Here is a 90,029-nt window from a genome sequence, read left to right on the forward strand (position 1 = left end):
GGTCATCGTGATGATGTCCTTTCGAGGGTGCTGTGAGAGGTGAACTCGAAAGATCTCACGGTGGCCGCGCTCTCGTCGGCAACGACGAGCAGGGCCACCGCGCTACACCACTATCGGGGGCTCACCTGAGCACGGGAAGCACCGTCGCGCCTCAACTACTGGTGACACCACATCTTGGATGGAACGCTGACCCCTATTCCTGAAATGAACGGCCCGGGCGTGGAGGTCCGCACCGTCCTTCCGTGGCACCGGAAAGCACCCGGGACCAGGCCCAAGCGGTGTCCACCCGCGCAGGAGCGGCTGGATAGAGCGCGACGGAATCTGCCGCGACCATACCGCCTCGCACCCGACCTACCACCGCCTTCCCCCTCCGGAACCACTTGACACCTGTACCCCCAGGGGGTAAATCTGTATTTATACAGATACCCCTCGGGGGTAACCTATCGGAAAGGACGAGACCATGACGACCACTCAGTTCCAGGTGACCGGGATGACCTGCGGGCACTGCGAGATGTCCGTGCGCGAGGAGGTCCAGGAGGTCGCGGGCGTGACCGGTGTTCAGGTCAGCCACCAGAGCGGCCAACTCACCGTCACCAGCGCCGAGCCGGTGGACGAGGCGGCGGTCATCGCCGCGGTCGAGGAGGCCGGCTACCAGGCAGCGCGGTCGGCGTGAACGCCGCCGCACGACTGGGGGCCTACGCGGCGGGACTGGCGGTGGTGTTCACCGGGGCCTTCGCTGCGGCCGGGGCCGTAGTGCCGGAGGCGACAGTGTCGGCTTGGACACAGCAGGCAGAAGGAACCCAGCTGACCCAGCACACCGACAGCGGCCAGAACCCGGTCGAGACCACCACTGGCAGCCATGCAGGGCTCACCCCCCAAGGGGTGAGCATGGAGCAGAACGGCTACCTCCTCCAGGAGGTCACCGCGCCAGGGACCACCGGGGACGCCGGGGAGCTGTCGTTGACGATCACCGGCCCCGACGGGGTCCCGGTGACTGAGTTCGAGACTTCCCACGAGAAGGACCTGCACCTGATCGTGGTGCGCACCGATGGCACCGGGTTCCGTCACGTGCACCCAGTGATGGACGCCACCGGGCGCTGGTCGCTGCCGTGGCAGTGGGAGACTGCCGGCACCTACCGAGTCTACGCCGATGTCGTGCCGGCCGGGGTCGGGGAGAACCTGACGTTGACCCGCACCGTGGACGTGGCTGGGGCCTTCAATCCGGCCGCACCGGAGGTGGCCGTCACCGACGAGGTCGACGGTTACCAAGTAACCCTGGAAGGTGACCTGTCGGCCGGGTCTCAGTCGCAGCTGAGTGTGAATGTGACCCGTGACGGGCAGCCGGTTACCGCCCTGGAACCCTACCTGGGTGCCTACGGGCACCTGGTCGCGTTGCGCGCCGGGGACCTGGCCTACCTGCACGTCCACCCCGAAGGTGCTGAGCCGGTCGCCGGTGAGGTCTCCGGGCCCGAAGTCGACTTCGCCACCACGGCCCCGACCCCGGGCCGGTACTACCTCTACTTCGACTTCCAGGTCGACGGGCAGGTTCACACCGCCCAGTTCGCCCTCGACATCACCGGGTCCACCGACACCACCAGTTCCTCCGCTGACACCGCAGCCGACGACCACGGCGAGCACTGACCCGCCTTCGACCTATCGCTGAGAGAGTCGCGGCCGGGCCGGTTGCGTCCATATCAAGAGAAAGAAGCACCGCATGTCTGCATCCTCGGCCCCGCCGCAGGCGCTGGGCACCGACGTCGAGCTCGAGATCGGTGGGATGACCTGCGCCTCGTGCGCCAACCGGATCGAGCGCAAGCTCAATAAGCTCGACGGGGTCACCGCCACCGTCAACTACGCCACCGAGAAGGCCCGCATCAGTGCCCCGGCAGGGTACGACCCGCAGGACCTGATCGCCGAGGTGGGGAAGACCGGTTACACCGCAGCGCTACCAGCACCTCCGCAGGTCGACCCGGGTGAGGCAACGAACGAGGGCGCGACAGTCGAGGACTCGGAGCTGCGCACGCTGCGGCAGCGCCTGGTCGGGGCGGCAGTTCTCTCGGTGCCGGTCATCGCGATGGCGATGATCCCCGCGCTGCAGTTCACCTACTGGCAGTGGCTGTCCCTGGCGATGACCGCCCCGGTGATCGTGTGGGCCGGGTGGCCCTTCCACCGGGCCGCGTGGCTGAACCTGCGCCATGGCGCGGCGACCATGGACACCCTGGTGTCGGTGGGTACCACTGCGGCGTTCTTGTGGTCGCTCTACGCCCTGTTCTTCGGCACTGCCGGTCAGCCCGGGATGGTGCACGCCTTCGAGCTGACCATCTCCCCCTCCGACGGGGCGGGGAACATCTATCTCGAGGTTGCCGCGGGCGTGATCACCTTCATCCTGCTCGGCCGCTACTTCGAGAAGCGCTCCAAGCGCCGGGCCGGGGCGGCCCTTCGCGCCCTGCTGGAGCTCGGGGCGAAGGAAGTCGCCGTCCTGCATGAGGGGCGCGAGCAGCGCATCCCCATCGAGGACCTGGCCGTGGGTGATGAGTTCCTCGTGCGGCCCGGGGAGAAGATCGCCACCGATGGCGTCATCGTCTCCGGCACGAGCGCTATCGACGCCTCCATGCTCACCGGTGAGTCGGTACCGGTCGAGGTCGCCGAGGGGGACGCGGTCACCGGTGCCACCGTCAACGCCGGCGGCCGGCTCGTCGTGGCCGCCACGAGGGTCGGTTCGGATACGCAGTTGGCGCAGATGGCCCAGCTGGTCGAGGACGCCCAGTCAGGAAAGGCTGAGATCCAGCGTCTGGCCGACCGGGTCTCAGCCGTCTTCGTGCCCATCGCCATCGCGATCGCCGTGGCCACCCTCGGTGCGTGGATCGGCGCCGGGTTCCCCCTCTCGGCAGGCTTCACTGCCGCGGTAGCGGTGCTGATCATCGCCTGCCCCTGCGCCCTGGGCCTGGCCACCCCCACCGCGCTGCTGGTCGGCACCGGACGCGGCGCGCAGATGGGCGTGCTCATCAAGGGACCCGAGGTGCTGGAGTCCACCCGGCGGATCGACACGATCGTGCTGGACAAGACCGGCACCGTCACCACCGGCAAGATGACCCTCGCCGATGCGATCCCCGCCCCCGGTGTGGACCGGGCCGAGCTGCTGCGTCTGGCCGGTGCCTTGGAGAACGCCTCCGAGCACCCCATCGCCCAGGCCATCGCCACCGGTGCCACCGCGGAGGTGGGAGACCTGCCCACACCGGAGTCCTTCGAGAACGTCGAAGGCCGCGGGGTCCAGGGCGTCGTCGATGGACACGCCGTGCTGGTCGGTCGTGAGGCCCTGCTGGCCGAGTGGGCCCAGTACCTCGACGACGATCTGCGCCAGGCCAAGCAGGCCGCTGAGGCCCAGGGCAAAACCGCTGTGGCGGTCGGCTGGGACGGACAGGCGCGCGGCGTCCTCGTGGTCGCCGATGAGGTCAAGCCCACCAGCGCCCAGGCCATTGCCCAGTTCAAGGAGCTGGGCCTGACCCCGGTGCTGCTCACCGGTGACAACCAGGCCGTGGCCGCCCAGGTCGCCGCAGAGGTCGGCATCGAGGAGGTCATCGCCGAGGTGCTTCCCAAGGACAAGGTCGACGTCGTCGCGAAGCTCCAGGAGCAGGGCAAGACCGTGGCGATGGTCGGTGACGGCGTCAACGACGCTCCCGCCCTGGCCCAGGCCGATCTTGGCCTGGCCATGGGCACCGGCACCGATGTCGCCATCGAGGCCGCCGACATCACGCTGGTGCGCGGGGATCTGCGGGCTGCCGCGGACGCGATCCGACTCTCCCGACGCACGCTGAGGACGATCAAGACGAACCTGTTCTGGGCCTTCGCCTACAACACAGCTGCTATCCCCCTGGCCGCCTTCGGACTGCTCAACCCCATGCTCGCCGGGGCCGCGATGGCCTTCTCGTCCGTCTTCGTGGTCAGCAACAGCCTCCGCCTGCGCTCCTTCACCAGCCAGGCGGTGGACCCCCAGCCGTCATCGGCGACCCCACGCCCGAGGGCGCGACAGCCGATCGACGCCTGAACCACCCCACCGATTGAAAGGAACACCCTCATGTGCCACCACGACCACCACGACGAGCACGGTCATCACCATGGACTCGCCGACGGCCGCCTGGCCGGTGCCTCCAACTATGAGGTCGCCGAGTGCCCGGTGATGCCCGGCAACCAGGTCGTCAAGGCCGATGCCGAGGCCGCAGGGCTCGTCCGCGACTACCAGGGCCAGCGATACTGGCTCTGCTGCGCCGGTTGCGGCCCGGCCTTCGACGCCAACCCCGCCAAGTACGTGGCGGCCTGATCCCACCCAGCACCCCGTGAGCCGGCGGCCCTGGGCCAACTCCACAGCTGGCCCAGGGCCGCCGGTCCACACGAAATCGACCGAAAGACGATGACACCACCATGGACGCCACCCCTGTCCCAGAGACCACCGCCACCCCCGACACCGAGTGCCACACCACGCACGGGTACATCAGCGACAAGGACCGGTATCTGGCCCGCCTCAAGCGGATCGAGGGCCAGGCTCGCGGCATCCACCGGATGGTCGACGAGGAACAGTACTGCATCGATATCCTCACCCAGATCTCGGCCCTGACCTCCGCGCTGCGCAACGTCGGCCTGGGACTGCTCGATGACCACCTGAAGCACTGCGTCGTGGACGCCGCCCAGCTTGACGGCGAAGACGCCGAAGCCAAGATCAAGGAAGCCTCCGACGCCATCGCCCGCCTCGTCCGCTCCTGACACAGCGCCGCCACGTCCGCAGGCGCCCAGAGGCACGGCAAGGACCGTTGACCCTGTCACCGGACCCACGGCGGCGTAGGCACCTCCAGAAATGCTGCCTTCAGATTCTGACGCTCACCCCGGCCCCAGACCTGGACCAGGGCGACCCGATCATGCAACCTGACCGACCGCAACAAGCCATGAACCATGAGCCAGTCATATGGCTTCCACGGCCAGATCCGTCGGCATCGACGGGTGCGACACGATGGTGCTGTCCCGGCACGCTGCGGACAGGGTGCCGAAGCCACGGTAGAGACCTCCATACACAGGTGGCATCACGGGGTGCGCCGTGAGAACGTGATGAAGACCCGGGGTGGCATGGGTATCCGAGAAACCGTCCCTGGCGGAAGGTGGCCGCTCGTGCACGGTTCCTACCCGTCGCGGAACCGAACCAGCTGGCGCCCATCTGGACAATGTACGACCGACGATGGAGGCCACCATGCAGATGGGACTCGTAGGACTGGGCAAGATGGGCGGCAACATGCGCGAGCGACTGCGCGAGGCCGGACACACGGTGATCGGCTTCGACACCGACTCCGATCTCTCCGACGCCGAGAGCCTCGCCGCCATGGTGGAGCGGATCGGCAGCACGCCCCGGGTGGTGTGGATCATGGTGCCGGACACGGTGGTCGACATCGTGATCGAGGAGCTGGCCGGTGTGCTGGGCGAAGGGGACGTGATCATCGACGGCGGCAACTCCCGGTGGGTGCACGACGCTCCCCGCGCCGAGAGACTGGCGGGCCGGGGCATCGAGTACCTGGACTGCGGGGTCTCCGGCGGCGTGTGGGGCATCACCCAGGGCTATGCCCTCATGGTCGGCGGGGACGAGGAGACGGTGGCCAAGGCGCAGCCGATCTTCGACTCGCTCAAACCCGCGGGCGAGTTCGGCTTCGTCCACGCCGGTGAGCACGGCGCCGGTCACTTCGCGAAGATGGTCCACAACGGCATCGAGTACGCGATCATGCAGGCCTACGCCGAGGGGTGGGAACTGCTCGAGGCCGCCGGTCACGTCGGCTCGGTGCGGGAGACCTTCAACTCCTGGCGCGAGGGATCGGTGATCAAGTCCTGGCTGCTGGACCTGGCGGTGAACGCGCTCAACGAGGACGAACACCTGGACCGGCTGCGGGGCTACGCCCAGGACTCCGGGGAGGGCCGGTGGACGGTCGAGGCCGCCCTGGACCTCGCGGTGCCGGTGCCCAACATCTCCAACGCCCTCTTCGCCCGTTTCACCTCCCGCCAGGACGAGTCCCCGGCGATGAAGATGATCGCGGCGATGCGCAACCAGTTCGGCGGCCACACGGTCCGGGACGTGGCCGCGGGACCCGAGCACGTCGAGGCCGCCCCCGGCGAGGAACCGGCCCACCCCGCCGAACAGTGAGCCCGGCCGTTCCCGACGGCTGGAGGAGGGCCACAGCCCAACACGTTGCACCCCGGTCCGCTACCGATGAGATGTCCGTCACCCAGGTCCCGAACCCAGGTCTGTGGCGACCCCACCAGATCTTCCACATCGTCGGTGGACAGAGCCCACCCGCTGACCGGAATTGCATATTTCGCTATCATCCGCACACTGCTCTTCACCTACTGAACACACTTGCACACCCGCACTGATCGACAGGAGAACTCCCATGACCACCGCTGCCGTGCTCCGCCGCCGCACCACCGCACCCGCCCTGGGCGCCGCCCTGCTGCTGGGCCTGACCGCCTGCGGAGGAGGCGGGGACCCCCTCGCCGGGGAGGACGGGTCCGGGACCGCGTCCTCGGAGACCGTGACCGTGGGCTCCGCGGACTTCCCGGAGAGCCAGATCGTGGCCGAGCTCTACGCCGGGGCGATCGAGTCCACCGGGGTGGACACCGAGACGTCCCTGGGCATCGGTGCCCGCGAGGCCTACGTGGGCGCGGTGCAGGACGGGTCCGTGGACGTGGTCCCGGACTACTCCGGCAACCTCCTGCTCTTCGCGGACCCCGAGGCCACGGCGAGCTCCGCCGAGGAGATCATGGACGCCCTGCCGGAGGCCCTCCCGGAGGGACTCACCGTGCTGGAGCCCTCCTCGGCGGAGAACAAGGACGCCATGGTGGTCACCCCGGAGACCGCCGAGCAGTACGGGCTGACGAGCATCGCGGACATGGCCGAGGTGTGCGGGGAGCTGGTCATCGCCGGGCCGCCCGAGTTCGCGGAGCGGGCCTACGGCCTGGACGGCCTCGAGGAGAACTACGGGTGCGTGCCGGCCTCCTTCGAGCCGATCAACGACGGCGGCGGGCCGCTCACCGTCCAGGCCCTCCTGAACGGTGACGTGGACGTCGCCGACATCTTCACGACCACCCCTGCGATCGCCGACAACGACCTCGTGGTGCTGGAGGACCCGGAGAACAACTTCATCGCCCAGCAGGTCCTGCCGCTGGCCGCGGCGGACCGGCTGCCCCAGGAGGCGGTGGACGCCCTCAACGAGCTGTCCGGGCAGCTGACCACGCAGGACCTCATCGACCTCAACCGCAAGGTCAGCGGCGGCGACCAGGTCAGCCCGGGCGCCGCCGCGCAGGAGTGGCTCGCCGCCAACGGATACTGAGCCCGGTCACCGGGCCATAAGCGGGATCGTTGACGGTTTTCCGTTCGGCTGCGCCTGATCCCATCAGTGGACTGGTCGAGGCCGCGCCAGGGTTACCGGGTCCGAAGTATCCGGGCTCGTCTATTAGCCCCCGGTTGTTCCGCTCGTTTTGTAGAGGCTGCACGCCAGGGACCCGGATTCAGGCGGTGAGATCGCGCACCCGATCCAGCAGATCATGGCCACCGATTACGACGCCCCGCGCACCCGGTCCGAGGACGAGCCGACCGACGAGTCCCTGGATGCGCTCCAGGCCCAGCGTAGCACCGCCACCCAGCCCGTGGTCATCGACACTGAGGACGTCGACACCGCTGAGGGCATCGACCTGCCCGGGGCGGACCTATCCCATGAAGAGCTCATCGTGGCCGTGATTCCAGAACAAGCCGATGAGTTCACTTGCGTCTCCTGTTTTCTGGTCCGCCACCGCTCCCAGCTCGACCATCAAACGGGTAACGCCAGCTACTGCACCGACTGCGAAGGCTGAGCTCCTCAAACCGGTGGCGGCAGCACAGCGACACGTCTCTACCCAGTGAAATGCGCGTCAACCAGGTGACGGTTTCCGGTGACGATCGGGCAATGCCCAGCTTGTGTTCCTACGGTGTGGGCGGGCGGGGGTGCCGTCCGCCACTGCGGCGCCCCCGTTCCCCGGACCCCTTGTTGCGTCCGGGGCAGGCTGCGTCGCTTAACCACTCCTACAGGGCCAGAAGGGGCGGGACTGACGCCGCGGCCTCCACGTTGCAGTGCACGACGTCGGATCTCGGTGAGGCGCGGATGCTCGCCTGCTCAGATCGGGATGTCACGGCCGTGACCGCGCGGGTGGGCCGAGCTGCCCCGACGGGCAGGGAACGGACAGCGCTACCGGGCAACGTCCTCGCCGACCCAGGCCCCCGTGTAGAACCGCGGGGACAGCGAGTCCAGCAGCTCGGCATAGGGACCCGGCTCCATGGCCTGCGCCGAACCTTCCGGGACCTTCGGGGCGAAGGCGGACACGCCCAGCCCCGCCTCACGGTCCTGCAGGGTCAGGCCGGCGGCCTCCAGGATCGTGGGATACATGTTCAGCTGGTCCACGCGGGGGCGCAGCCTGCTGTTCCCGTCTTCGCCCGGGATCCAGATCCTGTTGAAGATAATGCGGCTGTCGTTGTCGCTGTCGTTGTCGGCCAGCTGCTCGCGGAAGGACTCGGGAGCGAGGTGGTCGCCCATGATCACCACGGCGGTGTCGTCGAGGTAGCCCTTCTCCTTCATGTGCTCCACGAATCCGGCCACCTGGGCCATGGAGCAGGCGAACACGGAGGTGACCTCGCTCTGCGTGTCCACGGTGCAGTAGTCGTAGACGTGCACCGGCTCGTGCGTGTCCAGCGTCAGCACGGAGAGGTTGAACGGCCGACCGCTCCTCTCCGCCTCGGCGTGCAGCTGGTCGATCTTCTCCTTGGCGTGGGCCATGAGGCGTCCGTCGCTCAGACCCCAGTCGCGGCGGAAGTTCTCCTCCGATTCGCCGGCGGCGCGCCAGTCGGAGAGGTCCTTCACCTCGGAGTAGCCGTGGCTGCTCAGGAAGACGTCCTTCGCGGCGAAGGAGGCGTTGGCGCCGCCCAGGAAGACGTTGCTGTAGCCGTGCTCGTCCAGGACGTCGCCCAGGCAGGTGGCTCCTCCCAGATAGGAGCCGAGGTCGCCGCCGAGGTCGTTGAGGGAGCCGCTGCCCGCGGCGGAGCCCACGCCCTTCAGCGGAACGCCGCACTGCGTGGAGACGAGACCGGCCATGGTCCAGCCCCCACCCCTGTACTGCTGGAGACCGTCCACGCTCTGCCAGCCGTCCGAGGCCCGGGTGACCTCCTCCAGCGGAGCGAACGCGTCCTTCTCGAAGAGCTCGTCGTCCGCGAGGGCGGCCTCGCCGGACTCGAGGTAGATCAGCACCAGGTTGCGCTCGTTCTCGTCGCCGGTGACGGTCGGCTCCACGTAGTAGTCGCCGAGGTCGTACTCGGAGTTCGCCGCCCTGAGGTAGTCCCCCACGCCCACCGTGGTGGCGAAGGCCGTGGCGCCCCCGACGACCACCGCGCCCACCACAGCGGCGGAGACGGCGCGCATGATCCACTGCGGGCGACGAGGACGCACGTCGTCGCCACCGCGGCGCGCCCGGCGCCGGATGTGCTGGCGCAGGGCGATCCCGGCGGTGATGAGCAGGGGCACGACGCCGACCCCCAGGATGCCGATCCAGACGATGGGCCCGCCCCCGCCGTCAATCTCCACGGAGACGAGGTTCAGGAGCATCTGGCCCACGGAGATCTTGCCCCAGAAGAAACGGATGCCGGCGGCGGCGATGAGCAGCACGAGCCCCGCCCAGACCAGGACGTAGACCACGCCGCGTCCCACCACGACGCCCACCCGTCGGATCGCCTGAAGAATCCGGCCAGACATGGCACTCCTCGCATTCCAGATGCGCGCGTGCTCGCCGAACACCCTTGACATCCACCCGTTCTCGGATCCGTAGAAACCTCGTACCGGTACGCTACCCGTTCAACAGATGTTCACCCTCGCTGCACCTGATCTTAAGACCTGATCCGTCGTTGCCGGTCCTCCTACGGCTGGTTCACAATGCCTGCATGATGACGAGAACGCAGTCGTGGATGGTCGATAACCAGCTGTGGGAGCTGATCACCCCTTAATCCCGCACCAACCACCCCCTCGAGGACCCGGTGGGCGGCCGCAGATCAAGGCTCGGGCAACCCGGGAGGGGACCCTGTTCGTGCTCCACACCGGGCTCCGGTGGCGGGAGACCTGCCCGTATAACTCGGACGCGGGTCCTGAAGGCCTTCCTGGCCACCACCATGGACTACCCGTGGGAGGAAATTCACGACGAGGCCGACCGCCTCGAACACGCCGCCTCCGAGGCCATGATCGAACGCATCGACACCCAACTGGATCATCCCAGCGCCGACCCGCACGGTGACCCGATCCCCACCGCAAAAGGACAGATCCGGCGCCCAATAGGGGTCGCCCGGCTCACCGAGGTGGAAGCGGGACGGTACGAGGTCATCCGCCTCTCCGATGCCGATCCTCAACGTCTGATCCGGTTCCGCGACTGCGGCCTCACCCCAGGCAAACCGGTTCAGGTCATCGCCCACGGGCCCCGCGGGACCACTGGCCTGTTAGGAGACCAGCCCAGGTCTATCGTTCTAGCCCCGGCGGAAGCTCGGGCCATCTGGGTAGCACCACCACGCACCCGAGCCATGAGACGGACACTTCGAAACCCGTAAAGGTCCATCTCGTGACGGGTGTCAGACTCAGCCAGCAGAAAGCATCTCGACGATGCGCTCCGGATGGCGGGTGGAGGTCAGCCAGTAGGGAGTGGGGTCCACGGGGTCGGTGATCCGAATGCGCACCACCGGGCCCACGGAAACCCGGAAGTTCATGAACGCCCTGCCATCGAGCTCGGGCCCGCGCACCAAACGCACCTCGTCACCGCGGAACGCCTCCGCCTCCCCGACGAACCGGCGCTCGATGCGGGCCCGGCCGACCTGCAGGTAATCGCCGGTGATGACGATGGAAGTCGTGGAGGCCACGAGCGCCACAGCGGTGCCCACGGCGGCCACCGCTGTGGCAGCCACGGCGGCCCAGAGGTTGATCGGGGCCAGGGCGAGGAAAGTGGTGGTACCCGTGAGCAGCACGAGCAACCACATCCACCAAGCCGCGGAGAGCTTCTCCTTGTAAAGGATCTCGGCCCCGGAGCCTCCGGACGAGGAGGGGCGGTGGCCACGGGGGTTGTTGGGCGGATCGCCAGCCGGGGAAGCAGATTCGGACATGTTTTAACCCTCTCATGACCGTCACCATCGCTCGGTGCGAAAGAGCCCGTCCGTGATGCCCTGAGTTGCCGGTGGCAGGCCACGGCCGCGACCGCGGCGACGTCGGAAGACGATGTAGGGATAGGTTCCTGTTCTAGGAATTTCGGAGGGAAGATTAGGCCAATGCGCTGCCATCCTGCCCGTTTGTCGGAGCAGAACCCTTTTTGACCTCTGGCGGGGAACGCATCGCGGATCGCATGGACCCTGTGCAAACCCGACACAGGCGTTCGGCTCGACGAGATGATGGAGACACTCACGTCGGTGCCGTGGCCTTGCTGGTCTTTCGACTGCGGGCACTGCCCCGCTGACCCAGCCCGGAGAGGACGCGTGAGGTGTCTTCTCGGCTGCCGAGGACGAGAAAGGTGAGTAAGACGCCGTAAAGCGGGAGATGCCCCAGAAGCTCGGTCGCCCCGAAGATCGCGAGGGTCGCGGTGAACGGGACGGCCGCGACGAGGGCGACGACCTGGGGCAGCGCCCCGGAGATGATGAGCAACCCGAACATAAGCTCCGCGGACCCGGCAAACAGCGCAAAGCCGTCCGCATTCACCCCGAACGAGGCAAGGACGTTAAGAACCGGCACCTGGTCGAGCATCGCGTATGCCATGTGCGGGTTCGCAAGCTTCTCGACGACGGCCAAGGAGATCAGGGTAATTCCCGCCCCGACCTTGAGCCCTAGCGTCGCCCGGCGCAGCGTTAGGAGATCGATCTCCGCACGTCCCCCATCCTCCAGGCGCGGCGGCAGCACGAAGAGGAACAAGGCGATACCGACAAGCACAGCGAGGGTGACGAGCGCCTCCGGACCGTGAAGGACGACGACGACCGGCCCGGCGAGCATGATAGCGACGGCTGCCGCACGCACGAGAACACCGGCGATGAGAAGCCCTCCCACGACAGCCTGCGGCAGGATCAGGAGCGTGCCACCCACACCGTCTGGCACGTGGATGCCCGGGTCGAGGACCGCACGGTCAAAGGCGAGGATGAACAGACTGACCCCGAGGTGCACGGCGAGAAGCCGGGGCGTCCACGGCACGAGCGCCGCGAGCCGCCGGGTCGGCCTGATCATCGAAAGCTCGGGAACCGGCAGCTGCGCGGCCGCCGCCCGCCACAGGAGCGTCAACCCCAAGGCGATGGCCGCTCCGATCAGAACCCCGGGACGGAGCAACGCACCGACGTCGAGCGGATAAGCGCCCGGGTCACGGACGAACCACTCCTGGTGGGCTGCGGCCGGCCCAGCACTGCCCAGGACAACGAGTCCTGTCACGAAGGCAACCGCAGCAGGTCGGACGACGGCAAGCACAGTCACGAACGCTCCTGAGGAATGTCAAAGGTAAGCCCTTGAGACCGGCCGTTGACCTTACACCTAGTCTCATAGCTTCGTTGCCTGGCGCAGTCGGCGAGCACGGAGATCCTGGGTTCCACGAGGAGTGTTCCCTTTCTTTGGGGCGATCGGGGTTTCCGGGGTTGCAGTTCTTGGCCCTGCTCATGGCCGACGGTAGAGATCTTCTGCTGCGCCGGGCAAAACCCTTCCGGTAACCTGCCCATCCATCTGCCGCGGTTCAAAGGACACGGGCCCCAGCTGCAGGAGACTGCATCCCCATGAGCGTTTCGACTGCGGGTCTGGGGTCGGCAACCAAGGCTTGACTGGGGATACGCCGGGAGTGTGTGGGAAGAACGCCCAAAATATGTTACGCAAATATAACGGGAAGTAGCCTGATGGGTGGAATCTAAAGGAGGGCTATCCAGTGAACAGTGACGAGGCGTGGATCCAGGATCTGAGCGAGGTGACCCATGGTGACTGTATGGAGGTGTGGGAAGAGGGCAACCTGCTGTATGCGGGCGCCGTGGACCAGGTGGACTCCGCCCATGGTGTCGTGTGGATTCTGGAGGAGGGGATCGGGGAGCGGAAGATGATCCACGCCCAGCAGTACCACCTGCGATACTGCTCGACTAGTTGCTCCCGCTGAACTGCGCCTGGTTTCGATACGGGGCCTGCGGGCGTCGATGCTTGGGGAAATGCCTGTGACCGGGCGAGATGCTCCCCTGTTGGTGAACAACGGGTGAACACGCAGTGGATGGTTGTAGATTCAACATTGCTCTCTCCGGGGGGAGAAGGCCCAAGAGCCTGTTGGTTCTTGAACCGTCGGTGCGACTTCGGTCCGGGCCCCACATAACCCGTTTGACACCGACGGAGGGCGTCCCAGCATACGATCCGGGGGGATTGTTGCTGGGACCCCTGTCTGCCCTGGGCATCTTTCTCGCTGATATTCTGCCACTGGCGATCGCGTTGAATGCCGCTCAGGTCATCAAGTTATCCAGTGCCCCCCGCTATGTCCGGGGAAACAGGGCGGGCATGCCGCCATCACCTCCTGTGATGGTAGGGCGTTCTGCTTCGGTGTTTGCTCGCCGTCAATGTGGCGCCGGCCGATGATCAGGACGAGGCCAGGATGTTGGCGAGCCGTTCGAGGTCCTCGATCCACAACGTTCGGCCCCCTTCCGGGAAACATGGCCCAATACCGATGCCGATCCGAGGGCCCGTCGGTGCCGGTCAACGGGCAGCACATCGGCGGAAAGCTCAACGGGGCGCAGAAGCTATTCTGATGCTGGCACCTCGTGCGGTCATCGATACGAGCCGCTCGAGGGGGCCCTGACCGAAGATGCGTTGCCAGATCAGCGCGAACACGACAGCGGCGGTGAGATAGATCGTGAACCACAGTACGGGCCGGTCGTCATGAACCCCGAAGGACGGCAGCACCAACTGGGCCGAGTACAAGGTCAAGGTCATGACCCCGATCGATGAAAGCGGCAACAACCAGGCGCCGGCTCGCGGGGTGAGGAGCAGGAAGGACCCGAGGACGATTAGACCTGCTCCCAGGCTCGAGGCGATGGCCAGAGGAGTGTTGGCGTGCGGGGTGGTGACCCCCAACCACCACGAGGACACCACGAACGTGGTGTCCGGGCCGAAGACGAGGATGCGCTCCAACTCCTCCCGACTTCCGGACGGAACGTCCTGCCTCAATTGCTCGTAACCACCCAGCACGTGGAGCAGGATCCAGGAGATCAGCCGAGCCAGCAGGGCCAGCCCGACTCCGGCCACCAGCACACCGGTGCGGACCTGGCAGCGACGCAGATCCAGGCGCCCCAGCGCCAGCCCGGTCAGCAGATAAGTCAGATAGGCCAGAGCCGGGTAGGTGCCCGTTATCAGGAACTGGGCGATCGTCGCTGCGGGACTGAGGAAGAGGTCGGCAAAGGTGGGATTGGACGAGGTGTAGGCAGGCAACTGCGCCCGCAGGCCCAGGATCAGCACCGGAGACAACAACGCCAATCCCCCAGCACCAATCAGCAGCTTCCGGGGAGGAAGGTGCAGGAACGGAACGGACAGCAGGAAGAACACCCCGTAGTAGGGCAAAATGTTGACCGCCGAGGTGTCTGCGGGCATCAGGTACCTGAGGGACATCCCCACAACAAAGATCAACAGCGCGCGGACCGCGACGCCGACACGGGCCCCGGTCATTCGCTGGCCCCGGGGCGGGGTGCGCCCCCCAGAGAACAGGCCCAGCCCCACCCCAGCCAACAGAGCCAGCAAAGCCGCCGAATCCTCGGCGAACAAGATCCAAGACCACGTCGGGTCACCGGTGGACTGATCCGTACCGGGCAGGAAGTGGATGGCCGTCAACCCGACCAACGCCAGACCACGGGCGGCATCCACCGCAAGCACGCGCCTTGTCCCGCCCGGCGCCCTCGATCCGGCGGATCGGCGGGACACCGGCCAGGAAGGGTTGTCATTCATCGACCATGCCCTCGCTCTCCTCCCCATCGATTACCGCCGGCTTTACGACAAGCTAAGCAAAGGAGACGTACGACGTCGGCACGGACCCCATACGATTTTGCCCTAACTCTCATCGCGGGCGGCTCACAGCCGCAGCCGATCAGCTCTCCAACCTTGAGGTGATTCCAGCCTGGCGCTTCAGGTTCGTGGCCGCGCAGGTGGCGCAGACAGGGCGATCCGCTCACGTCGGCGGCGCCACCCGTAGCGGGTCATCCCCCTTGGCTTGTACACCGCCAGCACTGTAGCCACCAGCAACACCAGCAGTGCGGCCCCGGCATGGATCACCGGGGAGGGGTTACGAACGACCTCGAGGTCTACCCCCGGATCAGCAGCCGCCCGGGCCATGAGCGCGAAGGTCTGCATGTACGCCAACAGGATGAGGGTGGCGACGACCGTGATCCCCAGCTTGAAGATCACCCAGTAGTGACGGAACAGCCCCCAAGTGGTGCCCAACGACTGCACGATGCCCGTGACCAGGGAGGCCGCGGCCAGCGGCACCAGGGCGAACCAGGCGGCCTGCTCCATCAGTAGATACGCCCCCCGCACCGTGAGGGCGTTCGAGCTGAACAAGCCGATCAGGGCCAAGGCCAGGAAAACCAGCACCGCCCCGAACCAGCCCACCGAGGACAGCACGTGTGCGAGCAGGGCAACCTTGCGCAACCGCGGTCCCATCGTCATGGCGACGGGGCGTGGCCCTGGGCCAGCACTGGGGTGCTGGAGCCGGCGGCCAGGCCATGGCGGCCGGGGCCATGGCCGCCCGGTCCCCCCAGCACCAGGAGGATCACGGCCAGCACGGTCACCAGCAGCACGACGAGCCCGGAGACTTTCACCCAGCGCGGCATCCCCTCCCTAGGATGATGGTCGGGGGCCATGCCGGGATCACCCGAACTTGAAGCGCGGGACTGATGCGCCATCAGAGTCTCCTCGATCGCGGACGAATGTCAGACCCAATCGGGGCCAACACGATTTATCGATACAGTATGTCTCCCTCACATCATTCTGTCTCCATGGTGGCGGTACGTAGACTGAAGTGGTGCCGAAGCTGTGGAGCGAGACGATCCAGACGCATCGTCGGGCAGTTCGTGATGCCGCCTTGGATGCGGTGGCCTCACTGGTGGCCGAGCACGGGCTGACCTCGGTGACGATGTCGCGCGTAGCCGAGCAGAGCGGTATCGGACGGGCCACCCTGTACAAGTACTTCCCCGACGCGCAGGCCCTCCTCGCCGCCTGGCACGAGCGCCAGATCGCCGACCACCTCCAACGACTCACTGCGATCCGCAGCAGATCGGGGACTCCCGCGGAGCGGCTCGAGGCCGTCCTGGAGGCCTACGCCGTGATCACTCACGAACACCCCGGCACTGAACCGGCGACACTGCTCCACCAGGGCGACCAGGTCCACCGAGCACAGCGACATCTTCTGGAATTCCTCCAGGACCTGCTCACCGAAGGCGCCCACGCCGGGGAGATCCGCGACGACGTCCCGCCCGAGGAACTGGCCACCTACTGCCTACACGCTCTCACTGCCGGCGGCAGGTTGCCCTCCAAGGCGGCCGTGCACCGCCTCGTGACGGTCACGCTGGCCGGACTGCGCCCCCTGCACTGATGGGGCCCCGGGCGATCCCCTCGCTCCACGGCCTCTCGATTTGGTGGGGCTGTCAAGGGCCACTACATAATGGGCTCGCCGAGTCGACCGGCCGGTGATGTGAGGGAAGTGAAGGCGTGAGCGCACGGGCTCTCGGGTGGACCGGAGCCGCGATTGCCACCGCCTTTGCCGCCGCGTCCCACGTGGCCGCCGGCGGCCGGTTCCCTCCGGTGCTGTTGGTGTTGCTGTCTCTGGCGCTGTCCGGGCCGGTGTGTATGGCTCTGGCCGGCCGGGTGCTTTCCCGCTCTTTGTTGCTCGCTGGCGTGCTGGTCGGCCATGACGGTGAAGACCGTCGACCCCACCGGGGTACGGGAGATCCACGCCCCCGCCCAGGGTCAGCACCCGTAGACCAGCATCCCTGCCCCGCATCACCTCCGAGAGGACCGGCATGTTCGGGCTCACCTGCCCTGGGCGGTCCAGCGCCGGGATCCTCGAGGTGCCGTCCTCTTCGCTGGAGGATCAGTCCAGGGCTTCCGCGGTTCCTCACCGGCCAATGAGTCCGGTGAGCCGAGCGAGGACGGCCTCAGGTGCCCCGGTGGCGTCCACGACGACCCAGCCGCAGGCATCGGCGAACTCCAGATAGGCCGCCCGGGCCGCGCGCAGATACTCCAGCGGTTCGTGGTCCTGCCCGCGGGCGAGGATCCGTGCGTGGGCGGTCTCGGCCGGGACGTCGAGGACGACCACGACGGCCCCGCGCAGCACGGCGGCCGACCCCCACGGGAGGATCCGGCCTGGCGGCAGACCCCGGACCCGTCGCAGCACCAGCTGGCACACCAGGTGGCGGTCGATCACCACCAGCCCGTCCCGACGTGCGGCCCGCACCTGGCAGACCAGGACGTTGGCGGCGCGCACCACGGTCTCGAACCGGTCCGCCCACCGCACCGGCACCTCCGCCCCGACGCGCGCGGAGGTGCGGGCCAGCCAGCGGCGACCGGACCGGTTGCGCAGCACGATCGCCTTCCGCTTCGCCGCCCGCTCCGCCGCCACCAGCGACGAGGCCGCCGTCGTCTTCCCGGCCCCGTCGATGCCCAGCAGCACCACGGTCCGGGCCCGGCGCGCCGGCAGCCCCCGGGGCTGCCGCCCTCGAGGCGCCCCAGCGGCAGGGCGCCTGCGGCGCCCCATCATCGGGATGTTCCTGATGCTGTTGAACGGGACACTGCTCCGCCTTTCCGGCTGTTAGGGGCGTCGCGTACCTTGTGCCGATCGGGCCCATGGGAGCGCCAACACCGGTCGGGAAACCCACCAGGCGGCTGGGGGGTCTGGACCTGGTCATCAGTAAGGCCCAGGGCGGGGCTCTGGAGGTCACCATCCCCGGGCCTGAGCACGGAGCCGGCTTCTGCATCCGCCTCCCCCGACACCCACCCGAGAACTGACCGGAGCCAACAGCTCCGGGCCGCGCCCGCCACCGAGGAATCCACCTGCTGTGGCTGGCACGGCGCGTGAGAGTCTGCCTCGGCTGGTGCTCACATCCGGTGGAGCCAGTGGAGGCGGTGGAGCACGGTGCGGCGGGTCGTTTCCACGCTGGTGCTCAGCACCCGCTCCAGCGGTCCCTGGCCCAGTGCTCGTTGCCAGGCCACCGCGAGCAGTGCCGCGACCACCAAGTGGATGACGTACCACAGGTAGGGCTGGTCGTAGGGGGCCTGGAAGGACAGCGCCACCAGGTGTGCGGTGAACAGGGTCAGGGTCATCGCGCCCATTGCCGACAGCGGCAGCAACCATGCCCCGAACTGTTGGGAGACCAGCAGGAAGCTCCCCAGCACCAGCAGTCCCACGCCCAGGCTGGCGGCGATCTCCCACAGAGGGTTGGTGTGCGGGGTAGTGATCGCCAGCCACCAAGTCGTGTCGGTGGGCAAGGAATCCGGGCCCCGCACCAGCACCTCCGCCAGCTCGTCCTGGCCCATCCCACCGGTGGTCAGCGACCGGTCATACCCGCCGAAGGCGTAGGACACGAAGGCGGAGGTGGTCTGGGCGAAGAGCACCAGTCCCGCTCCCACCGTCAGCAGCCGACCCTGGATCCCCGTGTCGCGCAGGTGCATCCGCCCCAAGCCCAGCCCAACCAGCAGGCAGGTCAGGTACGGCAAAACCGAGTAGGTGCCGGTCAACAACAGCTGGGAGATCGTCCCCGCAGGCTCCTCCACCCCGTTAGCGAACGTGGGGTTGGAAAAGGTGTATGCGGGAAGGATTTCTGCCAGGCCCTGCATCAGTAGCGGACCCACGATCCAGGAAATCGCTGCGCAGACGAACAACGCCGTTGCGGACAGGTGCAGGAACGGGATCGCCAGCAGGAGGAACACCCCGTAGTAGATCAAGAGGTTGTCCGCCGGGGCGTCTGCGGGCATCAGCGCCCCGATCCCCAGACCCACCACGGCGATCAGCACCGCCCGCATAACCACCCCCATCCGATCGGCAGCCAGCCACCTGCCGGTGTGCGGGAACCGCCCCCCGGAACTGAGTGCCAGTCCGACCCCGGCCAGCAGGGCGAACAGTGCCACCGCATCCCCCGAGGAGAAGAGGTGCGACCAGGTCGATTCCTGGGTCGCATCGTCATACTCGGGCAAAATCTGCATCGAGATCAGCCCGATCAAAGCCAGCCCGCGGGCCGCGTCAATGCCGGCCAACCACCTTGAGGGCCTGCAGGCACCGCCCGTGGCACCCGTCAGGGCAGGTTCTTCCGTTCTGGACGTCCAACTCATGGGTCCCCCGACCTACCGGGCCCGCCCCGGCACCCCCAGGGTCCAGAGTCGAGCCGTATCTGAGGTCCCAATCTCCGGGACCATCCTGCGCTCAGGATCTCTGCTGCACCTGGCGCTCCAGTTGAGCAATCCTCAAGATTCCATAAAGTCCCGCGAGCCCCACCGTGCACGTAGGTCTCCCCCCATGTGTGCGGACGGGGACTGTCGCTCTAACGGTGTAAGAGGCGTTTCCATGGTTAGTGGTTCTCCGCTGCCGGCATCCGGTCGGCGAAGGTGATGGCGAAGGCGTTCAGCGCAGGCTTCCACCGTGTGATCCATCGTGTCTGCCCGGTGCCCTTCGGGTCCAGACTCCGCACGACCAGGTACAGGGTCTTCATCGCGGACTGCTCGTTGGGGAAGTGCCCCCGGGCCCGCACCGCCCGGCGGAACCGGGCATTGAGGGACTCGATCGCGTTGGTCGAGCAGATCACCCGGCGGATCTCCACGTCGTAGTCCAGGAACGGCACGAACTCGCTCCACGCCGCCCGCCACAGCCGGATGATCGCTGGATATCTTCTGCCCCACTTCTCTTCCACCTCCTCCAGTGCCGCCTCGGCGGCAGCCGCGGTCGGGGCGGTGTAGATGGGCTTGAGGTCCTTCGCGAGCTCTTCCCAGCACTGCCGAGCCGCGTAGCGGAAGGTGCCGCGGATCAGGTGGATGATGCAGGTCTGCACCGTGGCCAGCGGGAATACCGCGTTCACGGAGTCGGGCAAGCCCTTCAACCCGTCGCACACGACGAAGAAGATGTCCCTCACGCCGCGGGACTTCAGGTCAGTGAGCACCGCGTACCAGAACTTCGCGCTTTCCCCGTCACCGTCCCCGGCCCACATCCCCAGGATGTCCTTGTGCCCGCCCAGATCCACCCCGATCGCCGCGTACACGGGCCGGTTGCGGACCTGTCCGTCCCGGACTTTGACCATGATCGCGTCGATGAAGATCGCCGCGTAGACCTGCTCCAGGGGCCGGGCCCACCACGCCTGCATCTCCTCGATGACCCGGTCGGTGATCCTCGTGACGGTGTCCTTGCTGACCTCGGCGCCGTAGACCTCGCCCAGATGCGCGCTGATCTCCCCGGTGGTCAGCCCCTTGGCCGACAACGACAGCACGACCTGGTCCAGGTCCGACAGACGCCGCTGGCGCTTGCGCACGATCACCGGCTCGAAGGACGCCTCACGGTCTCGCGGCACCTCAATCTCCACCGGGCCGGCGTTGTCGGTGATGACCGTCTTGGCCCGTTTGCCGTTGCGCGAGTTGCCGCGGTTGCGCCCCTGCGGGTCGCCGGGCTCGTAGCCGAGGTGTTCGTTCATCTCCTCGTCCAGGGCGGCCTCGACGACCATCTTGGTCAGCTGCTTCAGCAACCCTCCGGGGCCGGTCAACGCCGCCCCGCTGGCGCGGGCGGCGCGGACCAGTTCCCGGACGGTGTCCTGGTCGGCCGCGCTCAGCTGCGCGTTGTCTTCCGGCTCGTCACCGGATGTCGGTGGGCTCACGTCCACCAGTGTCTCGATCTTCTCGCTCATGTCGACCCTCCAACCCCGAATGGGGTGATTGGGCCTCTTACACCGTTACTGCGATAGTCCCACTCGAGCATGGACGCGCTCAGACCGGAGGGTTTCACGGATGCGCCAGGGGCGCCCGCTGCTACAGGTGGTGGTCGTAGTTCTGGGTGCCGTAGTGGTAGCTCTCGGTAAGGCTCATCCACCCCGGGGGTAGGAGGACCCCGGTGCACCATATGTGCATCCCACGGTTCAGCGTCTGCGCAGGCTCGGTCTCGAGCCGAGCGGGCAGGGCGCCAGTGGTGCGGTCGCGTTACCGGATCAGACGGGGTCCGTGAGCCGGACGAGCCGTGCGGCGGTAGCTGAGGATAGTTGATGATGTGGAACGGTTCGGCGCTGGCTTCCAGGACCTGGGCGATGGTCCGGCTGATCGGGGCGGGGGCGGCTCATCAGGCGGACCAGCGACAACAGGCGCGGAAGGACCAAATAACCGAAGAACATGTGAAACAGCAGCTGCCCGTCGGCCCACCGGGTCCCGGCCGTAGGCCGGAGCAGACCCGCCGGGGGCGCTACTGCCATCGAAAGGTGGAAGTCGGCGCGCAACCGATCAAGTTCGTCTTGAGCTCCTTGCCGGGTGAGCGGTACCGTGTTCACCGGCTCCTCCTCGACGTGATGTCATCGCCGGGATCGTCCGTGGCTCGGCTTGGCTTCCAGGTGATGAAACGGAGCACCCGATCCCCGAGGGAGTATCTGAGGCTGATCGGGTCAAGGCCGGCTTGTCTCAGGGCTGGTTCGAAGGCTCCAGGTTCGATGAGCCGGTGCGGTGACCGGTCGGCCCAGTGCACCCAGGAAGCGGCGCGGGAGGCCAGCAGGTCGTATCCCACCAACACCCCGCCCGGCCGCAGGACCCGGGCTGCCTCACCCACCGCACGTTCCCACTGGATCACATGGTGGAGCATCAGGAAGCTCACCACGGTGTCGAAGGCCCCGTCCTCGAAGGGCAGCCGGGTGGCATCGGCCGGACGCGCCTGCGCCCGGGGGAATCGGGCCAGGCGCTGCTGGGCGGCCTGAACCATCACCGGATCGGCGTCGGTCGCGATGAGCCGCACCTGAGGATTGGCTCCGGCGATGGCTTCGGCCATGACCCCGCTGCCTCCGCCGATCTCCAGCACGTCCCCGGTGACGGGAAACCCTTGGGTCGCCCAGGGAACCATCCACCGGGCCACCACACTCCACGGCGCGCTGCGACAGAAGGAGGCTTCCAGGGCGGACATCCTCGGCATGGTCTCCACCTCCTGGTGCACCCGCATGGACTCGACAGAGCATCACAGCCCAGCGCGACACCAATGAACCGTCGTCCGGCCCGGCTCGACAAGGTCGGTGGACCCATGATCGCTGCTCATCCCAATCACCGCGATGACCTCCTGCAACCGGTCGCCGGTCACCAACAGCAGGGACCCTCCATCGGCGCAGAAGCCAGCCTGGTCATCGGTCTTCCTCGCCTCGAGACGTCCCCGCCCACCCAGACGTGCCCCCCGGGCTCCTGGACGGCGAGGGCGCCCATCAGGTGCCTGGGCTCGAAGGCCGCTGGCAGGGCTGTTCAGGCCCGGTAGGAGACCACGGTCATCATCCCGAGTTCGCCGTGGTAGATGTTGTGGCAGTGCACCAGCCACTGCCCGGGGTTGTCGGCCTGGAAGTCCACGGCCAGGGTTTCCATCGGCAGCACGTTGATCGTGTCCTTGCGGATCCCGGGCCCGGCCTGCCCGGCCAGGGCGAAGGTGTGCCCGTGAAGGTGCATGGGGTGGAACATCATCGACTCGTTGCGCATCACCAGCCGCACCCGCTCCTCGGGACGGATCTCCAGGGGGGTGTGCTCCCCGAACGGGACCCCGTTGAGGACCCACTGGCGGCCACCGTCGACCATCTGCAGGGCCAGCTCCAGTTCCCGGTCCGGTTCCCGGACCTCCAGGGCGGCGGCTTCGGTGGGGGCCAGATCGGTGTAGCGCAGCAACCGCCCCGTCAGCTCCCCCGGACGGGCACCGGGAGCCGGGGTGGCGCCGGAAGCGGTGCGCAGCACGGCCTGCGCCGGGGCCGCGTCCTTGCCTTCCGGGACCGCCACCACCGGGAAGGCCCCGTCACCGGTGGTGATCACCACGTCGTAGCGTTCACCCATCCCGATGATCAGAGTGTCGACCTCCACCGGGACCACGGGGAAACCATCGGTGTGCGTCACGCTCAGGCGGTGCCCCCCCCACGGCAAAGCGGTAGGCGGTGTCCCCACCGGCGTTGATGATCCGCAACCGGATGCGCCGTCTGGGAGCGGAGGTGATCACGAACGGGTCCTGCGGCAGGCGCCCGTTGATCAGATGCCCCGGATAGGACACGTCCCCGGTATCAGCCCCCAAGGGCTGGTCAGCCGAGGGCATCGATCCCTCCATGTCCATGCCACCCATGCCCATGTGCCCCATGTCTTCCATGCCGGACATGCCACCCATGTCCATGCCCTCGCGGGCCATCCGCTCCACGATGGCCTCGGGGCTCTCCCCCCAGCCGTCGGTCCAGTCGTCGAGGACCAGCACGACTTCCTGGTCGTAGTCCCCCGGCTCGGCCGGGTCCTCCACGATCAACGGGGCCTGCAGCCCTCGGTCCAGTTGCGCCCCGACGTGGGGGTGGAACCAGTAGGTGCCCGGGTCCGGCACCACGAAGCTGTAGTCGAAAGCCGTGCCGGGGGCCACCGGGTCCTGGGTCACCCCGGGCACCCCGTCCATGTCGTTGCGCAGCGCCAGCCCGTGCCAGTGCACGGTGGTGTCCTCCGGGAGGTCGTTGACCAGCCGCACCTGCAGCTGGTCCCCGGCGCTGAGGCGGATCTCGGGGCCGGGCACGGTGCCTTCGTAGGCCCAGGTCCGTACCGTGCGGCCCCCCAGATCCACCGTGGCCGGGGCCGCCCGCAGCTGCCGGCGCACCACCTTGCCCGTGGTGGCCCGCCCGGCCTCGGCCGCCGAGACCGCCGCGCCGCCGGGTCCCACCGGGGTCGGGTCGCCGAAGAACCGGGTGCCGGCCAGGGCGCCACCACCGACCACCACCAGGCCCGCAGTCCCGAACTTCAGGAAGCGACGCCGGTCAAGGCTCTTGCCCTCACGGGAGGGGGACGATGAGGGCACGACAGGACTCCGATCCGGTAGGAACAAGGACAGAAGACGGTCCGGGGCCCATGTCCTGCACGAAGACCACGAACGACTTCCCCTACCACGGTAATTGCACAGAAGAAAGAGGTGACGGGTTACCGATGAAGATTCGTTGAAGATTCCTGCCGTGCGGTCTTCACGGGGTGTTCTTGGGCTACATCTAGAGGCAGGGATGGGCCCTGGTGCCCAGCGGACAAGGTCGGGAAGGAGCACCGTGGAATCCACCGCCTTTGGGGCCCCGGCTCTGCCGGAGGACCGCATGGGTCACCATTCCTGCGATGAGGCCGCTGCGGGCGGGGCGGGACAGCAGGACACGGCGGGGAACAGTGGGCGCCGAGGCACGGCTGGCGTGCTGGTGTGGAGTGCTCCGGAGGAGCAGTCGAGGATGAGATGCCGGTCGGTACGCACTTCCGCACCCTGGTCCGTGCAGCGCTTCTGGAAACGATTCCCTGTGGCGGGGTCTCAGGTGGTGGAAGGCCCTCTCTTCGGTGCCCAGGAGCCCGCGGGCAGCACGTCTGCACGCCGGACTCCTCGGCCGGTATCCGGGGGTGTCTGCAGCGCCGTGGCGCTGAGCCCCAACGCTTCTCCGACCACCCCACCCCACCGTGCTTTGCACGGCGGAGTACTCTCCGCCGTATGGGCTCTGGGCCGGGGAACTCGCAATGCCCCTCAATCATAAGGAGAACACCAGATGGCTCCATCGACTCTGCACACTGTCGTTGAAGTGTCCGGGCTGCACTGGGCCACCTCTGAGCCCGTCATCGAGAAGACGCTGCTGCAACGGCCAGGGGTCGTGTCGGTGGAGGCCAATGCGGTGTCCCAAACGGCCACGGTGACCTACGACCCGGATCGGACTTCTGTCGCTGAGATCACCGGCTGGGTGCAGGAGTGCGGGTACCACTGCCGCGGCGCGGCGGTGCCCGAGCACATCTGCGCGCCGATGAGCACGGACTCATCCGGAACCGGGGCACCCGTCCACCCCCACCACGCCGGGTCCGCCGGCACCACCGCAGCTGCGGTGAGGACGGCGGCGGAGGCGGGAGGCCGTGCTGGGCATGCGGGTCGTCAGGAGCATGGGCAGGAACCGGCCGGGGAACACGGCGGACACCTCGGCGACGGTCGGCGTGCCGCGCCGGCTCCGGGTGAGGTGATGGGCCATGGCGGGCACGGTGGGCACATGATGTCGATGGACGAGATGGTCCGCGACATGCGCAACCGGTTCCTGGTCGCGGCACTGCTCTCCATCGGGGTCACACTGTGGTCCCCGATGGGTCGGGACATGTTCGGCTTCGACGTCCCGGCCCCGTTGGGGCTGCGCGACGATGTGTTCGCGCTGCTGCTGTCGTTGCCGGTGATCTTCTACTCGGCCTGGATCTTCTTCGACGGCGCCTTCCGGGCCCTGCGGGCCCGGACCTTGGACATGATGGTGCTGGTGGCCATCGGGGTGGGGTCGGGGTGGCTGTACAGCCTCTATGTCACTCTCACCGGTGGTGGGGAGGTGTTCTACGAGGCGGCGACGGTCCTGGCGTCCTTCGTGCTGCTGGGCCACTGGTTGGAGATGCGGGCCCGGGGCGGGGCCAGTGAGGCGATCCGCACCCTGCTGGAGCTGGCGCCCCCGGCGGCGGTGGTGATCCGGGGGACCGAGACCGTGGAGGTGCCCACCGCCCAGGTCCAGGTCGGGGACCTGTTGCTGATCCGGCCCGGTGCCAAGGTCCCGGTGGACGGGGTGGTGGAGGAGGGCCAGTCGGAGATCGACGAGTCGATGGTCACCGGAGAGAGCCTGCCGGTGTCGAAGTCGGTCGGCTCCGAGGTGATCGGCGCCTCGATCAACACCACCGGCACTGTGCGGGTCCGGGCCACCAAGGTCGGTGCGGACACCGCGTTGGCGCAGATCGTCGCGCTGGTGCAGGAGGCGCAGAACTCCAAGGCCCCCGGGCAGCGCTTGGCCGACCGGGCCGCGTTCTGGCTGGTGTTCGTGGCCTTGGTGGGCGGCACCGCCACGTTCGCGATATGGCTGGCGCTGGGCGCTGCGGTGCCGACCGCGTTGCTGTTCGCCATCACCGTGGTGGTGATCACCTGCCCGGATGCGCTGGGACTGGCCACACCTACGGCGATCATGGTGGGCACCGGTTTGGGGGCCAAGCGGGGGGTGCTGTTCAAGAACGCCACCGCCCTGGAGACCGCCGCCCACATCGACACGGTGGTGATGGACAAGACCGGGACCCTCACCAAGGGCGAACCCGAGGTCACCGACGTCGTCGTGGAGGGCATCGACGAGCTGGAGCTGCTGGGCCTGGTGGCGGCGGTCGAGCGGGAGTCCGAGCACCCGCTGGCGACCGCGGTCGTGCGCCACGCCCTCCAGCGCGGCGCCCCGTTGTACACGGCCTCGGACTTCACCAACGTGCCCGGGCACGGGGCCGGGGCCGCGGTCCAGGGGCACCGGTTGCTGGTGGGCAACCGCAAGCTCATGGCCGACCGCGGGATCGAGCTGGGTTCCCTGGCGGGGGTGCGCGACGAGCTGGCCTCGACCGGGAGGACGGCGGTGCTGGTGGCGGTGGACGGGAGGGCGGCGGCCGTGATCGCCCTGGCCGACGCCGCCCGGGACACCGCGGCGGCGGCGGTGAGCGCCCTGCACGAGGCCGGCATCGAGGTGGTGATGCTCTCCGGTGACAACGAGGCCACCGCCCGGCGCATCGCCGGGCAGCTGGGCATCGACACGGTTATCGCCGAGGTCCTGCCCGAGGACAAGTCCCGCAAGATCGCCGAGCTCCAGGGCAGCCGGAAGAAGGTCGCGATGGTCGGTGACGGGGTCAACGACGCCCCGGCCCTGGCCCAGGCGGACCTAGGCGTGGCCATCGGGGCCGGCACCGATGTGGCCATCGAGACCGCCGATGTGGTGCTGATGCGCTCGGATCCGCTGGATGTGCCGATCGCCCTGCGGATCGGGGGCGGGACCGTGCGGAAAATGCGGCAGAACCTGTTCTGGGCCGTCGGTTACAACGTCATCGCCTTGCCCATTGCCGCCGGCGTGTTCGTGCCGTTCGGTGTCGTGCTCAGCCCGGAGATGGCGGCGATCTCGATGTCGGGCTCCAGCTTCATCGTCGCGGTGAACGCTTTGCTGCTGAAGCGGCTGCGGTTGCCGGAACCCCCGCAGCCGAGCCCTGCGGCTCGCACGGAACCGGCGCTGACACCTGTGGGAGACCGGTAACCCCGGCTCCCCGGTACGACCCGATCCTGACCCGTTCTCGCCGAAGAAGAGGAAGAGCCCGATGACCACTCCCGAAACCACGGCACCCGCCCTCGTGGGCCCACAGCCGTTGAGCGAGACCGAACTGTCCCGGCTGGATGCGTGGTGGCGGGCGGCGAACTACCTGTCGGTGGGGCAGATCTACCTCCTGGACAACCCGCTGCTGCGGGAGCCGTTGTCCGTGGAGCACCTCAAGCCCCGCCTGCTGGGGCACTGGGGGACCACCCCGGGGCTGAACCTGATCTACGCGCACCTGAACCGGGTGATCAAGGCCCGGGAGTTGGAGGCGATGTATGTGACCGGACCCGGCCACGGGGGCCCGGGGCTGGTGGCCTGCGCGTATCTGGAGGGGACCTACAGCGAGGTCTACCCGGGGATCGGCCGGGACACCGAGGGGTTGCGGCGCCTGTTCCGGCAGTTCTCCTTCCCCGGGGGGATCCCCAGCCACGTGGCCCCGGAGACCCCCGGGTCCATCCACGAAGGCGGGGAGCTGGGGTATTCGTTGATGCACGCCTATGGGGCGGCCTTCGACAACCCGGGCCTGCTGGTGGCCTGCGTCATCGGGGACGGGGAAGCCGAGACCGGGCCGCTGGCGGCCAGTTGGCACTCCAACAAGTTCCTGGACCCCGTCCACGACGGAGCCGTGCTGCCGATCCTGCACCTGAACGGCTACAAGATCGCCAACCCGACCGTGCTGGCCCGGATTCCCGAGCAGGACCTGATGAGCCTGTTGCGCGGATACGGGCACGAACCGTATCTGGTCAGCGGGAGCGACCCGGCCCAGGTGCACCAACGGTTCGCGGCCGTGCTGGAGGAGGTGCTCGAGGACATCCGTCGCATCCAGAGTCAGGCCCGGGAGGGCACCGCCCCGGAGTTCCCGCGGTGGCCGGTGATCGTGCTGCGCACCCCTAAGGGGTGGACCGGGCCCGCGGAGGTGGACGGGGTGCCTACCGAGAACACCTGGCGTTCCCACCAGGTGCCCCTGTCCGGTCTGCGGGACAATCCCCAGCATCTGCGCCAGCTGGAGCAGTGGTTGCGCTCCTACCGCCCCGAGGAGCTCTTCGACGCCGCCGGGGCGCTGGTCCCCGAGCTGGCCCAGCTGGCCCCGGAGGGCACCCGCCGGATGAGCGCGAACCCGGTGACCAACGGTGGCGCCGTGCTGGAACCCTTGCGGTTGCCCGATGTCCGCGACTACGCCGTGCCCGTGGAGTCCCCCGGAGCCACGGTTCACGAGGCCACCCGGGTGCTGGGCACCTGGGTGCGCGACGTGATCCGGGACAATCCGCGCACCTTCCGGCTGATGGGCCCCGACGAGACGGCCAGCAACCGGCTCAGCGCGGTCTTCGAGGTCACCGACCGGGTGTGGGAGGCGCAGATGCTGCCCACCGACGAGGGCCTGGGCCGCTCCGGGAGGGTGATGGAGGTGCTCTCCGAGCACCTGTGCCAGGGCTGGCTGGAGGGATACCTGCTCACCGGCCGGCACGGGCTGTTCTCCTGCTACGAGGCGTTCATCCACATCGTGGACTCCATGGTGAACCAGCACGCCAAGTGGTTGAAGGTCGCCGGGGAGATCCCCTGGCGCCGACCGATCGCCTCGCTGAACTACCTGCTGACCTCTCACGTGTGGCGTCAGGACCACAACGGGTTCTCCCACCAGGACCCCGGCTTCATCGACCACCTGGTCAACAAAAAAGCCGAGATCGTGCGCGTCTACCTGCCCCCGGACGCCAACACGCTGCTGTCGGTGGCCGAGCACTGCCTGCGCAGCCGCGACTACATCAATCTCATCGTCGCCGGCAAGCAACCCGCCCTGTCCTACCTGTCCATGGAGGAGGCGGCATTGCACTGCCGCCGCGGTGTGGGCATCTGGGAATGGGCCGGCAACGAACCCGCGACCGCTCCCGATGCCGCCTCACCGGCCCACTCCGGGACACGCGGTGGGCCGGTGCTGCCCGATGTGGTGCTGGCCTGCGCCGGGGACGTGCCGGCCCTGGAGACCCTCGCGGCCGTGGACCTGTTGCGCCAGCACCTGCCGCAGCTGGTGGTGCGCGTGGTCAACGTGGTGGATCTGATGCGCCTGCAACCGGCCAGCCAGCACCCGCACGGGCTGCCGGAGGCGGAGTTCGACGCGATCTTCACCACCAGCCGTCCGGTGATCTTCGCCTACCACGGCTACCCGTCGCTGATCCACCGGCTGACCTACCGCCGGACCAACCACGGCAACTTCCATGTGCGCGGCTTCCAGGAGGAGGGCACGACGACCACCCCCTTCGACGTGGTCATGCTCAACGACCTCGACCGGTTCCACCTGGTCATCGACGTCATCGACCGGGTGCCCGGTCTGGCCGAGGCCGCCGCCCCGTTGCGGCAGCGCATGGTCGAGGAACGGGTACGGGCCCGGGCCTACACCCGGGCCCATGGGGAGGACGACCCGAAGATCAGCGGTTGGCGCTGGCCCTCCGCCCCCACCAGCAGCGCCCCGCGCGGACAGGGGTGCTGCTGATGTACCTGGAACACCTGCTTCCGGGCCCGGCCCGCACGGATGAGGGGTATCGTGCGGTCGTCTTCGACATGGACGGGGTCCTCACGGACACCGCCGGGATGCACGCCCGGGGGTGGAAAGCCGTTTTCGACGAGGTCCTCCCCGAGCTGGGCGGCACTGGGCAGGCGCCCTTCGACGCGCAGACGGACTACCGGGCCTACCTGGACGGGCGCCCCCGACCCGAGGGGGTGCGCACCTTCTTGGCCTCCCGCGGGATCAGTGTGCCCGAGGGCGGGCCCGGTGACGGTGCGCAGCTGCTCACCGTCCACGGGCTGGCCGCCCGCAAGCAGGAGCTCTTCGCCGCGGAGCTGACCCGGCAGGGGGTGCGGGCGTTCCCCGACGCCCTGGTGCTGTTGGGCGCGCTGGTGGCCCGGGGGGTGCCCACGGCCCTGGTGACCTCCAGCAGCAACAGTGCCGCGGTGCTGGCGGCGGCCGGGGTGGGGCACCTGTTCACCGTGCGCGTGGACGGCACCGACGCGCAGCGGCTGGGGATGCCGGGCAAACCGGACCCGGCCGTCTTCCTGGAAGCGGCACGCCGCCTGGAGGTCCCACCGGCCCAGGCCGTGGTGATCGAAGACTCCACCGCCGGGGTCGCAGCAGCCACCGCCGGAGGATTCGGCCAGGTCATAGGGGTCGACCGCACCGGGGCCGCCCACGAGCTGGCGGCAGCTGGTGCCCATCTCGTGGTGGAGGACCTTCGGGCGGTGCCGCTGGTACCCCTGAGCGAGGACGCCGCGCCGGTGGAGCACCGAGGGTCGTGGTGCGGTGGGGCGGTCACCGCCACGACCGACGGGTGGCGGCTGGTCTATGACCGGTTCGACCCGACGCAGGAAGGCACCCGCGAAGCCCTGTGCACCCTGGGCAACGGGTACTGGGCCACCCGCGGGGCGGTGCCGGGCAGCACCGCCGACGGGACCCATTACCCCGGGACCTATTTCGCCGGTATCTACAACCGCCGCACCACCGATCTGGCCGGGCACCCGTTCGAGACAGAGCACCTGGTCAACGCCCCCGACTGGACGTACCTGAGCGTGCGCCCGGCGCAGGGGCCCCTGCTGCACCCGGGGTGCCCGGAGATGATCGCTCACCACCAGCTCCTGGATCTGCGCCACGGGGTGCTGACCCGCACCAACCGCTACCGTGACGCGACCGGGCGCACCACCCGGGTCACCTCCCGGCAGCTGCACAGCCTGGCCGACCCGCACCTGGCCGCCCTGGAGGTCACCGTGGAGGCCGAGGACTGGTCCGGGGAGCTGATCGTCGAATCCGCCGTCAACGCCGCGGTGTCCAACCGCAACGTGATCGCTGATCGTCAGTTGGCCGGCGAACACTGGGCTCCGGTGGAGTCCCGGGAGTTGGATGCGGAAACGGTGCTCTACGTAGCGGCCACGACCCAGTCCGGCGTCACGGTGGCCACCGCCGCCCGCACCCGGGTCGCCCCCGGCTCCGCTCAGACCGGCCGGCGCCTGGTTCCCGGCCACAGGCTGGGGCACGAGATCACCTTGGTGCTGCGTCCCGGGCAGCCGGTGACCCTGGAGAAGACCGCGGCGGTGGCGACCTCCCGGGACCGGGCAATCTCCACCCCCGCCCTGGACGTGACCTCGAAGATCGGTGAGACCCCCGGGTTCGCTCTGTTGCTGGGGGACCAGGAGAAGGCCTGGGCGGAGCTGTGGGACCGCTTCGGCATCAGCCTGGAGGCCGGCCCCGCCCAGGAGCTGGCGCTGAACCTGCACATCTTCCATGTGCTGCAAACGGCCGCGGCAGCGGGCCTGGACCTGGACGCCGGACTGCCCGCCCGCGGCCTGCACGGGGAGGGATATCGCGGCCACATCTTCTGGGACGAGATCTTCGTCTACCCCATGCTCACCCTGCGCCGGCCGGAGCTGACCCGGTCCTTCCTGCGCTACCGTCATCGACGCCTCGGGGCGGCCCGGACTGCGGCCCGGGAAGCAGGACTGGCAGGGGCGCTGTTCCCGTGGCAGTCCGGCAGCGACGGGCGGGAGGAGACGCCGAGAACGCTGTTCAACGTCCGCAACGGGCAGTGGATGCCCGACAACTCCCACCGTCAACGCCACGTCGGGCTGGCCGTGGCCTACAGCGTGTGGCAGTACTACCAGGCCACCGCCGACATCGGCTTCCTCACCGACTACGGCGCGGAGCTGATCATCGAGGTGGCCCGGCTGTTCAGCAGCCTGGCCGTCCACGACCCTGTCGAGGACCGCTTCGACATCACCGCGGTGATGGGCCCGGACGAGTACCACGACGGCTACCCCCACGCCCCCGGCCAGGGAGTGCGCAACAACACCTACACCAACGTCCTGGCCGCCTGGGTCCTGGCCCGCGCCGGAGAAACCGTCGAGCTGCTGGCCGGCCACGACTGCGACCCGCTGTGGCGCCGGTTGCACCTGGCCCACGAGGAGACCGCGCGCTGGGACCGGATCAGCCGACGGCTGCGCGTGCCCTGGCACGCGGACGGCATCATCAGCCAGTTCGAGGGCTACGAGGACCTGGAGGAGTTCGACTGGCAGGCCTACCGCGCCCGCTACGGCAACATCGGCCGGCTGGATCTCATCCTCCAGGCCGAGGGTGACTCCACCAACCGCTACAAGCTCTCCAAACAGGCCGACGTGCTGATGCTCTTCTACCTGTTCTCCGCCGAGGAACTGCGCGGACTTTTCGCCCGCCTGGGCTACGCCCTGCCCCCGGACCTCATTCCCCGCACGGTCCACTACTACCTGGCCCGCACCAGCCACGGCTCCACCCTCAGCCGGCTGGCCCATGGCTGGGTGCTGGCCCGCACCGATCGGGCCCGGTCCTGGACCCTGTTCGACCACGCCCTGCGGGCCGACCTCGACGACACCCAGGGCGGGACCACCCGCGAAGGGATCCACCTCGGGGCGATGGCCGGAACCGCCGACATGGTGATGCGCTGCTACGGGGGCGTGGAGACCCGGGCCGAGGCCCTGTGGTTGCACCCGGTGCTGCCCGAGGAGATGGCCGCGGCCTCTTTCCAGCTCCGGTACCGGGGCCAGCCGATCAGCGTCAGCCTCACCCGGCACACCATGGCGATGCGCCTTCATCCCTGCTCGGCCGCACCCATCCGGGTGTGTGCCGAGGGCCTGGAGAGAACCCTGAGCCCCGGCCAGGTCTGGAAGGTGCCGCTCACCGCGGTGGGCCCCCCGCCCCCCAGCGCGCAAGGCCGCGCTGCCTCCACCGTGGGGAGCTGAGGCCATGACCGACCACCACGCCGAGCGGTTCCGTCAGATCACCGAGGTCCTGGCTCGTCACGGACTGGGCTTCGGGATCGGGGCGGCCGGGCTGCACCGGTGGCTGCCGGTGGAGCACGGGCTGCTGGGCCACGAACAGCGCGAGGAGCCCTACACCAATCCCGAGCACCTGCGTCTGGCCCTGGAGCAACTGGGACCGGTGTTCGTCAAGTTCGGGCAGGTGCTCTCGACCCGGGCGGATCTGCTGCCCGAACCGTACCGGGAGCAGCTGTCCCGGTTGCAGGACTCCGCCCCACCGGTGCCCGGGCCGGTCATCACGGAGCTGATCGCGGGCGAGCTCGGCCACGCCCCTTCGGAGGTGTTCGCCGCCTTCGAGGAGACCCCTCTGGCCAGTGCGTCGCTGGGACAGGCCCATGCGGCCCGCCTGGCCGACGGCACCGAGGTGGTGGTCAAGGTGCGTCGGCCCGAGGTCGCCGCCCAGGTCCAAGAAGACCTGGAGATCCTGCAGAACGTGGCCGCACGGGCCAGCCGCTATTGGGAGGCCGCCGCCGACTACGACGTGACCGGCATCGCCGAGGAGTTCGCCGTCACGCTGCGGGCGGAACTGGACTACCTCGCCGAAGGGCGCAACGCCGAACGTTTCGCGGCGAACTTCGCCGGCAACGACGACATCCGCATCCCCCGGGTCTTCTGGGAGACCACCACCTCCCGGGTGCTGACCCTGGAGCGGATGCACGGGCTGAAGATCAGTGACCTGGCCGGGCTCGAGGCCGCCGGGATCGACCGGGCAGCCCTGGCGAGCCGGGCGGCCGGTGCGGTGGCCCAGATGGTGTTCCGGGACGGCTTCTTCCACGCCGACCCGCATCCGGGCAACCTCTTCGTGGAACCCGGCGGGCGCATCGCCCTGATCGATTTCGGCATGGTCGGGGACATCGACGAGCACCTGCGGGCACGTCTCGGGGCCCTGTTGCTGGCCCTGGTGCGCCAGAACCCGCGGCGGATCGCCACCGCCCTGGCCCAGCTGACCACCTCCCGGCACCCGGTGAACATCCCCGCCCTGGCCGGGGACCTGGCCCCTGTCGTGGCCCTCTACTCGGGGCGCCCCTTGGGCGAGATCCCGGTCGGGGGCCTCATCAAGGAAGTTCACGCGGTCCTGCGCCGCCATCATCTGCAGTTGCCGCGGGAGTTCTCCTTGTTGCTGAAGATGCTGTTGATGGCCGAGGGTGTGGGGACGATGCTGGACCCCCAGTTCCAGCTCGGTGAGGTCCTGCGGCCCTACGCCCACGGTCTGCTGCTGGAGCGCTACTCCCCCTCCGCCATCGCCGGACGCCTGTCCCAGGCAGGGACCGATGTCCTGGATCTCACCGCTGAGCTGCCCGAGCAGCTGCGCCGCGTCCAGGCCATGCTCGAGGCCGGGGGCCCCGAGTTGCACCTGCGCACCGCAGAACTGGACCCTCTCGTGGACCGCCTGGAATCGGCAGGCCACCGGTTGGGGCTGGCGATCCTGGCGGCCGCGTTCGTGCGTGGCCTCGGTGATCTGGCCGCCTCCGACCCGGTGCGGCGCCGGTCCTGGCAGCTGCCGGTGCTCAGCACGGGCCTGGGCGCGACCGGTTCCCTGGGCGCCTATCTGGCGTGGTCGGCGCACCGGCAACGACGACGCCGGCCCTGAGCACTGGCCAGCACCGATCCACACCACCGACCGCCGGTAGTCCCTGTTAGGAAAGGAACGAAAATGACCCAGAAGATCCGGGTGGGCGTCAACGGCTACGGGGTGATCGGCAAACGCGTCGCCGATGCGGTCACCGCCCAACACGACATGGAACTGGTCGGGATCAGCGACGTGGTCTCCGACTACCGCATCGCCACCGCGGTCTCCCGCGGCATCCCCGTCCACGCCTCCACCGCCGCAGGGGCAGCGGCGATGCGCTCGGCGCAGTTGCCCGTGGCAGGAGAGCTGCACCAGCTGCTCGGGGCCGTGGACGTGATCGTGGACTGCACCCCGGCCAGGAGCGGGGCCACCAACCTCGAGCACTACCGCGCCCACGGGGTCAGAGCCGTCTTCCAGGGCGGGGAGAAGCACGCCCTCACCGGCCACTCCTTCGTCGCCCACGCCAACTACGCCACCGCCCTGGGCCGGGACACCACCCGGGTGGTCTCCTGCAACACCACCGCCACGGTCCGCACCCTGACCGCGCTGCAGGGCGCGGGACTGCTGGCCAGGGCGCGCGGGGTGCTCATCCGCCGGGCCACCGACCCGTGGGAGTCCGATCACTCCGGGATCATGAACACCGTCGTCCCGGAAACGGCCATCCCCAGCCACCAAGGGCCCGACGCCCGGACGGTCGTGCCGGACCTCGACGTGGTGACCATGGCCGCGAAGGGCTCCCACACCCAGAACCACCTGCACTACTGGGCCATCGACCTCACCCGCCCCGCCACCCAGCAAGAGGTCCTCGAGGCGCTGGGCGCCATGCCGCGGGTCGCGCTGGTCCGCAGCGGCGAGGGGATCGTGGCGCCCAACAGCACCATCGAGCTGATGCGGGACCTCGGCCGGCCCCGCGGGGACATGTACGAGGTCGCCGTGTGGGCCGACATCCTCACGGTGCAGGGCGACGAGCTGTTCTGCACCTACACCGTCGACAACCAGGCGGTGGTCGTCCCGGAGAACATCGACGCGATCCGGGCCCTGGCCGGCACCGTCACGGACGGGGCCGAATCCATGAGCCGCACCGACGCCGCCCTGGGGGTGCGCGCGGACTTCCTCGCGCCCGCCCCGCACCCGGGCCGGCCCCACCCCGCGGCGGGGGCACGGTCGTGAACGCCGCGGAGACCTTCCGCGTCGTGGTCGGGGTGGACGGATCGCCCGAGTCCCTGAGGGCTCTGGAGTGGGCGGTCACCGAGGCCCGGTTGCGCCAGGGCCAGGTCCATGTGGTGACTGCCTGGCAGCATCCGTCCATGGTGGCCGGCGACGACGAGCCGGACTGGGACCTGACCAGGTACGAAGCCAGGGCCCGGTTCCTCCAGGACGACGCGATGCGCAGCGTGCACGCCGAGCAGGAGGACATCACTGGCGAGGTGGTCCAGGGCCAGGCCGCCGCGGTGCTGGTGGAGGCTTCCGCCGAGGCCGATCTGCTGGTCGTGGGATCCCACGGCTACGGCGGCTTCACCGGCCTGCTGCTGGGCTCGGTCTCCAACCAGGTCCTCCACCACGCCCGCTGCCCCGTGCTCGTCGTCAGACCCCGTCACCCGGGCCGGCTGTAGAGCCGGGTCCGGCCCCGGTGGTTTCCGCAGCTGCGGATCCGGGGGTGGGAGGCCCCTCAGGTTCTCGTCGAGCAATCAGGCCGATCCCGGCTCTTCGCAGATGAGCGGGGTCGGGAGGTTCTCTGCCGGAGCGGTGGGGGCCGTGTCGAGCTGAGTGGGTAGGCGTCGAGGCCTTCAGGATGAAGGCGTCTACTCCGCATCCTTCGAAGGCCTCGACTGTGACCCAGCCTATCGGCGGGCACGCCTGTTGCGTGTCCGCGTGCACTCTCTTCGACCAGCCCGACATGCACGTGCGTGCCGCCGAACTCACCGACCGTGGGTGGGCACTGAGCGTGGAAACGCGCGGCCGCGAGGCCGCCTGCCCCGACTGCGGGGTCATCGCTGCCCGGGCCAAGGACCGGGACCGTGTGCTGCTGCACGACCTGCCCGCTCACGGGGTGCCGGTGCGCCTGGTGTGGAGCAAGCGCCGCTGGCGTTGCCAGGAGCCGGCCTGCGCCCGGACCAGCTTCACCGAGCCCCACCCGGTCGCCGCCCCTCGGGCCAGGCTCACTACCCGGGCCGTGGCCTGGTGCGCCGACCAGATCGCCTCCCACGACATCACCGTCTCTGCTCTGGCCGGGATGCTCGGAGTCGCCTGGCACACCGTGTGGAACGCGGTGGCCCCAATGATCCGGGCCAGGATCGCCGACCCGGCCCGCCTCGAAGGAGTGCGGCGCCTGGGCGTGGATGAGCACATCTGGACCCACGTCGGGCTGCCGGGACGACGGGCGGTGACCGGGATCATCGATCACACCCCGGACGAGGACGGGCGCCCCCGGGCGCGGCTGCTGGACCTGGTCCCGGGCCGCTCGGGTGCCGCTTACCAGGGTTGGCTGGCGCGGCAGTCGCCGGCCTTCCGGGACGGGGTCACCACCGCGACCCTGGACCCGTTCCGCGGCTACGCCAACGCGATCCGTGACCAGCTGCCCGCGACTCAGGTCGTCCTGGACGCCTTCCACATCGTCAAGCTCGGCACTCAGATGGTCGATGAGGTCCGCCGGCGGGTGCAGCAGAACACGACTGGGCACCGAGGCAGGGCTGGTGATCCGCTGTACCGCATCCGACGGGCGCTGACCTGCGGGGTGGAGCACCTCACCGAACGCCAGGCCGCCCGCCTCGAGGCCGGCCTGGCCGCTGGCGACCCGCACGACGAGGTCCTGGTGGCCTGGCAGTGCTATCAGAAGCTGCGCGCCGTCTACCACCAGCCCACCTCGACCACCGGCCGGGCCCTGGCGGTGGAGGTCATCGACAGCCTGCACACCTGCCCCATCCCCGAGGTCGCCCGCCTCGGGAGGACCCTGCGACGCTGGAGGGAAGAGATCCTGGCCTACTTCCACACCAATGGCGCCTCGAACGGCCCCACGGAGGCCGTCAACGGGGTCATCGAGACCATGCGCCGCGTCGCCCGAGGCTTCCGAAACCCAGAGAACTATCGGCTCAGAGCCCTCATGGCAGCCGGAGGACACCGACCCTGGAGAACCCCCTGACCCCGCTCATCTGCGAAGAGCCCGTTAAAGACGGGTGCCCCAGCCCTGGGGAGGAATACTGGGGCACCCGAATGTCCGTGCACGAACGGATGAGAACGGGGTGTTCTCACTGGCAAACTATGCCCTCATTGACCCAGAAAAACAGGACGTAGAGCACCCAGGAGAGCAAGCTTCAGGGAATCTTCATGTCGTCTTGAGGGAAGCTCCACAATTGACTTCACATCCCGTCGTCACCCTTGAGCTGCCACAGGATCCGCGTCGATGAGCGACCCACGAACAGCTCCTTCAAGTGCCGAAAGAGTCTTAATTCATGGAGGGCGGGAGCTCTCGGATTCGCCGATACAGGGTGGCTCGCGACATCCCCATATCCCGGGCTACTTGGGTCGCAGGCTCTCCGCCCTGGATCAACCGGAGGGCACTGCGGATCTGGCTGTCTGTGAAGGTTGGACGGCGCCCGCCCAGGTCCTTGCCGGCGGCCCGACGCTTGGCCACCGAGTCGGTGATCCGCTCCCGCTTGATCTCCAACTCCATCTGGGCCAGGGCGGCCATCACGGTGAAGACCATCGAGCCCATTGGGGTGTGGGTGTCCACGTCTCCCCCACCCAAGTTCAGCACCCGCAGACCGGCGCCCCTGCTCCGCAGCGCTTCGGCGAAGGCCAGCATGTTCTGGGTCGAGCGCCCCAGACGGTCCAGGGTCGTGACGACTAACGTGTCGCCCTCGACGAGAGCAGCCACGGCCCTGTCGAACTGCGGACGCGAAGCATGAGCTCCAGACACTCCATGATCGACATAGAGGTCATCGCGACGCACTCCAGCAGCAACCAGATCGGACACTTGACGATCCGCATCCTGCAGCGACGTCGATACGCGCCCATACCCAATCAACTTATCCACGTCAACCCCAATGTGTCTCGCAACCAACGTCCAGTACACGATTCTAGGCGCACAGATAAAGCACATAGTTGCAAGACTTGCCGGTCCGCGGAAACCCGCACAAATCTGGGACCACAAAAATTCACCGACGAGACGTCTCGCATCCCATGGGACACAGGACGCCACTTCACCCGGACGCTTGGCGGAACAGGCACCGGCATCGCTCCGGCGATCAGCCGCCCTGACCGACAAGTTTCTCGAGATGGATGTCCCGAGAGCCCTCTCAACCCTTGGATGCCGACCGCTCGGGCGTGGGCGCCGCGGCTCGTGGTCGAATGGTCGGGCGGCCCCGATCGGTGCCGTGGAGCCATCCTCGTCCCACGGAGTCACGATGACCACTGCACCCTCGGATCACGCCACTGACGTCCTCGTGATCGGCGGCGGCAATGCCGGGATCTCCCTGGCCGCACGACTGCGCCGCAAGGGCATCACGGACATCGTGATCGCGGAGCCGAAGTCCACGCACCACTACCGGCCGATGCTCTCCTACGTGGGCGCCGGGCTGAAGACCGTGGCCCAGATGTCCCGGGCCCAGCACCGCGTGATGCCCCGCGGCGTGCGATGGATCCAGGACCGTGTCCAGGCACTGGATCCGGCGGCACGGACGGCCACGCTGTCCTCCGGCGAGCACATCGGCTACCGGGACGTCGTGATCTGCGCGGGCTCCACCCCGGGCTGGGACCGCGTCCCCGGCAGTGCCGAGGCGATGGCCGGTCCGCACGCCTCGACCAACTACACCGTGGAGCTGGCCCCCAAGACCTGGGAGCTGATCCGCGGGCTGCGCCGCGGCCGGGCGCTGTTCACCATCCCGGACGGCCCGGCGCCCACTCCGCAGATCGGGCAGAAGATCCTCTACCTGGCCTGCGACTACTGGCAGCGCCAGGGTGTCCTGCAGGACATCGAGGTGACCCTGCTGACGCCCACCGCCACCGTGTTCGGCCAGCCGGACGTGGACCGGGTGCTGCAGCCCTGGGTCCGGCGCTACGGCATCACGGTCCTGACGAGCGCCCACGTGCAGTCGATCGACGCCGGCTCCCGCCGGCTGCGGGCCACGGTCGACAGGGCACCCCGGGAGCTGTCCTACGACCTGCTGCACCACAGCCCCGTGCACCGGGCCCCGACCTGGATCGCCGACGCGGGACTGGGCGTCGCGCCGGGCCCGGGCACCGTGTGGGACGGCTACGCGGACGTGGATGCCCAGACCCTGCGCCACCGCCGTGTGCCCACCGTGTGGGCCTGCGGGGACGGGGCCGCCCTGGAGACCACCTCGTCCGGCGGGGCACTGCGCCACCAGACGAAGATCCTCGCCGAGAACCTCCTGGCCACCCGTGATGGCCGGGAGCCCACCGCTTCCTACGACGGGTACACCGTGACCCCCGTGACGGTGCAGCGGGGCCGGGCCGTGCTGGCCGAGTTCGACCGAAACAACGAACTGGCACCCAGCATCCCCGGCGTGCCGCTGCTGAACCCACGCCGCGCCAACTGGTTCTTCGACCTCGAGGTCCTCCCCCGGGACTACTGGACCGTGATCCTCCGGGGCTTCTAGCGGATCTTGTGTCCCATAGGCGGGGTATGGGTGGCGGAGGCGGCTGCGGGCGTCACTGGTGGCGGAGTGCCTCGTGCCGCTGCGCCTCATACCGCCGGGCCGGGATCACCGCTCCGGGAGAGGTCAGCGATTGTCGATGCCGCTCACCTCGACCTGGATGATCCGCCGAGGATCGTCCTCGCTGAGCTTCAGCACCCGGATCCGCACGTCGTACCCCTCGACGACTCCTTCGGCCGAGCACGCCGCGTACATCCCGGTGCGGCAGGCACGCAGGGGCGAGGCCTGACAATCGCCCCTGCCCCTCGCCCCCAGCCGCAGCATCCGCCCGGGAGGTCCCACCGCCGCAGGTGCCACCGCCACAGGTGCCACCGACCTCCATGATCCGTTCCCCGTCGGTGGAGGGGGCGTCTTCTGCGCCTCGGCGCGGCGAAGCGCTCCTGCCCTCTCCCGGGCAGGAGCGCTTCGTGCCGGGGACCCGGGACGACGGACAGCCATCCCGGACCGGTCGAGCGGTGCGCCCCGACGGCTCGGCGGTCACCGGCGGAACGAGGCCCCGCGGTGGTCATCGGCCAGCCTCGGACCGGCACCGGTCAGGGCCTCGCGCAGCGTCCTGCCGGTGGGCAGGGACCCGGGTTCCGGCAACAGGCCCCGGCGCCGCAGCTCCGGCGACACCATCGTGCTGAACCGCTCCAGGTCCGCCGGCCGCACGGCCGCCGAGATGTTGAACCCGTCCACGCCGGACTCCTCGCGCCAGCGCTCGAGCTCGTCCGCCACGGTGTTGGGAGCCCCGGCGATGACGGGTCCGCGGCCGCCGATGGTCACGAACTCGGCCAGGTCCCGCACCGTCCAGGTCTTGTCCGGGGACAGCGAGGTGAACGCCGCGAGCGCCGACTGGTTGGCGTCGGTGGCCACGTACTCGAGCGGCGCCTCGGGGTCCGCGCCGGACAGGTCGACCCCGGTCCAGCCTCCGAACAGGGACAGCGCCCCCTCGATGTCCACGTGCTGGCGGTATCCCGCCAGCCTGGCCTGGGCCTCGTCGTCGGTCTCGGCGACCACCACGGTGGCCATGGCGAAGGTCTTCACGGCGTCCTCCGCCCGTCCCTGCGCGGCCAGTTCGGCCCGGACGCCGTCGGTCCACCGGCGCACGAGCTGCGGGGTGTTGCCGATGAAGAAGATGGCCTCGGCGTGGTCCACGGCGAACTGCTGTCCGCGCTTCGAGGCGCCGGCCTGGAACAGGAACGGGGTGCCCTGGGGTCCGGGGTGGGTCAGCGCCTGGCCGGGCACGGCGAACCAGGTGCCCTCGTGGCCGACGGGGTGCACGAGGTCCGGGTCCACGAAGACCCCGGCCTCGGCGTCGGCCTTCACCGCCCCGGGTTCGAAGGACGCCTCGAGGAGCTTGTACATGACCTCCATGTACTCGTCGGCGCGGTCGTAGCGCTCGTCGTGCGGGATCTGCCGCTCCATGCCCAGGTTCCGGGCGGCGGAGTCCTGGTAGGAGGTCACCACGTTCCAGGCCACCCGGCCGCGGGTGAAGTGGTCGAGGGTCGCGAAGGTGCGGGCCAGCAGGTAGGGGGCCTCGTAGGTGACCGAGGCGGTCACCCCGAAGCCGAGCCGCTCGGTCGCAGCGGCCATCGCCGGCACCGCGACGAGCGGGTCGAGCACCGGGTACTGCACTCCCCCGCGGGCCGTGGCCTCGGTCCCGCCGCCGTACACGTCGTAGACGCCGGGGACGTCCGCCAGGAACAGCGCGGTGAAGCCGCCCTCCTCGAGGGTGCGGGCCAGCGACGTCCAGTACTCGAGCGCGTCGAAGCCGGCGACCCCGGCCTCCGGGTGCCGCCACAGTCCCGGGGACTGGTGCACGGGCACCATCATGTCGAAGGCGTTCAGCAGCAGGGGGCGGCTCATACAGTGGTCCTCTCGGGGGTGGGCTCGGTGGCGCTCGCGACCGCGGGGGTCGCGACGGCCGGGGCGGCCGGGGTCCGGCCGGCGTGCAGATCGGTGAGTTCGGTGCCGCGCTGCTGGCGGGCGGGGTCCTTCGCCGCCAGGGCCGCGACGATGGAGAGCACGGCCAGCACGGAGAGGTAGCCGGCGATCAGCCACGGGGTGTTCCCACCGGCGGCGAACAGCAGGGCGGCGATCATCGGCATCAGCCCGCCGCCCAGGACGGTGCCGACCTGGTAGCCGAAGCTCACCCCCGAGTACCGCACGTGCACGGGGAACTGCTCGGCGAACCAGGCCGCCTGCGGCCCGTAGATCGCGTCGTGGACGAGGTTGATGCCCAGGATCACCACGAGCGGCAGCAGGGCGAGCGGACCGGCCTCGAGGAAGGCGAACAGCACCCAGCCGAAGACGCCGATCGCCGCGTAGGCGCTCACCGAGACGACCTTCCGGCCCACCCGGTCGGACAGCCAGCCCCAGAACGGGGTGGAGAACAGGCCGATGGCCGAGGCGATCATCACCGCGGTCACGCCCGCGGCGCTGTCCCCGCGCACGTCCCGCAGGTAGGTCAGCATGTAGACCGTCACCAGGTAGTAGACGGCGTTCTGGGCCAGGCGCAGGCCGATCGTGACCAGCAGCGGGCGGCGGTGGTGGGTCAGCAGCTCCCGCAGGGGCGCCGTGGCCACGTTGCCCGAGGCCCGGTGCTCCAGGAACTCCGGGGCGTCGGCCACGCCGAGGCGGATCCACAGGCCCACCGCCACCAGCAGGGCCGAGAGCAGGAAGGGGATGCGCCAGCCGTAGGCGGCGAACTGCTCGGCGCTCATGACGTTCTGCACGATGAAGAACGCGCCGGTGGCCAGCAGCATGCCGGCCGAGGAGCCGATCTGGGTGAAGGACCCGAAGAACCCGCGGTGCCGGGCCGGGGAGTGCTCCACGCTCAGCAGCGCGGAGCCGCCCCACTCGGCGCCCGCGGACAGGCCCTGGAGGATGCGCAGGACGACGAGCCCGACGACGGCCCACCAGCCGATCACGTCGTAGGTCGGCAGCAGGCCGATCAGGGTGGAGGCCACGCCCATGAGCAGCAGGGAGGCCACCAGCAGGGCCTTGCGGCCGATCCGGTCGCCCAGGTGCCCGGCGACGATCCCGCCCAGGGGCCGGGCGATCACCCCGACCGCGAGCGTGGCGAAGGACGCGACGATGCCGCCGAGCTCGGTGGCCATGGGGAAGAACTGGACGTTGAAGACCAGCGCGGCGGCGGTGCCGTAGAGGTAGAAGTCGTACCACTCGATGGTGGTCCCGGCGAAGGCGGAGGCCAGGACGCGCTTCTTGCCGTGGACGATGCTGCTGCGGCCCGCGGCGGCCGTGGTCGTGGCCGTGGTCGGGGTCGTGGCCGTGGTCGTGGTCGGGGTGCTCATGCGTCAGGCTCCTGGGGTTCGGTCGGCGTCGGCCGTGCCGTCGGTCCTGGCGTCGGCCCTGGCACCGGTCGTGGCACCGGTCGTGGCGTCGGCCGTGGCGTCGGCCGTGGCGTCGGTCCTGGCGTCGCCGATGGCGTTCAGCCCCTCCGGCAGGGTGCCGTTGACGAGGTAGTCGCCGAGGGCGCGGGCGCGGAAGGCGATCGGGTTGTGGGTGGCCACGGTCTGGGCGTTGCGCCAGTGCCGGTCCAGGCCCTTGGCCGTGGACGTGGCGGAGGCGCCCACGGTGAGGAACAGGTCCTGGGCCGCGCCGAGCGCCAGTTCCGGCACGGTGACCTGGGCGTGCTCCACGGCGATCTCGGACTCGTGCAGCGCCGCCGGGAGGGTGCCGGTGAACTCCGGCCGGTCGGCGCCGGCCGCTGCGGCGGCGGCGATCCCGGCGTCCAGGGCGCGGGCGGCGTGCAGCACGGTGGCCTCGGCGGCGAAGGCCTTGGCGGAGATCCGCCCGGTGGCCTCCTGGATCAGCGGGTCCTCCCGGAACGGCAGGCCGAGCCCGGTGTTGAAGGTCCGCCGGCGGCCGGCGATGGTCTCCACGGCGTCCCGCCGGGCGGCCCGGGCGATGCCGGCCAGCACGGCCAGCAGCACGAGCTGGAAGAAGGCGGCCTCGTGGACGGCCTCCGCGCTGCCGGCGGTGCGGTCCAGCACGGCATCGTCCGGGACGTGCACCCGCTCGAAGACCGCGGTGCCGGTACCGGTGAGCTTCTGTCCGAAGCCGTCCCAGTCGTCCTCGAGCGTGACGCCCTCGGCGTCCGTGGCGACGACGGCGAAGCGGCGCCCGTCCTGGCCGTCCAGGGCGGCCGAGACGCGGGTGTAGTCGGCGAAGATCGAGCCGGTGGCGTAGAACTTCCGGCCGGTGAGCTCCCACCCCCCGGCGGTCCGGGTCAGCACGGTGTTCAGGGTGCCCAGCGCGTTGCCGCCCTTCTCCGTGGAGGCGTTGCCGACGGTGGCTCCGGCCAGCACCCGCGGATACCAGACCTCCTGGAGCTCCCGGGGCAGGAAGCGCAGGGACTCCACGAAGCCGTGGTGGGAGCGGTAGAGATGGGCGATGTTGGAGTCGGCCTCGGCCAGGTCGACCAGCAGCCGGGTGAAGTCCTCGAGGCTGACCTCGGGCCCGCCGTGGGCCGCCGGGACGCGCAGGGCACCGAATCCGGCGCGGTCCAGCCGTCTGACCTCCGCGTAGGGCAGCTCGCGCTGGAGGTCCCGGGCCAGGGAGCCGGCGGCGATCTCCGCGAACAGCGGCCGGAAGTGCTCCGTCAGCCCGGCGTAGTCTCCCGGCAGGCCGGCGGTGAGGAACGTGGCGGCGCGGGGATGGGCGATGGTCCTCTCGACCGTGCTCGGGGTCATGCGGTGGTCCTCTCGGTCGCACCGAGGATTGCCGGTCGGCCAGTCGCGCCAGGGGCAGGTCCGGTGACGGCAGCGCCGGAGGCTGACGTCACGGACCGACTGCAGATCCGGGATCTCCATCGGTTCTGGCAGTAGCACCCTGACCCCTCAGGAGGGCGGGTTGCTGCGGTGTCGTCGAGCCAGATCTCTCAACCGCTCTGAATGGGGCGCTTGCCATGGGATCAGACCGCCCGGTCCGAGGCCAACCGGATGACGGGCGCACGTCATCCGGTGTCACGATGACGTCACAGACGGTCACGTCCTCGGGAGTGATGTATCGGTCCGGTGCGGCACGCCGTCCGCCGAGGACAGGAAGAGGACGAGAAGAGGTCAGGAAGTGGTCGAGAGGAGGACAGCAGGAGCAGGGCTGCAGATCAGGCCGGGAGATCGGCTCAGTACACCGGCTTGCCCGGATCCACCTGCTCCACCCAGGCGAGCACCCCGCCCTCGAGGTGTCGGACCCGTTCCTCCCGCCCGGCGTAGAAGGGCCGCAGGGCGGCGAGCGCTGTCGCGGAGCGGGCCCCGGCCTTGCAGTGCAGCACGAGGTCCGCGCCGCGGGCCTCCGGCGGCAGGGCGTCCGCGCCCCGGTCCAGGAGCTCCTGCAGGGGCACGGGCACGGCGCCGTCGATGGCCACGAGCTCCCGCTCCCAGTCCTCGCGCACGTCCACGAGGGCGAAGGACGCCTCCCCGCGCTCCCGGCGCTCGAGCAGACGGGCCAGCTCGGGCGCGGTGAGCTGCTCGGCGGGGTCGGCGCCGCCAGGCAGCGCGCAGACGGCGGTGGGCTCCGCCACGGCGGTGACCGGGGCGGCGTCGGGGTCCGCGGTCAGGCGCATCTCGCGCCAGGTCATGGCGAGCGCGTCGTGCAGCAGGACCCGCCCGAGCAGGGGCTCCCCGGTGCCGGTGATGAGCTTGACGGCCTCCGTGACCATGACCGAGCCGACGGTCGCGGGGAGCATGCCGAAGACGCCGCCCTCGGCGCAGCTGGGCACCTCCCCGTCCGGCGGGGCCTCGGGGTAGAGGTCCCGGTAGGTGGGCCCGTGCCCGGCCCAGAAGACGCTGACCTGCCCCTCGAAGCGCAGGATGGAGCCCCACACGCAGGGCGTGCCGGTCAGGGCGGCGGCGTCGCTGACCACGTAGCGGGTCGCGAAGTTGTCGGCGCCGTCCAGGACCAGGTCGTACCGGCCGATGATGTCCACGGCGTTGTCCGCGTCCAGCCGGACGAAGTGGGTGCGGACCTCCACCAGCGGGTTGAGCGCGGTGACGGCATCGGCGGCGGACTCGGCCTTGGGCCGGCCGACGTCGGCGGTGGTGTGCACCACCTGGCGCTGCAGGTTGGAGAGCGCCACGACGTCGTCGTCGACGATCCCAAGGGTCCCCACTCCCGCCGCCGCGAGGTACTGCAGGGCCGGGGAGCCCAGTCCCCCGGCGCCAACGACGAGCACGCGGGCGCCGCGCAGCCGACGCTGCCCGAGGGGCCCGATCCCGGGCAGGGTCAGGTGCCGGGCGTAGCGCTCGAGCTCCTCGCGGGTGAGCTCGGGGCCGGGCTCCACGAGCGGGGGCAGCGGGCTCACGGGCGCTCCCCCACGGGCGCCCAGTCCCCGCGCGGGACGTCCGCCGCCCCGGCGTCCGGGGCGTCCGTGTCGATCCGCCCGGCCATCGGGGAGGACGCGTGGGCGTGGCGGCGGGCCGGGATGCGCCCGGCCCGGGCGGCGAGCCGGCCGGCGGCCACGGCGTGCCGCATGGCGGTGGCCATCGCCACGGGGTCCTGGGCGCGGGTGACGGCGCTGGCCAGCAGCACGGCGTCGCAGCCCAGCTCCATGGCCAGGGCGGCCTCGGAGGCGGTGCCGATCCCGGCGTCGAGCACCACGGGCACGGACGCCCGGGAGGCGATGAGCTCGATGTTGTGCGGATTGAGGATCCCCAGTCCGGTGCCGATGGGGGCGCCCAGGGGCATCACCGCCGCCGCGCCCAGGTCCTCGAGGCGGCGCGCGACCGCCGGGTCGTCGGAGGTGTAGGCGAAGACCGTGAAGCCGCGGGCCACGAGCTGCTCGGTGGCGTCGAGAAGCTCCACCACATCGGGGAGCAGGGTGTCCTCGTCGGCGATGACCTCGAGCTTGACCCAGTCGGTCTCGAGGGCCTCACGGCCGAGCTCGGCGGTCAGCAGCGCGTCCCGGGCGGTGTAGCAGCCGGCGGTGTTGGGCAGGATCCGGATGTCGTTGCGCTCGAGCAGCGCGAAGAGGGAGTCGCCCTGGCCGGGGGCGTAGCGGCGCAGGGCCACGGTGGTCAGCTCCGTGCCGGAGGCTTCCAGCGCCTGCTCGAGGGTGTGCAGCGAGCTGAGGCCTCCGGTGCCCATGATCAGCCGGGAGGACAGCTCCGTGCCGTCGAGCACGAGCGGGTCAGGGGTCGGGCCGTGGTCCGGGTCATGGTTCCGGTCACGGTTCGGGCCGTGGCCCAGGTCGGGGTGCGGGACGGTCACGTCAGCCTCCTTGGACGGCGGTGATGATCTCGACGGCCTGGCCCTCGGCCACGGGGGTCCGCCGCCAGCGGCTGCGGGGCACGACCGCGGCGTCCACGGCCACGGCCACGCCGAGGCGCCCGCCGTCCAGCGGGGCGCCGTCGGGGCCCAGGGACCGGCCGACGGTCTCGGCGACGAGGTCGACGACGGTCGCCTCCTCGGGCACGACGTGCGGGCGGCCGTTGAGGGTGATGGCGGTCATCGGGTGCTCCTGCTCCGGGGACCGGGCCCGGCCGCGGCCGGTGCGGGGTCCCCTGGACGGGCCTCGACGGGGCGGTCGAAGCGGTGCGGGTCGGTGGTGGCGAGGTGCTCGGCGTCGGCGGCCGGATCGGGCCCGGCTCCTCCGGCCACGAGCTGGGCGGCGAGCCGCGCGGCCAGCGGGGCCAGCAGGACGCCGTGACGGAAGTAGCCGGTGGAGACGACGAGCCCCGGCACGGGCGTGCCGTCGAGGTCGTGGACCCGGCCGAGGTACGGGATGTCGTCCGGGGTGGCGGGCCGGGCGCGGGCCAGCACCTCGAGGAGTTCGAGGTCGGCGACGCCGGGCACGAGCGCCTGGGCGTCGCGCAGCAGCCGGAACACTCCGCCGGCGCTGGGCCCGGTCAGGTCGTCCTCGCGGGAGGTCGCCCCGATCACCACGGTCCCGTCGGTCCGGGGCACCAGGTAGACGGGCGTCCCGTGGACCAGGCCGCGGACGGTGCGCTCGAGCAGGGCCGGAGTCCCGGCGGGGACCCGGGTGCGCAGGATGTCCCCGTGCACCGGGCGCAGGGGCGGGTGCCAGTCCTCCGGCAGCCCGTCGAGGTCGTCGAGGCCCGCGCCCGGGGCGAGAACGGTCCAGGTCGCCGAGACCATCCCGCCGCCGGCCAGCCGGACCCCGGTCGCGGCGCCCTCGGCGCTGCGGCGCAGCCCCGTGGCGAGACCGTGGACGAGGCGGGCCGGTCCGCCGTCGCGCGCGCCCGGGAACCCGGGGGGCTCGGCGATTCCCGGGGGCACCGGGAGCTCCGGGGCGGTGAGGGCGGCGAGCAGCCCGGCCACGAGGCGGCGCGGGTCCACCTGGTGGTCGTCGGGGATCCGGAACGCGGCGGACAGCCGCGGGCTCAGCGCCGGCTCGAGGGCCCGGGCGTCGCGCAGGGTCAGCTGCTCCACGGTCATGCCGTGGCGTCGCTGCAGCTCGCGGAGGTCCGCCAGGGCCTGCCGGTCGGCGGCATCCACGCCGCAGACCAGGGTCTCGGTGGCCCGGTGCCCCACCGTCCCGCCGGCGGCCTGCTCGAGGGCGGCCACGAACGCCGGGTACTCGGCGGCCGAGGCGGTCATGAGGGGGTACAGGGCTTCCTGCTGGTACTGCACCTCGCTGACCGGGGCGAGCATCCCGGCGGCCGCACGGCTGGCGCCGGAGCCCGGCTCGGGGTCCACCACGACCACGGAGCGGCCGCGGCGGCGCAGCTCCCAGGCGGTGGCCAGGCCGATCACCCCGGCGCCGACCACGGCGACGTCGGCCCGGACGTGCTCGGGCTGCCCGGCCAGCGGGTGGGGTGCGGTCGTCGGTGCGGGGTGCGCAGAAGTCACTCGGACTGTCCTTTCCTACGGCGGCATGACCCGCATCAGGTGTGGCGGTCGGCGCTGGACGCCCTCTCAGCCCCCGGTGGGGCTCCCGCAGAACTGCTGACCTATCATCAGCGTGTGACCCAGTCTACCCGTGACGCCTCCGCCCCCGCCGAGTCCACCCTGCGAGCGGCGCGGGCGGCGAAGCTCCTCGCCGCCCGGCTGTACGTGTGCACGGATGCCCGCCGGGACCGGGGAGACCTCGAGGAGTTCCTGCACGCGGCGTACGCCGGGGGCGCGACCATCGTCCAGCTGCGGGACAAGAGCATCGACGCGGACGAGGAGATCGCCGCGCTGGAACTGCTGGGCCGGGTCGCCGCCGAGTACGACGGCCTGTTCGCCGTCAACGACCGCGCCGACATCGCCGCGCTCGTGGGCGCCGACGTGTTCCACGTGGGCCAGCACGATCTCTCTCCCGCTCAGGCCCGGCAGCTGCTGGGCCCCGACGTGCTGATCGGGCGCTCCACCCACGACCTCGGACAGGCCACGGCGGCGCTCGAGGACCCGGACGTCGACTACTTCTGCACGGGCCCCGTCTGGGCCACGCCCACCAAGCCGGGGCGCCCCGCCACCGGGCTGGAGTTCGTCCGCGCGGTCGCCGAGCTCACGGAGGCCCGGCTGGCCGCGGACCCGGAGGTCCTGCCCGTGCCGTGGTTCGCCATCGGCGGCATCGACGAGCCGCGGCTCCCCCAGGTGCTGGCGGCCGGGGCGCGCGGCGTCGTCGTCGTCCGGGCCGTCACCCAGGCCCCCGATCCCCGCGTTGCCGCGGGGCAGCTGCGCAGCCTGCTCCCCGCCTGAACCCGGCCCGGGTCCCCCTCCGGTTCCCCGCCTCCGCACAGCACGTTCTGAGAGCATGGACCCACGGACGACGACGGAGAGGTGGCCCATGGACCCCGAGCTCGACCCCCAGGTGCGGCACGCGGTGGAGCGGCCCGCGGAGACCGCCCGTGGCCCGGAGGACGTGCAGCTGCGCGTCCGGCTGGCCGGTGAGCCGGCCCGCCGCGCGCTCGGCACCCACTGGGAGCAGGGCGTTCCGGAGGACGCCGCGCCGAGCGACGACCGGCTCGCCGCGGCCGTGCTGCTCGCCACCCTCTTCGGCGACACCTTCTGGCTCGAGCGCGCCGCCCGGCTCCCCAGCGACGTGCCGGGGTGCCCGTCCGCGCCGCCGAGCGGGCTGCTGGAGCTGACCCGGGTGCCGGGCGCCCGGGCGGCCCTGGCCGCCGTGCTGGAGCGCCCGCTGCTGACCGGGCTCCTGGAGTGGGGCACCAACCCCCTGCCGGAGCAGCCTCCGCTCGCCGTGGCGCGGGCCGCGCGGGACCTGGGCGTTCCCGACGACGGGCGCGTCTACAAGGTGGTGCGCCGCCGCGCCGAGCGCTTCCTGGCGCGGGAGCACGACGGCTCCGAGCCGCTCGAGCAGTTCGTGACCCTGCTGACCCAGGCGGAGCGGGGCCACCGCGAGGACGGGCCCGTGCTCTCGGGCGAAACTTTGCCCCCGGCGCCCCCGCCGGCGTCGGGTCCGACTGCGGGGCCGCCGACCTCCCCGGCTCCGCCCGCGGCCGGTGGGCACGGTCCGGGCACGGCGGCACCGGATGCCCCCCTCGCGGGCTCGCCCGAGGCCCCCCGGTGGGGCGTGAGTCCCGCGACACCGGCTCCGCCGCCGCCGGGGCAGTTCCCGGGGCAGAGCGGTCCCGGCCAGGGTGCTCCCGGGTACGGCGCCCCTGGGTACGGCGCCCCTGGGTACGGCGCGGAGGAGCAGCCGCCCGCAGGACCGGGTACGGGCGGGCAGGGTCCCTCCGGGCCGGTGTTCGGCCCCGGCCCGGGCGGCTGGCCGCCGCGCCCGGCCGAGCCCGAGGAGGACGACTCCGACAACCTCAAGGCGTGGGGCATCGTCTTCCTGGTGATCCTGGGCGTCATCGCCGCCCTGATCTTCATCCTCTGACCGCCGCTCCGGCCACTGCCCGGCCGCGGGTCCGCCCGGGCGGTGGCCCCGGCGGCCCGGGCGGTGGTCCCGGGCCCGGGACCACCTCCGCCGCCAGGCATTCCACCCGCTGGGAAGGACGACCGTCGGGAATTTACTTGCGTCGGAAAGCTTCTCGGGCTACAGTTGGGGACACATCAACCAATGCGCTGCCCATGCCGACGGAGAACCCCGAGATGCCGATCTTTCCCCAGAACCCCGCCCCCGAGAGCCTGACGAAGCGCGCCGCGGAGGACCTGCTGTCCGCCGGCACCCGGATGGGCGCCGTGGAGCTGCTGGTCTCCGATCTGGACACGATGGTCGCCTACTACTCGGACGCCGTCACCCTCGACGTGCTCGCCCACGCCGGGGACACCGCGGTGCTGGGCCGGGACGGCCGGACGGTCGTGCGGCTGCGCCAGGTCAAGGAGCTCCCGCCGGCCCGCCGCGGGCAGGCCGGGCTGTTCCACACCGCCGTCGTCTTCGAGGACGAGCCCGCCCTCGCCGCGGCCCTGGCGTCCGTGGCGAGCGTGGCGCCCCGCTCCTTAACCGGCAGCGCCGACCACCTCTACAGCCAGGCCTTCTACTTCGATGACCCCGAGGGCAACGGCGTGGAGCTCTACACCGACCGGCCCCGCGACACGTGGCGGCGGGAGCCCAGCGGCCTCCTGACGCTGGCCTCGAACCCCTTGGACCCGAACGGCTTCCTGCAGGAGCACCTGGCCGATCGGGACGGGCGGCGCCCGGCGGCGCCGCCTGCCACCCTGGGCCACGTGCACCTGCAGGTGGGCGACATCCCGCTGGGCCGGCAGTTCTACGTGGACGTCCTGGGCTTCGAGGTGATGAGCGACATCGGCTCCGCGCTGTTCATCGCCGCCGGCGGCTACCACCACCACATCGCGCTCAACACCTGGCAGAGCGCCGGGGCGGGCCCGCGGGCGGCCTCGCTGGGGCTGGGCCAGGTCAACATCGACCTGCCGGGCGCCGACGACGTCGCGGCCCTCGAGTCCCGGCTCGCGGACCACCGGATCCCCACCCGGCACGACGGCGCCGTGCTGCGCTTCGAGGACCCCTGGAACACCCTGATCCAGGTGGGCGTCGCCGCCTGAGGACCCGAAGCGCCTCCGGCACGAGAGCGTGCCCCCGTCCCGGTCCGGAACGGGGGCACGCTCTCCTGAGCTGCCGGGCAGTCCGGCGGCTCAGCCGCCGGTGAGGAACACCAGGGCGAAGTAGAAGACCGAGGGCACCAGCAGGACCCCCATCCCCGTGAAGAAGGTCGCGGTCATGGCGCCGTAGGGCACGAGCCGCTTGTCGGTGGCGGCCAGTCCGCCGGCCACCCCGGACGTGGTGCCCATCAGCCCGCCGTACGCCATGGCCGACTTGTAGTTGTCGAGCCTGATCAGCGGGGCGATGAACGGCGTGCCGACCATGACGACCACGGACTTGACCAGCCCGGCCGCGACGCTGAGCGCGATGACCTCGCTGCTGGCGCCCAGCGCCGTCCCGGTGACCGGACCGACGATGTAGGTGGCCGCGCCGCCCCCGATGGTCGCCATGCTGACGGGGTCGGTGTACCCGAAGGCGGCGGCGATCGCCGCGCCGACGATGGCCGAGACGAAGACGCCCAGCAGGACGGCGAGCACTCCGGTGACCCCCGCCTTCTTGATCACGGCCAGGTCCACCCCGTAGGCGGTCGAGACGATGGCGAAGTCGCGCAGCATGGAGCCGCCCATGAGGCCGAGGCCGGCGAAGATCGCGATGTCCGCCAGGCCGCGCTCGCCCCCGGTGTGGAGGCCGCCGAAGTAGGCGAGGACGAGACCCACCGTGATGGCGATGGCCGAGCCCTGGAGCCGGCCGCGGGTCAGCTTCCGGGAGAAGTAGTTCGAGACCAGGATGAGCACCCCGACCACGAGGAACGCGAAGACGAGGCCGTTGCCCTCCAGCACTCCGGCGATGACGTCCATCAGGAGACCTCCGCCATCGTCTTGTCCTGCTCCAGGGGAGGCAGCGGCTCCGCCTGCCCTCCGATCCGGGCGAGCACGGGCACCAGCGCGGCCCCGGCGACGATCGCCGCCAGGCCGACCAGCAGCGCCATGGGGCCGCCCGTCACGGCGGAGACCACATTCTGCGTGGCCGCCATGGCCACCACGATCGGGATGTACATCGCACTCCAGAAGAACACCCCGTGCTCGGTCGCCGAGGGCAGCATGCCGGCCCGGCGCATCCGGTGGGTGACGAGGACGAGCAGGACCATCGCGAAGCCGACGCCGCCCACATTGGCGTCGACCCCCATCAACAGTCCCAGGAATTCACCGATGAGCATTCCCGTCAGGAAGCACCCGGCCAGTACTGCTACGCCTGTGATGATCATGGTCGCCCCTCAGCTCCTCGGTCCGGTCGGTGCCTGCTGGAACAGCGCCGCATGCTCCTGGCGCAGCGCTGCCTTCTGGATCTTGCCCATGACGTTCCGCGGCAGCTCCTCGGCGAACTCGACCGTTCGCGGCTGCTTGAACCGCGCCAGGCGCGGCCGGATGGTCTCGAGGATCTCCTCCGCGTCGGCGGGGGCGTCACCCTGAGGGACGACGACGGCGATGGGCGCCTCCCCGAGATCGGGGTGCGGCACGCCGACGACCGCCGACTCCCGCACCGCGGGGTGCTCGTCGATGAGCTCCTCGATCTCCTTGGGATAGATGTTGTAGCCGCCCGAGATGATGAGGTCCTTGTCCCGTCCGACGATGGCGAGATAGCCGTCGTCGTCGATCACGCCCAGGTCCCCGGTGATGAAGTACCCGTCCTCGGTGAACTCCTCGGCGGTCTTCTCCGGCTTGTCCCAGTACTCCCGGAAGACGTTGGGGCCGGCGACCTGGATCGAGCCGACCTCTCCGGCGGGAAGCTCCGTGGTCGTCCCGCGCTCGACCACGCGGATGCTGATGCCCGGCAGGGGCGGACCGACTGTTCCGGCCCTGCGCTCCCCGGCGTACGGGTTGGAGCACATCATGCCGGTCTCGGTCATGCCGTAGCGCTCGAGGATGGCGTGGCCGGTGCGGTCCTGCCACTCGTGGTGGGTCTCCGCGGTCAGGGGTGCGGACCCGCTGACGAACAGCCGCATGGTCCGCGTGCGCTCGGCCGTCAGGTCCGGGTGCCGGAGCAGACGCGTGTAGAACGTGGGCACCCCCATGAGCACCGTGGAGTCGGGCATCAGGTCGAGGACCGCCTGCGGATCGAACTTCGGCAGGAAGTGCATGGTGGCCCCGGTGGTCACCGACATGTTGACGGCCACGAAGAGCCCGTGGATGTGGAAGATCGGCAGCGCGTGGATGAGCACGTCGTCGTGCGTGTACTGCCACGCCTCGGTCAGGGTGGCGCAGTTGCTGGCGAGGTTGCGGTGGGTCAGCACGGCACCCTTGGAGCGCCCGGTCGTGCCCGAGGTGTAGAGGATGGCCGCGGGCGCGTCGAGGTCGACCGCGACCGGGGGCGCCGGGCGGGCGTCCTGCTGCTCGAAGAGCGTGCCGGTCCGGTGGGGGCCCATCGACACGAAGGAGACGCCGTCGGGGCTGCCCCCGGCCAGTTCCTCCTCCTCACCGGGACTGCAGACGAACAGGGCCGGCCGGGAGTCCTCGACGAAGTACTGGAGCTCGCTGCCGGTGTACGCCGTGTTGAGGGGCAGGTAGATCGCGCCGACCCGCAGGGTGGCCAGGTAGAGCGCGATGACCTCGGGCAGCTTCTCGGCCTTGACCGCGACCCGGTCGCCGGGGCGCACGCCGAGCGCGGTCAGGGTTCCGGCGAGCTCCTCGGTCAGCTCGTGCATCGCGGCGTAGGTCAGCCGGCGCCCGTCCGCCTCGACGGTGAGCGCCTTCTCACCGTGCCTTTCCACGGCGTCCTCGAACAGCTGGTGGATGGTCTTCATGTCGTCTCCTCGGTGGTGGTCGGTCGGTGGGCCGCTCCCGCGGCGCGGGACGCCGTCGCGGGGACCCGCTCGGCCTCGGCGCTCTCGCGCTCGGTCCTGTCGCGCTCGTCGCTGTCGCCGGGTGCGTCGTAGAGGTAATTGACCATGAGCCCGAAGGACTGGTCGAGGACGTGCTGCTCTGTGCTCGCGGGCCAGTTGATGCGGTCCAGCACGGCGCCGTTGCGCAGGTGGAACCTGGCCACGCGGTCCAGGGGCCGGCCCCGGCCGTCGGTGCTCTCCAGGAGGTAGCTGCGGGCCGCGGCCACGATCGCCGGCCTAATGGCCTCGACGGCGCCGGCCGGGGCTCCCGGGCGCAGGGCTGCGTCCGCCTCCTCGGCCAGGCGCCTCCCCCCGGTCCCGTCGGCCGGGCCCGCCTCGAGCCACCGGCGGAATCCCGGCACCGGCGAGAGCGTCACGAAGGTGGTGACCTCCGGGTCGTGCCGCCGCACGTGGGAGATCACCTGTTTGATGAGGTGGTTGCCGAACGGGATGCCGCGCAGGCCCGGGAACGTGTTGTTGATGGAGTACAGCGTCGCCACCGTGCGGGAGGAGCTCTGCCGTGCCCGGTCGAGGTCGGTGATGAAGTCCGTCGAGGCGGGGATCTCCTCGGTCACGGCCACCTCGACGAAGATCAGCGGGCGGTCCCCCATGGAGGGGTGCAGGAAGGCGAAGCACTTGCGGTCCGCCGGCTCCAGCCGGGACCGCAGGTCCGCCCAGCCGCCGAGCGGATGCACCGACTCGTACTCGAGGATGTGCTCCACGAGCGAGCTCGGCGAGTGCCAGGAGAGCTCGTGCAGCTTCAGGAAGCCGGCGTTGAACCAGGACCGGAAGAGGTGCAGGAAGTCCTGGTCCACGGGTTCGAGCTCCGGGTGCTCGGCCAGCACCTCCAGGAAGCGCGAGCGCATGGACACGAGGCGGAAGGTGCCGTCCTCGGCGAGGTTCAGGGCCCGCAGCAGCGCCTGGCGCGGCGACTCGCTGGCGGCGTGCAGCTGCTGGGCCGACTGCTGGGTGGGGGCGTCCCGCCAGCGGGCGATGGCGTCGTCGACGGCGGACGGGGCCGCCGTCAGATCGCCGTGGAGGTAGTGGAAGAACGCGGCCTGCCCCTCGGGGGCGAGCCCCTCGAACTCGTCCAGCACGGAGGAGGCCAGGGTCGGCTTGAAGTGGCCGTCGCCGACGTCGAGCAGCGCGGCGCACTGCTCGGTCAGCTGCCGGGGCAGGTGGGGTGCGGCGTCCATGATCAGCTCCTGAGCGGGATGATGTATATATCTCGTGCGCTGTTGTATATAAGAGGGAACTGTAGAGCATTCGTGTGAGCTGCGCCACAGTCCGGCTGGGATAGATTTGGACCACGCGTCGAAGGAGCAACGATGACCGAAGCCGTGCGTGTGCGGCGGGGCCTGGAGGAGGCCATCGTCGCCGGCCGCTATCGACCGGGCGACAAGCTGGACCTGACGAGCATCTCCGCGGAGTACGGGTGCTCCCGCACCCCGATCCGCGACGCGCTCCAGCACCTGAGCAACTCGGGGATGGTGCAGATCCGGCCCAAGCACGGGACGTTCGTCTCCCGCCTGAGCGTGCGCGAGCTCGCGGAGCGGTTCGAGGTCATGGCGGACCTGGAGGGCCTCTGCGCCGAGCTGGCCGCCCGGAGGATGCCCCCCGAGGCGGCCGCGGAGATGACCGCGGGGCTCGAGGCCTGCCGGCGGTTCGTGCAGGAGGAGGACCCGGACGGCTACTACGACGCCAACAGTCGCTTCCACCGGGCGATCTACGCAGGCTCCGGCAACGAGTTCCTGCGCGCCGAGACGGAGAAGCTGCAGGGCGCCCTGGAGGTCTACCGCCGCCTCCAGCTGCGCGTGGGCGACCGGATGACCAGGAGCCTGGACGAGCACCAGGCGATCGCGGAGGCCATCCTGACGCACGACCCGGAGGCGGCCCGGGCGCGGGCGCGGGCGCACGTGAAGATCCAGGGTGACGAGTACACCGAGCTGGTCCTGAGGAGCGAGGCATGAGCGACAGCGGCGACACCACCGGCCACGACTTCGACGAGGCCGTCAATATGACGGCCGGACAGCTCTCGACGTGGCTGGACACCGAGGAGTCCACCTCGGTGGGCCAGGACGACGGCGGGGAGTCGGTGGGCCACCGCTCCGGGCGGCGCATCGTGGAGATCCTGCGCACGCCGCAGGGTGAGCGCACCGACGCCGACCGGGAGCACATGCGCAAGGTCGTCGGCTACGTCCACCGCCACCTGGCCCAGCGGCCCGACGGGGACGTGCGCGAGACCCGGTGGCGGTACTCCCTCATGAACTGGGGCCACGACCCGCTGAAGGACTGAACCGGAGGGGCTGAGCCGGAGGGCTGGGCCCGCGCCGTCGGGAGCGGGCCGTCACCCCTCGCGAATATTGCAGTTGTGCAAAACGTGCAGAACTGCAAGAATATGGGCGTGAACGACACGTCCCCTCCCACCCTGCGCGCCCGCAAGAAGGCCGAGACCTGGTCCGCCATCCACGAGGCGGCCGCCGCCCTCGCGGTCGAGCACGGGGTCGACGGCACCACCGTGGAGGCGGTCGCCGCCGCGGCCGGCGTCTCCCCGCGCACCTTCTTCAACTACTTCCCCGCCAAGGAGGACGCCGTCCTGGGCATGCGGGCCCCCTCGCTGGACCCGGAGCTGCTGGAGGGGTTCTCCCTCGAGCACGACCTGCTGGGCCAGGTCTCGCGCCTGCTGCTGGCCGTGTCCCGCAGCGCCTACGCGGGCCCGGACGCGGAGCGGCGCCGGAAGCTGCTGCAGGACCACCCGAGCCTGGGCCGCCGCCGGCACGAGCTGATGCTCGAGGCCGAGGCCCTGGTGCGCCACACCCTCGCGGAGCTGCTGGCCCGGGAGCCGGAGTGGTCGGCCGGGATCGGGGAGCACCGCGTGGACGAGGTCGCCCGGATGCTGGTCCTGCTCGGCGGCGTCCCGCTGCGCTTCGCCATCACCGCCGAGGGCTACTCCCCGGCGCGGGGACTGCCGACCGAGGACCACGAGTCGGCGCTCACCCTCCTCCACCGCCTCCAGGAGAAGCTCTCATGACCCGCACCCCCGCGCACCGGGCCGAACCGGCCGGCGGCTCCCGGCACCTCGTGCTGCTCTTCGTCGGCCTGATGCTCTCCATGCTGCTGGCCGCCCTGAACCAGACCGTGCTCAGCACCGCCCTGCCCACGATCGTGGGGGAGCTCAACGGCGTCGACGAGATGCTGTGGGTGATCACCGCCTACATCCTGGCCTCGACGATCATGATGCCCGTGTACGGCAAGCTCGGGGACCTCATGGGCCGCAAACCCCTGCTGCTGGGCGCGATCCTGGTCTTCATGGCCGGCTCCGTCGTCGGCGCGCTCGCCGGCACCATCGAGGTCCTCATCGCGGCCCGCGCGATCCAGGGGCTCGGCGGCGGCGGGCTGATCATCCTCTCCCAGGCCGCCATCGCGGACGTGGTCCCCGCCCGGGAGCGCGGCAAGTACATGGGCGTCATGGGCGGAGTCTTCGCCCTCGCCTCGGTGGCCGGTCCGCTGCTGGGCGGATTCTTCACCGAGGGACCCGGCTGGCGCTGGGTCTTCTGGATCAACATCCCGCTCGGGCTGCTGGCGCTGGCCGGAGCCGTCCTATTCCTCAAGCTCCCCCGGCACAGCGGCCGGCCGCGCCTGGACATCGGCGGCATGGCGCTGCTGGCCGTGGCCACGACCTGCCTGGTCCTGTTCGCCACGTGGGGCGGCGGCAAGTACGCCTGGACCGACCCCGTGATCCTCGGCCTCATCGCCGGGACGCTCGTGACCTCCGCGGCCTTCGTGGCCGTGGAGCGGCGCACCGCCGAGCCGATCATCCCGATGCACCTGTTCCGCGAGCGCAACTTCGTCCTCACCACCCTGGCCGGGCTGCTCACCGGCGTGGCGATGTTCGGGGCCCTCGGCTACCTGCCCACCTACCTGCAGATGGTCTTCGGCATCGACGCCACCCGCTCCGGGCTGCTGATGGTGCCGATGATGGGCACCCTGCTCGTAACCTCCGTGCTCGCCGGGCGGGCGGTGAGCCGGACGGGCCGCTACAAGTGGCTGCCGGTGGCCGGCAGCGCGATCGTGGCCGTGGCCATGGGCCTGCTCGCGACCCTGACCTCCGAGCAGGGCGTGTGGCACGTGTGCCTCTACATCGCGGTCCTGGGCCTCGGCCTGGGCCTGTCCATGCAGGTGCTGGTGCTGATCGTGCAGAACACCTTCCCGCTGCGGCAGGTCGGCACCGCCACCGCGGCGAACAACTTCTTCCGCCAGATCGGCGCCACCCTGGGCTCGGGCGTGGTCGGCAGCGTCTTCGCGGGCCGACTGGCCGATCTGCTGGCCGAGCGCCTGCCGGCGGCCGCGCTCGAGAGCGGCGCGGGCGGGACCAACTCACTCACCCCTGCCGTGGTCGCCTCGCTCCCCCAGGCGATTCAGGACCCCATCGTGACCTCCTACAACGATGCCCTGACCCCCATCTACCTGTGGATCATGCCCCTGGGGCTGCTGGCGGCCGCCCTGCTGTGCTTCGTGACCGAGAAGCCGCTGGCCACGACGATCGAGCAGGACGTCGAGCCCGAGGCGCTCACCGAGGGCCGCCTCGTGGGCACCGCCGGCCGGCCTGCCGACCGGCGGACCGGCGACGAGGACCGGGACACCGGGGGACGCGGTGCCGGCGCATCGCGCGAGGGCACGGCAGTCCGCGAACCCGCCGCCTCCGCCCGGTAGCCGGCGGCGCGGCAGTGGTGGCCCGGCCGGCGTGACCGGCTCGCGCCCTGCGCCCGCGGACGCTCGCCAGGGCTCCGATCCGTCGGTAGGTTGGGCCCCACACCCGGGAGTGCCCGGCCGCCGAGGGCGTGCCGCGGCGGCCGGGACCGGCGCGAGGGTGCACGGACGCCGGCGCGGACGAGCACGGGAGAAGGAGCAGCTGATGGGTCTGAGCAAGGGCACCAAGGTCACGTGGAACACCCCGCAGGGCACCACCGAGGGCACCGTGGTCGAGAAGAGGACCGAGGACTTCGAGTTCGACGGCCGCACGTACCGCGCGAGCACGGACGATCCGCACTACATCGTGGAGTCCGCCGACACCGGGGCCCGTGCGACCCACAAGTCGGACGCCCTGACCGAGGCGTGACGCCGCGGGCCGGGCAAGGCGCTCAGTCGCGGACGCCGGGCGTGCCCCAGACGAACGGGCCGAAGGACGGGCCGACCGGTTCGAGGTACTCGACGTCGGCCGCCGGGATCAGGGCGCCCGGGGTGTAGCCGTCGACCTCGCAGCGGACCAGCACGACCATCCCGAGCTCGACCGGCTCGTAGGGGGCGCACAGCACCGCCTCACCGGCGCGGAGGTTCAGGCCGGCGCGGTCGGTGCGCATGCGGTACCGGGCGACATGGGAGACGGTGATCGACGCGACCGGCTCGATGGCCGGGCCCACGCCGATGCCCGGGAGGACGTCGAGGGGACCGGTGTCGTCGGGAACGGGGCTCAGTGCGGAAAGGCTCATGGCGGGGATCTCCAGTCGTGCGAGCGCATCGGGACCTGCGGACGGTCCCGGTGCCGGGCGGGGTGCTCGACGACGCTGTCCTTGTCCATGGTAGAGATCCACGTCACACAGGGGAAGCACCCTTTGCATCGGTCCACGGCCCACCGGCCGGGGTGCACGAACTTTCAGGCAGCGGCGGGCCGCGCCTCGCACAGGTCCCACCGCCCGGCGGCCGACCCCCTTCTCACCAGTGCTGACGCAAGACGTCGTCGACCGTGACGCACGGAACGCCCCGATGGCGGGGGCGCGGCCGCGGGGGACAGCAGGGGCTGGTCGTCCCGGACCGGCTCAGCGGACTCCGAGGAGGCGGTCCGCCCGCACCACCCCGAGGTGCGCCTGGCGGCCGGCGCCGACGATGCCGGCGGCGTTGCGCAGCTGCGCGGGGGCCACCCGCGCGCGCAGCCGCAGGTGGGGCAGGAACTCCTGGTGCCGCTCGCTGATCCCCCCGCCGAGGACGATCAGGTCCGGCGAGATCAGGCGCTCGAGGTGGGACAGGTAGCGCTGGAGCCGGTCCGTGTAGGTCGGCCAGTCCAGGGCCTCCTCCATCCGGGCGGAGGCGCCGGCCCAGCCGTCGACGTCCCGGCCGTCCAGCCACACGTGCCCAAACTCGCTGTTGGGGATCAGCTCCCCGTCCAGGAACAGGGCCGAGCCGATCCCGGTGCCCAGCGTGATCACCAGCACCGTGCCGTCGGCATCGCGGGCGGCGCCGAAGCGCACCTCGGCCAGCCCGGCGGCGTCGGCGTCGTTGAGCACCGCGACCTCGCGCCCCAGCCCGGTGGCGAGCAGCTCCCGGGCGTCCGCGCCGATCCAGGAGTCGTCGAGGTGAGCGGCCGAGCGGGCGATGCCGTGGTCGATGATGGCCGGGACGCCCACACCGACCCCGGCCACGGGTCCGCCCCGCTGCGGCGCACCCTCCAGTTTCTCCAGGACCCCGCGCAGGACGGCCACCACCGCCGCCGGGGTCGCCGGCGCCGGCGTGGGCACCCGGCGGACCGGGCCGACGGTGGTCCCGCGGACCGGGTCCACGACCGCGTACTTGATGGTCGTCCCGCCGATGTCCACACCGAGACAGCGGGCGTCGTCGTCGCCGGAGACGGACGGGACGGTCGGGGGCGTCCGGAGGGACGGCAGGGCACAGGTCATCTCACGGTCCTGGATCGAGGTGGGAGCGGCGCGCCCTCGCGCGGGCGGCGCCTGTTCGACTGTACAACCGGGCGGGGACGGCAATTATTCGCGTCGGCCCCGCTCCCCGGCCGCCTCGATCGGCCCGGCCCGGCCGTTCCTGCCGCGCAGTGCGGGCCGTGGGGGCGATCGAGAACCTGGAGGACGAGCCGGCGCGCCGCTCCGGCCGAGGCACTCAGGAGCCGTAGTGGTACCGGCAGGCCGCGATGCGTATCTCGTCATCGGCGATGCGGTACACCAGCCGGTGCTCGTCGGTGATCCGGCGGGACCAGTAGCCCTGGAACCCATGCTTGAGGGTCTCCGGCTTGCCGATCCCCTCGTTGCCGTTGCGGGCGATGTCGCGCAGCAGCGTGTTGATGCGCTTCAGGGTCTTCCGGTCCTGGGCCTGCCACCATTCATAGTCGGCCCAGGCGTCCTCGTCCCAGACGTACTTCACTCGGCAGGGTCGTGCTCGACGCCGCCACCGGACTCGAGGCGCTCGATCGAGGCCAGCAACCGCCGGGCGTTGGCCGGATTCCGCAGCAGGTAGGCGCTCTCCTTGAGCGACTCGTACTCGTCCAGCGCAACGATGACCACCGGCTCGTGACCGGCCCGGGTGATGACGACTTCCTCGCGGTCGTCGACGACCGCGTCCAGGGTTGCGGCGTAGTGGGCCCGCGATTCCGAGTAGGACATGGTGCGCATGGCGCCCCCTTTCGACGTACAGAATATTGTACCAGTGGTGCCGCCCTACGCCGAGGGCCCGTCGTCGCTCTGCAGGTGGGCGCGCTCGCCGTCGTGGTCGAGCACGGTGAGGATCTCCACCGGCCCGCCCTGCGCCACGATGGCGTGCGGGACCATCGTGGAGAACTGCGCCGCCTGACCGGCCTCGACCACGACGACCCGCTCCCCCAGGTGCAGGCGGGCGGTCCCGGAGAGCACGGTGAACCAGTCCCGGCCCGGGTGCACCGCCAGCCGCTCCGGCGCGGGGGGCCGGCCCGGCAGGATGCGCATCTTGGCCACGGTCATCCCGTGCAGGGCCCGCTCGGAGGAGAGCAGCCACGTGGTCAGCCCCGGCGTGCTGCTGGGCTGCGGGCGGATCACCACGTCCTCATCCTCGGGGGACTCGACGAGCTGGTCGAGCGAGGTGTCGAGCGCCCGGGCGATGGGCACCAGCTGGTCGAGCGCGATCCTGCGGTGCCCGGTCTCGAGCCGGCTCAGCGTGGACGGGCTGAGGTGGCACCGGGCCGCGAGGGCGTCCAGGGACCAGCCGCGGGCCAGTCGCAGACCGCGGATGCGCCGGCGGATCACGGCGTCCAGGTCGAGTTCTTGCGTCATAGGCAAGAGTCTATGCCATTAGGACATTCCTCGCCTACCGTGGAGGCATGACACCGCACGCTTCCCCGCACCCGACGGCGGGGCGCCACCCCCACTCCGAGCGGCACGACGACGACGGACTGGCCGAGCTGCTCGAGCTGGACGCCGAGATCCTGGGCCCGCTGCTGGAGGAGGTGCTCGACTGGGTCGCCCCGCACGTCCGCGGCGCACCGCGCACGGTCGCGGACATCGGCGCGGGAACAGGCCCCGGCAGCCGGCTCCTGGGCCGCCGTTTCCCGTCGGCGCAGATCGTCGCGATCGACCGGTCGGCCTCGAGGCTCGAGCGGCTCCGCGCCACGGCCGGCGCACCGGGCCTGTCGGACCGGATCCGCACGGTGCAGGCCGATCTGGACACCGCCTGGCCCGAGATCGGGGCGGTCGACCTCGCTTGGGCGGCCTCCTCGCTGCACGAGCTCGCCGCGCCGGACCGGCTGCTGCGCGAGCTCCACGCCAGGATGCGCCCCGGCGGTCTCCTCGTGGTCGTGGAGATGGACGCGCTGCCGCGGTTCGTGCCCGAGGACATCGGGATCGGCCGCCCGGGCCTGGAGCGCCGCTGCCACGAGGTCCTCGCCCGGGCGCACTGGAACGCCTTCCCCGAGTGGGGACCCCGCCTCGAGGAGGCCGGCTTCCGGCTCGCGGGGCGGCGCCGGTTCGGCGTCGAGGCACGGCCGGCCCCACCCGGCACAGGACGCTGGGCGCACCACTCGTTCCGCCGCGCCCTCCCGGTCCTCGCCGACCGGCTGGCCGCCGACGACCTGCTCGCCCTCGAGCACCTGCTCACCGAGGACGCCCCCGGAGGGCTTCTGCACCGGGAGGACCTGGTGCTGCGCGCCGGACGGATCGTCTGGGCGGCGCACCGGGCATGAACCACCAGCACGAGAGGACCCGGACCATGAACAGCATGTCCGCGCACGACGTCGTCGTCGTCGGAGGCGGCGCCGCCGGCCTGAGCGCCGCCTCCGCCCTGGCGCGCTCCCTGCGCTCGGTGGTCGTGGTGGACGCGGGCGAACCCCGCAACGCCCCGGCCGGCGGCGCGCACAACCTCCTCGGCCGGGAGGGGATCCCGCCGCTCGAGCTGCTGGCCACCGGCCGGCGGGAGGCGGAGCAGTACGGGGCGGAGATCGTCCGGGACCGCGCCGTCACCGCCCGGGCCGAGGAGGGCGGGTTCACGGTCGGTCTCGCCGGCGGCGGCGTGCTGCGCGCGCGGCGGCTGCTGCTCGCCTCCGGGCTGGTCGACGAGCTCCCCGACGTGCCCGGCGTGGCCGAGCTGTGGGGGCGGAGCGTGCTGCACTGCCCGTACTGCCACGGGTGGGAGGTCCGAGGGAAGCGCATCGGCGTGCTCGGCGCGGGGCCCATGAGCATCCACCAGACGCTGCTGTTCCGGCAGCTCAGCGAGGACGTCACCTTCTTCCCGCACCGGATGCCCGATCCCGGCACCGAAGCCTGGGAGCAGCTCTCCGCCCTCGGGGTCCGGGTCGCCGAGGGGCTCCTGCGGCGGCTGCGCACCGAGGAGGACGTGCTGCGCGCCGTGGTCCTCGACGACGGGCAGGAGGTCCCTGTGGACGCCGTGGTCGTGGCGCCCCGGTTCGTGGCGCGGGCCGAGCTGTACGAGCAGCTCGGCGGCACCCTGACCGACCACCCCGCGGGGGCGCTCATCGCCACGGGACCGATGGGCAGCACCGAGGTCCCCGGGGTGTGGGCGGCCGGCAACGCCGGCGACCTCTCGGCCATGGTCTCCTCCGCCGCGGGAGCGGGGGTCGGCGCGGCCGCGGCGATCAACGCGGACCTCGTGGCCGAGGACGCGGCCGCCGCCGTGCGGGCACAGGCAAAGCGGTCCACGATCGGCACCTCCCGCCGCCCCTGAGGGGCGGACCGGGATCAGAGCTCCACGGACCCCTGCACGTGCTCGAACACGAGACTGGTCTGCGTGGCCGCCACGGCCTGGTTGGAGGACAGGTGCTCGAGCACGAACTGGCGGATGTGGTCGGTGTCCCGGGCGGTGACGTGGATGAGGAAGTCGTCCGAGCCCGCCAGGAAGAAGAACTGGGACACCTCCGGCACCGATTTCAGCCCCTCGCCGAACGCGGACATCAGGTGCCGGGCCCCGGGCCGCAGGCGCACGCTGATCAGGGCCTCGATGGTGCGCCCGAGCGCCCGCGGCTCCACCTCCACGGTGAACCGGCGGATCACGCCGGTGCGCTGCAGGTTCTTCATCCGTGCCAGGCACGTGGACGGGGCGACGCCGAGGGCCTCACTGAGGGCCTGGTTGGTCATCCGGGAGTTCTCCCGCAGCAGGGCCAGCAGCCGCCGGTCCAGGTCGTCCAGCTCCTCGGCCGGGCGCTGATCCTGCGGCGCACGCCGTGTGATGCGGGTCACGTTCTCCATCATTTCCCCAGTTCTCCGGTGATTGCCGAAGGATCGTCGAAAGACCCCACGAAAGCGGCGAGAAACCGTAGCTTGATGTCACCCAGTCTACGTTTCCTGCGGAAGAAGGCTCCCGATGATCGTCTCCGTCCCCCGTGAAGTGAAGAACAACGAGTTCCGGGTGGCCATCACCGCCTCCGGGGTGCACGAACTGGCCGCCCACGGCCACCAGGTCCTCGTGGAGGCCGGCGCCGGCACCGGCTCGGGCATCGCGGACGAGGACTACGCCGCGGCCGGGGCCGAGCTCGTGGCCGACGCCGACGAGCTGTGGGCCCGAGCCGACCTGGTGCTGAAGGTCAAGGAGCCGATCGCCTCCGAGTACCACCGGTTCCGGCAGGGGCTGGTGCTGTTCACCTACCTGCACCTGGCCGCCGAGCCCGAGCTCACCGCCGCGCTGCTGGAGTCCGGGGTCACCGCCATCGCCTACGAGACCGTCCAGACCGCCGACCGGCGCCTGCCGCTGCTGGCCCCGATGAGCGAGGTCGCCGGCCGGCTCTCCGTGCAGGCCGGGGCCGCGGCCCTGACCGCTCCCGCCGGGGGCAAGGGCGTGCTGCTGGGCGGTGTCCCGGGGGTGCGCCCGGCCCAGGTCGCCGTGATCGGCGCCGGGGTGGCCGGCACCAACGCCGCCGCGATGGCCGTGGGCCTGGGCGCCGACGTCACCGTCCTGGACGTGAACGTGGACCGGCTGCGGCAGCTCGACGAGCTGTACGCCGGGCGGCTGCGCACCGTCGCCTCCAACACCCTGGAGATCGAGCGGTCGGTGACCGAGGCGGACCTCGTCGTCGGCTCCGTGCTGATCCCCGGGGCGAAGGCACCGAAGCTGGTCACCAACGCCATGGTCGCGGCCATGAAGCCGGGCAGCGTGCTCGTGGACATCGCGGTGGACCAGGGCGGGTGCTTCGAGGACAGCCGCCCGACCACCCACCAGGACCCGGTCTTCCCGGTGCACGACACGCTGTTCTACTGCGTGGCGAACATGCCCGGCGCGGTGCCGAACACCTCGACCTACGCCCTGACCAACGTCACCCTGCGCTACGCGACCGCTCTCGCCGGCCGTGGCGTGGCCGCGGCGCTGGCCGCCGACCCGGCCCTGGCCGCGGGGCTGAACACCATGGCCGGCCACGTGACCCACCGTTCCGTCAGCGAGGCCCACGGTCTGGCGTACACCGACCGCGCGGACCTCGTGCCCGCCGCCTGAGTCCCCGCCCGGGCCATGGGCGTCAGCCGGGGCGGCAGCCGCCCTGGTCACCCTGCCCACGCTCCTGCTGCTGATGCCCGGGCTCGGCCGACTGCTGGGCCGAGCCGCAGCCGGGTCGCGGTCCTCACCCCTGCACGTCGAAGGCCGCCTCCAGCTCGTGCACCTTCCTCCCCTCGAACCACGTCTCGAGCACCCGGGTCCGGTGGATGTCCTCCGGGGCCACCTGGAAGAGGTCCTGGTCCACCACGATGAAGTCCGCGGAGCAACCCTCCCGCAGCATCCCCGCCACCCCGCCCAGGCCCATGGCTTCGGCAGGGTTGCGGGTGAAGGCGGCGACGGCCTCCTCCACGGGGAGGCTCTGCGCCGGGTTGAGCGCGCCGGGAACGCCGGGGTCCGGGTTGCTGCGAGTCACCAGGGCCTGCAGGCCCGTCCACGGATCCGGTGACGGCAGGGCGCACGGCCAGTCCGAGCCGGCCGAGAGCAGCGCCCCGCTCTCCAGGAGATCCCGGGTGGGCCAGCTGGCCTCCACGATCTCGGCGGGGATCTGCTTGGCGATGGACTCCTGGATGACGGAGGGGAACCAGATGTAGGGCGAGGCGTCCGGCACCACCTGGAGCTCGGCGAAGCGCGGCAGGTCCGCGGGGTCGATGTACTCGACGTGGGCGATGTGGAAGATCGGCCCGAAGCCGTGCCGGCGGCGGACCGTCTCGACGGCGTCGAGGACCCTGCGCACCGCGGCGTCGCCGGTCGCGTGGAGCTTGCCGTGGTGCCCGCGGTCGTAGCACTGCTCCAGCGCCTCGACGAGCTCCTCCTCGGTCCACAGCGGCTCGCCCGTGTGGTGCGGGTCGTCGTCGTGGTGGTGGCAGAGGTACGGCGTGAGCATGGCGGAGGTGCGCGTCATCGGGACGCCGTCGAGCACGAACTTCACGAAGTCGGGCCGCACGTGGGTGCTGCGGTACTTCCCACTGGCCTCGAGCAGCTCCTGCCCCACGGTGCCGGCCTCGATGAACTCGCGGGCCGGCATCGAGCAGACCACCCAGGAGGTGATCTCCCCGCTGTCGTCGAGCCGATGCAGGGCCTCGAGCGCGTACTCCATCGTCGCCGCGTCCTGGACGGCGGTGATGCCGTAGGAGTTCAGGGTCCGCAGCGCGGTCCGCAGCGCCTCCGTGTTGTACTCGACCGGGTCCGTCAGGGACGCCGCGGCGGCGGCCTCGGCCTTCGAGCACGCCAGTTCGTGCAGCACGCCGGTGAGGGCACCGGACGCGTCCCGGACGTAGGTGCCGCCGTCCGGGTCCGGGGTGTCCGGGCCGACACCCATCAGCTCGAGGGCGCGGGAGCTGACCCAGCGGTTGTGCATGGAGTCGTCTCGCAGCAGCACCGGTCGCCCTCCGGCGGCCGCGTCCAGGGCGGCGAGATCCTCGGTGTTCATGATGTCGTCCATGACCGTGGCGCCCACGATGCCGCCGACGACCCACTCGCCCGGGCCCAGCCGCTCGGCCCAGGTGCGCACCTTCTCCAGCACCGCGTCCTTCGGATCGGTGGGCAGCAGCGGGAGCTCCCAGGCCAGCTGCCGCCCGCCGAGCCCCAGATGCGCGTGGACGTCGCAGAAGCCGGGCAGGACCAGTCCGTCGGCCCGGACCACGGGGAGCGCCTCCCCCACGACGGCGCGCACCTGCGCCTCCGTGCCGACCGCTCGGATCCTTCCATCGACGACGGCGAACGCCTCCGCCCACGGGTTCTGCGGGTCGCCGGTCCAGATCTTGTCCGCGGTGACGATGACATCGGTGGGTGCTTCAACGGCCATGCCTGCTCCTCGTGCCTGCGACGGTTCGTGTCGAGAGTGGTGTCCGACAGTCTGTCCGCGTCGTCGGCCGCGGCGGTTGGACGTGCGCGCACGGCGGTTGACGTTGCGTGAACCGCTGGGTGCGCCGGCACCGGGATCGACCCGGCCCGTAGCATGGGCGGAGCTCGGCAGATCGTCGTCCCGGCACAAGGAGCCCCCATGACCAGCATCCCCGCGGAGATCGACACCCCGGACGTCCTGATCGACCGGGACGTGCTCGAGCGGAACATCGAGCGGATGGCCGCGGCCGTGCGCGATCGAGGGCTGCGGCTGCGCCCGCACGCCAAGACGCACAAGGTCCCGGAGATCGCGGCGCTGCAGCTCGCCGCGGGCGCGGCCGGACTGACCGTGGCCACGCTCGGGGAGGCCGAGATCTTCGCCGCGTACGGGGCCGACGACCTCTTCGTGGCGTACCCGCTGTGGGTCGGCCCGCGCCAGGCGGAGCGCCTGCGCCGGCTGAGCGCCACGGCCCGGATCAGTGTCGGAGTGGACTCGGCCGAGGCCGCCACCGCCATGGGCGAGCAGCTGGGGGACGCGGCGGGGGACATCGCCGTGCTGGTGGAGGTCGACAGCGGCCATCACCGCAGCGGGGTCCACCCTGACGCGGCCGCGGACGTCGCCCGGGCGGCGGCCCGGGCCGGGCTGCGCGTCGAGGGCGTCTTCACCTTCCCGGGCCACAGCTACGCCCCGGGGATGCCGGTCGAGGCCGCCGCGCAGGAGCAGCAGGCCCTGGAGCGGGCCGCCGGGCAGCTGGAGGAGGCAGGTTTCGAGGTACCGCGCCGCAGCGGCGGGTCCACGCCCAGCGCGCTGCTGACCGACAGCACCACCGCCACGGAGGTCCGGCCGGGGGTCTACGTCTTCGGCGACGCCCAGCAGCTGGAGCTCGGCCGGTGCGCGCTCGAGGACATCGCCCTGACCGTTGCCTCCACCGTGGTCAGCCGGCACGAGGGCGGGACCGGGGTGCCGCGCCGGGTCGTCCTCGACGCCGGCAGCAAGGTCCTCGGCAGCGACCGGGCGGCCTGGGCCACCGGCCACGGTCGGCTGATGGACCACCCGGACGCACGGATCACGGCCCTGTCCGAGCACCACGCCACCGTCGTCTGGCCCGAGGACGCCCCGCTGCCCGCTCTCGGCGAGCGCCTGCGCGTGATCCCCAACCACGTGTGCCTCACCATGAACCTCGTCGACGACGTGGCCGTGGGGCGCGGCGGGGCGCTGCTGGAGCGCTGGACCGTGGCCGCGCGGGGCCGCAACTCCTGACTCTCGGCCTCCGGCGCGCAGGCCGAGAGGTCAGCCCGGAAGGGCGACGGCCTCAGTTCGGCGGCGGCGGCGGTACGGGCGCACCCTTCGGCGGGGCGATCTTCGGGAACACCCGGGACGGACTCGCCGCCTGCGCCGCCGCGGTCTCCTGACCGTCCGTGTCCCCCGGCCAGGCGCGGCCCGGGGACGGGTCCCACCGGGCCTCGACCACCTTGCGCTGCACGACGATCGCCAGCGCCAGCACCGCCAGGCCGATCAGCGAGATGACCACGATGCCGCCGACGGACCCGATCTTGGCGGCGGAGCCCACGGCGATCCCGAACCAGCCGAAGTCGGCGTCACCGAAGGTGGTGTTCTCCTCACCGAAGGTGCCCAGGACGGACAGCAGGAACGCGGGCAGGAACGTGATGATCAGGCCGTTGACGAAGCCGCCGGCGAGGGCTCCCCGCCGTCCGCCGGTCGCGTTGCCGTAGACGCCGGCGGCGCCGCCCGTGAAGAAGTGGGGCACGAGTCCCGGCAGGATCAGCGCGATGCCGATGGCGGGGTTCAGCCAGACGGAGAGGACGAACAGCCCGACCAGACCCCCCACGAAACTGGAGATGAAGCCCAGCAGCACGGCGTTCTGGGCGTAGGGGAAGACGATGGGCGCGTCGAGCGCCGGTATGGCGCCGGGGACGACCTTGGCGGCGATGCCCTGGAACGCGGGGACGAGCTCGCCCAGGATGGTGCGCACGCCGAAGAGGATGACGGCGACGGCCACGCCGAACTGCAGGCCCTGGGTGATCGACATCATGATGTAGTTGCCCACGCCGGTGGCGCCGCCCTCGAACGCGGTGAAGGCCTCCGCGGTCCCGGCCCGGACCAGGAAGAGCACGGCGAGGACCACGTACATCAGGGCCATGGACAGTGCGGTGGCCACCATCGAGTCGCGGAGGAAGCGCAGCCCCTCCGGCAGCTTCGTGTCCTCGGTGGACCGGCTCTTCTTGCCCACGATCTGCCCCACCGCCCCGGCGGCGATGTATCCGGCGGTGCCGAAGTGCCCGATGGCCACGCTGTCGTCGCCGGTGATCCGGCGGGTCCACGGATGGGCCAGCGCCGGGAGGGACACCATCAGGATGCCGAGGAGCAGGGCCCCGAGCAGGACGGTCACCCAGCTGTCGTAGCCGGCGGTGGCCAGGATGATCGTCAGCATCGTGGCCATGAACAGGACGTGGTGCCCGGTCAGGAAGACATAGCTCAAGGGGGTGAACCGGGCGAGCAGGAGGCTGACGGCGAAGCCGAGGATCATGAGCCACGCGACCTGGGCCCCGTACTGGGCCTGGGCGATCCCGGCGATGGCCTCGTTGGTGGGGATCACGCCCTGGGCGCCGGTGGCGCCCAGGATCATGGAGCCCAGCGGCTCCAGGGAGGCGACGACGAGGGTGGCTCCGGCGCCGATCAGCAGGAAGCCCAGGGTCGCCTTGATGGCGCCGCCGATGATCTGACCGGTGCTCTTGCGCAGGGCGGCCAGGCCCACGGCGGTGATGATGCCGATGAGGAACGCCGGGACGGCGAGGATCTCACTGACCAGGAACTCGGGAATGCTGACGAGCCAGTTCACGGGGTACCTGCCTTCAGACGTCGTAGAGCTCTCGCAGAGCGGCGTCGAGCTCGGTGGTACTGGTGAAGTTCTCGATCACCTTCACGGGGACGCCGACGTCCCCGAGGGTCCGGGCGATCTCCCCGGAGGTGAGGATCAGGTCGGACTCCTTGGCCTTTCCGCGGGCCGAGATGGTGTCGGTGGCCTCGACCGTGAGGTACCGGCTCCAGCCCCAGCGGTCGAGGACCTGTTCCAGGGTGTTCTTCAGGAACAGGCTCGTGCCGAGCCCGTTGCCGCACACGGTCAGGATCTTGTTGCGGCTGTCCGGGCCGCTCCCGTTCCCCTCCCCCGCCGGTTCGGCGGCGGGCGCCTCCGCCCTCGAGTCCCGGGCGGGCGCCGCCGGGGCCTCCTGGGTCAGCACGGCGAGCACCTCCTCGGGCGTCGCGGCCGTGTCCAGGGCGGCCCGCGTCTCCGGCGAGCCCAGCAGCGTGGCCAGGGAGCGCATGGCCTGCAGGTGGGCCTTCTGGTCCTTCGCGGAGAGGGCGACGACGAGGCTCACGGGGTCGTTCGAGGCGTGCCCGAACTCGACCGGCCGGGCGAGCCGGACCCAGGACATCGCGGTGCGGTGCACGGCGTCCGAGGGGCGGGCGTGGGCGAACGCAAACCCGGGCGCCACCACGATGTAGGGGCCCTTCTCCTCGACGCTCATGATCATGGCCTGGGTGTACTCGGCGCTGATGGCCCCCTGCCGCTCGAGCACCTGACCGGCCAGGGCGATGGCGGTGCGCCAGTCCTCAGCCGCTTCGTCCAGACAGATGGATTCGAGGTCCAACAACCGGCTGATCTCAGACATGTCACATATCGTAGCGTACTGGACATACTACTCAGTAGCTATATAGGAATATCTTCCCTGTTCGGAAGGGCGCCGTTCCGGCTCGCCCCGGGGCCTGCGTCCCGGCCGGAATCTGGCAGGCTGGCAGTGGCACCTGCTCCGTCGGCAGGAGGCCACCGGAAGCGCGTCCGCGCACGCGCGCCACGCCCCGTCCTGCCCCAGGAGCCGCCATGAGCACCCCGTCCGAGTCGTGCCCGGAGACCGCCGGGCACCGCAACGCCGGCCGGTCCCCGCAGCCGCACCCTGTCCGGGGCCGCTGAGATGACCTCCCGCACCGTGACGCCGCGGGCCCTGCCGTGGGTGGTCGCCGGCATCGTGCTCGTGGCGCTGAGCCTGCGCGGGCCGATCATCGCCCCGACCCCCGTCATCACGGAGATCCAGTCCGACCTCGGGCTCTCGGCGGCGACCGCGGGCCTGCTCACGGGCCTGCCGGTGCTGCTCTTCGCCCTGGTCACCCCGCTGGCCTCGAAGCTCATCGGACGCCTCGGGCCGGAGGCGGCGATCCTGATCTGCCTGACGGGCGTGCTGGCCGGGACCGTCATCCGCTCCGCCGGCCCCGCCGCGGTGGTCCTGGCCGGCACCGTGGTCATCGGCGCCGCGATCGCCGTGGGCAACATCGTGGTCCCGGTGATCATCCGCCGCGACGTCTCCTGGCGCCGGATCCCCACGGTGACCGCCGCCTACACCGCAGCCCTCAACGTCGGGTCGATGATCACCGCCCTGGGCACCGCGCCGCTGGCCGCCGCCGTCGGCTGGCGCTGGGCGCTGGCCGCCTGGGGCGCCCTGACCGTGGTGGCCCTGGTCTTCTGGCTGGGCGTGGCGCGCCGCCGGGCCGGCACGCCGACCGCGCCCCGCACCTCCCCCGCCGAACCGCCCACCACCACGGGGGCCTCGGGAACGACCCGGGGCACGGGCCAGGTCCGGCGCATCGGCTGGTGGCTGACCCTCGCCTTCTGCGGCCAGGCCTTCTCCTACTACTCCATCACCGCCTGGCTGCCCACCCTGCTGGCCGACACCCGCGGGCTGAGCCTGGCCGCCTCCGGGGCCGGCGCCTCGCTGTTCCAGGTCGCCGCCATCGCCGGGGCCCTGGGCGTGCCCCCGCTGGCCGCCCGCACTCCGCCATGGGTGCCGGTGGCCGTCGTCGGCGCCCTGTGGATCACCCTGCCCGTGGGGCTGCTGATCGCGCCCGAGGCCTACCTGGGATGGTCCGTCATCGGCGGCATCGCCCAGGGCGGGGGCTTCACCGTGATCTTCTCGGTCGTCTCGCGCATCGTGCGCTCCGATGCCGAGGCCGCGGCGACCTCCGCCCGCGTCCAGGGCAGCGGCTACCTGGCCGCGACCGTCGGCCCGCCCCTGGTCGGCGCGCTGAACTCCGTCACCGGGGGCTGGACCGTCCCCCTGCTGGTCGTGCTGGGCGCCACCACCGTCTTCCTGGCCGGCGGCCTCCTGGCCGTGCGGGAGACCCGGCGCCGCACGTAGGGGCCTCCGCGCCGGGGCATCCGTTCTCAGTCCAGCTCCACCACGGTGATCGGCAGGGGCAGGGCCTCCGCGGTGAACGTGGTCTGCTCGGAGAACGGCACGCCCGCCTCGTCCCGCCCGAAGCACAGGGCCAGCACCTCCCCCGCGTCGGCGCCGGCCATCAGGGTCCAGTGCTGGCCGACGGCGTCCACGGCGTGGGCCTGGTGGTCGAGGTCCGCTTCTCCCTCGACGTCGGTGAAGCGGGCGCGGTAGGCCTCGAGCTCCTCGGGGGTCTGCAGCACTCCGGCGGAGACGATCGCCTCCTCGTCGCCGGTGACGGCCGGGGCCACCGGGTAGGCGATGCGGAACGGCGGCTCGAGCACCTCCAGCAGCTCCCGGGCGGGGGTGGCGTCGTCGCCGCGCAACCAGAGCCGGCCCGTCCCGTCGACGAAACCCGTGTACTCCTCGTCGTTGGGATAGAAGCAGAGGAAGCCCGAGCCCGGGATGCGCGCGGCCAGCCCGGTGAGGTCCGCGGCGTGCTCCACGGTCAGGAAGCGGGTGAGGGGCTCCAGCGGCAGGGGTTCCACGGGCGATGTCTCCTAGCGGGGCGGCAGAGGGGGGCGGGGCGGCGGGACGGCGACGAGGTGGTCGCGCCCGGACGCTCTACGCTACGCCGTCGCCGCCGGGTCGCGGTTCCCCTCCAGGAACCGGGGGACGTGGCGCCGTGACGTGGCGCCGTGACGTGCCGCCGCGTGTTCCGGACGGGACCGGAAGGTCGGTGGCGAGTCGCTCGGGCGTCATCCCGGGGTTCCCCGTCGGCCGGGTCGAGATCCCGGCCCCCGGGTCGGGGTCTTCTGCTGCCGGCGGCGTTCGTGCCTGGCTGCGAGCCAGACAGTGGCGAGCATCAGGGCGAGCACTTCGGCGAAGCCCAGGATCGCCGCCCACGGCATCGTGATCTCACCGCCTTGGAGGTTGTTGTAGAAGGACCCCAGGGGCACCAGCAGCGGCCACAGGACCAGCACACTGCGCACCAGGGCGAACGCGACCGCGTAGACCACCCCGAGGCCGAAGAGGAAGAGCATCTCCGAGGCGCCCATGCCGTAGCCGACGTGATAGGCGGCGTACAGAATCGCAGCTGCGCCGATACCGGCCACGGACCCGAAACCGGCTTCCAGCCGGTTCTGCACGAAGCCTCGGAAGAAGACGACTTCGAAGAACCCGACGGTCAGGGACAGCGCCAGCAACGGTGCCCAGTCCACCGGCTGGGGCAGGTCGTAGCCCCACAGCGTGAGTGCGAACTGCACCGCGGCCAGGCCCGCGCCCAGCGCCAGCGTCCGGCCGAGGTCGTCCCGGCGGAAACCGAGTTCGGACAGACTCCTTCCGCGGATCCAGGTGGTGTAGACGACCGGGCCCACCACGCCGAGCAGCATCCCGGCGGCGAACGAGAGGAACAGGCCCAGGGTGTTCTGCTGGGTGAACCCCCGGAAAGCCAGCCAGAACAGGGCCACGACGCCGAGATAGAGCCCGGCCACCACGGCAAGGTCCAGCCGGTCCACGTGCAGCGCCCAGCGGGCCCTGGTGCCGGGGACGACCAGCACCAGGGCCAGGGCCGCCACCGGGACGGCGATTCCGTAGAGCACCTGGTTGCCGGCACCGAGCAGCAGCAGGGCCAGCACGAGAAAGACCGGCCACACCAGGTGGTGGAGCGAGCGTGCCGGCACGTTCATCGCCGGCTCCTCTCCGCGACGGCCCGCCCGGCACGGACCGCGCCCCGGACGTCGACGACCGCCTGGACGGGCCCGCCTGCGACGGGCCGGTGCGTCTGCCTGATCAGAGGTGCGGTATCGGTCAGCATGTCCGGGCCTTCTCCGCCTGTGGGCAGGAAGGTCCCCGGCCCTGGGACCGCCACGTTAACTCCGGTCGGTGACCGGCACCTACGCCCGTGGACGTTCCCGCGGATCTATGACGCCCACGCGGCGACGAACCTGCCGATGGCTTTCGGCCAGGAGGACGGCGATCCCGCCGTGCCGCCCGGGGACCCGGTCGCTGTCGGGCCCCGCCACGAGATCCGGTTGACGTCTTGACGGAATCTTGAGGATCCCGCGAGGTCAGCGCCAAAGGCGCCCGGCACTCTGGAATCAGATCGGCTCCGGATGCCCCGGGGCCATGGACACGGCCCCACGGGCCGCACACGTCACCGGCCCCGAAGGGGGCCGGCACCACAGGGGGAGTCATGAGCGTCATGCCACGAGCGGAGAAAACCGATCCAGGGGGACTGGATCATGCACTGATCCGGCCCACCCGCCGGCTGGTGGGCATCGACGCGGCCCGGGGCCTGGCACTGATCGGGCTGATGGCGATCCACATCCTGCCGTCCTGGAACGAGGAGACCGGGGAGGCCAGCGTCACCTGGCGGATCTTCTCCGGGGACTCCGCGGCCCTGTTCGCCCTGCTGGCCGGGGTCGGGCTGGCGCTGACCTCCGGCGGGCGCCACCCGCACGAGGGCAGGACGATGACCGCCGACCGGATCGGGCTGGCCGTGCGAGCCGTGCTGATCGCGATCGTGGGGCTGTGGATCGGCACCCTGATGCCCGAGGACCCGCCCGCCTACAACATCCTCATCTACTACGGGATGTTCTTCCTGCTGGCGATCCCCTTCCTGCACGCCGGCCCGAAGGTGCTCTTCATCTGTGCGGCGGTCTTCGGCCTGGTGTCCCCGCTGCTGATGCAGGGTCTGCTCAACGAGCTGCCCGCCTGGAGCTCCTACAACCCGACGCTGACCACCGTGCTCGCCGAGCCCGGGGCCACGGCCTCCCAGCTGCTGCTCACCGGGTCCTACCCGGCCCTCCCGTACATGACCTACCTGCTGGTGGGGATGGGTCTGGGCCGGCTCAACCTGCGCAAGTCCGAGGTCCAGATCCGGCTGCTGGTCACCGGCATCGGGGTGGCGATCTTCGCCCAGGCCACCTCCTACTTCCTGCTCTACGCCTTCGGCGGCTACCAGCGGCTGCTGGACGCCTCGGCGATGGGCGAGGAAGAACTGGCCGAGGTCCTGATCTGGGGACCGGACTCCCTGCCCACCTCCACGGTGTGGTGGCTGGCGATCGCCACCCCGCACACCAACACCCCGCTGGCGATCGCGGCCAGCCTGGGAGTGAGCCTGGCCGTTCTCGGGGCCTTCCTGCTGATCGCCCGCAAGGCCGAGGCCTGGCTGCTGCCGCTCTCAGCGATGGGGGTCATGACCCTGACCCTCTACACCGCCCACCTGGTGGCCCTGTCCTTCGAGGCCCACTACGACCAGCCCTACCTCTGGTACGTCCTCCACCTGGTGGTCGCGGCCCTGTTCGCGGTGGCCTGGCACCGGGCCCTGGGCCAGGGCCCGCTGGAGCGGGTGATCGGGCTGTCCGTGAAGGGCACCCGCCGGGCCGTGCTCGGCGGGACCTCCGGGAGGTCGGGGACCTTGCACGGGTAGCTCGACGCTGCACCCCCACGGGCCGTGCCCGTCACCAGGCCCCGAGGCTCGGGGGGCGGGTACGGCCCGTCGTCGTGCTCAGGCCTCGGGTCCGGGCGTCCGCTCGGCGGGCCGGTGGCGGGGCAGGTGGATCCGGAAGCTGGCCCCGTGACCGGGACCGTCACTGGTGGCCTCCAGCGTCCCGCCCTGGGCCTCGACCAGGGCCTTGCTGATCGCCAGCCCCAGCCCCGAGCCGCCGCGGTGGGCCTCCCGGCCGGTGTTCGCGCGGTAGAAGCGCTCGAAGACGTGCGGGAGGTTCTCCGCGCTGATGCCCTCCCCCGAATCGGTGACCGTGTAGGTGACCGCCTCCGGGGCGTGGTCGGTGCGCAGGACGATGGTGCCCCCGGGAGGGGTGTGCCGCAGGGCGTTCTCCAGCAGGTTGCTCAGCACCTGGCCCATCCGCTCCGGGTCCAGCGGCAGCGCGGTGACCTCCATACCGGTGCTCACGGAGGTGATCGACACGCCCTTGCCCACGGCGTCGGGCTCGATGGCCGCGACCGCCTGGGCCGCCAGGTGCTGCGGGTCCTGGGAGGTGAGCTGCAGGCGGGTCATGCCCTCCTCGGCGGCGGTGAGCTGGCGGATGTCGCGGGCCAGGCGCTCCAGGCGGGTGATCTGGGCGTTGAGGATCCCGGTGGTGTGTTCGTCGAGTTCGACCACCCCGTCCTCGATGCCCTCCAGGTGGCCCTTGAGGCTGGCCAGCGGGGTGCGCATTTCGTGGGCCAGATCGGCCAGCATCTGGCGCCGTGTGGTGTCCACCGCACTGAGCTTGGCCGCCATCTCGTTGAAGGAGGAGGCCAGGGCGTCGAACTCCGGGCCCAGTTTGGTGGAGGTGACGCGCACGTCGTAGTTGCCCGCGGCCACCTCACCGGCGGCGGTGCTGAAAGAGGCCAGGGACCGCCCGATCGTGCGGTAAAGGTAGAAGGTGAGCATCCCGGCGATGTAGAGCGCCGGCAACCCGCCGATGGCCAGGGCCGTGAGACTCACCGAGCGGAAGGCGTCCTGAAGGTGCACCAGCCCGAGGGCCTCATCGGCGTGACCGGCCTCGATGAGCTCGTGGTAGAACATGGTCGGCCCGACCAGCACCGCGGTCACGACCACAATGAGCAGCCCCACCAGCAGCACCGCGGTCTGGGCCAGCATCAGCCGCACGGTCAGCGGCCCCCAGGCCCGGGTGCGGCCGGTGGCGGTGGTACTCATCGCCCGGTGCCCATCCGGTAGCCGATGCCGCGGATCGTGTGGATGAACCGCGGGCTGGCTGCCTCGTCGCCGAGCTTCTTGCGGATCCGCCCGATGTGCACGTCCACCAGGTGCGCGTCCCCGGTCCAAGCCGTGTCCCAGACCAGCTCCACCAGCTGCCGGCGGGAGAGCACCAGCTGCGGGCGGGCCGCCAGCGCGGCCAGCAGGTCGAACTCGATCCGCGTCAGCACCACCGGTTCCCCGCCCAGGTGGACCTCGCGGGAGTCCTCGTCCACCACGAGGTCACCGATCACCAGCTCCTGCTCCTGCGAGGGGGGTGCCCCAGGAGCAGGCTGTGCGCGGGCCCGGCGCAGCATGGCCTGGACCCGGGCCACGAGCTCGCGCGGGCTGAACGGCTTGGTGACGTAGTCGTCGGCGCCCACCGACAGGCCCACGATCTTGTCGACCTCGTCGTCGCGGGCGGTGAGCATCAGCACGTGGCAGTCCGAGAAGGTCCGCACCTGACGGCACACTTCTATCCCGTCGATCCCCGGCAGCCCCAGATCCAGCACCAGCACGTCCGGGGCGAACTCCCGCACCGCGGCCACGGCCTCGGCGCCGTCGTGCCGCACGGCGACCTCCAGCCCGGCCTTGCGCAGATAGCCTGCGACCAGCTGCGCGAGGTCGATCTCGTCGTCGACCACCAGGACGCGGCCTGTCGGCGGTGAGGACATGGTGGCTCCTTCCTCGAGGCGCCCGTTCGGGGCCGGGCGGCTGGGCACAGGTCAGTCGTGGACGGGTTCGCCGGTGATCCGGTGGTCGGCGTGGTTGACGATCTCGCGGATCAGACGGACCAGGTGACCGTCCGGCACGGAGTAGATCACGTGCCGGCCGGCCTTGTGCGTGTCGACCATCCCGGACAGCCGCAGCTTGGCCAGGTGCTGACTCACCACGGTGCGCGGCGCCCCCGTCGCCCGGGTGAGCTCGGTGACGCTGCGTGCTTCGTGGGTGAGCAGCCACAGCAGGTGCAGGCGGGTCGGCTCGGCCAGCAACCGCAGTGTTGCGGTCGCGGCCGCCAGGTGCTCCGGGTCCGGGGCCGCCTCGTGACGCAGGGACGCGGCGCCCGTGGTGGTCTCAGTCGTGGTGTTCACGGTCCCCATCCTCCCCCACCACACTGGAGCGCATTGGGTCCCGAGGCCAGGAGGCCGTCGCGACCCCGGCCCCGACCACGGCGATCGCTGTCAGCACGGCCGCCGACCAGCCCAGCCCGGCGGAGGCGCCGATCCACCCGGCCACCGGATAGGTGACGATGAAGCAGGCGTGGGAGAGCGAGAACTGGGCGGTGAACACGTACGGCCGGGTGGTCTCGTCCGAGGCGTCGCGCAGCAGGCGGGCCGAGGGCGTCAGCACTGCCGAGGTGGCCGCGCCCAGCAGCATCCACAGGCCCAGCAGTGCCCACCACCCGGTGTCCGCGCCGGCCCGGAAGGACAGCAGCGTGGTGGCCAGCAGCACCGGCGGAATGGCGCCGGCGCCGGTGAGCATCACCGCCCGGTTGCCGAACCGGTCCAGGGCCGCAGGAGCGCACAGCGCCACCACCATGGACCCGATGCCGAAGGCCGCGAGGGCGAGCGCCAGATCCGTCTCGGGACGCCCCATCACCTCGCGGACGTAAACCACCGTGTTCACCAGCACCAGAGCGGTCGGGGCCGCCACCGCGAGATCCAGGGCCAGCAGGGAGCGCAGCAGGGGCGTGCCCCGGAAGATCCGGGCTCCCAGAGTGGTCCGGTGCCACAGAGAGCCCTGTTCTCCACGTCCTGCCGCTCCGGCCGGCACCGCCGCGGCGAGCACCAGGACAGCGGAGGCCACGAAACCTCCGGCGGTGCCCAGGAACAGGTCGTGGTAGCTGAGCACGGTCAGCGCCACCGCGGCCAGTGCCGGGCTGACCAGGGCCTCCAGATCGTAGGCCAGCCGCGACAGGGACAGCGCGCGCGTGTAGTCGCGCTCCCGCGGCAGCACCGCCGGGATCACCGACTGGAACGCCGGCGTGAAGGTCGCCGAGGCCGCCTGGAGCACGAACACCACCGCGTAGACCTGCCACACCTCGGTGATCACCGGCAGGCACAGGGCCATCGCCGCCCGGAGGACATCGGCCCCGACCAGCACCGGCTTCACCGGCAGTCGGGCCACCGCGGCGTTGACCACGGGGGCCACTCCCACGTAGGCGATCATCTTGATCGCCAGTGCCGTGCCCAGCACCGCCCCGGCGCGGGCTCCGGCCAGGTCGAAGGCCAGCAGCCCCAGCGCCACGGTCAGCAGTCCGGTGCCGAGCAGGGCCACCACCTGGGCGGTGAACAGCCGTCGGTAGACCCGGTCGCCCAGAAAGCTCAGCATGCCGCCTCCTCGCGTGCACGTGTGCGCCTACGTGCACATGAACTGTAGCAGGGCGGACCCTCGAAGGCACTGACCGTCCCGACGGCGGCGGCGACGCAGCAGCCCGGAGGTGACCGTCCCGGCCGCTGTGGCCGGCACGCCGGCGGTGCCGCCGGTGCCGCCGTCGCCGCCCTGACGGGGCCGGACGTCTAGGCGCAGCCCAGCGCGGCGCGCAGCGCCTCGAGGTTGGTGCGCATGACCTGCTGGTAGTCGGCGTTCTCGTCGACCTGGCTCTCCACCGGGTCCAGGACTGCCGTCTCGATCCCGTGCTCGGCCGCCAGGGTCTCGGCGACCTTCGGGTTGACCGAGGACTCCGAGAACACCGTGGTGACGCCCTCGGCCTCGACGACCTCGCCGATCTCGGCCAGCCGGGCCGGGGAGGGCTCGGTGTCGGGCTCCAGACCGGCGATGGCCACCTGCTCCAGGTCGTACTTGTCCGCCAGGTACCCGTAGGCGTCGTGGGAGACCACGATGGTGTTCCGCTCGCACGTGGCCAGTCCCGCGGCGAACTCCTCGTCCAGGGCGGCCAGCTCCGTGGTCAGCTGCTCGGCGTTGGACTCGTAGGCCGCGGCGTTGTCCGGGTCGACCTCGGCCAGCTCGTGGGCGACCTCCGTGGCCACCGCGGCGAGCCGGGCGGGGTCCAGCCAGAAGTGCGGGTCCTCTCCCTCGTGGCCGTGCCCGTCGTCACCGGCGGGCTCCTCGACGGGCGCCCCGTCACGGTGGCCCTCTTCGCTGTGGGACGCCTCGGCCTCCTCGTGCTCCTCGGCGGAGTGTGCCTCCTCGCCCTCCACGCCGGCGTGCACCGCGTCGAGGGCGTGCTCGGGCGCAGCCTGGGCCACGGCGTCGTCGACCGCCGACTGGAACCCGGAGAGGTACACGACTGCGTCCGCGGTGCGCAGCCCGTCGACGGCGGCCGGGGACAGCTCCAGGTCGTGCGGCTCGGCCCCGGCGGGGGTCAACGACTCCACCTGCACGAGGTCCCCGCCGACGCGTTCGGTGACGTACTGCAGCGGGTAGAAGGAGGCCTGCACGGTCAGCCCCTCCCCCGCGTCACCCGCGGTGCCGGCCGAGGGGTCGCCCGAGCCGGAGGCGCAGGAGGACAGCGCGAGAGCGGCGGCCAGGGACAGCGGGGCGATGAGAGCGCGCGACAGGATCATGAGAACAATTCTCAGACAACCTGAGAATGATTGTCAAAAAAACCTCCGGCGCGCGGACGCTCAGAAGGCGGGCCGGCAGGCGGCGCAGATCCCGTGGAGCTCGATGGCGTGGGAGACCTCCGTGAACCCGTGCCGGCGGGCGGTCCGGGTGGCCCACCGCTCGACCGCGGTCTCGGCCACCTCCACGGTGCGGCCGCAGCGGCGGCACACCAGGTGATGGTGGTGCTCGGTGCGCCGGCACCGGCGGTACCGGGTCTCCCCTCCCGGGGCGGCGAGGGAGTCGACCTCCCCGGCCTCGACCAGGGCGTTGAGGTTGCGGTAGACGGTGGCGAGGGAGACGGACTCCCCCTCCTCCCCCAGCATGGCGTGGAGCTGCTGGGCCGAGCGGAACTCGGGGGTGCGGGCGAGCAGCTCGATCAGGGCGGAGCGCTGCCGAGTGGTCCGGGACATGGTCATGCTCCTCGCAGCTGGAGGTCGTCCTCGACGTCGTGGAGGCGATCGGCGCCGTGCGGTGCGCCGTGGCGCCGGGCGCGCCCCAGGAGGGGGCGGGCGATCAGCGCCAGCACGTAGCAGGCGATGGCCAGCACCACGATCGTGGCCCCGGGGGACAGCGGGTGGAAGTAGGTGATGGACAGGCCGGTCACGCAGACCCCGGCCCCGACGGCCATGGCCGTGCCCATGGTTCCGGCGAAGGAGCGGGTGACCAGCTGGGCCACGGCCACCGGGACGATCATCACGGCGGAGACCAGGAGGACGCCGACCACGCGCATCGACACGGAGACGGTGAAGGCGGCCATGACGGCCACCATGATGTTCAGCGCCCGGACCGGCAGCCCGGTGGCGAGGGCGAACTCCTCGTCGTGGCACAGGGAGAACAGCGCCGGGCGCAGTCCGAGCCCCAGTCCGAGGACCACCGCGGCCAGCCCGGCGGTGAGCCAGACGTCCAGGGGGGTGACCGTGGCGATGGACCCGAAGAGGTAGCCGGTGAGGTTCGCCGACGTACCGCCGGCCAGCCCGATCAGCAGCACTCCGCCGGCGATGCCGCCGTAGAACAGCAGGGCCAGCGCCACGTCGCCGCTGGTGCGCCCCTTGGTGCGCATCACCTCGATGAGCACCGCGCCGATGACCGCTGCGACCACCGCCCCGGGAACGGCCAGCGAGTCGTGCGGGGTGAGCCCGGCCGCGGAGCCGGCCAGCCAGCCCATGGCCACCCCGGTCAGGGCCACGTGGCCGATGCCGTCGCCGAGCAGGGCCAGGCGCCGCTGGACGAGGTAGGTGCCGATCACCGGCGCGGAGATGCCCACCAGGGCGGCGATCAGCAGACCGCGCTGCATCAGCGGGCTGGCCAGCATGGCGGCGAGAGTCTCGAGCATGGTCACTGCGGCTTTCCGTGGAGATCGGGGGCTGTCGGAACGGCGGAGGGCGCGTCCCCGTGGGGGTGCAGGTGCTCGTGATCGGGGGCGTCGTGCCCCGGAGCCGGCAGCGGCGGACTGCCGTCGTGGACGATGCGTCCCTGGCGCAGCACCACGGCGCGGTCCAGCAGAGGGGCCAGCTCGCCCAGCTCGTGGAGCACGATCAGCAGCGTGGTGCCGTCGGCCTGCAGCTGTGTGAGGATGCGGGCCATGGCCTCCTTGGAGACCTGGTCCACCCCGGACAGGGGCTCGTCCAGCAGCAGCAGCCGGGGCCGGCGCACCAGTGCCCGGGCGATCAGCACCCGCTGCTGCTGCCCGCCGGAGAAGATCGCCACGCTCTCGCGCGCCCGGTCGGCCAGCCCGACCTGCTCCAGGGCGTCGAGGCACGCGCGCCGGGCGCCGGCGCCCGGGCGCAGGCGGCGGTGCCCCGTGAGCCCCGAGGCGACGACCTCGAGTGCGGTGGCCGGCACCCCGGCGCCGACGCCGACGCGCTGAGGGACGTACCCGATGCGCGACCACGGCACGGCCCGGCGCGCACCGGTGACGTCGGCACCGAACAGGCGGGCCTCGCCGGAGTCGATGGGCACGATGCCGAGCAGGGACTTGATGAGGGTCGACTTCCCGGAGCCGTTGCCGCCCATCAGGGCCACGGCCTCGCCGTCGGCCACGGTCAGGTCCACCCCGCGCAGCACCGGAGCGGCGCCCAGGACCACGGTGAGGTCCTCCGTGCGGATCGCCGAGCGGTCCGCACGAGCCGTCACCGGCGGAGGAGAGGAAGATTTCATGAGATCCATTCTCAGGAAAATGAGAACCATGGTCAATTCGGCCCCGGCACCGGGGTCCGCCGTGCCGGTGGGGCGGCCGGCCTCCGGCGCCGGGGCCGAGGGCCCGCGTCGCCGTCCATCGACCCAGGAGGCAGTCCCATGACCCGCAAGAGCGCCCCCGCGGTCTCCCGTCGCACCTTCTGAGTTCTCGGCGCGGCGGAGGCGGGACCCTCGGCCCAGCGAGGCCGAAGAGCCCCGCGGAGGCCGGGACACCGCAGCGGCGTGACCAGCAGTGGCGTCCGGCGCCGACCGGCTCGTCCATCCGCACTCCGTGACCGGGATTTCTTCACGGAATCTTCAAGGCCGAGGGCTTCACGCCGTGAGATCAGCAGTTTACTGTCGGTTGCATGGCGGGCCGGCTCCGACCGGTCCGCACCATGGCAGAACGGACGAAGGAGCGAGACCATGACCCACGTGACCTCGATGCTCGAGACCTACCCGAAGGGCCTGGGAGACATCGACCGGCAGAAGCTGGCCGAGTGCATCGCCGCCTGCTTCGAGTGCGCGCAGACCTGCACCGCCTGCGCCGACGCCTGCCTGGCCGAGGACATGGTCGCGGATCTGACCACGTGCATCCGCAAGAACCTCGACTGCGCCGACATCTGTGTAAGCACCGGACGTGTGCTCTCCCGCCAGACCGGCAACAACGTGGAGGTCACCCGTGCGGCGCTCGAGGCGTGCCGGGCCGCCTGCAAGGCCTGCGGCGACGAGTGCGAGCAGCACGCGAGCATGCACGAGCACTGCAAGGTGTGCGCCGAGGCCTGCCGCCGTTGCGAGCAGGCGTGCGCCGACCTCCTCAGCGCGCTGGGCTGAGCCCGGCGCAGCGCTGACGTGACCGCCGGGACGGCCGGTGCTCCGGCCGTCGCGGTGGTCACCGGGACGACACGTCTCGATCGGTGGGAGGGCACCGCCCGGTAGGACGGTCTGCGCCCACCGATCGACGACGAAGTTCGAGGTGCCGACCGCGCGGAAGGAGGAGACCGTCGTGTACTCCGGGATCGTGGCCATGGCCCTGGTGGCGCTGTCGCTCGTCGTTCTGCTCCACGCGCTGCACCGCGTTGCCGCCGTCACGGCAGACCCGTTGACGGTGCTGCCCGCTCAATCCGGGTGGATGCCGCAGGAGCACGCGCTGTCCCGGTTTCACGCCCGCTGGTACCTCGCCTCCATCGTGTTCCTGGCCTTCGACGTCGAGATGCTCTTCATGTATCCGTGGGCCGTGGTCGTGATCGAGAAGGGGATCTCCGCGGTGGTGGAGATGTTCCTGTTCCTCGGGGCCCTGCTCGTCGCCGTGGCCTGGGCCTGGCGAGAGGGAGCCTTCCGATGGGCCTGAGCGGAATCCTCGCCCGATCCGCCGTCCGGGCCGCCCAGGTCCTCGTCGTCGAGGTCCCGGGACACGGGGCGACCCGCATGGAGGTCGAGCACCAACTGCTCCGCCGCGGGTGGCGACCGGCATGGACACCCGCGGACGCGGACGTGCTCGCCGTGTGCGGCGCACCCGGCCCCGAGCTCGCGGGGCTCGTGGAGCGCCTCTGGGAGCAGATGCCCGGTCCCCGCGTCCGCGTCGACATCGCCTCCCCCGCTGCGGTGGGCTCCGCCCTCGACGACGCCGCGGCGCTCCTGCTCGACACCCCCCATCACCGGACGGACGCCCAGGAGCGGGCGCAGGAGCCCGAGATTCCCGAGGACCCGGATCATGGGGGTCACGGGGGCATGGACCACGGCGAGATGGACCACGGCGAGATGGACCACGGCGGTCATGGCGGCATGGACCACAGCGGGCACGGTGGGATGGACATGGCCCCGGAGGGGATCCCCTTGGCCGAGGGCGGGGAGGACCGTGACGGACTGGAGATGGACGTGCTCCATCTCCCGCTCGGTCCCGTGCTGCCGTTCTGGCCGGCCGGCCTCGTGCTGCGCTGCTCGCTGCAGGGGGATGTCGTGGTCGACGCCGACGCCTCCGTCGTCGACAGCGAGGACCACCCCGCCGAGGACGACGACAAAGACGACGGAGGGGACGACGGCGGGGACCACGGGACCGGAGCGACCGCCCCGCACCCGGGGCCCGCGCCCGCCGCGGTGGTGCGGTGCGACCGGACCATGGCGCTGCTGGCACTCGCCGGGGCCGAGGACGCGGCGGCCTGCGCCCGCCGCGCCCGGGACGCCCTTCGGCACGGCGATCAGGGCGCCGCCCGGGCCGCCGCCGAGCGCCTGCACCGGACGGTCCGGAGGTCGCGGCTGCTGCGCTGGTCGCTGCGGGGCGTGCTGCCGCTCGCCCCGTCCGACCTGGAGCACCACGGGCTGCCCCGGCACTGTCTCGGGGACGCCCACGACCGGCTGCTGTCCCGGGTGGAACAGATCCGGGTCGAGACCGGCGACACGGAGGCGGCCCCGGTGGAGGACGGCGCGGTGCCGTGGGCGGCGCTGCCGGACCTGGTGACCGGACTGGAGCTGGCCTCCGTGCGGTTGGCCGTGGCGAGCCTGGATCTCGATCCGCATCCTGCCGTCCGGGAGGTGGGGAGTGTCTGAGAGCGTGGTGACGACCGTTCCCGGCGGATGGGCCGTGCTGGCGGGGATCCTCCTGTGCGGCCTGGCCTTCTTCGCCGTGGCCCTGGATGCGGTGCTCTCGGCCCGGGCGCAGGGCGGCAGCGGTGGCTGGACGGCACCCCTGGACCGCACAGCCCGTCTGATCCGGCAGCGGCGCCGGACCACCGTGGCCGCGGACACCCTGCTGTGGCGGGTCGGTGGCGCGGGCATGCTGGTCGGGGCGTTCCTGATGATCGCGGTGATCCCGCTGGGCCGGTGGACGCTGGCGGACCTGGACGTCGGCGTCGTGTGGTTCAACACCGTGGACGTCATGGTCTGGGCGCTGGTCTGGCTCGCGGGGTGGGGCGCGAACTCCGCCCACGGCCTGGTGGGCGGCTACCGTTTCCTGGCGCACGGGCTGGCCTACGAGCTGCCGCTGATGTTCGCCCTGGTGGCCCCGGCGATCGCCGCCGGCAGCCTGGCCGTGGGGGACGTCGCCGCGGCCCAGGACGGCGTGTGGTTCGTGGTCTGGATGCCGGTGGCGTTCCTCGTCTTCCTCGTCGGCGTGACGGGCTTCTCCGTGTGGGGTCCGTTCGCCCCGGCCCTGGCCGCCGACATCGGCGGCGGCGTGCTGGCCGAGCTCTCGGGGGTCGACCGCCTCGTCCTCCAGGCCGGGCGCTACCTGTTCCTGACCGCCGGCGCCGCCTTCTCGGTGCCGATCTTCCTCGGCGGCGGCGCCGGGCCCGTCCTGCCCGACTGGGCGTGGGTGCTCGTGAAGACCCTGCTGGTGCTGGCGGTGCTCGTGGGGTTGCGGCGGAGGATCCCGCTGCTGCGCCCGGACCGGTTCATGGAGATCGGCTGGGTGGTCCTGCTCCCGGCCGCCGTGCTCCAGGACCTGGTCGTGTCCCTCGTCGTCGTCTGGAAGGGCTGAGCCGTGCTGGTCGGAATCGTGTTCTGGGTGCTCGCCGTGGTGGCGGTGGCCGCGGGGGCGCTCGTGTTCGTGGTGGATTCCATGGCCCGGGCCACCTATGCCCTGGCGCTGTCCTTCATCGCCGTGGGGGTGCAGATCCTGCTGCTGGGCCAGAGCTACCTGGGGATCATCACGATCCTCATGATGGTGATGGAGATGGCGGTGATGGCGGTCTACATGGTGATGTTCATGGGCATGAACCCGGCGCTGATGCCCATGGACATGACCCACGGGAAGAAGACCGCGATCGGCGCCTCGGCCGGGGTCTTCGTGCTGCTGGCCGCCGGCGCCCTGCTCGTCCCGTGGCCGCAGCGGCGCGGCGCCCCGCCCGAGGACCTCACGCACGCGCTGGGCCTGGAGATCATGGGCGAGAAGATGCTGGTCATGGCCGTGGTGGGTCCGGTCATGGTCGCCACCATCGTGGCCGGAGTGGTCCTGGCCGCCCACCGCACCCGCTACGACCGGCTCGGTGACGACCTGCGCCGCCGCCCGGCCGACGACCCGCAGCCGGGAGGGGTGGGCCGATGACCCTCGACGCCGTGCTGGTCGTGGCCGCCGCGCTGTTCGCGGTGGGGCTCTACGGCGCCCTGTCCCAGCAGGTGGTGGTGATGGTGATGATGGGCCTGGAGCTGATGATCAACGGGGTGCTCCTGGCCGCGGCAGGGTTCTGGTGGTTCCTCGCCCCGGACCCCTCCGGGCAGGTGCTGCTGCTGGTGATCCTGGCGGCCATGACCGTGGAGATGGCCATGGGCTTCGCCGTGGCCACGCTGCTGCACCGCAGACGGCAGACCGACATGACGGACATGGCCGAGGAGCTCTCCCGATGACCGCGGCCCAGGCCGTGCTGCTCGCCGTGGTGGTGCTCCCTGGCAGCGTGGGCGCGGTGCTCGCTCTGAGCAGGGCGGAGCGGGCCGCGGCCCCGGTCGCGGTGCTCACCGCCGCGGTGACCACGGTGCTGGCGGTCGCTGCCGCCCTGACCCGGCCCGCCCTGTCGTCCCCGTTCGTAGCCGGCGCCGACTTCGCGCTGGAGGTCGACGCCCTCGCAGCACTCACCCTCCCGATGGTCGCGGGAGTGACTCTCCTGGTGCTGGTCTTCGCGGCCGGCAGCATCCGGGCGGCACGGCCCCGCTTCCACGGGCTGATGCTGGTCTTCGCCGCCGCGGCCCTGACCACGGCCGCGGCCGCCAGCCTTCCGGCGCTGCTGTTCGCCTGGGAGCTGATGGGCGCCACCTCCTACGCCCTGATCGGGTTCTGGTGGCGGGACTCCGCTCGCGTCTCGGCCGGGCTCACCGCCTTCGTCACGACCCGCACCGCGGACCTGGGGCTCTACATCGCCGCCGGCGCCGCCCTGGCCGGCGGCGCCGGGATGGCCCTGGCCGACCTCCCCGCGGCGGAGGACCCGTGGCGGCACGTGCTCGCGGCCGGGATCCTGGTGGCCGCGCTGGGCAAGGCGGCGCAGCTGCCCTTCTCGTTCTGGCTCTCCGGGGCGATGAAGGGCCCCAGCCCGGTGAGCGCGCTGCTGCACTCGGCGGCGATGGTGGCCATGGGCGGCTACCTGCTGCTGCGCGTGGAACCGCTGCTCGCCTCCACCGGGTGGGCGGGCCCGGCCGCGGCATGGATCGGGGTGGCCACCGCGGTGCTGATGGGGATCGTGGCCCTGGCCCAGCGGGAGCTCAAGCAGCTGCTGGCGGCATCGACGGTGGCGCAGCTGGGCTTCGTGGTGCTGGCCGCCGGGGTGGGCGCCGTCAGCGGCGGTGCGGCCCACCTCGTGGCCCACGCCTCCACCAAGGCCCTGCTGTTCCTGGCCGCCGGGGCGTGGCTGACAGCACTGGGCACCGAGGAGCTCACCGCACTGCGCGGGGCCGGCCGCCGGTGGCGCGTCGTGGGCGTGACCGCCACCGTGGGCGCGCTGGCCCTGGCCGGGATCGCCCCGCTGTCCCTGTGGGCCACCAAGGACGCGGTGCTCGCCGGGGCCCACGAGGCCTCGGTCTGGCTCTACGCCGCCGGGCTCGTGGCGGCGGCCCTGTCCGCGGCCTACGCGGGCAAGGTCCTGTGGACCATCTGGCG

The 90,029-nt window shown here is 71.1% G+C and carries 84 protein-coding genes and 2 riboswitches; of the genes, 40 read left to right on the forward strand and 44 right to left on the reverse strand.

Features of this window, described 5'->3' with window-relative positions; all coding sequences use genetic code 11:
* The first annotated feature begins 460 nt into the window (after nt 1-460).
* The 8 genes from Q0817_RS12465 (at nt 461) to Q0817_RS12500 (ending at nt 7,881) form a co-directional block, all read left to right on the forward strand.
* Nucleotides 461-673 (forward strand): heavy-metal-associated domain-containing protein, encoded by a 213-nt coding sequence (locus Q0817_RS12465; protein WP_277551888.1) that lies wholly within the window; start codon nt 461-463, stop codon nt 671-673.
* Nucleotides 670-1,641 (forward strand): heavy-metal-associated domain-containing protein, encoded by a 972-nt coding sequence (locus tag Q0817_RS12470; protein ID WP_298588025.1) that lies wholly within the window; start codon nt 670-672, stop codon nt 1,639-1,641. The genes Q0817_RS12465 and Q0817_RS12470 overlap by 4 nt, the downstream gene beginning before the upstream one ends.
* A 73-nt stretch (nt 1,642-1,714) precedes the next feature.
* Entirely contained in the window at nt 1,715-4,045 is a 2,331-nt protein-coding gene (locus tag Q0817_RS12475; protein ID WP_298588034.1) for a cation-translocating P-type ATPase, read from the forward strand.
* A 30-nt stretch (nt 4,046-4,075) separates the two neighbouring features.
* Entirely contained in the window at nt 4,076-4,318 is a 243-nt protein-coding gene (locus Q0817_RS12480; protein ID WP_298588036.1) for a hypothetical protein, read from the forward strand.
* A gap of 101 nt (nt 4,319-4,419) precedes the next feature.
* On the forward strand, nt 4,420-4,758 hold the full coding sequence (locus Q0817_RS12485) for a metal-sensitive transcriptional regulator (RefSeq protein WP_298588038.1): 339 nt from the start codon (nt 4,420-4,422) through the stop codon (nt 4,756-4,758).
* A gap of 478 nt (nt 4,759-5,236) precedes the next feature.
* Nucleotides 5,237-6,175 (forward strand): phosphogluconate dehydrogenase (NAD(+)-dependent, decarboxylating), encoded by a 939-nt coding sequence (gene gnd / locus Q0817_RS12490; RefSeq protein ID WP_298588040.1) that lies wholly within the window; start codon nt 5,237-5,239, stop codon nt 6,173-6,175.
* Between the two features lie 247 nt (nt 6,176-6,422).
* A complete protein-coding gene (locus tag Q0817_RS12495) occupies nt 6,423-7,361 on the forward strand; it encodes an ABC transporter substrate-binding protein (protein WP_298588042.1) in 939 nt (312 codons plus the stop codon).
* A 214-nt stretch (nt 7,362-7,575) separates the two neighbouring features.
* Nucleotides 7,576-7,881 carry a DUF4193 domain-containing protein gene (locus Q0817_RS12500; protein ID WP_298588044.1) on the forward strand — a complete coding sequence of 102 codons (306 nt, stop codon included), beginning with the start codon at nt 7,576-7,578 and terminating at the stop codon, nt 7,879-7,881.
* Between the two features lie 371 nt (nt 7,882-8,252).
* Here the strand turns inward: Q0817_RS12500 and Q0817_RS12505 are convergent, their stop codons facing one another.
* Nucleotides 8,253-9,806 (reverse strand): LTA synthase family protein, encoded by a 1,554-nt coding sequence (locus Q0817_RS12505; protein ID WP_298588046.1) that lies wholly within the window; start codon nt 9,804-9,806, stop codon nt 8,253-8,255.
* A 278-nt stretch (nt 9,807-10,084) separates the two neighbouring features.
* Between Q0817_RS12505 and Q0817_RS12510 the strand changes: the two genes are divergently transcribed.
* The gene (locus tag Q0817_RS12510; protein WP_298588047.1) at nt 10,085-10,645 is read left to right on the forward strand and encodes a metal-dependent transcriptional regulator; all 561 of its coding nucleotides are present in this window, start codon (nt 10,085-10,087) and stop codon (nt 10,643-10,645) included.
* 27 nt (nt 10,646-10,672) lie between these two features.
* On the opposite strand, the gene Q0817_RS12515 is transcribed toward Q0817_RS12510, so the two are convergent.
* On the reverse strand, nt 10,673-11,191 hold the full coding sequence (locus Q0817_RS12515; RefSeq protein ID WP_298588050.1) for a DUF3093 domain-containing protein: 519 nt from the start codon (nt 11,189-11,191) through the stop codon (nt 10,673-10,675).
* Between the two features lie 292 nt (nt 11,192-11,483).
* The gene (locus tag Q0817_RS12520; protein WP_298588052.1) at nt 11,484-12,533 is read right to left on the reverse strand and encodes a hypothetical protein; all 1,050 of its coding nucleotides are present in this window, start codon (nt 12,531-12,533) and stop codon (nt 11,484-11,486) included.
* A 439-nt stretch (nt 12,534-12,972) separates the two neighbouring features.
* On the opposite strand from Q0817_RS12520, the gene Q0817_RS12525 reads away from it, so the two are divergent.
* Complete coding sequence (locus Q0817_RS12525) at nt 12,973-13,194, forward strand: hypothetical protein (RefSeq protein ID WP_298588054.1); 222 nt, start codon at nt 12,973-12,975, stop codon at nt 13,192-13,194.
* Between the two features lie 608 nt (nt 13,195-13,802).
* Here the strand turns inward: Q0817_RS12525 and Q0817_RS12530 are convergent.
* The 3 genes from Q0817_RS12530 to Q0817_RS12540 all read right to left on the reverse strand — a co-directional run bounded on the left by Q0817_RS12530 (nt 13,803) and on the right by Q0817_RS12540 (nt 15,970).
* Nucleotides 13,803-14,945, reverse strand: a complete 1,143-nt coding sequence (locus tag Q0817_RS12530; protein WP_298588056.1) for a heparan-alpha-glucosaminide N-acetyltransferase domain-containing protein — start codon at nt 14,943-14,945, stop codon at nt 13,803-13,805.
* Between the two features lie 249 nt (nt 14,946-15,194).
* Entirely contained in the window at nt 15,195-15,716 is a 522-nt protein-coding gene (locus Q0817_RS12535; RefSeq protein ID WP_298588058.1) for a DUF2269 domain-containing protein, read from the reverse strand.
* A 14-nt stretch (nt 15,717-15,730) separates the two neighbouring features.
* Nucleotides 15,731-15,970, reverse strand: a complete 240-nt coding sequence (locus Q0817_RS12540) for a hypothetical protein (RefSeq protein ID WP_298588060.1) — start codon at nt 15,968-15,970, stop codon at nt 15,731-15,733.
* A gap of 119 nt (nt 15,971-16,089) precedes the next feature.
* Here Q0817_RS12540 and Q0817_RS12545 point away from each other — a divergent pair, with 119 nt between their 5' ends.
* The gene (locus Q0817_RS12545) at nt 16,090-16,659 is read left to right on the forward strand and encodes a TetR/AcrR family transcriptional regulator (RefSeq protein ID WP_298588062.1); all 570 of its coding nucleotides are present in this window, start codon (nt 16,090-16,092) and stop codon (nt 16,657-16,659) included.
* Between the two features lie 522 nt (nt 16,660-17,181).
* On the opposite strand, the gene Q0817_RS12550 is transcribed toward Q0817_RS12545, so the two are convergent.
* The 6 genes from Q0817_RS12550 to Q0817_RS12575 form a co-directional block, all read right to left on the reverse strand.
* Nucleotides 17,182-17,820, reverse strand: coding sequence for an AAA family ATPase (locus tag Q0817_RS12550; protein ID WP_298588064.1), 639 nt, complete (start codon nt 17,818-17,820; stop codon nt 17,182-17,184).
* A 341-nt stretch (nt 17,821-18,161) separates the two neighbouring features.
* Complete coding sequence (locus Q0817_RS12555; RefSeq protein WP_298588066.1) at nt 18,162-19,316, reverse strand: heparan-alpha-glucosaminide N-acetyltransferase domain-containing protein; 1,155 nt, start codon at nt 19,314-19,316, stop codon at nt 18,162-18,164.
* 311 nt (nt 19,317-19,627) lie between these two features.
* Entirely contained in the window at nt 19,628-20,947 is a 1,320-nt protein-coding gene (locus Q0817_RS12560) for an IS256 family transposase (protein ID WP_298588068.1), read from the reverse strand.
* Nucleotides 20,948-21,573: 626 nt separating this feature from the next.
* Nucleotides 21,574-22,197: a class I SAM-dependent methyltransferase gene (locus tag Q0817_RS12565; RefSeq protein WP_298588070.1), complete on the reverse strand. Its 624-nt coding sequence runs from the start codon at nt 22,195-22,197 to the stop codon at nt 21,574-21,576.
* A gap of 326 nt (nt 22,198-22,523) precedes the next feature.
* Entirely contained in the window at nt 22,524-23,123 is a 600-nt protein-coding gene (locus Q0817_RS12570) for a multicopper oxidase domain-containing protein (RefSeq protein WP_298588073.1), read from the reverse strand.
* Complete coding sequence (locus Q0817_RS12575) at nt 23,089-24,084, reverse strand: multicopper oxidase domain-containing protein (protein WP_298588076.1); 996 nt, start codon at nt 24,082-24,084, stop codon at nt 23,089-23,091. The genes Q0817_RS12570 and Q0817_RS12575 overlap by 35 nt, the downstream gene beginning before the upstream one ends.
* Before the next feature lie 715 nt (nt 24,085-24,799).
* Here Q0817_RS12575 and Q0817_RS12580 point away from each other — a divergent pair.
* The 7 genes from Q0817_RS12580 (at nt 24,800) to Q0817_RS12610 (ending at nt 37,911) form a co-directional block, all read left to right on the forward strand.
* Nucleotides 24,800-27,316, forward strand: coding sequence for a cation-translocating P-type ATPase (locus Q0817_RS12580; RefSeq protein ID WP_109244562.1), 2,517 nt, complete (start codon nt 24,800-24,802; stop codon nt 27,314-27,316).
* Between the two features lie 61 nt (nt 27,317-27,377).
* A complete protein-coding gene (locus Q0817_RS12585) occupies nt 27,378-29,858 on the forward strand; it encodes a phosphoketolase (protein WP_101851210.1) in 2,481 nt (826 codons plus the stop codon).
* Entirely contained in the window at nt 29,801-33,124 is a 3,324-nt protein-coding gene (locus Q0817_RS12590) for a beta-phosphoglucomutase family hydrolase (protein WP_219588388.1), read from the forward strand. Before Q0817_RS12585 ends, Q0817_RS12590 begins: the two co-directional genes overlap by 58 nt.
* Before the next feature lie 4 nt (nt 33,125-33,128).
* Entirely contained in the window at nt 33,129-34,793 is a 1,665-nt protein-coding gene (locus tag Q0817_RS12595) for an AarF/ABC1/UbiB kinase family protein (RefSeq protein ID WP_101851211.1), read from the forward strand.
* Between the two features lie 63 nt (nt 34,794-34,856).
* Nucleotides 34,857-35,942: a type II glyceraldehyde-3-phosphate dehydrogenase gene (locus Q0817_RS12600; protein ID WP_101851212.1), complete on the forward strand. Its 1,086-nt coding sequence runs from the start codon at nt 34,857-34,859 to the stop codon at nt 35,940-35,942.
* Entirely contained in the window at nt 35,939-36,385 is a 447-nt protein-coding gene (locus Q0817_RS12605; RefSeq protein WP_101851213.1) for a universal stress protein, read from the forward strand. The genes Q0817_RS12600 and Q0817_RS12605 overlap by 4 nt, the downstream gene beginning before the upstream one ends.
* Before the next feature lie 251 nt (nt 36,386-36,636).
* Nucleotides 36,637-37,911, forward strand: a complete 1,275-nt coding sequence (locus Q0817_RS12610) for an ISL3 family transposase (protein ID WP_244915766.1) — start codon at nt 36,637-36,639, stop codon at nt 37,909-37,911.
* A gap of 303 nt (nt 37,912-38,214) precedes the next feature.
* Here Q0817_RS12610 and Q0817_RS12615 read toward each other — a convergent pair whose 3' ends face one another.
* Nucleotides 38,215-38,805 carry a recombinase family protein gene (locus Q0817_RS12615; protein ID WP_136341306.1) on the reverse strand — a complete coding sequence of 197 codons (591 nt, stop codon included), beginning with the start codon at nt 38,803-38,805 and terminating at the stop codon, nt 38,215-38,217.
* A 370-nt stretch (nt 38,806-39,175) separates the two neighbouring features.
* On the opposite strand from Q0817_RS12615, the gene Q0817_RS12620 reads away from it, so the two are divergent.
* A complete protein-coding gene (locus tag Q0817_RS12620) occupies nt 39,176-40,390 on the forward strand; it encodes an NAD(P)/FAD-dependent oxidoreductase (protein ID WP_298588105.1) in 1,215 nt (404 codons plus the stop codon).
* Between the two features lie 123 nt (nt 40,391-40,513).
* On the opposite strand, the gene Q0817_RS12625 is transcribed toward Q0817_RS12620, so the two are convergent.
* From Q0817_RS12625 to Q0817_RS12660, 8 genes are all read right to left on the reverse strand, one after another.
* Nucleotides 40,514-40,759, reverse strand: a complete 246-nt coding sequence (locus Q0817_RS12625; protein ID WP_298588108.1) for a hypothetical protein — start codon at nt 40,757-40,759, stop codon at nt 40,514-40,516.
* 165 nt (nt 40,760-40,924) lie between these two features.
* Nucleotides 40,925-42,295, reverse strand: coding sequence for an LLM class flavin-dependent oxidoreductase (locus Q0817_RS12630; protein WP_298588111.1), 1,371 nt, complete (start codon nt 42,293-42,295; stop codon nt 40,925-40,927).
* Nucleotides 42,292-43,743: an MFS transporter gene (locus Q0817_RS12635; RefSeq protein WP_298588114.1), complete on the reverse strand. Its 1,452-nt coding sequence runs from the start codon at nt 43,741-43,743 to the stop codon at nt 42,292-42,294. The genes Q0817_RS12630 and Q0817_RS12635 overlap by 4 nt, the downstream gene beginning before the upstream one ends.
* A gap of 3 nt (nt 43,744-43,746) precedes the next feature.
* Complete coding sequence (locus Q0817_RS12640; RefSeq protein ID WP_298588117.1) at nt 43,747-45,144, reverse strand: acyl-CoA dehydrogenase family protein; 1,398 nt, start codon at nt 45,142-45,144, stop codon at nt 43,747-43,749.
* A 113-nt stretch (nt 45,145-45,257) separates the two neighbouring features.
* Nucleotides 45,258-45,352: riboswitch (SAM riboswitch) on the reverse strand.
* Nucleotides 45,353-45,575: 223 nt separating this feature from the next.
* Nucleotides 45,576-46,754: a molybdopterin-synthase adenylyltransferase MoeB gene (gene moeB / locus Q0817_RS12645; protein WP_298588120.1), complete on the reverse strand. Its 1,179-nt coding sequence runs from the start codon at nt 46,752-46,754 to the stop codon at nt 45,576-45,578.
* Nucleotides 46,751-47,638 (reverse strand): thiazole synthase, encoded by an 888-nt coding sequence (locus Q0817_RS12650; RefSeq protein ID WP_298588660.1) that lies wholly within the window; start codon nt 47,636-47,638, stop codon nt 46,751-46,753. Before Q0817_RS12650 ends, moeB begins: the two co-directional genes overlap by 4 nt.
* Before the next feature lie 22 nt (nt 47,639-47,660).
* Nucleotides 47,661-47,900, reverse strand: a complete 240-nt coding sequence (gene thiS, locus Q0817_RS12655) for a sulfur carrier protein ThiS (RefSeq protein ID WP_298588123.1) — start codon at nt 47,898-47,900, stop codon at nt 47,661-47,663.
* On the reverse strand, nt 47,897-49,261 hold the full coding sequence (locus tag Q0817_RS12660; protein WP_298588126.1) for an FAD-dependent oxidoreductase: 1,365 nt from the start codon (nt 49,259-49,261) through the stop codon (nt 47,897-47,899). The genes thiS and Q0817_RS12660 overlap by 4 nt, the downstream gene beginning before the upstream one ends.
* Nucleotides 49,257-49,360, reverse strand: a riboswitch (TPP riboswitch). It overlaps the preceding gene by 5 nt.
* 105 nt (nt 49,361-49,465) lie before the next feature.
* Here Q0817_RS12660 and thiE point away from each other — a divergent pair.
* The 3 genes from thiE (at nt 49,466) to Q0817_RS12675 (ending at nt 52,363) form a co-directional block, all read left to right on the forward strand.
* Nucleotides 49,466-50,095: a thiamine phosphate synthase gene (gene thiE / locus Q0817_RS12665; RefSeq protein WP_298588663.1), complete on the forward strand. Its 630-nt coding sequence runs from the start codon at nt 49,466-49,468 to the stop codon at nt 50,093-50,095.
* Nucleotides 50,096-50,183: 88 nt separating this feature from the next.
* On the forward strand, nt 50,184-51,236 hold the full coding sequence (locus tag Q0817_RS12670) for a hypothetical protein (protein ID WP_298588128.1): 1,053 nt from the start codon (nt 50,184-50,186) through the stop codon (nt 51,234-51,236).
* Nucleotides 51,237-51,451: 215 nt separating this feature from the next.
* Nucleotides 51,452-52,363: a VOC family protein gene (locus Q0817_RS12675; protein WP_298588131.1), complete on the forward strand. Its 912-nt coding sequence runs from the start codon at nt 51,452-51,454 to the stop codon at nt 52,361-52,363.
* Between the two features lie 90 nt (nt 52,364-52,453).
* Here the strand turns inward: Q0817_RS12675 and madM are convergent, their stop codons facing one another.
* The 4 genes from madM to Q0817_RS12695 are packed head-to-tail and all read right to left on the reverse strand — an operon-like array spanning nt 52,454 to nt 56,435.
* Nucleotides 52,454-53,218 carry a malonate transporter subunit MadM gene (gene madM / locus Q0817_RS12680; protein WP_298588134.1) on the reverse strand — a complete coding sequence of 255 codons (765 nt, stop codon included), beginning with the start codon at nt 53,216-53,218 and terminating at the stop codon, nt 52,454-52,456.
* Nucleotides 53,218-53,625 carry a malonate transporter subunit MadL gene (madL, locus tag Q0817_RS12685; protein WP_298588137.1) on the reverse strand — a complete coding sequence of 136 codons (408 nt, stop codon included), beginning with the start codon at nt 53,623-53,625 and terminating at the stop codon, nt 53,218-53,220. The genes madM and madL overlap by 1 nt, the downstream gene beginning before the upstream one ends.
* A gap of 9 nt (nt 53,626-53,634) precedes the next feature.
* Complete coding sequence (locus tag Q0817_RS12690) at nt 53,635-55,161, reverse strand: AMP-binding protein (RefSeq protein WP_298588150.1); 1,527 nt, start codon at nt 55,159-55,161, stop codon at nt 53,635-53,637.
* Nucleotides 55,158-56,435 carry a malonyl-CoA decarboxylase domain-containing protein gene (locus Q0817_RS12695; RefSeq protein WP_298588163.1) on the reverse strand — a complete coding sequence of 426 codons (1,278 nt, stop codon included), beginning with the start codon at nt 56,433-56,435 and terminating at the stop codon, nt 55,158-55,160. The genes Q0817_RS12690 and Q0817_RS12695 overlap by 4 nt, the downstream gene beginning before the upstream one ends.
* 132 nt (nt 56,436-56,567) lie before the next feature.
* Between Q0817_RS12695 and Q0817_RS12700 the strand changes: the two genes are divergently transcribed.
* From Q0817_RS12700 to Q0817_RS12720, 5 genes are all read left to right on the forward strand, one after another.
* A complete protein-coding gene (locus Q0817_RS12700) occupies nt 56,568-57,209 on the forward strand; it encodes a GntR family transcriptional regulator (protein WP_298588217.1) in 642 nt (213 codons plus the stop codon).
* Nucleotides 57,206-57,535, forward strand: coding sequence for a DUF3140 domain-containing protein (locus tag Q0817_RS12705; protein WP_298588231.1), 330 nt, complete (start codon nt 57,206-57,208; stop codon nt 57,533-57,535). The genes Q0817_RS12700 and Q0817_RS12705 overlap by 4 nt, the downstream gene beginning before the upstream one ends.
* A gap of 108 nt (nt 57,536-57,643) precedes the next feature.
* Nucleotides 57,644-58,270 (forward strand): TetR family transcriptional regulator, encoded by a 627-nt coding sequence (locus Q0817_RS12710; protein ID WP_298588245.1) that lies wholly within the window; start codon nt 57,644-57,646, stop codon nt 58,268-58,270.
* Nucleotides 58,267-59,952: an MDR family MFS transporter gene (locus Q0817_RS12715; RefSeq protein WP_298588280.1), complete on the forward strand. Its 1,686-nt coding sequence runs from the start codon at nt 58,267-58,269 to the stop codon at nt 59,950-59,952. The genes Q0817_RS12710 and Q0817_RS12715 overlap by 4 nt, the downstream gene beginning before the upstream one ends.
* Before the next feature lie 202 nt (nt 59,953-60,154).
* Nucleotides 60,155-60,358 (forward strand): DUF2945 domain-containing protein, encoded by a 204-nt coding sequence (locus Q0817_RS12720; RefSeq protein ID WP_298588292.1) that lies wholly within the window; start codon nt 60,155-60,157, stop codon nt 60,356-60,358.
* 22 nt (nt 60,359-60,380) lie between these two features.
* Here Q0817_RS12720 and Q0817_RS12725 read toward each other — a convergent pair whose 3' ends face one another.
* From Q0817_RS12725 to Q0817_RS12745, 5 genes are all read right to left on the reverse strand, one after another.
* A complete protein-coding gene (locus Q0817_RS12725; RefSeq protein WP_298588299.1) occupies nt 60,381-60,728 on the reverse strand; it encodes a hypothetical protein in 348 nt (115 codons plus the stop codon).
* Nucleotides 60,729-61,055: 327 nt separating this feature from the next.
* Nucleotides 61,056-61,910, reverse strand: coding sequence for a polyphosphate--glucose phosphotransferase (ppgK, locus tag Q0817_RS12730; RefSeq protein ID WP_298588305.1), 855 nt, complete (start codon nt 61,908-61,910; stop codon nt 61,056-61,058).
* 214 nt (nt 61,911-62,124) lie between these two features.
* On the reverse strand, nt 62,125-62,385 hold the full coding sequence (locus Q0817_RS12735; RefSeq protein ID WP_298588313.1) for a Txe/YoeB family addiction module toxin: 261 nt from the start codon (nt 62,383-62,385) through the stop codon (nt 62,125-62,127).
* On the reverse strand, nt 62,382-62,633 hold the full coding sequence (locus Q0817_RS12740; RefSeq protein WP_298588325.1) for a type II toxin-antitoxin system Phd/YefM family antitoxin: 252 nt from the start codon (nt 62,631-62,633) through the stop codon (nt 62,382-62,384). The genes Q0817_RS12735 and Q0817_RS12740 overlap by 4 nt, the downstream gene beginning before the upstream one ends.
* Before the next feature lie 45 nt (nt 62,634-62,678).
* Nucleotides 62,679-63,266, reverse strand: a complete 588-nt coding sequence (locus Q0817_RS12745; RefSeq protein ID WP_298588339.1) for an XRE family transcriptional regulator — start codon at nt 63,264-63,266, stop codon at nt 62,679-62,681.
* 47 nt (nt 63,267-63,313) lie between these two features.
* On the opposite strand from Q0817_RS12745, the gene Q0817_RS12750 reads away from it, so the two are divergent.
* Entirely contained in the window at nt 63,314-64,171 is an 858-nt protein-coding gene (locus Q0817_RS12750) for a methyltransferase domain-containing protein (protein ID WP_298588354.1), read from the forward strand.
* A gap of 26 nt (nt 64,172-64,197) precedes the next feature.
* On the forward strand, nt 64,198-65,169 hold the full coding sequence (locus Q0817_RS12755) for an NAD(P)/FAD-dependent oxidoreductase (protein ID WP_298588369.1): 972 nt from the start codon (nt 64,198-64,200) through the stop codon (nt 65,167-65,169).
* Nucleotides 65,170-65,183: 14 nt separating this feature from the next.
* Here Q0817_RS12755 and Q0817_RS12760 read toward each other — a convergent pair whose 3' ends face one another.
* Nucleotides 65,184-65,690 carry an Lrp/AsnC family transcriptional regulator gene (locus Q0817_RS12760; RefSeq protein ID WP_298588665.1) on the reverse strand — a complete coding sequence of 169 codons (507 nt, stop codon included), beginning with the start codon at nt 65,688-65,690 and terminating at the stop codon, nt 65,184-65,186.
* A 115-nt stretch (nt 65,691-65,805) separates the two neighbouring features.
* Here Q0817_RS12760 and ald point away from each other — a divergent pair, with 115 nt between their 5' ends.
* Entirely contained in the window at nt 65,806-66,927 is a 1,122-nt protein-coding gene (gene ald / locus Q0817_RS12765) for an alanine dehydrogenase (protein ID WP_298588385.1), read from the forward strand.
* Nucleotides 66,928-67,051: 124 nt separating this feature from the next.
* On the opposite strand, the gene Q0817_RS12770 is transcribed toward ald, so the two are convergent.
* Nucleotides 67,052-68,731, reverse strand: coding sequence for an amidohydrolase (locus tag Q0817_RS12770; protein ID WP_298588400.1), 1,680 nt, complete (start codon nt 68,729-68,731; stop codon nt 67,052-67,054).
* A 198-nt stretch (nt 68,732-68,929) separates the two neighbouring features.
* On the opposite strand from Q0817_RS12770, the gene Q0817_RS12775 reads away from it, so the two are divergent.
* On the forward strand, nt 68,930-70,030 hold the full coding sequence (locus tag Q0817_RS12775) for an alanine racemase (RefSeq protein WP_298588415.1): 1,101 nt from the start codon (nt 68,930-68,932) through the stop codon (nt 70,028-70,030).
* Nucleotides 70,031-70,082: 52 nt separating this feature from the next.
* Here Q0817_RS12775 and Q0817_RS12780 read toward each other — a convergent pair whose 3' ends face one another.
* Nucleotides 70,083-71,630 carry a PTS ascorbate transporter subunit IIC gene (locus Q0817_RS12780; RefSeq protein ID WP_298588430.1) on the reverse strand — a complete coding sequence of 516 codons (1,548 nt, stop codon included), beginning with the start codon at nt 71,628-71,630 and terminating at the stop codon, nt 70,083-70,085.
* A gap of 13 nt (nt 71,631-71,643) precedes the next feature.
* Nucleotides 71,644-72,462 (reverse strand): PTS sugar transporter subunit IIA, encoded by an 819-nt coding sequence (locus tag Q0817_RS12785; protein ID WP_298588438.1) that lies wholly within the window; start codon nt 72,460-72,462, stop codon nt 71,644-71,646.
* Nucleotides 72,463-72,762: 300 nt separating this feature from the next.
* Here Q0817_RS12785 and Q0817_RS12790 point away from each other — a divergent pair, with 300 nt between their 5' ends.
* Nucleotides 72,763-73,980: an MFS transporter gene (locus Q0817_RS12790; protein WP_298588449.1), complete on the forward strand. Its 1,218-nt coding sequence runs from the start codon at nt 72,763-72,765 to the stop codon at nt 73,978-73,980.
* A gap of 26 nt (nt 73,981-74,006) precedes the next feature.
* Here the strand turns inward: Q0817_RS12790 and Q0817_RS12795 are convergent, their stop codons facing one another.
* Together Q0817_RS12795 and Q0817_RS12800 are read right to left on the reverse strand one after the other, a co-directional pair.
* Entirely contained in the window at nt 74,007-74,546 is a 540-nt protein-coding gene (locus Q0817_RS12795) for a hypothetical protein (RefSeq protein WP_298588463.1), read from the reverse strand.
* A 210-nt stretch (nt 74,547-74,756) separates the two neighbouring features.
* Nucleotides 74,757-75,686: a CPBP family intramembrane glutamic endopeptidase gene (locus tag Q0817_RS12800; RefSeq protein ID WP_298588477.1), complete on the reverse strand. Its 930-nt coding sequence runs from the start codon at nt 75,684-75,686 to the stop codon at nt 74,757-74,759.
* A 506-nt stretch (nt 75,687-76,192) separates the two neighbouring features.
* Between Q0817_RS12800 and Q0817_RS12805 the strand changes: the two genes are divergently transcribed.
* The gene (locus Q0817_RS12805; RefSeq protein ID WP_298588491.1) at nt 76,193-77,431 is read left to right on the forward strand and encodes a heparan-alpha-glucosaminide N-acetyltransferase domain-containing protein; all 1,239 of its coding nucleotides are present in this window, start codon (nt 76,193-76,195) and stop codon (nt 77,429-77,431) included.
* 78 nt (nt 77,432-77,509) lie between these two features.
* On the opposite strand, the gene Q0817_RS12810 is transcribed toward Q0817_RS12805, so the two are convergent.
* From Q0817_RS12810 to Q0817_RS12845, 8 genes are all read right to left on the reverse strand, one after another.
* Complete coding sequence (locus tag Q0817_RS12810) at nt 77,510-78,667, reverse strand: cell wall metabolism sensor histidine kinase WalK (protein WP_298588503.1); 1,158 nt, start codon at nt 78,665-78,667, stop codon at nt 77,510-77,512.
* A complete protein-coding gene (locus Q0817_RS12815) occupies nt 78,664-79,380 on the reverse strand; it encodes a response regulator transcription factor (RefSeq protein ID WP_298588517.1) in 717 nt (238 codons plus the stop codon). The genes Q0817_RS12810 and Q0817_RS12815 overlap by 4 nt, the downstream gene beginning before the upstream one ends.
* A gap of 51 nt (nt 79,381-79,431) precedes the next feature.
* Nucleotides 79,432-79,758: a helix-turn-helix transcriptional regulator gene (locus tag Q0817_RS12820; protein WP_298588669.1), complete on the reverse strand. Its 327-nt coding sequence runs from the start codon at nt 79,756-79,758 to the stop codon at nt 79,432-79,434.
* A gap of 22 nt (nt 79,759-79,780) precedes the next feature.
* Nucleotides 79,781-81,037, reverse strand: coding sequence for an MFS transporter (locus Q0817_RS12825; RefSeq protein WP_298588529.1), 1,257 nt, complete (start codon nt 81,035-81,037; stop codon nt 79,781-79,783).
* Between the two features lie 188 nt (nt 81,038-81,225).
* Nucleotides 81,226-82,233: a metal ABC transporter substrate-binding protein gene (locus tag Q0817_RS12830; RefSeq protein ID WP_298588546.1), complete on the reverse strand. Its 1,008-nt coding sequence runs from the start codon at nt 82,231-82,233 to the stop codon at nt 81,226-81,228.
* A gap of 60 nt (nt 82,234-82,293) precedes the next feature.
* On the reverse strand, nt 82,294-82,689 hold the full coding sequence (locus tag Q0817_RS12835; protein ID WP_298588557.1) for a Fur family transcriptional regulator: 396 nt from the start codon (nt 82,687-82,689) through the stop codon (nt 82,294-82,296).
* Nucleotides 82,686-83,606, reverse strand: a complete 921-nt coding sequence (locus tag Q0817_RS12840) for a metal ABC transporter permease (RefSeq protein ID WP_298588571.1) — start codon at nt 83,604-83,606, stop codon at nt 82,686-82,688. Before Q0817_RS12840 ends, Q0817_RS12835 begins: the two co-directional genes overlap by 4 nt.
* 2 nt (nt 83,607-83,608) lie before the next feature.
* On the reverse strand, nt 83,609-84,430 hold the full coding sequence (locus Q0817_RS12845) for a metal ABC transporter ATP-binding protein (protein WP_298588586.1): 822 nt from the start codon (nt 84,428-84,430) through the stop codon (nt 83,609-83,611).
* 444 nt (nt 84,431-84,874) lie between these two features.
* Between Q0817_RS12845 and Q0817_RS12850 the strand changes: the two genes are divergently transcribed.
* The 7 genes from Q0817_RS12850 to Q0817_RS12880 form a co-directional block, all read left to right on the forward strand.
* Nucleotides 84,875-85,282, forward strand: a complete 408-nt coding sequence (locus Q0817_RS12850; RefSeq protein ID WP_298588599.1) for a four-helix bundle copper-binding protein — start codon at nt 84,875-84,877, stop codon at nt 85,280-85,282.
* Between the two features lie 142 nt (nt 85,283-85,424).
* The gene (locus Q0817_RS12855; RefSeq protein ID WP_298588634.1) at nt 85,425-85,799 is read left to right on the forward strand and encodes an NADH-quinone oxidoreductase subunit A; all 375 of its coding nucleotides are present in this window, start codon (nt 85,425-85,427) and stop codon (nt 85,797-85,799) included.
* Complete coding sequence (locus tag Q0817_RS12860) at nt 85,790-86,995, forward strand: hypothetical protein (RefSeq protein ID WP_298588637.1); 1,206 nt, start codon at nt 85,790-85,792, stop codon at nt 86,993-86,995. The genes Q0817_RS12855 and Q0817_RS12860 overlap by 10 nt, the downstream gene beginning before the upstream one ends.
* Complete coding sequence (locus tag Q0817_RS12865) at nt 86,988-87,923, forward strand: NADH-quinone oxidoreductase subunit H (RefSeq protein WP_298588641.1); 936 nt, start codon at nt 86,988-86,990, stop codon at nt 87,921-87,923. Before Q0817_RS12860 ends, Q0817_RS12865 begins: the two co-directional genes overlap by 8 nt.
* A gap of 3 nt (nt 87,924-87,926) precedes the next feature.
* On the forward strand, nt 87,927-88,490 hold the full coding sequence (locus Q0817_RS12870; protein ID WP_109267942.1) for an NADH-quinone oxidoreductase subunit J: 564 nt from the start codon (nt 87,927-87,929) through the stop codon (nt 88,488-88,490).
* Nucleotides 88,487-88,789, forward strand: a complete 303-nt coding sequence (locus tag Q0817_RS12875) for an NADH-quinone oxidoreductase subunit K (RefSeq protein ID WP_298588647.1) — start codon at nt 88,487-88,489, stop codon at nt 88,787-88,789. Before Q0817_RS12870 ends, Q0817_RS12875 begins: the two co-directional genes overlap by 4 nt.
* Nucleotides 88,786-90,029 (forward strand): proton-conducting transporter membrane subunit (locus tag Q0817_RS12880; protein WP_298588650.1); only part of this gene is annotated, 1,244 nt, incomplete at its 3' end. The genes Q0817_RS12875 and Q0817_RS12880, both read left to right, overlap by 4 nt.

It is taken from the genome of uncultured Kocuria sp. (assembly GCF_947500125.1).
Classification (GTDB): domain Bacteria; phylum Actinomycetota; class Actinomycetes; order Actinomycetales; family Micrococcaceae; genus Kocuria.

Excerpts from the sequence above, each read along its gene's own strand:
- Q0817_RS12620 (WP_298588105.1), top strand. The coding sequence starts at position 39,176 with ATGACCACTGCACCCTCGGATCACGCCACTGACGTCCTCGTGATCGGC.
- Q0817_RS12720 (WP_298588292.1), top strand. The coding sequence starts at position 60,155 with ATGGGTCTGAGCAAGGGCACCAAGGTCACGTGGAACACCCCGCAGGGC.
- Q0817_RS12875 (WP_298588647.1), top strand. The coding sequence starts at position 88,487 with ATGACCCTCGACGCCGTGCTGGTCGTGGCCGCCGCGCTGTTCGCGGTG.
- Q0817_RS12695 (WP_298588163.1), bottom strand. The coding sequence starts at position 56,435 with ATGGACGCCGCACCCCACCTGCCCCGGCAGCTGACCGAGCAGTGCGCC.
- Q0817_RS12800 (WP_298588477.1), bottom strand. The coding sequence starts at position 75,686 with ATGAACGTGCCGGCACGCTCGCTCCACCACCTGGTGTGGCCGGTCTTT.
- ald (WP_298588385.1), top strand. The coding sequence starts at position 65,806 with ATGATCGTCTCCGTCCCCCGTGAAGTGAAGAACAACGAGTTCCGGGTG.
- Q0817_RS12840 (WP_298588571.1), bottom strand. The coding sequence starts at position 83,606 with ATGCTCGAGACTCTCGCCGCCATGCTGGCCAGCCCGCTGATGCAGCGC.
- Q0817_RS12715 (WP_298588280.1), top strand. The coding sequence starts at position 58,267 with ATGACCCGCACCCCCGCGCACCGGGCCGAACCGGCCGGCGGCTCCCGG.
- Q0817_RS12805 (WP_298588491.1), top strand. The coding sequence starts at position 76,193 with ATGAGCGTCATGCCACGAGCGGAGAAAACCGATCCAGGGGGACTGGAT.
- Q0817_RS12725 (WP_298588299.1), bottom strand. The coding sequence starts at position 60,728 with ATGAGCCTTTCCGCACTGAGCCCCGTTCCCGACGACACCGGTCCCCTC.
- ppgK (WP_298588305.1), bottom strand. The coding sequence starts at position 61,910 with ATGACCTGTGCCCTGCCGTCCCTCCGGACGCCCCCGACCGTCCCGTCC.
- Q0817_RS12480 (WP_298588036.1), top strand. The coding sequence starts at position 4,076 with ATGTGCCACCACGACCACCACGACGAGCACGGTCATCACCATGGACTC.
- Q0817_RS12515 (WP_298588050.1), bottom strand. The coding sequence starts at position 11,191 with ATGTCCGAATCTGCTTCCCCGGCTGGCGATCCGCCCAACAACCCCCGT.
- Q0817_RS12770 (WP_298588400.1), bottom strand. The coding sequence starts at position 68,731 with ATGGCCGTTGAAGCACCCACCGATGTCATCGTCACCGCGGACAAGATC.
- Q0817_RS12565 (WP_298588070.1), bottom strand. The coding sequence starts at position 22,197 with ATGTCCGCCCTGGAAGCCTCCTTCTGTCGCAGCGCGCCGTGGAGTGTG.
- Q0817_RS12465 (WP_277551888.1), top strand. The coding sequence starts at position 461 with ATGACGACCACTCAGTTCCAGGTGACCGGGATGACCTGCGGGCACTGC.
- Q0817_RS12640 (WP_298588117.1), bottom strand. The coding sequence starts at position 45,144 with ATGACCCCGAGCACGGTCGAGAGGACCATCGCCCATCCCCGCGCCGCC.
- Q0817_RS12585 (WP_101851210.1), top strand. The coding sequence starts at position 27,378 with ATGACCACTCCCGAAACCACGGCACCCGCCCTCGTGGGCCCACAGCCG.
- Q0817_RS12850 (WP_298588599.1), top strand. The coding sequence starts at position 84,875 with ATGACCCACGTGACCTCGATGCTCGAGACCTACCCGAAGGGCCTGGGA.
- Q0817_RS12705 (WP_298588231.1), top strand. The coding sequence starts at position 57,206 with ATGAGCGACAGCGGCGACACCACCGGCCACGACTTCGACGAGGCCGTC.
- Q0817_RS12690 (WP_298588150.1), bottom strand. The coding sequence starts at position 55,161 with ATGAAGACCATCCACCAGCTGTTCGAGGACGCCGTGGAAAGGCACGGT.
- Q0817_RS12475 (WP_298588034.1), top strand. The coding sequence starts at position 1,715 with ATGTCTGCATCCTCGGCCCCGCCGCAGGCGCTGGGCACCGACGTCGAG.
- Q0817_RS12810 (WP_298588503.1), bottom strand. The coding sequence starts at position 78,667 with ATGAGTACCACCGCCACCGGCCGCACCCGGGCCTGGGGGCCGCTGACC.
- Q0817_RS12785 (WP_298588438.1), bottom strand. The coding sequence starts at position 72,462 with ATGTCTGAGATCAGCCGGTTGTTGGACCTCGAATCCATCTGTCTGGAC.
- Q0817_RS12630 (WP_298588111.1), bottom strand. The coding sequence starts at position 42,295 with ATGAGCCGCCCCCTGCTGCTGAACGCCTTCGACATGATGGTGCCCGTG.
- Q0817_RS12700 (WP_298588217.1), top strand. The coding sequence starts at position 56,568 with ATGACCGAAGCCGTGCGTGTGCGGCGGGGCCTGGAGGAGGCCATCGTC.
- thiS (WP_298588123.1), bottom strand. The coding sequence starts at position 47,900 with ATGACCGCCATCACCCTCAACGGCCGCCCGCACGTCGTGCCCGAGGAG.
- Q0817_RS12790 (WP_298588449.1), top strand. The coding sequence starts at position 72,763 with ATGACCTCCCGCACCGTGACGCCGCGGGCCCTGCCGTGGGTGGTCGCC.
- Q0817_RS12830 (WP_298588546.1), bottom strand. The coding sequence starts at position 82,233 with ATGATCCTGTCGCGCGCTCTCATCGCCCCGCTGTCCCTGGCCGCCGCT.
- Q0817_RS12485 (WP_298588038.1), top strand. The coding sequence starts at position 4,420 with ATGGACGCCACCCCTGTCCCAGAGACCACCGCCACCCCCGACACCGAG.
- Q0817_RS12860 (WP_298588637.1), top strand. The coding sequence starts at position 85,790 with ATGGGCCTGAGCGGAATCCTCGCCCGATCCGCCGTCCGGGCCGCCCAG.
- Q0817_RS12750 (WP_298588354.1), top strand. The coding sequence starts at position 63,314 with ATGACACCGCACGCTTCCCCGCACCCGACGGCGGGGCGCCACCCCCAC.
- Q0817_RS12540 (WP_298588060.1), bottom strand. The coding sequence starts at position 15,970 with ATGGCGCATCAGTCCCGCGCTTCAAGTTCGGGTGATCCCGGCATGGCC.
- Q0817_RS12825 (WP_298588529.1), bottom strand. The coding sequence starts at position 81,037 with ATGCTGAGCTTTCTGGGCGACCGGGTCTACCGACGGCTGTTCACCGCC.
- Q0817_RS12775 (WP_298588415.1), top strand. The coding sequence starts at position 68,930 with ATGACCAGCATCCCCGCGGAGATCGACACCCCGGACGTCCTGATCGAC.
- Q0817_RS12740 (WP_298588325.1), bottom strand. The coding sequence starts at position 62,633 with ATGCGCACCATGTCCTACTCGGAATCGCGGGCCCACTACGCCGCAACC.
- Q0817_RS12845 (WP_298588586.1), bottom strand. The coding sequence starts at position 84,430 with ATGAAATCTTCCTCTCCTCCGCCGGTGACGGCTCGTGCGGACCGCTCG.
- gnd (WP_298588040.1), top strand. The coding sequence starts at position 5,237 with ATGCAGATGGGACTCGTAGGACTGGGCAAGATGGGCGGCAACATGCGC.
- Q0817_RS12755 (WP_298588369.1), top strand. The coding sequence starts at position 64,198 with ATGAACAGCATGTCCGCGCACGACGTCGTCGTCGTCGGAGGCGGCGCC.
- Q0817_RS12675 (WP_298588131.1), top strand. The coding sequence starts at position 51,452 with ATGCCGATCTTTCCCCAGAACCCCGCCCCCGAGAGCCTGACGAAGCGC.
- Q0817_RS12600 (WP_101851212.1), top strand. The coding sequence starts at position 34,857 with ATGACCCAGAAGATCCGGGTGGGCGTCAACGGCTACGGGGTGATCGGC.
- madM (WP_298588134.1), bottom strand. The coding sequence starts at position 53,218 with ATGGACGTCATCGCCGGAGTGCTGGAGGGCAACGGCCTCGTCTTCGCG.
- madL (WP_298588137.1), bottom strand. The coding sequence starts at position 53,625 with ATGATCATCACAGGCGTAGCAGTACTGGCCGGGTGCTTCCTGACGGGA.
- Q0817_RS12560 (WP_298588068.1), bottom strand. The coding sequence starts at position 20,947 with ATGAGCGAGAAGATCGAGACACTGGTGGACGTGAGCCCACCGACATCC.
- Q0817_RS12745 (WP_298588339.1), bottom strand. The coding sequence starts at position 63,266 with ATGACGCAAGAACTCGACCTGGACGCCGTGATCCGCCGGCGCATCCGC.
- Q0817_RS12550 (WP_298588064.1), bottom strand. The coding sequence starts at position 17,820 with ATGGGGCGCCGCAGGCGCCCTGCCGCTGGGGCGCCTCGAGGGCGGCAG.
- Q0817_RS12670 (WP_298588128.1), top strand. The coding sequence starts at position 50,184 with ATGGACCCCGAGCTCGACCCCCAGGTGCGGCACGCGGTGGAGCGGCCC.
- Q0817_RS12500 (WP_298588044.1), top strand. The coding sequence starts at position 7,576 with ATGGCCACCGATTACGACGCCCCGCGCACCCGGTCCGAGGACGAGCCG.
- Q0817_RS12505 (WP_298588046.1), bottom strand. The coding sequence starts at position 9,806 with ATGTCTGGCCGGATTCTTCAGGCGATCCGACGGGTGGGCGTCGTGGTG.
- Q0817_RS12635 (WP_298588114.1), bottom strand. The coding sequence starts at position 43,743 with ATGAGCACCCCGACCACGACCACGGCCACGACCCCGACCACGGCCACG.
- Q0817_RS12760 (WP_298588665.1), bottom strand. The coding sequence starts at position 65,690 with ATGGAGAACGTGACCCGCATCACACGGCGTGCGCCGCAGGATCAGCGC.
- Q0817_RS12815 (WP_298588517.1), bottom strand. The coding sequence starts at position 79,380 with ATGTCCTCACCGCCGACAGGCCGCGTCCTGGTGGTCGACGACGAGATC.
- Q0817_RS12495 (WP_298588042.1), top strand. The coding sequence starts at position 6,423 with ATGACCACCGCTGCCGTGCTCCGCCGCCGCACCACCGCACCCGCCCTG.
- Q0817_RS12835 (WP_298588557.1), bottom strand. The coding sequence starts at position 82,689 with ATGACCATGTCCCGGACCACTCGGCAGCGCTCCGCCCTGATCGAGCTG.
- Q0817_RS12580 (WP_109244562.1), top strand. The coding sequence starts at position 24,800 with ATGGCTCCATCGACTCTGCACACTGTCGTTGAAGTGTCCGGGCTGCAC.
- Q0817_RS12595 (WP_101851211.1), top strand. The coding sequence starts at position 33,129 with ATGACCGACCACCACGCCGAGCGGTTCCGTCAGATCACCGAGGTCCTG.